Origin of the sequence: Serratia sp. CY32780 (assembly GCF_052169135.1) — a bacterium.
Classification (GTDB): Bacteria; Pseudomonadota; Gammaproteobacteria; order Enterobacterales; family Enterobacteriaceae; genus Serratia; species Serratia sarumanii.
On record NZ_JBJNLI010000001.1, the window covers coordinates 1,852,554 to 1,965,290 of the forward strand.

The window sequence follows — 112,737 nt, forward strand, 5'->3', positions numbered from 1 at the left end:
GATGCTAAGGTGACAGCGCCGCGGAGATTGATCTATTGAAGTTCGTGCGGAAAGTATGAGAGCGCACCTTATGAAAAAATGCGCACTAAATGGAATGCAAATTTAATGGCGCACGCAGGGATAGGCGGCGCTTAACGCCAGCATGATCACCGAAGGCGCAGAGTAATGCAACTGCTCGGGATGCTCGTTCAAATAGCGCATCACCGCATCGGCGGCCGTGCCGATACTCATCCCGGCTTCCGGGCAAATATTGCGGTTGCCCTGCATCGAATAAGTATCGAATACGCCGGCGACGTATCCCATAAACATGCCGCCGTTAAGCGCTTCGGCAACGGTGGCCTCACCGTTTTTGTTTTTTACGTAACCGCCGGATTCCGCCAGCAAGGAACTGCCCGAATAAAAACCCGCATTTGCCATCGAGGAAAATAATAAGGCCGCTAAAAAAGAAACCCGTTTAATCATTGGTGCGCATCCTGCCCATTATCAATTCTGAAGTAGCAAGAATAGCTGCTTTCACCCGAAATAGCGTCGCTTCAGCCGATTTTCAGACAATGGGCAAGTCGGCGAGGGTTCACATCAGCGGAAAGGCGCCGCGTCGCCCGCGCCTTCACGCACCACTTCCGGCGAGGATTCGGTCAGATCGATAACCGTAGTCGGCTGTTGACCGAGGAAACCGCCGTGGATCACCAGATCGACCACCTTGCCCAGGTGATCGCTGATCTCTTCCGGATCCGATTCGGCAAAATCATTGCCCGGCAGCATCAGGGTGGTGGACATCATCGGTTCGTTCAGCGCCTCCAGCAGCGCCAGCGCGATCGGGTTCGACGGCACGCGCAGGCCGATGGTTTTACGCTTTTCATTCATCAGGCGGCGCGGCACTTCCTTGGTCGCTTTCAGAATGAAGGTGTAGTTACCCGGCGTATTGTTTTTGATCAGGCGAAACGCCGTATTATCGACGTGCGCATAGGTCGACAACTCGGACAAATCGCGGCACATCAGGGTAAAGTTGTGGTTGCCGTCCAGCTGACGGATGCGGCAAATGCGCTCCATCGCCGCCTTCTCTTCCAGCATGCAACCCAGCGCATAGCCGGAATCGGTGGGATAAACGATCACCCCGCCCTTGCGCAACACCTCGACCGCCTGGTTAATCAAACGCGGCTGCGGGTTGTCCGGGTGAATATAAAAAAGCTGACTCATGACTTGCTCCTAAAATGATGCCCGCGCGCGTTGCCACGCGCGTAAAATCAGACCGCCTCGCCAGGTTGCGGCCAATCGCGCCACACCGGCTCGACGCCACCCGGCAGCCACAGTTTGCGGCCCAGTTCGATCCACGAACAAGGCTGATGAAAATCAGAGCCTTGCGAGGCCAACAGGCGGTAGTCCTGGGCGTATTTCGCCAATTGCGAGCGCTCATGCGGCGCCTGCTGACACTGCGCCACTTCCATGGCGTCGCCGCCGTGTTCGGCGAAATGCGCCAGCAAACGTTTCAACCACTTCGCGGTCAGATCGTAACGGCCGGGATGCGCCATCACCGCCTGGCCGCCCGATTGATGAATCGCATCAATGGCTTGTTCTATTGTACACCACTGCGGCGGCACGTAGCCGGTTTTGCCCTTGGCCAGGTATTTCTTGAACACCTGCGCCATGTTGTCCGCCACGCCAATCTCCACCAGATAACGGGCGAAATGGCCGCGGGTCACCGCGCCGGCACCCGCCAGCCGCTGGGCGCCGGCATAGGCGTCGGGAATGCGCGCCTTACCCAGACGCACGCCGATCTCCTGCGCACGCCGATTGCGCCGTTCGGTTTGTTCCGCCAACAGCGCCACCAGCGCCGGGTGCGCGACGTCCATGCCCAATCCAACGATATGGATCTCATGATTTTCCCACAGCGTCGAGATTTCCACCCCGTTGACCAGCCGCAGTGGTAACGCCTGCTCCGCAATGGCGGCGGCGGCCTCGGCCAGGCCTGCGGTGGTGTCGTGATCGGTGATCGCCAGCACGCCCACGCGCATCTCGACCGCCCGCTGCACCAGCTGCGTCGGCGTCAGGTAGCCATCGGAGGCGGTTGTGTGGCTGTGGAGGTCGTACAGAGTAAAGGCGGTGGATGGGGGGTTACTGTCTGTCAAAACGGCTATCCGGCAATGGCTTGGTTTTCTATCATACCCGCGATCGACGGCCGGACGGAAATCTATTCTGCCCCGGCCGCGGACGCCAGGCGGATGATGAATAGAATTCACGCTGACCGCTAAAACATTGTGCAAAAAGAGGGTTGACTTTACCCTCTCGAACCAGTTAACTAGTACACAAGTTCACGGCAACGGCCGTGTCGGATGAGCGTTAACAGAGAGAGTCAGCAAATGAACAACTACATTTCTCTTCACGGTTGGTGGCGTACCTCCCTCTTGCGGGCGGTGTAATCGCGCATAGCTGTCATCTGACAATGCAGATTTCCTGAGCCCGCACCTGATGCGGGCTTTTTTATGGACAGAATTCACTGGAACCACCGATGATGAACACCAAACCACAACTGACATTGCTGAAGGCGCAAGCCAGCTACCGGGGCGACCCCACCACCATTTTCCACCAGCTGTGCGGCGCCCGTCCGGCCACCCTGCTGCTGGAATCGGCGGAAATCAACAGCAAACAGAATTTGCAGAGCCTGCTGGTGATCGACAGCGCGCTGCGCATTACCGCACTGGGCCACACCGTCAGCGTGCAGGCGCTGACCGCCAACGGCGCGGCGCTGCTGCCGCTGCTGGACGAAGCGCTGCCGCCCGAGGTGCGCAATCAGGCGCGCCCCAACGGCCGCGAACTGACCTTCCCGGCGATCGACGCGGTGCAAGACGAAGACGCCCGCCTGCGTTCACTGTCGGTGTTCGACGCGCTGCGCACGCTGCTGACCCTGGTGGACTCTCCGGCGGACGAGCGCGAAGCCGTGATGCTGGGCGGCCTGTTCGCCTACGATTTGGTCGCCGGTTTCGAAGACCTGCCGGGGCTGCGCCAGGATCAACGCTGCCCAGACTTCTGCTTCTATCTGGCGGAAACCCTGCTGGTGCTGGATCACCAACGCGGTACGGCCCGTCTGCAGGCCAGCGTCTTCAATGAGCAGGCGAGTGAAGCGCAGCGTTTGCAGCAACGCCTGGAACAGCTGCAGGCCGAATTGCAACAAACCCCGCAGCCGATCCCGCACCAAACGCTGGAGAACATGCAGCTGAGCTGTAACCAGAGCGACGAAGAGTACGGCGCGGTGGTCAGCGGGCTGCAGGAAGCGATCCGCCAGGGCGAGATTTTCCAGGTGGTGCCGTCGCGCCGCTTCTCCCTGCCGTGCCCGGCGCCGCTGGCAGCCTACCAGACCTTGAAAGACAACAACCCCAGCCCGTACATGTTCTTCATGCAGGATGATGACTTCACCCTGTTCGGCGCTTCGCCGGAGAGCGCGCTGAAATACGACGCGAGCAATCGGCAAATCGAAATCTACCCGATCGCTGGCACTCGCCCGCGCGGCCGGAGTAAGGACGGTTCGCTGGATCTGGATCTCGACAGCCGCATCGAGCTGGAAATGCGCACCGACCACAAAGAGCTGGCCGAGCACCTGATGCTGGTCGATCTGGCGCGCAACGATCTGGCGCGCATCTGCCAGGCCGGCAGCCGCTACGTCGCCGACCTGACCAAGGTGGACCGCTATTCGTTCGTCATGCACCTGGTTTCCCGGGTAGTGGGCACCCTGCGCGCCGATCTCGACGTGCTGCACGCCTACCAGGCCTGCATGAACATGGGCACCCTGAGCGGCGCGCCGAAGGTGCGGGCAATGCAGCTGATCGCCGCCTCCGAAGGCACGCGCCGCGGCAGCTACGGCGGCGCGGTAGGCTACTTCACCGCCACCGGCGATCTGGATACCTGCATCGTCATTCGTTCCGCCTACGTTGAAGACGGCATCGCCACCGTGCAGGCCGGCGCCGGCGTGGTGCTGGATTCCGTCCCGCAGGCGGAAGCCGACGAGACCCGCAACAAAGCCCGTGCCGTGCTGCGTGCCATCGCCACTGCGCACCATGCCAAGGAGGTGTTCTGATGGCCGATATCCTGTTGCTCGACAACGTCGATTCCTTTACCTACAACCTGGTCGATCAGCTGCGCGCCAGCGGCCACCAGGTAGTGATTTACCGTAACCAGATCGCCGCCGAGGTGATCATCGAACGCCTGGAGCACATGACCCAGCCGGTGCTGATGCTGTCGCCCGGCCCCGGCACCCCGTCCGAAGCGGGCTGCATGCCGGAACTGCTGCAGCGCCTGCGCGGCCGGCTACCGATCATCGGCATCTGCCTCGGCCACCAGGCGATCGTCGAAGCCTACGGCGGCCAGGTCGGCCAGGCGGGCGAGATCCTGCACGGCAAGGCCTCGGCGATCGTTCACGATGGCGAAGGTATGTTCGCCGGCATGGCCAACCCGCTGCCGGTAGCGCGCTACCACTCGCTGGTCGGCAGCAATATCCCGGCCGATCTCACCGTCAACGCCCGGTTCGGCGAGATGGTGATGGCGGTGCGCGACGATCATCGCCGCGTGTGCGGCTTCCAGTTCCACCCGGAATCGATTCTGACCACCCACGGCGCGCGCCTGCTTGAGCAGACCCTGGCCTGGGCGCTGGCGAAGTAATATAAGGAACACGACGATGCAACCTATTCTTGAGAAACTGTACCGCGCCGAGTCGATGAGCCAGCAGGAAAGCCAACAGCTGTTCAGCGCCATCGTGCGCGGCGAATTGGAGCCGAGCCAACTGGCGGCGGCGTTGATCAGCATGAAAGTCCGCGGCGAGCGCCCGGAAGAGATCGCCGGCGCCGCCAAAGCGCTGCTGGACGACGCTCAGCCGTTCCCGCGCCCTGACTACCCGTTCGCCGATATCGTCGGCACCGGCGGCGACGGCACCAACAGCATCAATATTTCCACCGCCAGCGCCTTCGTGGCGGCGGCGTGCGGCGCGAAGATCGCCAAACACGGCAACCGCAGCGTCTCCAGCCGCTCCGGCTCTTCGGATCTGCTGGCGGCGTTCGGCATCCGCCTGGATCTGCCGGCGGAAGAAGCGCGCAAGGCGCTGGACGATCTCGGCGTGTGTTTCCTGTTCGCGCCGCAGTATCACACCGGTTTTCGTCACGCCATGCCGGTACGCCAGCAGCTGAAAACCCGCACGCTGTTCAACGTGCTGGGCCCGCTGATCAACCCGGCGCGTCCGCCGCTGGCGCTGATCGGCGTTTACAGCCCGGAACTGGTGCTGCCGATCGCCGAAACCCTGCGCGTGCTGGGCTATCAGCGTGCGGCGGTGGTTCACGGCGGCGGCATGGACGAGGTGGCGATCCACGCCCCGACGCACGTGGCGGAATTGAACAACGGCGAAATCAGCAGCTACCAGCTCACGCCGCAGTCCTTCGGATTGGAAACCTATCCGCTGGAAGCCCTGCTGGGCGGCACGCCGGAAGAAAACCGTGACATTTTGGCGCGGCTGTTACAAGGTAAAGGCGAGCCGGCGCACGCCGCGGCGGTCGCGGCCAACGTCGCGTTGCTTCTGAAGTTATTCGGACATGAAGACCTGCGCCAAAATGCGCGGCAGGCACTGGATATGATCAACAGCGGGCAGGCCTATGAGCGTGTCATCGCACTGGCGGCAAGAGGATAAATGATGCAGGAAACCGTGCTACACAAGATTGTCCGCGACAAAGCGCAATGGATCGCGGCGCGACAACAGCAACAGCCCCTGGCCGGCTTTCAGAACGACATCGTACCGAGCGAACGCAGCTTCTATCACGCGCTGCAGGGCACCCGGACGGCTTTCATTCTCGAATGCAAGAAGGCCTCGCCTTCCAAGGGGCTGATTCGCGAGAACTTTGATCCGGTAGAGATCGCCACGGTGTATAAAGATTTCGCCTCGGCGATCTCGGTGCTGACCGACGAGAAATACTTCCAGGGCAGCTTCGATTTCCTGCCGCTGGTCAGTAAAACCGTCAGCCAGCCGGTGTTGTGCAAAGACTTTATCATCGATCCTTATCAGATTTACCTGGCGCGCTACTATCAGGCCGACGCCATCCTGCTGATGCTGTCGGTGTTGACCGACGAGCAGTACCGCCAGCTGGCGGCGGTGGCCCACAGCCTGAACATGGGCGTGCTGACCGAAGTGATCAGCGAAGAAGAGCTGCAGCGCGCGATCGCGCTGGAAGCGCGCGTGGTCGGCATCAACAACCGCGATCTGCGCGATCTGAGCATCGATCTGAACCGCACCCGTCAGCTGGCGCCGCGCGTGCCGCACGGCGTGACGGTGATCAGCGAATCGGGCATCAACAACTACGGGCAGATCCGCGAGCTGAGCCATTACGCCAACGGTTTCCTGATCGGCAGCGCGCTGATGTCGGAACCCGATCTGCGCGCCGCCGTGCGCCGCGTGATCCTGGGCGAAAACAAAGTGTGCGGCCTGACCCGTCCGCAGGACGCCGCCGCCGCCTATCAGGCCGGCGCCATCTACGGCGGGCTGATTTTCGTCGGCCGCTCGCCGCGCTATGTGGACATCACCCGCGCTCGCGAAGTGATCTCCGGCGCGCCGCTGAAGTACGTCGGCGTGTTCTGCGACGCCCAGGTCGATACCGTGGCGTTGACCGTTGAGCGCCTCGGTCTGCACGCGGTGCAATTGCACGGCGCAGAAGACCAGGCCTATATCAACGCCCTGCGCGCCCGCTTGCCGGCCGATTGCCGCATCTGGAAAGCACTGAGCGTGAAAGATCGGGTGCCGGCGCGCGATCTGCAGCATGTCGATCGCTATCTGCTCGACAACGGCGCCGGCGGCACCGGCCAACGCTTCGACTGGTCGGTGTTACAAGGCGAAGATCTGACTAACGTGATGCTGGCGGGCGGCCTGCGCGCCGACAACTGCGTCGAGGCTGCCAAGCTCGGCTGCGCCGGGCTGGACTTCAACTCCGGCGTGGAAAGCGAACCGGGCATCAAAGATCCCGCGCGCCTGGCCTCGGTCTTCCAGACCCTGCGCGCCTACTGAATACGGCTCAACATTAATAACGGATAATAACGGGAACTCTCATGACGCTGCTTAACCCCTACTTCGGCGAATTTGGTGGCCAATACGTGCCGCAAATTCTGATGCCGGCCCTGAAACAACTGGAAGAAGCCTTTGTCAGCGCCCAGCGCGATCCTGCATTCCAGGCGGAATTTATCGATCTGCTGAAGAACTACGCGGGCCGCCCGACGGCGCTGACGCTGTGTAAAAACCTCACCGCCGGCAGCAACACCAAGCTGTACCTGAAGCGTGAAGACCTGCTGCACGGCGGCGCGCACAAGACCAACCAGGTGCTGGGCCAGGCGTTGCTGGCCAAGCGCATGGGCAAAACCGAGATCATCGCGGAAACCGGCGCCGGCCAACACGGCGTCGCGTCGGCGCTGGCCTGCGCGCTGCTCGGCCTGAAATGCCGCATCTATATGGGCGCCAAAGACGTCGAGCGCCAGTCGCCTAACGTGTTCCGCATGCGGCTGATGGGCGCGGAGGTGATCCCGGTGCACAGCGGCTCCGCCACCCTGAAAGACGCCTGCAACGAAGCGCTGCGCGACTGGTCCGGCAGCTATGAAACCGCCCACTATATGCTCGGCACCGCCGCCGGCCCGCATCCGTACCCTACCATCGTGCGTGAATTCCAGCGCATGATCGGCGAAGAAACCAAAGCGCAGGTGCTGGAGCGCGAAGGCCGCCTGCCGGATGCGGTCATCGCCTGCGTCGGCGGCGGCTCCAACGCCATCGGCATGTTCGCCGATTTTATCGATGACGCCGACGTTGGGCTGATCGGCGTGGAACCTGCCGGCCTGGGCATCGAAACCGGCCAGCACGGCGCGCCGCTGAAGCACGGCCACGTCGGCATCTACTTCGGCATGAAAGCGCCGATGATGCAGACCGCCGAAGGCCAGATTGAAGAATCCTATTCGATTTCCGCCGGGCTGGACTTCCCGTCCGTCGGGCCGCAGCACGCCTACCTGAACAGCACCGGCCGCGCCGAATACGTGTCGATCACCGACGACGAAGCGCTGGAAGCGTTCAAGGCGCTGTCGCGCCATGAAGGCATCATCCCGGCGCTGGAATCCTCGCACGCCCTGGCTCACGCGCTGAAAATGATCCGTGAAACGCCGCAGAAAGAGCAGATCCTGGTGGTCAACCTGTCCGGCCGCGGCGACAAAGACATATTTACCGTTCACGACATTTTGAAAGCACGGGGAGAAATCTGATGGAACGTTATCAGCAACTGTTCACGCGTATGGAAAGCAGCAAGGAAGGCGCCTTCGTCCCGTTCGTGACGCTGGGCGATCCTAATCCGGCGCTGTCGCTGCAGATTATCGACACCCTAATCGAAGCCGGCGCGGACGCGCTGGAGCTGGGCATCCCCTTCTCCGATCCGCTGGCGGATGGCCCCACCATCCAGAGCGCGACGCTGCGCGCCTTCGCCGCCGGCGTCACGCCGACCCAGTGCTTCGAGATGCTGGCGGCCATCCGCCAGAAGCACCCGACCATTCCCATCGGCCTGCTGATGTACGCCAACCTGGTGTTCCATAAAGGCATCGATGCGTTTTATCAACGCTGCGCCGAAGTGGGCGTGGACTCGGTGCTGGTCGCCGACGTGCCGTTTGAAGAGTCTGCGCCGTTCCGCGCCGCCGCCGCGCGCCACGGCATCGCGCCGATCTTCATCTGCCCGCCGAACGCCGATGACGATCTGCTGCGGGAAATAGCGTCGCACGGCCGCGGCTACACCTATCTGCTGTCGCGTGCAGGCGTCACCGGCACCGAAAGCCGGGCGCAGCTGCCGTTGCATCACCTGGTGAACAAGCTGCGCGAGTACCACGCCGCGCCGCCGCTGCAAGGCTTCGGCATCTCCGAACCCGAGCAGGTGAAGGCCGCGCTGCAGGCCGGGGCCGCCGGCGCGATCTCCGGCTCGGCAATCGTCAAAATCATCGAACAGCACCATGCCAACCCGGCGGAGATGCTGACCAGGCTGGCGGCCTTCGTCAGCAATATGAAGCGCGCCACCCGGGCGTGATCCTCTTCAGCGAGCGCCCTGCCGGCGCTCGCTTTAACAGCTTGTTTCCCCTCAAAGTTTGTTCCATTTATTTACAGCAAAAATTTGAACAAACCCAGGTCTTGTCTCACAATGAACTTTGTTCGCTATGCATTTCTTCGTTTGATTTGGGGAATGCGCCCGCTGCGGCGAAAAACCGTAGCGAATTTCAACCATAACATTGCATGGAGAGTAATTTATGAAGCTGTTTAAAACCCTTTCGGCCTTGTGCATGGCAGCCGTTGTGGCGGTCGCGGTGAGCGCTTGCGCGCCGACGGCAAAATCAGAGGGAACGGGCGGTTATATCGATGACACGGTGGTCACCACCAAAGTGAAATCGGCACTGCTGGCGGATAAAAACATCAAGTCACGCGAAATCAGCGTGGAAACCTTTAAGGGACGCGTGCAGCTGAGCGGCTTCGTGACGTCCAGCGATGACGCCAACCGTGCGGTGCAGGTCACACGCGGCGTGGCCGGCGTGAAATCGGTTGAAAACGTAATGCAGATTAAATAATACCGACACAGGGAGGCGCAACGCCTCCCTGCTTGGAGCCTTCATCAGAAGCGGTACCCCGCCCCGAACATGAACACCCACGGATCCAAACGCGTATCGAAGCTGTGGTGCCCGCCATTCGCATCGTTGAAGCGAGTTTTGGTTTCGATATTCATCCACCACACCGACATGTTCAGCATCCAGTGCTCATCCAGGTTGTAATCCAGGCCGGCCTGCGCCGCCACACCCCAGGAGTCTTTCAGATCGAGATTGCTCAACCCGGCGCTTTTGCCGTAGTCGTTGAACTTCTCGTCGAAGAAGGTGGTGTAGTTAACGCCGACGCCCAGGTAAGGCCGCAGTTTGTCCTGCTTATCGCCGAAGTAGTATTGCGCCATCAGCGTAGGCGGCAACTGGTGAACGGTCGCCAGATCGGTGCCGCCCAGCGTCACCTTGTGGCGGAATGGCGTTGCGGCCAACAACTCAACGCCGATGTTGTCCGTCACCATGTAACCGAAGGTCAGACCGAGCTGGGTGTTGTTTTTCGCATCCAGCGAACCCAACCCCAGCACGTTGTCCGAACCCGCATTTGGACGCACCGTCGCGGTTCCCGCGCGGAACAGGAAATCACCGGCCTGATGCGCACTTGCCAACATAGGCGCCATCATCGTCGCCAATACCATCAGAGTTGTCTTTTTCATTATCCATTCCATTTGTGTGGTTAATCACTCGGGAGGGAATATACCTACTTTCGGGTATTTGTGATCCCATCGAGATCACATCTTATGTGTAAAAATTTAAAATCCTACTAAAAACAAGGTTACCTAACCGCCTAATAAATCAAGGATTGATCTGCATCAAAAAATCGATTTTGTTGCAAATTATCTACATGTTCAAATTTCGGTTGCGGAGAAAATTGCGGCTGAGGTAATTTCATTTTCCGTGTTGGTTTTGGTTGGTGCCGTGAGGAGTCGGCGGGCAATCAAGATGAGCGAAATCCTTAATCCCTGTGTCAGCTGCGGCGCATGCTGCGGTTATTTTCGAGTGTCATTCTATTGGGCCGAAGCCGAAGACGGCGGCGGCACCGTCCCTCTTTCCCTGACGGAGCCTTTGACCCCGTTCCTGCGCTGCATGCAGGGGACCAACAGCAAGTCCCCCCGCTGCAACGCGCTGGACGGCGAGATCGGCAAAGCCGTGTCCTGCTCGATCTACCTCAATCGGCCCAGCCCGTGCAGAGAGTTCGATCAGTCCGGTGAAAACGGCCTGCGCAACGAAGCCTGCGATCGCGCACGGGAACGCTACGGCCTGCCGCCCTTGCCGGTGCCCCTGCCGCTGTCGCTGCCTGAGACGACGATCGTTGAAGAAATAGGCGTAGTGCAATTCGCGGGGTGCCACAGCGGCGTGGAACAGGGTACAATCACCCACTGATTTATCTCTGTTTTCCCGACGCCAAGGAGTCTGCATGTCTATCACGGCCAACGCTTTGTACCGTGACAGTTTTAACTTTTTACGCAACCAACTGGCCAGCATCCTGATGCTGGCTTTGTTGACGGCGTTTATCTCCGTGCTGCTGAATCAGGCCTTCAGCCCCGATGCCGAACAGTTGGCGACGCTCGCTGCCACCACCAGCGATTTCGCTTCGTCTACCGGTATGGGCATTCAGGAAGTGATCCAGCAGATGACGCCGGAACAGCAGATGGTGTTGCTGAAAGTGTCGGCGGCCGCCACCTTCTCCGCGCTGGTCGGCAACGTGCTGCTGGTCGGCGGGATGTTGACGCTGATTCGTCTGGTGTCGCAAGGGCAACGCACCAGTGCCCTGCGCGCGCTCGGCGCCTCGGCGCCCGACTTGCCGCGCCTGCTGCTGCTGCTGTTTATCTGCACCCTGCTGATCCAGCTTGGCCTGACGCTGTTTGTGGTGCCGGGCGTGCTGATGGCGATCGCCTTCGCACTGGCGCCGGTGATCGCCTCGGTCGACAAGAAAGGCGTGTTCGCTTCGCTCAAGCTGAGCAGCAAACTGGCCTTCGCCAATGCGCGCGTGATCGTGCCGGCGATGATGCTGTGGCTGGCGGCCAAACTGCTGGTGCTGTTTTTGGTGAGCCATCTGTCGGTGCTGACGCCGAACGTCGCCAGCGTGGTGTTGACCGCGTTGAGCAACCTGGTGTCTGCCCTGCTTCTGATCTACCTGTTCCGCCTGTATATGCTGCTGCGCGGCTAACGCCGGCGTCAGCGAAAATCAAGGGGCACGCTTCGGCGCGCCCCTTTTTTGTTTACCCCATCACGGCGGCTTCCGCCTGCTCCTTACTCTGAATCAGCTTCAGCGCCAGATACAGATCCGGCACCAAAATCAGCTCTTTGTCGCGCCCTAAGCGGTTGATGCGGAACCAACGCGTCAGTTCGGTGCGACGCCCCGCCAGCACCAGCCTAACGTTACGCTGTAACAGATCGCGTTTCAGTTCGTCGATGGCCGCCAACACGCTGATGTCGGCATGGGTAAAACTGGCCACCGCGTCCACCACCACCCAACGCGGCTGGAACGGCGTGCCGTCGACCAAATTGAGAATGCGGCGTTTGAAGTACGCCACGTTGAAATAGGTCAGCGGCGAATTGAAACGATACATCATGACGCCGGGCACCGCCTTCACCCCATTGTTGTTGCCCATGGAATGGATCATGCCTTCGTCGTTGACGCCCAGCAGCTGTTCCGTCGGCCGGAAGACGGTGCGCAGAAACTGCATCAATCCCAGTAACACCGCCAGCCCGATGCCGCTGATCACCCCCACCAGCAGCACGCTGAGGAAGGTAAACAGCGCCAGGCGGAACGCCTGCGCGTTGCGACGGCGCAAGATCCAGATGCCGCGGATGTCCAGCAGTGACCAGGCCGCATACATCAGCACCACCCCCAATCCCGCCACCGGAATAAACTGCAGCGGCGACATCAGGAACAGCAAGACGAAGGCGATTACCGCGGCGGCGATGATCGACACCAGCTGGCTCTTGCCGCCGTTGGCGTCATTCACCGCGGTGCGCGAGTCTGCGCCGCTGATGGCGAAACCTTGCGACAGCGCAGAGACGATATTCACCAGCCCCAGCGCGCGAAACTCGGCGTCGGCGTTCACTTCATAACCGTTTTTGGCGGCAAAGCTGCGGGCGGTGAGCATCATGCTGACAAAGCTCACCACCGCCAGGTTAAGCGCCGGGATCACCATGTCGCGCAGTAAACCGGGCTGAAAATCCGGCCACTGGACGATCGGCAACACGCCGCTGAAACCGCCCACCGTCACCACGCCATGCTGTTGCAGGCCGCCCGCCCAGGTCACGAACGCCGCCAGCACGATGGCGAACAGCGGTGCCGGCCAGTTAGGCCGCCATTTTTTAAATCCGAGCAGCGTCACCAGCGTCAATAACGACACCGCCATTGTCAGCCAGTCGCTGTGCAGCAGGTTGCCGGGCAGCGCGTAGATGCGCTCGATCAGCTGCGCCGGGCGCACCGTGAACCCCAACACCTTGCCGATCTGATCGACCATAATGGTGATCGCCACCCCGTTCAGCAACCCGCTGAGGATCGGCCGCGACAGCAGATCCGCCAGCGCCCCCAGCTTGAACCGGCTGGCCAGCAGGCACCAGCCGCCCATCATGGCGGTCATCATGATGGTCAGTTGCCAATGGCGCTCCATATTGCCCGCCGCCAGCGGCGTCACCACCGCGGCGATCACCGCACAGGTGGCGGCGTCGGGCCCGACGATCAGCTGGCGTGACGATCCGAACAGCGCATAGGCCACCATCGGCAAAATACAGGAATAGAGCCCCACCACCGGGCTGACCCCGGCCAGCTCGGCATAAGCGATGGCCACCGGCAAGGCGACGGCGGCGACGGAAAGGCCGGCGCGAATATCCGGCTTGAGCCAACTGCGTTGATAGCCCAATAAATGCGTCAAACCAGGCGTCAGGGCCTGGAGAGATTTCCACTGCATGCTGTTTTCCGCGGTAAATTATCTGGTTATTATGCTACTTACTATGCGGCCTGTGGCGCGCGCTGGCAATGCGCCCGCGCTTTCTCACGTAAGTTTATGCAAATTCCTGCTTTCGCGGCAGAAATCCGCCGGCCAAACGCCGATAATCGGCAGCGCCCGGCGGTACACAGAGCTCGCCGAATCCGGTATAGTCGGCCGATGAACAGATGATGGATTGATTTATGAAGCAGTTTCTTGATTTCCTCCCGTTAATTGTCTTTTTCGCTTTTTACAAGCTGTACGATATTTACGTCGCTTCCGGCTCGTTGATCGTCGCTACCGCACTGGCGCTGGTGTTCACCTGGGTTAAATACCGCAAGGTCGAGAAGATGACGCTGATCACCTTCCTGATGGTGCTGGTGTTCGGCACCCTGACGCTGGTGTTCCACAACGATTTGTTCATCAAATGGAAGGTCACGGTGATTTACGCGCTGTTCGCGCTGGCGCTGCTGATCAGCCAATGGGTGCTCAAAAAACCGCTGGTTCAGCGCATGCTGGGCAAAGAGCTGACGCTGCCGGACAAAGTGTGGAGCAACCTCAACCTGGCCTGGGCGGTCTTCTTCCTGGCCTGCGGCCTGGCGAACATCTATGTCGCCTTCTGGCTGCCGCAAAGCGTCTGGGTCAATTTCAAAGTCTTTGGCCTGACGGTGCTGACGCTGGTCTTCACCCTCCTCAGCGGTATCTATATTTACCGGCACATGCCGGAAGAACAGAAAAAATAGTTACAAAATTGTTAATGCCTGCGGCGCTTGCCGCGGGCAGTATGATGTTATTCCCTCCCTTTAAAAGCAGACTGCTATGACACAACAACGACCTTTACCCAGCGGCGAGCTGGTGCTGCGCACGCTGGCGATGCCGGCCGATACCAATGCCAACGGTGATATCTTCGGCGGCTGGCTGATGTCGCAAATGGATATCGGCGGCGCCATCCAGGCAAAAGAGATCGCCGAAGGGCGCGTGGTGACCGTGCGCGTGGACGGCATGACCTTCCTGAAACCGGTGGCGGTAGGCGACGTGGTTTGCTGCTATGCGCACTGCATCCGTACCGGGCGCAGCTCGATCACCATCAATATCGAAGTGTGGGTCAAGAAAGTCTCCTCCGCCCCGATCGGCCAGCGCTACAGGGCGACCGAAGCGGTGTTCACCTATGTGGCGGTCGATGCGGAAGGCAACTCGCGCGCGCTGCCTGAGGGCAAAATGAATTTCCGCGTCGGCTTCGAAGAATAAACTGACGCTACACCGCAAATGCAAAAAGGGTCGCCGAGGCGACCCTTTCTTTTTGTGTTGACCGAACTCAGTTCAATTCAGTCGTGCCGTTCAGCTTGAAGCGGATAGTGACGGTGCGATCTTTCGCTTCTTTGGCTTCATAGCGCCACTTGCGCATCGCCTGCTTCACTTCACGCTCAAACATGTTGCGCGGCTCGGCCGACAAGATGCGCACGTTGCTCACGCGCCCGTCGCTGTCGATATCGAACTGTACCCGCACGTTGCCTTCGATCTGCAAAGCCTGGGCCCGCGGCGGATAGAGCGGATTGGCGCGGCTGATCGGCCTTGGCCCGACCTCGCGCGAGTTGCCCTGCACCGGCGCAGCAGGCGCCTGTTTCACCGGCGCTTTATCGATCGGCTTGGCCGGCGAATCGTTGTTGAACGGCGACGGCTCGCGCGGCTCGACTTTCTTCGGCTCCGGTTTGACCTGTTTTTCGACCTTCGGCTTCGGCTTAGGCTTCGGTTTCGGCTTGACCGGCTCCGGCTTCACGATCGCCTTCGGCGGCGGCTCCACGATAGGCTCCGGTTCTGGCTCCGGCTCAGGTTCGACCTGCGGCGGCTCCGGCTCGGCCGGCGCCGGCGGTGGCGGTTCGGCCATCGCGGCGGTGTTGACCATCATGACGCTGATCGGCGCGTCCTCTGGCTTCGGCAGCTCCACCACTTCTTTTACCGAAGCGTAAAGCAATCCCGCCACCAGGGCGCTGTGCAGGCCTACGGACAAGACGAAAGGCACGGATATACGGCGATTAAGGAACATCTTTTTTAGCGGCATAATGATTCTGTTTCCTCTGGTTCGCCAAGTTTAAATGCAAATAGCAATCATATTCAATAACGAAAGGCAAACTATCGCTTTAATCGTCAGTATGCGCGGCTAAAACCAGCAAACTCATAAGGATATTAACCTGGCCGTTGCTTTTTTATCGCCGGAACACCACGCTTCATTAACGTTTCGCCTGGCGTCAAAAAGTAAAAAACCCGCCGTAGCGGGTTGATTGCGGTGATTAAGCGTTATTCTTCATCGCCATAGTAAAGCACGCCCAGCTTGATCAACGGCCGCCCTTGCGCCTTGCGGTGCAGGTTGGTGTCGCGCAGCGAATAGACGCAGCCGCAGTATTCCTGCTGATAGAAGCGTTCACGCTTGCTGATCTCTATCATGCGCGACGAACCGCCCTTCTTGCGCCAGTTGTAATCCCAGTACACCAGGTCAGGATACTTTTCCGCCGCGCGAATGCCGCAGTCGGTGATCTGCTGCATGTTCTTCCAGCGCGAAATGCCGAGCGAGCTGGAGATGGTGTCGTAACCGTGCTCATGCGCATACAGCGCCGTGCGCTCGAAACGCATGTCGAAACACATGGTGCAGCGGATACCGCGCTCCGGCTCATTCTCCATCCCTTTGGCGCGGGCGAACCAGTTGTCGGTATCGTAATCGGCATCGATGATCGGCACCCCGTGCTGCTCGGCGAAGCGGATGTTCTCTTCCTTGCGCAGCAGATACTCTTTTTGCGGATGAATATTGGGGTTATAGAAGAAAATGGCGTACTCGATCCCGGAGGCCTGGATCGCTTCCATTACCTCGCCGGAACAGGGCGCGCAGCACGAATGCAGCAGCAGTTTGCTTTTGCCCGCCGGCAAATCGAGTTTTTCCCTTACCAGTTCCGTCATGTCCTCACCTCAATGGCATATCAGTTTAAGCGCGCCGCACTATACGAATAAAAAGTAGCGGCTTCAAGGCATAAGCGCCAATCCGCCGGGAAATTCGCCCTACGCCGTTCCCCTGCCGCGCCTTTTGCGCTACCTTGGTAGCACCGTTTTATAGCCATGATTTTAAAGGTGAAACATGCTTTATCTGATCTACGCGCAAGACGTCCCCAACTCGCTGGAAAATCGTCTGGCGGTGCGTCCGGCACACCTGGCGCGCCTGCAGGCGCTGCGCGACGCCGGTCGCCTGGTGGTCGCCGGCCCTAACCCGGCCATCGACAGCAACGATCCCGGCGCCGCCGGCTTTACCGGTTCGACGGTGATCGCCGAATTCGAGTCGCTGGCGCAAGCCCAGGCCTGGGCGCAACAGGATCCCTATATCGCCGCCGGTGTGTATGCCGACGTGACGGTGAAACCGTTCAAGCAGGTGTTCTGATCTCCAGCCCCCCAATACCGGGAACGCCCGTTCGCGCGCCGTTCCCGGATCAATGCGTGCTCTCACCCTAACCCGTCGGTAGAAAAAATGCTCTCCCTTCAGGAGGCGTCGTGTCGCCCGCCTATACTCTCCTGAACCCGCGGCATCGCCGCGAAGCCGGGAGATAGACCGATGCGACTCGACGTACACGCTCACCTGTGGAGCACAGAGTATCTGGATCTTTTGCAAGCGCATGGCGTGCACGACGTCGCCGCCTATCGGCAACTGGGCGCCGGCCGCACCGAGCGCGAACTCGACGCGCGCTTCGCCCTGCTGGACAGCGCCGGCATCGACATGCAAATCCTGTCGGCGACGCCGCTGTCGCCGCATCTGGAAGACGAACAGGCGGCCGTTGATGCCGCGCGCCGGATCAACGATGAATATGCGGAACTGGTAGCGCGTTATCCCACCCGCTTTCGGGCTATCGCTTCTTTGCCGCTGCCGCATATCGACGCGGCGTTGCTCGAGCTTGAAAGGGCCTTTACCCAGCTCAATATGCTGGGCGCCTGCATCACCACCTCGGTGCTCGGGCTGTCTATTGCCAACCCGCTGTTCGAGCCGCTCTATCAGGAACTCAATCGCCGCCACAGCGTGCTGGCCATTCATCCCGCCGGCCGCGGCGCACACTCGCCGCTGATCGCCGATTACGCTTTGACCTGGTCGATTGGCGCGCCGATCGAAGATACGGTCGCCGCCATGCACTTTATTCTCCACGGCATCCCCCAACGCTTTCCGGAGATGAAAATCATTGTGCCGCACCTGGGCGGCCTGCTGCCGATGACGCTGGAGCGTCTCGACCAAACCGTCGCATGGGAAGCGCCGCATACACCGGAACCGCCGAGCCGCGCCGCTCTGCGCATGTGGTACGACACGGTAGGCCACGATCAGGTGCCCGCATTGCAAGCGGCGGCGGCGACCTTCGGCGCAGAGCGGCTGCTGTTCGGCACCGATTTCCCGTTCCAGCCGGGCGACCTGTTTCAAACCACGGTGGACTACATCCGCCGTGCGGGATTGCCGGAGGCAGACGTGAATGCCATTTTGGATCGCAATGCGGCGGCGGTGTTTGGGCTATAGGATGTGAGGCGGCCCTCCCAGGTTGGGCCGCGCTTACTGCGCGATGCGTTCACCGGTCTGAAAATACTCGCCGATGACTTTCTCCAGCATCGTCGTCGCAGGCTCGCCGTCGGCGGCGAAAGAGCGCAGCAGCTGCACCTCATACGGCGCGACCGGTGGCAACTCTTCGAGTATCCGCATCGCGCCAGAGAGCCGCGCCCGATCGAGCAACGTGACGGCCAGCCCCGCCTCTACGCAAGAGGCCACCACGCTGGCCGAGGGACTGCTTAAAATGACCCGCCATGGCCGCCCCGCGGCCGTCAACGCCTCGAGCATCGCTTCGCGATAAGGGCAGTCGGCGGCATGCAACGCCAGCGGCAACGGCCGGTTAGCCTGCAGCGCCAGCGAACGGCCTCCGGCCCACACCGGCGCAGTCACCGCAAGCGGTGTCTGGCACTGTCTCCCCGAGGGTTGAACCACCAGCGCAAGATGCAGCCGATTACGGCCAATTTGTTCCGCCAGCGCCTGGCTGGCGGCGGTAGAGACCTCCAGCTCCACTGCGGGAAAACTGTCGGCAAACCGCGGCAAAATATGGCGTATCACATGAGAAGCGTACTCATCGGGCAATCCCAATTTGATATGGCCGCTCAGCGGCGCGCCCTGCAGCTCCCGCAGAATATCGTCATGGGCGTTCAGCAGCACGAGCGTCGAGGCCAGCAGCCTGTTTCCCAACGGCGTCAGCGCCACGGACTGATTGTCACGCTCCAGCAGGCGCCCGCCCGCCAGCTGTTCCAGGCGCTGGATATGCACGCTCACGGCGGCCGGGCTGCGATTGACAAATGCCGCCGCCGCGCGAAATTGCCCCAAACGCGCAATGGCGTGAAAAGTGCGCAAGAGATCGATATCCAATGTCGGCCGCATGATTTAACTCCATTAAACAACTAAACAAAAATTATTCGATTTATTAAATTATAGCCACTCACTACCATCGGGCGGAAAAGGAGGTGACCACCATGTCCCTGCCACAATTCCGCCCCTCTTCCCACTGCGGCAAAGCCGCCCTCTGGCTGGCTGCGGCCGAGGTTCTGCTGATCGTGGCCTGGAGCTCCGGTTTCGTCGGCATCCGCTTCGCCGCCGATTACGCGCCGGTGTTGCTGGTGGCGTTCTGGCGCTGCGTGGTGGTCGCGTTCGCGCTGCTGCCGTTTAGCCTGAGCGCCATAAGGCGCGCATCTCCGCTGACGCTAGCTGTTCACGCCGGGATCGGGTTGCTCGCCATGACCGGTTACCTGACCGGCGTCAGCAAAGGCATTGAATATGGCGTGCCGGCCGGGCTGGCCGCGCTCATCGCCGATTTGCTCCCTCTCGGCACGGCGCTGCTGAGCATGCTGGTGCAACGTCGCCTGCCCGATGGCCGCGTCTGGTTCGGGTTAACATTGGGGGTTAGCGGGGTAACGCTAGCGACCGGCAGCGCCATCTCATGGGGAAACGCCCCAATGTGGAGCTACTTGTTGCCGCTGGCGGGGATGCTGTCGCTGGCGCTGGCGACGCTGTGGCAGCAAAGGCTGCCGCAGACGCAGGCAATGAGTTTGCCGGCCGCGCTGGGGATACAAAGCGCGGTTTCAGCACTGGCTTTCGCCGCGATGGCCGGCGCTGAAGGCCCGTTGCTGCCAACCATGACGACGGGTTTTGTGATCGGCGTGCTTTGGACCGCGCTGCTGGCGACGCTGGGCGGCTACGGGCTGTACTGGTTTTGTCTAAGGCTCACCTCTGCGCTGCGCGTGACGAGCCTGCTGTTTCTCAGTCCCTTCGTCACTTTCTGCTGGGCATGGTTAAGTTCGATGAGCCCCTTGCCTGGCCGATGCTGCTGGGCGCGGCGGCCGCAGGAAGCGGTTTGTGGTTGCTAATCCGTCCCGCCGGGGGGATGAGCCGTAAACGGCGCAACGCGCTGAAAAATGACGGGTAAAGCGAACGGCGCCGCCGCTACGCGATGAGTTTTCCCCGCACCACCACCTTGCCCGGCTTGATATCGGGGTCAGCAATGCGCCGGATCGCCAGATTCAACGCTTGCCAGGCGATCTCTTGCAAATCATGCGACACGCAGGGGAAATGAAAACCGTAGATCTCAGCATGTGAAACCTCATCGATGCTGAACAGCGACACGTCCTGCATCAACGGCAGCCGGTGTTCAATGCAGGCCTTGATAATACCCAGGGAGATCTGGTTATTGCAGCCGACGAAAAAGTCCGGCGCGCGGTTATTGGCCAGCCATCGGCTCGTCTCTTGCCAGGCGACATCCATAAAGAAATCGGCATACAGCACTTCAAGCGACGCCACCTTGCCTTGTAATGCCGCTTGCAAGCCAGTGACCCTGTCACGCGCCACGTTGGAGTTTTCCGGCCCGGAGACCACCACCACCCGCTGCGCCTTCTGTTCCAGCAGCCAGCGCCCCGCCTGGAGGCCGCAGTCCAGGTTATCGATATACACCCCGCTGCAGTGGCGATTATCCAGCTCCCGGTCGATCAGCACCACCGGAATATTCAAGGTTTCCAACCGTTTTAGGTAGGAAGGCTGGTACAGATGATCGTTGGAAATGACCGAGAGAATGATCGCATCGACGTTGTAGCCAATCAGTTTGTCGATGATTCTGTCTTCGCTTTCCTGAGACTCATAGGAGTCGAACACCAGGGTGTCATACCCCATTTTTTGCGCTTCAAGCGTCATCAGCCGCGTCAGACCGCCAAAGAACGGGTTGGCCATATCAGGGTTGACGATACCGATGGTTCTGCTGCTTTTTGCCCGCAGGTTACGCGCCGCGGCATTGACCACATAGCCGAGCTCGGCAGCGGTCTCCCGAATGCGGCGCAGCGTTTCCGGATGAACCTTGTCCGGCTGTGAAAATGCCCGCGACGCGGTGATTTTACTGACGTTTGCCTGTGCGGCCACGCTAGCCAGCGTCGCTTTCCGTCCTCGACCCACTGCCAAATGCAGCTCCTTAGCTTTGAGTATCATTTTGTACCATTAACAACATCATGACAGAACTTTCATCGTGGCGCTAATGGTTTACGCCCGCCAGGCGGTTAATCCGGGGATCGGTAAAGATATCCAGCTCGTCACGGCTCTCGGAAGAGAACTCGGACACCACCGCCCCCCGCTTTCCAGCCTGAAACCAGTGCCGGGTATTGGGCGCGATGGTGTATTGCTCGCCCGGCCGCAAGAGGATATAGCGATTGCAGGTATACCAAGGCTCCGCGCCCTCTGGTACCCGGCATACCGGTTCGCCGCCGGCGTCATTAAGCGTCAGGTTTTCATCATCGACAAACAGAAACACCTCGCCCCAACGGCAGCGAAACGTCTCTTGCTTGCCCGGCGTGCCGGCGAAAGGAGGATGCAAATGTTCCGGGCAAGTCTGCTCTGGAAACAGCACCAACTCTTTCGCACAATAGCGAGGCGAGTTGACATAGGTCAGCAGTTGCAGCCCTGACACGGGATAGTCGGCCAGGCCAAATGTCGCAATTTCAATACGTTGCTGTTCTTCTTCGGTCAGAATAATGTCCGCCTTGCGCAAATATTCCAGCGTAGCGGCCATGGCGGTTTGTCGTTTGTTCATCATTTCCCCTGCAAAGTAACGGTATCGATATCAACACGCTGATATTAAAACCGTCATTGCATCGCCGATTTTGTGATCGTTATCCCCATATTGAATAACAACCCACCAGCAAAATTAACTCTCGTCGAGTAATTCCAACATCGATCACAGTTTACCCCCTCGCTTTGGCCCAATATCGCCGCATTGAAATGATACCGTTACCATAAAAATGATTCACCAGGAGGCAATATGAAAGCATTAGTGTTGGCCAAAGCGGGGGAAATCGCTATCGAGGACGTCCAGCTTGCCGAAACGCTGGGCCCCGATGATGTGCAGATAAAAATTCATTCCGTGGGCATCTGCGGCAGTGATGTGCACTATTACCAACATGGCCGCATTGGCCCGTTCGTGGTTAACGCCCCGATGGTGCTCGGCCATGAAGCCTCCGGCGTGGTGCTCGCGACAGGTAAAAACGTCACTCACCTCAGCATCGGCGATCGCGTTTGCATGGAGCCCGGCATTCCCGATCTCAACTCGGCGCAGACGCGCGCCGGCATTTACAACCTTGACCCGGCCGTTCGCTTTTGGGCGACGCCGCCGGTACACGGTTGCCTGCGCGAAACCGTCATCCACCCTGCCGCCTTCACGTTCAAATTGCCGGACAACGTCAGTTTCGCTGAAGGCGCCATGGTGGAACCCTTAGCCATCGGCATGCAAGCGGCCACCAAAGCCGGGATCAAACCCGGCGATATCGCGCTGGTGATCGGCGCCGGGCCGATCGGCGTGGTCACCGCCCTCGCGGCGCTGGCGGGCGGCTGCTCGGACGTCATTATTTGCGATCTGTTCGACGAAAAACTCGCCGTGGCGGCCAGTTACGAGGGGCTGCACGCCGTCAATATCAAAACCGGCGACCTGGCGGGGAAAGTGGCCGCGCTCACCAGCGGCAATGGCGCCGATGTCGTGTTTGAATGCAGCGGCGCAAAACCGGCTATCGCAACGCTGGCCGAACATGCGGCGCCAGGGGCGACCGCGGTGTTGGTCGGCATGCCGATCGATGCCGCGCCGCTGGATATCGTCGCCGCGCAGGCCAAGGAAATCACCTTCAAGACCATTTTCCGCTACGCCAACATGTACCCGCGCACGCTGCGGCTGTTGAGCAGCGGCAAGCTGCGCGTCCAGCCGTTGATAAGCCAAACCTACAAGTTCTCCGACAGCGTGGCGGCCTTCGAACGCGCGGCGGCGGGACATGCCTCAGACATCAAAATCATGCTGGAAATGGAGTGATCCTATGGCGCTCTATGCTGGCATAGACTGCGGTACGCAAGGCACGAAAGTCGTGATTGTCGACAGCACACAGGGCGTGATCCTCGGTGAGGGCAACGCCCCTCACCGTCTCATCAGCCAAGCCAATGGCCGGCGCGAACAGGAGGCCGACTGGTGGATTGAGGCGCTAGTCATCGCTTTTCGCCAAGCCGTGACTCACGCCGGCATTGATGCACGGGAGATTCACGCTCTGGGGGTCTCGGGCCAACAACATGGGTTTGTGCCGCTGGACGCAGACGGCAACGTGCTGCACAGCGTCAAGCTGTGGTGCGATACCGAAACCGCAGAAGAAAACGAACGGCTCCTGCAACAGCTCGGCGGAGCCAACGGCTCGCTGGAAACGCTTGGCCTGCGGATCGCCACCGGTTATACCGCGTCAAAAATCCTTTGGTTCAAGACGCACCATCCGGCGTTGTGGGCACAACTGCATACCGTGTTATTGCCCCATGACTACTTGAACTTCTGGCTGACCGGGGAGCGCGTAGCGGAATATGGCGACGCTTCCGGCACCGGGTTGTTCGATGTGCGCACCCGTCGCTGGAGCAAAACCGCCGTCGATCTCATCGACGACAGCGGCCGCCTGTGGCAAGCCCTGCCGCCGCTCAAAAGCGCGGAGTGCTGCATCGGCACAGTGCGCCCCGCCGCGGCGGAAAAACTCGGCCTCGGCCCGGCAGTGCGGGTCTCGACCGGCGGCGGCGACAACATGATGGCGGCCATCGGTTCCGGCAACATCGAGGCCGGCACCCTCACCCTGAGCCTGGGCACCTCCGGCACGCTGTTCGCCTGGTCCGGCGCCCCCGTCACGGCGGAATCGGACATGATTGCCGGCTTCTGCTCCAGCACCAACGGGTGGCTGCCATTGATTTGCACCATGAACGTCACCTCGGCCACCACCGCGGTACAAACGCTGCTGGACCAAGATCTTGCCGGCTTTAACGCTTTGCTGGCGCAGGCTTCGCCCGGCGCAGGCGGTGTCGAGATGCTGCCGTTCTTCAATGGCGAACGCGTTCCGCCATTGCCCCACGCGCGCGCCAGCCTGCATAACCTCGATAGCGACAACTTTACCCGCGCCAATCTCTGCCTGGCGGTGGTCGAAAGCGCCACGTATGGGTTGCGCTATGGCATCGAGCTATTTCGCCGTCAGGGCATCGAAGCGCGCGAAATCCGCCTCACCGGCGGCGGCGCCCGCAGCGCCGCCTGGCGACAAATCGTCGCGGACGTAATGGGATGCCCGGTGGTCTGTCTGAAAGCCAAAGAGACCGCGGCGCTGGGCGGCGCCATTCAGGCGATGTGGGCGACGATGTTGGCCGACGATCCGCGCCGGAACGCCGCCGCATTGCTGGCCGAACTGTGCCAACGCTTCGTTGCGCTGGATGAGGCCACGCGCACGCCGCCAAACGCCGGCAGGCAGGCGCAATACGAGACGCTTTATCAACGCTACCTGCAACGCTTGCAGCAGAACTACCCGGAGGTGCAACTGTGACGCGAGATCCCCATACGCCAGCGCCCGCCTACCTGCTGGAGGTCAGCGGCGTCAGGAAAGCCTTCGGCCCGGTCGTGGCGCTCAAGAATGCGGAGTTTTGCCTGCGGCGCGGATCCATCCATGCCCTGTGCGGCGGCAACGGCGCGGGTAAATCCACCTTTCTCAGCATTCTGATGGGCTTTATTCAACCCGATGGCGGCGACATTTTTATCAATGGCCAACGCTGCGAATTTCATCATCCGCGGGAAGCCCTCAATGCCGGCATCGCCATCGTGCAGCAGGAGCTGAGCGCGATCCCGGATCTGACGGTGGCCGAAAACATTTGGCTGGGCCGCGAGCCGAGACGCCTGGGGTTCGTCGATTTCGCAACGCTCAACAAGCGCACGACCAGCCTGCTCAAAGAACTCGATTTCAAGATCGACGCCCGAGAAAAAATGCGCAACCTGAGCGTCGCCGAACAGCAGCTGGTCGAGATCGCCAAGGCGCTGTCGCATGCCAATGCCGACATCATCATCATGGATGAACCCACCTCGGCGATTGGCGAAGAGGATGCGCAGAAAATCTTTCAGACGCTTCAGCAACTGGCGTCAAAAGGTAAAGGCATTATTTACGTCTCTCACCGTTTGTCAGAAATATTCCAAATCGCGGACAGCTACACCATTTTCCGCGACGGCGCCTATATCCATGAAGGCTATATCGCCGACATTACCCGTGAACAGCTGATCGAACACATTATTGGCGGCGAGTACGACAGCGAGTTCGCCAAATTCAATCAGCCCGGCGGACAGGTCTTGCTGGCGGTCAATAACCTGTGTTGGCGCAGCAAGATAAAAGATATCAGCCTGCAGCTGAAGCACGGTGAGATCCTGGGCATCTATGGGCTGGTGGGATCGGGCCGCAGTGAATTTCTCGACCTTATCTTCGGCATTCAGCATGCCGACAGCGGCACGATTCGCCTGGGCGACAAGACGCTGAACCGCCACTCTCCGCGCGAGGCCATCGACAGCGGTATTGCCTACGTGACGGAAGATCGCAAGGAAACCGGCCTGGTGCTGTGCCGTTCCGTCAGTGAAAACATCAATATCGCCTCTTTTGCCGCCATCAGCCGGATGGGGTTTGTCAGCGAGAAACGGGAGCAGGCGCGAACCCGCGACATGATCCAGCGCTTCAACGTTAAAACCCACGACGGCGAACAGCCGGTGGGCAACCTGAGCGGCGGCAACCAGCAAAAAGTGGTGCTGGGCCGTTGGGCGCTGCTGGATCCGGAGGTTTTGCTGCTCGACGAGCCGACGCGCGGTATCGACGTCGGGGCCAAGAAAGAGATCTATCGATTTATGTCGGAGTTCGCCTTGCAAAACAAAGGGATCATTATGGTTTCCTCCGAGCTTTCGGAAATTATCGGCATGAGCGATCGCATATTGGTGTTTCGTGACGGGCAGTTGGCCGGCGAGCTTTCGGCAGCCGATGCGACCCAGGCAGCACTGATGAAACTTGCGGTTTAACAGAGAGAGAAAAAAAATGAGCAGCGCCCACTCCTTATCACCAGGAATTTCATTTTTCACCCGCAATAAGCGCCGTATGCACAAATACGGCATTATCATCGCCTTTTTCGCCCTGTGCCTGATCGTGGCGCTGATTGGCGAATATCAGGTCGCTCAGGGGGCCTGGAGCAGCAACTATTTTCTCAGCAATGAAAACACCCTGATCGTCCTGCGCCAGGTCTCGATCAACGGCATTCTGGCGATCGGCATGACCTTCGTCATTATCACGGCAGGCGTCGATCTCTCCGTGGGCTCGGTGCTGGCGTTAAGCGGGATCGTCGCCGCCCGCTTCGCCACCAACAACAGCGGATTGGCTATCGGCGACACCGCGACCGCCGTCATGGCGCCGCTGATTGTGGCACTCGGTATCGGTATCGTCTGTGGCCTGGTAAACGGCACCGTGTTAGCCCGTTATCGGCTGCAGCCGTTTATCGTCACCATGGGCATGCTCTCCGCGGCGCGCGGTTTAACCATGCTGACCACCAACGGCAATCCGGTATCGCAATTGAACAGCGATTTCCGCTGGTTAGGCAATGGCTATGTCGGCGGCGTTCCGGTGCCCGTCATCATCTTCATCGTGCTGTTCGCCCTCGCCTGGCTCGTGCTGAATAAAACCCTCTTCGGGCGTTACATCTACGCCGTCGGCGGCAACCCGAAGAGCGCGCGCACCTCGGGGATTAACGTGACCCGCATCAAAATACTGGTGTATACGCTGTGCGGCGCGCTGGCCGGCATCGCCGGCCTGATCCTCACGGCGCGCACCGGTTCGGCGCAGACCAATGCCGGCGCAGGGTATGAGTTGGACGCCATCGCGGCGGTGGTGATCGGCGGCACCAGCATGGCCGGCGGCGTCGGTACGCTGGTCGGCACCTTCTTCGGCGTGCTGATTATCGGGGTGATGAATAACGGCCTCGATCTGCTCGGCGTGCAGTCGTATTACCAACAAATTATCAAAGGCGCATTGATTGTCCTTGCCGTCTTGCTCGACCCCTCGCGTAAGCAACAGCGCGATTAATAACACCAGACCCAACTCTACCAGGAGAAAACCATGAATAAGACCAAGATAGCGTTGTTTGCCTCTGCCCTGATGCTGGGCAGCCTGTCGGCAGCCCAGGCCGCCCCGGTTAAAATAGCGGTATTGATGTACGGCAACAAAGCCGAGTTCGTGCAATTGATGGAAAGGTTCGGGAAGGAACACCCGGCGGTGAAAAGCGGCGAAGCCGTGCTGACCTTCTACGATGGGCGTTATGATGCATCGGTGCAAAACGATCAGGCCGCCACCGCTATCCAGACGCGCGCCGATGCCATTATCGTCAACCCTATGGATTTTGAGGCCAATATCGATATCGTCACCAATGCCAACGAGGCCAAAATCCCGGTGGTGGTCACCAATGCGCGCCTGAACACGGACGCGATGACGTCTGAAGTGGTGTCTAACGACGAGTTGGGGGGATATCTGGAAGCCAAAGCCGTACTGGACAAACTCGACTGCAAGAACCATAAGGTGAACGTGGTGATTATCGAAGGCCCGAAAGGCGGCAGCGGTGAGATCCAGCGCGGCAAGGGCAATGATAAAGCGATAGCCGAGTGCGGCGCCGGCCAGGTCACCGTGCTTGAACGCAAAACGGCCAACTGGTCACGCGCGGAAGCGCAGCCGCTGATGGAAAACTGGCTGCAGAAACATCGGGGCAAAATCAACGGCGTGATTGGCCAAAACGACGAGATGGCGCTGGGCGCTATCGAGGCGATTAAAGGCGCCGGCCTGAATGTGAAGGACTTCGCGATTGCCGGCGTTGACGGCGTTTCCGACGCGATTCATGCGGTGCAGGCCGGTGAAATGGTCTCTATCCTGCAAGATGCCAAAGGCCAGATGCAGGGGTCCATCGACGTCGCGCTGCGCGCCGTGAAAGGTGAAAGCTATCAGCCACAGTCGGATATCTGGAAACAGTACGCCAAGGATCTGAAATGGGAAGGCGGCACGCAGAAGCATTATTACATTCCGTGGACCGTCGTCACCGCAGAGAACGCCCAATCGCTGTTGGACGCCCGTAAATAATCCCCCCGCCCCCTGCCTCCAGGGGGCACCGCTTGGGCGCTTGCCTACAAACAAAAAAAAGCCAGCACGGAGTGGCTGGCTTAAAAGTTCTTCGAGGGAATATCTTGTTCGATAACCATACGCCCTTCACTGCGGGCTTTACTAGCTATCAGTGCGATAGGCATCCTCAGTTAAAATCAACGCCTGCATATCGGTGAACATCGTTTCCCATTCCGCCTGGTCGATATCCATCAAACCAAAATAACGCAGCATAAAGGCGCCTTCTGTGGCGAGAAACGCCAGGCGCGCGCGCTTGCCCTCTTCGGTGGTCAAATCGAGCCCGGCGATGCGGCTGCGATACCATTCGCGCGTGCTCGCCAGATGCTCCGGCGTTTGAATCAGCGTCGCCATCAGCCCGGCGGCCTTGGCGCTGGCGGTCTGATCCGAACTGTGGGTGGCCAGCATATGCGCCCGCACAGCGGTCTGCGGTGAAGGATCGTCGCCGGCGATAGCCGTGAACAGCGTTTCATAGGCACTGCCCCAGCGATCGAACATGGCATCAATCAGGGCGTCTTTGCTGCCAAAGCAATACTGCACCCCGCCCTTGGAGATCCCCATCGCTTTGGCGACGGCGTCGATGGTCAAGCCGGCGGCGCCCTGGGTGGCGACGATTTCTTCGGCGATGTCCAAAACCTTGTCGCGATCGATGCTGCGTTGACGTCCCATTAAGAAACCCTTCTTTTCAATACGAACGTATGGATATATATTATCACCAGTATACCACCCGGCATCGCCGGTGGGTTATCCGAATGGCGGCGCCTCCGCGCGGCCCACTTTAACTGGATTATGACTTATGTACGCCAAGAACCGCTGGTTGATCCTGACAATGGTCGCCAGCGCCCTGTTCCTGATCGTCATCGATATGACGGTGTTATATACCGCCCTGCCGCGCTTAACCCAGGCGCTGGACGCCAGCGCCTCGCAAAAACTCTGGATCGTCAACGCCTATCCGCTGGTGGTGGCCGGCCTGTTGCCCGGCGCCGGCATGCTGAGCGATCGCATCGGCCATAAACGGCTGTTTCTCGCCGGACTGCCGGTGTTTGCCGTCGCGTCACTGTGCGCCGCGTTCTCGCCCACCGCCGAGTGGCTGATCGCCGCCCGGGTGTTCCTCGCCGTTGGCGCGGCGATGATGATGCCCGCCACGCTGTCCATCGTGCGCCACGTCTTTACCGACGAACGCGAACGCGCGCTGGCGATCGGCATCTGGGCCTCGGTGGCCTCCGGCGGCGCGGCCATCGGCCCGGTGGTCGGCGGCCTGCTGCTGGAGTATTTCTGGTGGGGTTCGGTGTTCCTGATCAATGTGCCGGTCGTGCTGCTGGTCTGGCCGCTGGCGTGGAAACTGATCCCGCGCTGCGGTGGCGATAACCCGCGCCCTTCGGACATCGTCGGCTCGGTGCAGATCATGATTGGTCTGGTCGGCGCTATCTATGCGCTGAAGGAGCTGAGCAAGCCGACGCCTGATGTGAGTGCCTTGCTTGTGGCAGTCCTGATCGGCGTGTTGTTCCTGGCCCTGTTCGTGCGTCGTCAGCAGCGCAGCGCCCACCCGATGATCGATTTCTCTCTGTTCCGCAACCGGCTGTTCGCCGGCGGCATCGGCGTGGCGCTGTTGTCGATGGTAGCGCTGATCGGCATCGAACTGGTGCTCAGCCAACGCCTACAGCTGGTGCTCGGCCTCAGCCCGCTGCAGGCGGCGCTGTTTATTTTGCCGATCCCGCTGGCCTCGGCGCTGGCGGGGCCCGTAGCCGGCCTGCTGTTGCCGCGCTACGGCGAACGCAGCATCATCCTCGGCGGTTTTGTCCTGACCACTCTCGGCATCGCCGGTCTTGCCGCGTCATACCAGAGCGGCATGGCATTGCAATTGGTCAGCCTGGCGCTGGTGGGCTTTGGCCTCGGCGGCGTGATCACCGCCGCTTCCACCGCCATCATGCTGAACGCGCCGGAGGAAAAATCCGGCATGGCGGCGTCGATCGAGGACGTCTCCTACGAACTGGGCGGCGTGCTGGGCGTGACGCTGCTCGGCGGGTTGATGACGGCGGTTTACAGCCATAGCCTGGCGCTGCCGGCGGAGCTGCCGGTCAACCCGCTGGCATACGACAGCATCGACGAAGCCCTGCGCCTGGCGGCCGGGATGGCGGCCGATCGCGCGCAGCAGCTGACGCAGCTGGCGCGTCTGGCCTTTGATCGCGCGTTTATTACGGTACTGATCGCCGCCGCGCTGTTAATGGCGCTGGGCGCCGGGGCGGTAAAACTGGCGCTGCGCAAGTAACCGATAAAAGCGGCTTTTTTCGCCGGCGGAACCTGCGTAAACTGATTCGGCAATTTGCTCGACGGATTTGTCGTCATCGGTTTGAACGATGGCAATAATGCCTGTTATCGTGTTTAACCCTGCGATAAATCCGGTTACTGTATCCCCTATGGAAATTGATTCTGTCTACTATCGGAACAGATAATCAGGAGAAGATTATTATGGCAACGGCAAAGAAAGCAGCGAAAACCCATATCGGCCTCGACAGTAAACAATCGGCAAAACTCGCCGAAGCGCTGAACGCGCTGTTGGCGAACTATCAGGTGCTGTATATGAACGTGCGCGGCTATCATTGGAACATTACCGGCCCGCAGTTCTTTGAACTGCACGCGAAGTTCGAAGAGACATATAACGATCTGCTGACCAAGGTGGACGAGCTGGCGGAACGTATTCTGACGCTGGGCTCGCAGCCGCGTCACGCTTTCAGCGACTATCTGAAAACCGCCGACATCAAGGAACACACCAACGTGACCGATGATAAGGGCACGCTGCGCGGCCTGTTGGAAGGGTATTCAATCTTGCTGCAACAGCAGCGTGAACTGCTGACGGTGGCGGCGGACGCCGGTGACGAAGGCACCGCGTCGCTGATGAGCGATTACATCAAAGAGCAGGAAAAACAGGTCTGGATGCTCAACGCCTATCTGGGCAAATAACCCTGGCGCCATAACAAAACAGTCCCTTACGGGACTGTTTTCGTTTTACCACTCGCAGGATACCGCAAACAGCAGCGCGCGCCGATGCTGATCGTCCAGGCGGCGCCGCACCCGGATGATATGGCGATTGCTGCACGACTGGCGCTCCAGCCAGCGATGCCGGCGGCGTTGGCTCTGCCGCAACATGCGCCAGCGGCCCACTTCATTTCTACTGCGTCTCATAATTCCGTCACTCGTTCGTCTAATGCCAACCGCGGGCATTATAGCCCTTTCCGCCCGTGATCCAAGCCGCCGTTATCGGCGGCACAGCGGACGCCGCGCGGGCAAAAGCCGCCCTTTCATTTTCAGCAAGTGCCTTAACTTCATCATATTTATGTAACATAAGCGCCGATAAAAGGTTTCGCCTTGCCCGATCTGTGCGTACACTCATCATTGGTGGTTTGCGAACGGGATTTTTCGCCTTTATGACAACATTTTATACCGTAATCAGTTGGCTCATGGTGTTCGGCTACTGGCTGCTGATCGCCGGCGTGACGATGCGCATTTTAATGAAACGCCGTGCGGTTCCCTCTGCCATGGCCTGGCTGCTGGTTATCTACATTCTGCCGCTGTTCGGCATCGTGGCCTATTTATCGTTCGGCGAGCTGCATCTAGGCAAACGCCGGGCCGAGCGCGCCAAGGCCATGTGGCCGTCGACCGCCCGTTGGTTGAAGGAGCTGAAAGAGAGCCGCCGCATCTTCGCCACCGAATACAGCGAAGTCGCCGAACCGCTGTTCCAGCTGTGCAACCGCCGCCAGGGCATCGACGGCGTCAAGGGCAACCAGCTGCAGCTGCTCACCACCACCGACGACACGCTGAAAGCGCTGATCCGCGACATCGAGCTGGCGCGCCACAACATCGAAATGGTGTTCTATATCTGGCAGCCCGGCGGCCTGGTCGATCAGGTGGCCGAATCGCTGATGGCCGCCGCGCGGCGCGGCGTACACTGCCGCCTGATGCTCGACTCCGCCGGCAGCCTGCAATTTTTCCGCAGCCCCTACCCGGCGATGATGCGCAATGCCGGCATCGAAGTGGTGGAAGCGCTGAAGGTCAACCTGCTGCGCGTGTTCCTGCGCCGCATGGATCTGCGTCAGCACCGCAAAGTGGTGCTGATCGACAACTACATCGCCTATACCGGCAGCATGAACATGGTCGATCCGCGCTACTTCAAGCAGGATGCGGGCGTCGGCCAGTGGATCGACCTGATGGCGCGCATGGAAGGCCCGGTGGCCACCACCATGGGCATCGTCTATGCCTGCGACTGGGAGATTGAAACCGGCAAGCGCATTCTGCCGCCGCCGCCGGACGTCAACATCATGCCGTTCGAGCAGGAGAGCGGCCACACCATTCAGGTGATCGCCTCCGGCCCCGGCTTCCCCGAGGAGATGATCCACCAGGCGCTGCTGACCGCGGTCTATTCCGCGCGCGAGCAGCTGATCATGACCACGCCGTACTTCGTGCCGAGCGACGATCTGCTGCACGCCATCTGCACCGCCGCCCTGCGCGGCGTCGAGGTCAGCATCATCGTGCCGCGCGACAACGATTCGATGATGGTGCGCTGGGCCAGCCGCGCGTTCTTCTCCGAGCTGCTGGAGGCCGGCGTCAGGATCTATCAGTTCGAAGGCGGCCTGCTGCATACCAAGAGCGTGCTGGTGGACGGGCAACTCAGCCTGGTCGGCACCGTCAATCTGGATATGCGCAGCCTGTGGCTGAATTTCGAGATCACGCTGGTGATCGATGATGACGGCTTCGGCAGCGATTTGGCCTGCGTGCAGGAAGATTACATCGCCCGTTCCAAACTGCTGAACGCCAAAGAGTGGCTGAAGCGGCCGTTCTGGCATCGCCTGGTCGAGCGCCTGTTCTACTTTTTCAGCCCGCTGCTGTAAAAGCCGCGACGAGCGTGCTTTAATAGCGCCAAATCATTTGTTATCAGGATTTTTTTATGGATTTGAATAACCGCCTTACCGAAGACGAAACGCTGGAACAGGCCTACGACATCTTCCTCGAATTGGCCGGCGACAATCTGGATCCGGCGGATATTCTGCTGTTCAACCTGCAGTTTGAAGAGCGCGGCGGCGCCGAACTGTACGACCCCTCCGAAGACTGGAGCGAGCACGTGGATTACGATCTGAACCCGGACTTCTTCGCCGAGGTGGTGATCGGTCTGGCGGACAGCGACGGCGAGCCGATCAACGACGTGTTCGCCCGCGTGCTAATCTGCCGCGAGAAAGACCACAAGCTGTGCCACATTCTGTGGAAAGAGTGATTCGCCGATAGCATATCGGATAAAAAAAAGCCCCGCTCATTCAGCGGGGCTTTTTGTTGCCGGCTAGCGGCGCATTACAGCGGATCGACCTTCAGGCACGAAACCGCATGGCGGAAACTGCCCTCCAGCAGCGGGCGCGTCTTGGCGCACTCCGGCCCGGCGATCGGGCAGCGGGTGCGGAACACGCAGCCGGTCGGCGGGTTGATCGGCGAAGGCAGCTCCCCTTCCAGCAGTTGGATCTGCTTTTCCTTCTCCTTGTCCGGATCCGGGATCGGCACCGCCGACATCAGCGCTTTGGTGTAAGGGTGCTGCGGATTGTGGTACACCTCGTCATAAGTGCCCAGCTCCACCGCATGGCCCAGATACATCACCAGCACGCGATCGGAAATGTGCTTCACCACCGCCAAGTCGTGGGCGATAAAGATCAGTGACAGCCCCATCTCGCGCTGCAGCTGCTGCAGCAGGTTCACCACCTGTGCCTGAATCGACACGTCCAGCGCGGAGACCGGCTCGTCGCAGATCACCAGCTTCGGCTCGAGGATCAGCGCGCGCGCGATGCCGATACGCTGGCACTGGCCGCCGGAAAACTCGTGCGGGTAGCGGTTGATCAGGTTAGGCAGCAGGCCGACCTTCAGCATCATCGCCTTGACCTTGTCCTTCACTTCCTGACGCGGCATTTTCGGGTAGTAGGTGCGCAGCGGCTCGGCGATGATCTCGCCGATGGTCATGCGCGGGTTGAGCGAAGCCAGCGGATCCTGGAAGATCATCTGGATATCGCTGCGGGTTTTGCGCCAGTCGGCGTCGCTCATGCCCAGCAGATCTTTGCCCAGCCAGGCGACGCGCCCGCTGGTGGCTTTCACCAGGCCGATGATGGCGCGCGCGAAGGTGGACTTGCCGCAGCCGGACTCGCCGACCACGCCCAGGGTTTCCCCCTCGAACAGCCGCAGCGTGACGCCATCGACCGCTTTCAGGGTTTTCGGCGGCTGCCAGAACCACTGTTTGTCGTCATGAATGTCGAAGTGCACTTTCAAATCGGCCACTTCGAGCAGCACTTTCTTGTCGGTTACCGCTGTCATACCAACGCCTCCACCGGTTTAAAGCAGGCGCGCAGGCGCCCTTCCCCAAATTGCTCCAACGGCGGAGCGCTCGCGCACTGCTCCATGGCGTACGGGCAGCGCGGCTGGAACGGGCAGCCTTTCGGCAACCGCAGCAGGTTCGGCGGGTTGCCGGGAATGGTCAGCAACGCTTCGCCTTCGGCGTCGAGGCGCGGCACCGCGTTCAACAGGCCGATGGAGTACGGATGGCTCGGCTGGTAGAACACCTCGCGCGCGCTGCCGTATTCCATGGTGCGGCCGGCGTACATCACCAGCACCTTGTTGCAGATGCCGGCCACCACGCCCAGGTCGTGGGTGATCATGATGATCGCGGTGTTGAATTCGCGCTTCAGCTCGTTGAGCAGCGTCATGATCTGCGCCTGAACGGTCACGTCCAGCGCGGTGGTCGGTTCGTCGGCGATCAGCAGCTTCGGCCGGCACAGCAGCGCCATGGCGATCATCACGCGCTGGCGCATGCCGCCGGAAAACTCGTGCGGATACATGCGCATGCGCTTGCGCGCTTCCGGCATTTTCACCGCGTCGAGCATGCGTACCGACTCTTCGAAGGCTTCGCTTTTGCTCATTTTCTTATGCAGCATCAGCACTTCCATCAGCTGTTCGCCAACGCGCATATAAGGGTTGAGCGAGGTCATCGGGTCCTGGAAGATCATCGAGATCTCTTCGGCCCGCAGCTTGTTGAGCTGATTTTCCGGCAGGTTGAGAATTTCGCGGCCGTTGAATTTGGCCGAACCGCCGATGCGGCCATTGCTGGCCAGCAACCCCATCAGGGCGAACGCGGTCTGCGATTTGCCGGAACCGGATTCACCGACGATGCCCAGCGTTTCGCCGGCGCGCAGGTCGAAATTCAGATCGTTCACCGCCGTCACGTCGCCGTCCGGGGTGGAGAACGTGACGCGCAGGTCTTTCACGTCCAGCAGCGGCGACGTTTTGACCCCGGCGCCGGTTTGCAGTTGAGGATGTTCAATGGTGCTCATGATTGCACTCCTTAACGATCTTTCGGGTCGAGGGCGTCACGCAGGCCATCGCCGATAAAGTTGAAACAGAACAGAGTGACAACCAGGAAACCCGCCGGGAACAGCAGCAACCACGGTGAAACTTCCATTGAGTTGGCGCCGTCGCTGAGCAATGCGCCCCAGCTGCTGAGCGGCTCCTGCGTGCCCAGCCCCAGGAAGCTGAGGAAGGATTCGAACAGGATCATGCTCGGCACCAGCAGCGAGGCATACACCACCACCACGCCGAGCACGTTCGGCACGATATGCCGCAGCACGATATTGCGCGTGGAGACGCCGCACACCAGCGCCGCTTCGATGAACTCCTTGCGCTTCAGGCCGAGGGTTTGGCCGCGCACGATACGCGCCATATCCAGCCACGACACCATGCCGATCGCCACGAAGATAAGCAGGATGTTCTGGCCGAAAAAGGTCACCAGCAGGATCACGAAGAACATGAACGGGAAGGAGTTGAGGATCTCCAGCAGGCGCATCATCACCGAGTCGACCTTGCCGCCCAGATAGCCGGACATCGCGCCGTACAGGGTGCCGACGATCACTGCCACCAGCGCCGCCGCCACGCCGACCATCAGCGAGATGCGCCCGCCGATCGCCACGCGCACCAGCAGATCGCGCCCGGAGGAGTCGGTGCCGAAATAGTGCCCCGATTCCACGCTTGGCGCGGCGGACATCATCGCCCAATCGGTATCGTCGTAGGCAAATTGCGACAGCATCGGCGCCAGCACCACAAACAGCGTGATCAACACCAGAATGAACAGGCTGCTGACCGCCGCGCGGTTGTGCATAAAGCGCCGGCGCGCGTCTTGCCACAGGCTGCGTCCTTCCACTTCCAGCTTCTCGCTGAAGTGTTCCAGAGCTTCGCTGTTCTTTTTAGTCAACATCATTCGCGTGCTCCAGATTAATAACGGATTTTCGGATCGATGACCGCATACAGCACATCGACGATCGCGTTGAACAGAATGGTCAGTGCGCCCACCAGAATGGTCAGGCTCAATACCAGGGAGTAGTCGCGGTTCAGCGCGCCGTTAACGAACAGCTGGCCGATCCCCGGCAGACCGTAGATGGTTTCGATCACCATCGAACCGGTGATGATGCCGACGAACGCCGGCCCCATGTAGGACAGCACCGGCAGCAGCGCCGGCTTCAGCGCGTGGCGGAAAATGATGCGACGCATCGGCAAGCCTTTGGCGCGCGCGGTGCGGATGAAGTTGGAGTGCAGCACTTCAATCATCGAGCCGCGCGTGATACGGGCGATGCTGGCGATATAGGCAAGCGACAGCGCCACCATCGGCAGGATGATGAATTTAGGCGCGCCGCCGTTCCAGCCGCCGCCCGGCAGCCATTTCAGCGTGATGGCGAAGATCAGCACCAGCAGCGGCGCCACCACGAAACTGGGTATCACCACCCCGGTCATGGCGAACCCCATCACCGTGTAGTCCCATTTGGTGTTCTGATTCAGCGCGGCAATCACGCCTGCGCTCACCCCCAGCACCACCGCCAGCAGAAACGCGGCCAGGCCGAGTTTGGCGGACACCGGGAAAGAGCCGGCGACCAGATCGTTGACCGAATAGTCCTTGTATTTAAAGGACGGGCCGAAGTCTCCCTGCGCAAGCTGCGCCAGATAATGACCGTACTGTTTCCAGATCGGGTCGTTCAAATGATATTTGGCCTCGATATTCGCCATAACTTCTGGCGGCAATGCGCGCTCACCGGTAAATGGACTGCCGGGCGCCAGGCGCATCATGAAGAATGAGATGGTGATAAGGATAAATAGTGTCGGGATCGCTTCCAGCAAGCGACGAAGTATAAATTTAAGCATTGCCCTAACCCTGTGCGACAGCCTGATGACGGCTTATTATTCTCAACATGGGCCGGCGGCCTGCGCCGCCGGCTCTTACCGTATCAATGCTTGATGATGTACAGGTTTTTGTCGTACACGTTATCAAGCGGGTCTTTGCCGGTGTAGCCACCGACGTAAGGTTTCACCAAACGGGCGTTCACGTAGTAATACAGCGGAACGATGGCGGAATCCTTATCCAGCTGAACTTCCGCTTTCTGATACAGATCGGCGCGCTCGTCTTTGGTCTTCGCGGTCAGCACGTTGGCCATCAGCTTGTCGAACTCGGCGCTCTTGTAGTGCGGGGTGTTACTGCTGCTGTCGGACAACATCATGTTCAGGAACGAACTCGGTTCGTTGTAGTCGGCGCACCAGCCGGCGCGCGCCACGTCATAGGTGCCCTGATGGCGGGTATCCAGGAAGGTTTTCCACTCCTGGTTCACCAGCTTCACGTCCACGCCCAGGTTTTTCTTCCAGATGGAGGCGGCGGCGATCGCCAGCTTCTTGTGCAGGTCTGAAGTGTTGTACAGCAGGGAGAAGGTCAGCGGTTTGCCCGGGCCGTAGCCGGCTTCCGCCAGCAGTTTCTTCGCCGCTTCGTTGCGTTTTTCCTGCGTCCAGCCGAACCACTCCGGCGGGGTCAGCTTGGCGCCGTCGGTGTATGGCGGCGTAAAGCTGTAGGCCGGCAGATCGCCCTGGTTTTTCACCTTGTTGACGATGATGTCGCGATCCATGCCCAGCTTCAGCGCTTCACGTACGCGCGCATCGGTGAACGGCGCCTTCTGGTTGTTGATTTCGTAGTAATAGGTGCACAGGTAAGGATCGACATGCACCTCTTTCGGGATCTCTTTTTTCAGCTTCTGGAACAGTTCGATCGGCATGTTGTTGTAAGTCATGTCGATTTCGCCGGTGCGGTAGCGGTTAACGTCGGTCACTTCCGACGAAATAGGCAGGAACGTCACTTTATTGATGATGGTTTTGGCGTTATCCCAATATTCCGGGTTGCGTTCCAGTACGATGCGTTCGTTGACAATCCAGTCTTTCAGTTTGTAGGCGCCGTTGCTGACGTAGTTGGCCGGCAGCGTCCACTTCTCGCCAAACTTCTCCACCGCGTCTTTGTAAACCGGCTTCATGGCGTAGTGCGGGGTCATTTCAACCAGATAAGGCACCGGCTCGCTCAGGGTCACCTGGAAGGTGTGGTCGTCGATGGCCTTCACGCCCAGCGTCGACTTGTCTTTTTTACCGGCGATGATGTCATCGACGTTTTCCACGTGGGCGTATTGCAGGTAGCTGGCGTAAGGCGACGCGGTTTTCGGATCCACCACGCGCTGCCAGCTATAGACGAAATCTTGCGCCGTTACCGGCTTGCCGTTGGACCATTTGGCGTCTTTACGCAGGTGGAAGGTCCAGACTTTGAAATCCTTGTTATCCCAGCTTTCCGCGACGCCCGGCACGATGGAACCGTCCGGGCTGTTGTTCGCCAGGCCTTCCATCAGATCGCGGGTGACGTTGTTTTCCGGCACGCCCTCGATTTTGTGCGGATCCAGCGACTGCACTTCGGAACCGTTGTTTTTGACGATTTCTTGCTTGTCGGCCAGTTGCACGCCTGCAGGAACCTCGGCGGCAAAGGCGGAGGTGGTTGCTGTGATGCCCAGCGCGGCGATGACGCCGGCGGCAATGAGCGTTTTCTTCGTGATGTTGGTCATACTTATCGACTCCAGTTTTTTATTATCACAGGCTCTTCGTGGAGCCTGCGTTGCCCGTAAGCGGACTCTGTTTTCCCGCCGCCGCGGAACGAATGCGGCGGCCGGCCTTCCCTATATTCCTCCGCGAACTAGCGCCAGGAATACCCCTTTTACTGCTTGATAATGTACAGATTTTTAACGTCGGTATAGTCCAGCGGATCTTTGCCGGTGAACCCGCCCACCGTCGGCTTGATCAACCGCGCGCTGACGCGGTAATAAACCGGGACCAACGCGGAGTCTTTGTCCAGCTGCGCTTCCGCCTGCTGATAGAGCGCGGCGCGCGCGGCCTCATCCGGCGCCTTCAGCGTGGCGGCCATGATGGCGTCGAACGCCGGGCTTTTATAGAACACGGTATTGATGCTGCTGTTGGACAGCACCAGGTTCAGGAACGCGCTGGGCTCGTTGTAATCCCCGCACCAGGTGGCGCGCGCCACGTCGTATTGCCCCTGATGGCGGCTCTCCAGCGACGTTTTCCATTCCTGGTTGCGCAGCGTGACCTCGGCGCCCAGGTTCTTCTTCCACATCGACGCAGCGGCGATCGCCTGCTGTTTGTTTTGATCGGAGGTGTTGTACAGCAGCGAGAATTTCAGCGGCTTGGCGTCGCTGTAGCCCGCTTCCGCCAGCAGTTTCCTGGCTTCGGCGTTGCGCTGTTCCTGGCTCCAGCCGGCCCACGCGGGCGGCGTGAAGTTGGCGCCTTCCGTGAAGGTCGGCGTGAAGCTGTAGGCCGGGATCTGCCCCTGGCCCATAATCTTGTTGGCGATGATGTCACGATCCAGCGTCATCTTCACCGCCGTACGCACGCGCGCATCGGTGAACGGCGCCTGCTTGTTATTGAGCTCGTAATAGAAGGTGCACAGATAAGGGTTAACGTGCAGCTGTTCAGGCATTTCGCGCTTCATCTTGACGTACAGGTACGGCGGAATGGCGCTGTTGGTGATATCGATCTCGCCGCTGCGGAAGCGGTTAACGTCGCTGACTTCCGAGGTAATCGGCAGGAAGGTCGCCTGATTGATCACCGTCTGCTTGTTGTTCCAGTAGCTCGGGCTGCGCTCCAGCACGATGCGCTCGTTCACCACCCACTCTTTCAGGCGGTAAGCGCCATTACCGACGTAGTTGGCAGGCAGCGTCCATTTATCGCCGAATTTCTCTACCACCGCCCGTTTGACCGGTTTGAGCGACGTGTGGCTCAGCATGCTGATGAAATACGGCACCGGCTCGCTCAGCGTCACCTGCAGCGTCTGGTCGTCCAGCGCCTTGACGCCGAGGGTCTGCGGGCTCTTCTTACCGGTCAGGATGTCGTCGATATTCTCGACTTTGGTGTATTGCAGGTAGCTGGCGTAGGGCGAGGCGATTTTCGGATCGGCCAGACGCTGCCAGCTGTAGACGAAATCTTGCGCGGTCACCGGGCTGCCGTCGCTCCACACCGCGCCGGGACGCAGGTGGAAAGTCCATTGCTGATAATTCTGGTTTTCCCAGCTCGCCGCCGCCGCCGGCACCACATGCCCGTTGGCGTCGGTGCTCACCAGCCCTTCCAGCAGGTTAAGAATGATATTGCTTTCCGGTACGCCCTCGACCTTATGCGGATCCAATGAAGCCACTTCGCTGCCGTTGTTGATCACAATATTCTGCTGCTGCGCCAACTGAACGCCGGCCGGCACCTGCGCCGCCCAACCGCTATTTACGGCGCCGACGCTCAGCGCGCCGCTAATCAACAAGGTCAAAGAAGTACGCTTCAGGGTTTGCTGCATAATTGAGGCTCCTTTTCACCGACAAGCATCGCTTATCGAAGTTTGTGAAGTGTTTATAAGAATTCTAAATAAACGGATACCAGCAAAAATCATTCCCGTTTTTATGGCGCATTTCAGTTAATTGACCACGGGAAAGTTGCTCGGAAATTAGCAGAAGCCAAATTCCATAGCCAATAAATTTTACGAAAATGTTAAGCAATTCTCTTTTATCGCACGAAGCCCGATCCGTCCTCTGTGTTCAAGACCAAGAAAAACCAATGTTATTGATATGATTTTAAAGGTAAAAAAACCGAATTCATTTCAATTGAAACCGTCAGCACGATCTCATCGCCGCGAAAAGAAACATTCAGTTAACAATCCAATCATTCAAAGAACAAACACCTGTCTACGGGCGGTTAATCACTAATAACACCTGGATGAAAGTGAGACAAGCCCCACAGAATGATGTGATTAATTTAACAACAGCTTTACCGTTGAACGGGGGCAAAATGCGCGAAAAGGGGGGAGGAAAAGTGGTTGAAATAGCGCTCAGCGCTTTTTTTGAGCAGCAACATGAGATTTATGCAACATAAGAGTGCAACGGCATAATTTTTATTCACTCTGTGCACTATAATAATGCGAACCAATAAATAATTTAAACTTTAAAATTAATTTTAGCCACGCCGACGCGAAAGGTACGCGGCTAAACAAAGGGTATTACAACAGGCCGGGGAATATCGCCTTAATGCCGGTAACGATAAACTCGATGCCGAGCGCCATCAGCAGCAGACCCATGATACGGGTGATCACGTTGATGCCGGTCTGCCCCAGCAAACGCACCAACAGCGGCGCGGCGCGGAACAACAGCCAGCAACAAAAGGCGAACAAGGCGATCGCCACCGTAAAGCCGAGCAGGCTTTGCCAGTTGTGATAACGGGAACTCCACACGATGGTGGAACTGATCGCCCCCGGCCCCGCCATCAGCGGCAGCGCTAACGGCACCACGCCGATGCTTTCGCGGATCGCGCTCTCCGATTTCTCCTGTTTGTTTTGCTTGTCTTCCCCCAGCTTGCCGCTGATCATCGACATGGCGATGGTCACCACCAGAATACCGCCGGCGATGCGGAACGAATCGATAGAGATGCCGAACATCCGCAGGATCCCTTCGCCCAGGAAAAGCGACGTCCACAAAATGATGGCGACCGACAGGTTGGCGGTCAGGTTGGTTTTATTGCGCCCCGCTTCCGCCTGGTAGCTGGTCATGCTGATAAACACCGGCAAGATGCCCACCGGGTTGACCAGCGCAAACAGACCGACAAAGAACTTGATAAAGCCGGAAAGATCCAACAGAGATTGGCCCACAGATGCTCCGCATTAATCGCTATAAAAAAGGTGTGCTGCCTATGCGCGCTAATGTAATGGAATTGGCGCGGGTAATCCATCCGGCCCAAGCAGCATTTTTGACTGTCAGCAAGTTATGCAACGAAACAAATGCCCTTTGTTAAAGTGATGTTTGGCCTTTTGATTTTTTATGTTGAAAAAAGAGTCATCGCTCACAGTTATCAAGAATGATTCCCAACACCGGCAAGCTGAAAGGTGTCAGCTTGCACTTTTCATGATTTAGATCACAAATCGACTACCCAACAGTGGGTAAGCTCTTAGTCGTAGTCAGGGAGTAGAACAAAGTCGGCGGCAGCCCAGCCGGTTCCCTTCTCCTCACTGCCTGCCCCTCCGGTTGGCGTAGGGTGAAGCTCTTTAAGCAAATCAGCAGCATGCGAAGAAATAACGCGGGAAAGCCCCGGTATTCAAATCACCGTTTATTCCCGTTATGACTATACTAGTGGCTCGCACGGCTTATTTACTGAAAGAGTTTAACATTATCAGGAGAGCATTATGGCTGTAACGAATGTCGCTGAACTGAACGAGCTTGTCGCACGTGTCAAAAAAGCCCAGCGCGAATATGCCAACTTCACTCAAGAGCAAGTGGATAAAATTTTCCGCGCTGCCGCCCTCGCCGCTGCTGATGCCCGTATCCCGTTGGCCAAAATGGCCGTGGAAGAATCCGGAATGGGTATCGTCGAAGACAAAGTGATCAAAAACCACTTCGCTTCCGAGTACATCTACAACGCCTATAAAGATGAAAAAACCTGTGGCATCCTGTCTGAAGATGACACCTTCGGTACCATCACCATCGCCGAGCCTATCGGCCTGATTTGCGGTATCGTCCCTACCACCAACCCAACTTCTACCGCGATCTTCAAAGCGCTGATCAGCCTGAAAACCCGTAACGGCATCATCTTCTCGCCGCACCCGCGTGCGAAAAATGCCACCAACAAAGCCGCCGATATCGTGCTGCAAGCCGCTATCGCCGCCGGCGCGCCGAAAGACATCATCGGTTGGATCGACCAACCGACCGTCGAGCTGTCCAACCAGCTGATGCACCACCCGGACATCAACCTGATCCTGGCCACCGGTGGCCCGGGCATGGTGAAAGCCGCCTACAGCTCCGGCAAACCGGCCATCGGCGTCGGCGCCGGTAATACGCCGGTGGTGGTAGACGAAACCGCAGACATCAAGCGCGTGGTCGCGTCTATCCTGATGTCCAAAACCTTCGACAGCGGCGTTATCTGCGCTTCCGAACAGTCGGTCATCGTCGTCGACTCTATTTATGATGCGGTACGCGAACGCTTCGCTTCCCACGGCGGCTATCTGCTGCAGGGTAAAGAACTGAAAGCGGTGCAGGACATCATCCTGAAAAACGGCGGTCTGAACGCGGCCATCGTCGGGCAATCCGCACCGAAAATCGCCGAGATGGCAGGCATCAAAGTGCCGGCCAACACCAAAGTGCTGATCGGCGAAGTGAAGCTGGTCGACGAGTCCGAACCTTTCGCCCATGAAAAACTGTCGCCGACGCTGGCGATGTACCGGGCCAAAGACTTCGAAGACGCCGTCGCCAAAGCCGAAAAACTGGTCGCCATGGGCGGTATCGGCCACACTTCCTGCCTGTACACCGACCAGGATAACCAAACGGCTCGCATTGCCTACTTCGGCGATAAAATGAAAACGGCTCGCATCCTGATCAACACCCCGGCTTCTCAGGGCGGTATCGGCGACCTGTATAACTTCAAACTCGCGCCTTCGCTGACGCTGGGTTGCGGCTCCTGGGGTGGTAACTCCATCTCTGAAAACGTCGGACCTAAACACCTGATCAACAAGAAAACTGTAGCGAAGCGAGCAGAAAACATGTTGTGGCATAAACTTCCGAAATCGATCTACTTCCGCCGTGGCTCGCTGCCTATCGCGCTGGAAGAAGTGGCGACCGACGGGGCAAAACGCGCCTTCATCGTGACCGACCGTTTCCTGTTCAACAACGGCTATGCCGACCAGATCACCAAGGTTCTGAAGTCTCACGGCATCGAAACCGAAGTGTTCTTCGAAGTGGAAGCCGACCCGACACTGAGCATCGTGCGTAAAGGCGCCGAGCAGATGAACTCCTTCAAACCGGACGTCATCATCGCGCTGGGCGGCGGTTCGCCGATGGACGCTGCGAAAATCATGTGGGTGCTGTACGAACATCCTGAAACCCACTTCGAGGATCTGGCGCTGCGCTTCATGGACATTCGCAAGCGTATCTACAAGTTCCCGAAAATGGGCGTGAAAGCGAAGATGATCGCTATCACCACCACCTCAGGCACCGGTTCGGAAGTCACGCCATTCGCCGTCGTGACCGACGACACCACCGGGCAGAAATACCCGCTGGCCGACTATGCGCTGACCCCGGACATGGCGATTGTCGACGCCAACCTGGTGATGAACATGCCGAAATCCCTGTGTGCCTTCGGCGGTCTGGATGCGGTCACCCACGCGCTGGAAGCCTACGTCTCGGTGCTGGCGAACGAATACTCCGACGGCCAGGCGCTGCAGGCGCTGAAACTGTTGAAAGAGTATCTGCCGGCCAGCTATAAAGAAGGCGCGAAAAACCCGGTTGCTCGTGAACGCGTGCACAACGCCGCCACCATCGCCGGTATCGCTTTCGCCAACGCCTTCCTTGGGGTTTGTCACTCCATGGCGCACAAGCTGGGTTCGGAGTTCCACATTCCGCACGGCCTGGCCAACGCGATGCTGATTTCCAACGTTATTCGCTACAATGCGAACGACAACCCGACCAAGCAGACGGCCTTCAGCCAGTACGACCGCCCTCAGGCGCGCCGCCGCTACGCTGAAATCGCCGACCACCTCGGCCTGAGCGCCCCGGGCGACCGCACCGCGCAGAAGATTGAGAAACTGCTGGCCTGGCTGGACGAGCTGAAAACCGAGTTGGGCATCCCAACCTCCATCCGCGAAGCGGGTGTGCAGGAGGCGGACTTCCTGGCGAAAGTCGACAAGCTGTCGGAAGACGCGTTCGACGACCAATGCACCGGCGCCAACCCGCGCTATCCGCTGATTGCCGAACTGAAGCAAATCATGCTGGATACCTTCTACGGCCGCGAATTCAGCGAAGCGGTAGAAGAGGAAGCTGCCGCTCCGGCTGCCGCCAAAGCCGCGGTAAAGAAGCCCAAGAAATAACGGTTCCGTGAACCGATAAAAAAACCCGCCACACGGCGGGTTTTTTATTGCGCCCGAGGCGCTGCATTTCGACTCAGGTCACCAAAACGCTTCAGCGGGCTTTGGCGGCGTTTTCTCCCCTACTCCAGGGAGTGAATCGCTTCTTTATAATGCTTGCGGCAGACGGAGACATAGCTCTCGTTACCGCCAATCACCACCTGCTCACCGGCGTGCATCGCCTGGCCGTTTTCATCCAACCGCAACACCATATTGGCTTTGCGCCCGCAGTGGCAGATGGTTTTCAATTCCACCAGCTTATCAGCCCAGGCCAGCAAATATTGGCTGCCGATAAACAGCTCACCGAGAAAATCGGTACGCAGGCCGTAGCACAATACGGGAATGTCCAGTTGGTCCACCACATCGCACAATTGCTCAACCTGGGCCTTGGTCAGGAACTGGCTTTCATCCAGCAGCACGCAATGCACCGGCTGCTGTTGATGCTCCTGCTGAATCATGGCGTACAGCATCGAGTCGTTGTTATAGAGCTGGGCCTGCGAGGATAAACCGATGCGCGAGCTGACTTTGCCCACCCCAAAGCGGTGATCGATCTCCGCAGTGAACACCAGCGTGCGCATACCACGTTCTTGATAGTTATATGAAGACTGTAGCAGCGCGGTGGACTTGCCGGCATTCATCGCAGAGTAATAAAAATAAAGTTGAGCCATGGCCCCGCAACTCCGATGGTATAAGAAATATTCAAATGTTGATTAGGACGGTGAGTGTACCATAACCCGCCCCCCGGCTCAGCCCAAAGCGAGCGAATATTGCGTTCGCCGTAATAATGCGCTTTCAAGCGAAACATATCCTTCTGTCGGCCCGTTCTTTTTACCGCTATTTACAGGATAATGTATGCCTGTCATCACTATTAATTCTTGCTAATGGTTAAGCCGGTCATTTGCCGATTAATGCATAATCCCCCCTTTCACCTCGGCAGGCGCCGTGACCGCGGCGGAGTGCTTGCCTATTATACGTGAGGCCAATACAGGGCATTTAATCACCTTCGTTCTCCCCCGACGTTTCCTGACGCAATCTTTACCCAGATACCCCTATTGTTTACAATGTCTGCCTCGTCATGACGTGATTAAGCCCACAGAACCCATTGTAATATTGATATAAATTACAGCGATAACTTATCGATGAAAGCCTTGTGCCACGCGCATTTTAAAGCATGCCTGCTGAAATTTTGACTTAAGTGCGGTGAGGGTAATAGTTAACAGCCCTTCCTATATTAGTCGGACAGATCCGATTAACGGTTTTTTAAAAGGTAAATTTGAGTATTCAAGTCAATTTGGCTATTGCAGAAAGGAAAATAGCACTCTATTATTATCGAGACGCCCCCCACCAATATAATTTGAGACTAGGACAATGAGCGAAGCATTAAAGATTTTGAACAACATCCGCACTCTGCGCGCCCAGGCAAGAGAATGCACACTGGAAACGCTGGAAGAAATGCTCGAGAAACTGGAAGTTGTTGTGAACGAACGTCGCGAAGAAGACAGCCAGGCTCAAGCAGAAATCGAAGAACGCACTCGTAAACTGCAGCAATACCGCGAAATGCTGATTGCTGACGGTATCGATCCGAATGAACTGCTGCAAACCATGGCTGCCAACAAGGCTGCCGGCAAAGCAAAACGTGCAGCACGTCCTGCTAAATACCAATATAAAGACGAAAACGGCGAACTGAAAACCTGGACCGGCCAAGGCCGTACCCCTGCGGTGATTAAGAAAGCTATCGAAGAGCAAGGTAAATCTCTGGATGATTTCCTGCTGTAATAGCGATTCAGTCCGTATCTGAAAGGCTCCCTGCGGGGGGCCTTTTCATTTTAAAGCTTATAGCCGTGATCCCGCCTCATCCCTTTTCTTTTAGTAAATATCCTAATTCGCATTTTCCTCCTTGCACGAAATCCCAGTGAAAAAAAAGGGCCCTAAGGCCCCTTTATCGCATTTACCCTCGTTCAATTATTGAACCTGGTAGAATGCCTTATACCAATCAACAAAGCGCTTCACACCCTCTTCAACGCTGGTTTCCGGCTTAAAACCAATGTCACGATAAAGCTCTGCGGTATCCGCGCTGGTATCCATCACGTCGCCAGGTTGCATCGGCAGCATATTCTTGCGGGCCGTTACCCCCAAAGCCTGCTCCAATGCCGTGATATATTCCATCAGTTTAACGGGGGAGTTATTGCCGATATTATAAACATGATACGGCGCGGAACTGGTCGCCGGCGATCCCTGTTCAACGGTCCATGACGGATCTGCCTGCGGAATAACCGCCTGCAGCCGCACAATCGCCTCGGTGATATCATCAATGTAAGTAAAGTCACGGTGCATTTCACCGTGGTTATATACATCGATGCTCTCCCCCGCCAATATGGCCTTGGTAAACTTGAACAGCGCCATATCCGGACGCCCCCAGGGACCATATACGGTAAAGAAGCGCAGCCCCGTCGTCGGAAGACCGTATAAATGAGAGTAGCTGTGTGACATCAGCTCATTGGCTTTTTTGGTTGCCGCATACAGTGACACAGGGTGGTCGACAGAATCTTCGGTAGCAAACGGCAGCTTGCGATTGAGGCCATAAACAGAGCTGGAAGACGCGTAAAGTAAATGCTCGACCTTATTATGCCGGCAGCCTTCCAGCACGTTCAAATGGCCGATCAGGTTGGCGTCCGCATAAGCCAACGGGTTGACCAGCGAATAACGCACGCCGGCTTGCGCGCCCAAATGAATGACGCGCTGAAACTGATGCTCGGCGAACAATGCCGCCATGCCTTCGCGATCGGCCAAATCCAGCTTGATAAAGCGGAATCCCGGCTTATCCGCCAGTCTGTCCAGACGGGCCGTTTTCAGGCCCACGTCATAATAGTCATTCAGGTTATCGATGCCGACAACCTGATGCCCGGCGGTCAACAAACGCTCTGCAACGTGATAACCAATAAACCCTGCGGCGCCTGTAACCAGGAATTTCATGGTCACTCCTTAAATAACCGGTTTAATCGATGCGCCGCGGCCAATCGCATAGTAGGTAAAGCCACGATTCGCCAAACGCTCCGGATCGTACAGGTTACGTCCATCGAAGATCACCGGCTGTTTCAACGCACCCTTGATCACGTCGAAGTCCGGTGCGCGGAAATTCTGCCATTCGGTGCAAATCACCAGCGCATCGGCGCCGTGCAACGCAGCCTCTTTGGTGCCCATCAGTTTCAGATCGTCACGCTGGCCATAGATGCGCTGAACTTCGTTCATCGCTTCCGGATCGTAGGCTTGAACGGTGGCGCCGGCAGCCCACAGTTGCTCCATCAGCACGCGGCTGGAGGCTTCACGCATGTCATCGGTATTCGGCTTGAACGCCAGACCCCACAGTGCGAAGGTTTTGCCCTTCAAATCGCTGCCGAAATAGTCTTTGATAAAGCTGCTCAGCTTGTCTTTCTGTTGGTAGTTGACCTGCTCTACCGCCTGCAACAGCTTCGGTTGGTAACCGATCTGCTCCGCCGTGCGGATCAAGGCCTGCACATCTTTCGGGAAGCAAGAGCCACCGTAGCCACAGCCAGGGTAGATGAAGTGATAGCCGATGCGTGAATCGGAACCGATGCCCTGACGCACTTTCTCGATGTCCGCGCCCAGCATTTCCGCCAGGTTGGACATTTCGTTCATAAAGCTGATTTTGGTCGCCAACATGCAGTTGGCGGCGTATTTGGTCAGCTCCGCGCTGCGGATATCCATCATGATCATACGATCGTGATTGCGGTTAAACGGCTCGTACAGCTCGCGAATAGGTTCGATCACCTCTTTATTATCGGTACCGATCACGATGCGCTCAGGGCGCATGCAGTCAGCCACCGCAGCGCCTTCCTTCAGGAATTCAGGGTTGGACACCACGTCGAACGGCACGTTGCTGCCGCGCTTAGCCAGCGTTTCCGCCATCACCTGACGCACCTTGTCCGCCGTGCCGACCGGCACGGTGGATTTGTCGATCACCACTTTGCGATCGGTCATGTGCTCGGCGATGGTGCGCGCCACCGCGGTGACATATTTCAGATCGGCGGAGCCGTCCTCATCCGGCGGCGTGCCGACGGCGATAAACTGGATATTCCCGTGCGCCACGCCCGCTTTGGCATCGGTGGTGAAATGCAGGCGCCCGGCCTCATAGTTTTGCTGCACCAGCGGCGCCAGGCCCGGCTCAAAAATCGGGATATTCCCTTTTTTCAGGTTTTCGACTTTTCGCTCATCAACATCGATGCACATAACGTCATGGCCAACTTCAGCCAGCACCGCGGCCTGTACCAGCCCCACATAACCAATACCAAAAACTGTTACTTTCATGTGAAAATCCTAGTTTTTCAAATTAAGACGAAAGATAAAATCACTTCTTGTCAGCGGCAACAACCTGTTGCAGCCACTGAGAAAATTCTTTGCCCAGGCTGGCATGACGCATGCTGTACTCTACAAAAGCCTGCATGTAACCCAGTTTATTACCGCAGTCATGGCTCACGCCTTTCAGGTGATACGCTTCCACCGTTTCCTGCTGCATCAGCATTTCGATGCTGTCAGTCAGCTGAATTTCATCGCCGGCGCCTGGAGGCGTTTTCGCCAACAGCGGCCAAATATCGGCGGACAACACGTAACGCCCGACAATCGCCAGGTTGGAAGGCGCTTTATCCGGCGACGGCTTCTCGACCACGCTGACCATCGGCGCGCTTTCGCCCGGTTGCAGATCGACGCCCTTGCAGTCGGCTACGCCGTAGTTTCCGACATCCTTATGCGGCACGGGTTCAACCATGATTTGGCTGACGCCGGTGGTTTCGAAGCGCTGCAGCATTTCGTGCAGGTTGTCTTTTTTCGGATCGGCGCTGTATTCATCGAGGATCACGTCAGGAAGCACCACCGCGACCGGCTCATCGCCCACCATCGGGTAGGCACACATAATTGCGTGCCCCAGGCCTTTGGCATTGCCCTGACGAACCTGCATCACGGTAACGCCTTTCGGGCAGATCGACTGCACTTCATCCAGCAATTGGCGCTTGACGCGTTTTTCCAGCATCGCTTCGAGTTCGAAACTGGTATCAAAATGGTTTTCGATCGAGTTCTTGGAGGAGTGGGTGACCAGCACAATCTCGTTAATCCCCGCCGCAATGCACTCATTGACGACGTATTGGATCAGCGGTTTATCAACCAGAGGCAGCATTTCTTTCGGAATGGCTTTGGTGGCCGGCAACATCCGCGTACCCAAGCCTGCAACCGGGATCACGGCTTTTCTGACTTTGCGATTTACAGCAGGCATTATTTCCTCTCTTAAAGCTAAGACGCTCATTTTATGAGCTTGGCTCGATATAAAAAAACCTTCGGAGTATACCAGCTTATACGCGCCGAGCATTAGCCGGAACACAAATAGAAAACATTTAGGACTATTACCCGTTCGGATAATCGGGAGAATAAATAAACGGTTTAATTACCGATAAGTGAATAGCTTAAGATCTCGCCGATCGCTGCCTGTTATTCAGCGCTGAGCATCAGCCGCAATCGGCCACCGCTGCCCCATACCTGACACTGCCAGGCGGCACAGCGCTGACTGATCTGATTCATGTAGGTAGCTCCCAGCGTCCCCAGCGGCACGCCGTTGTTCAGCTGGATTTGATTGTCACCGGTATTGACGTTGGCATGCAGCCCGGCGGAAACCAGGATCAGGTTTTTATTTTCGGCGTGATAATATCCCAACAACAGAGGGAATTGACCGTCTAATTTCCCCTGCCGCAATAATTGATTAACCTGCTTTAACAATGCCGACATTTGCGGCAGACGATGCTGTTGATTAGCCAGATGATCTTGCAGCAGCCCATTAAATAACGCGCGCAACAGCAAAGCCGCCAATACGCCATTATCGCCGGCGCGCGTGACGTCCAGGCAATAGAATGCCAGATCCTTTTCTGACAAGGCGGCGATATCCAGCACCAGGCCGGGATTTTCGCCGGTGGTTAACTGCCGATAGTTGATCCGGCAATGCGCAATGGTCTGCTGTACCGGCGGCTGCAATTGTTTAAGCAGTTTGACGGCTTCGGAAGGATTTTTGCTCAGCGCATCCCAATCCTGAAACAGTTCAACCTCTTCAATCGCCTGGGAGGTGAACATATTGGGGTATAAGCACGCCAGCACCGCTTCACGCAGGCGGTTGAGATCGGTCAGCGGCTTGAGCAGCACATCCTGCACGCCCAACCGCAGCACCTTGGCGATGTCAGCCATCTTGTCGGTGGCCGAGATCACCAGCACCGGGATCTGTACCCCCTGCAAACGCAGGTGTTCAACGAATTCGATACCGCCCATTTCCGGCATCGCGAGATCGCACAGAATCAGATCCGGCTTGAAGTCATCGACGGCACTCAACGCCTGTAAACCGTTGGTCGCCTCGCCGGTTTCAGCGCCCAGCGAGGCCAAATAACCGACCAGCACCGAACGAAAAACCTGTTCGTCCTCAACGATCAAGATGCGCTTGTGAGTAAGTGGTAATGCCATCAGCCGAGCCTCGTCCCTTTCCATAGTGTAATAGTGGCTCAAAAAGGTCACTTATGCTCGTCTGAAACAGACTGACCGCGCAATGCCAACCGAGAACCGAGAATTATCTATTTTTTATCAACGGCAACAACCGATCCAGTTGTTTTTCCACCGCCAGCAATCCCGCTTCGATCGCTTCATTGGCGCGGTGGAAATCCAGCGTCGAGATTTGCGGGCAAAAAGGTTGAATCAGCACATCCGGCGGATCGCTCGCCATCCGGTTGCGCTTCAGGCGATTTTCCAGCATTTGAATCGAGGTGCCCATGACCTCCATCGCCGTGGGCGCCGCCGCCGGTTTGCGCTGCCGCATTCTGCCGATGCGCTCCCGCAGACGCCCGCGCCAGGTGGCCGCTGGCGCATCGTCCGGGCTTTCTTCCTCGATACGTATCGAGAACAGATCCTGCTGCATCAGGTGCGCGTCATGCTGCAGATCGACCGCGATGACGATATCGGCGCCCATGGCGCGGCAAAGCGACACCGGCACCGGATTGACCACCGCGCCATCCACCAGCCAATAGCCGTCGGCCCACACCGGTGCCAACAGGCCAGGCATGCTGCAGGAGGCGCGTATCGCCTGATGAATATCGCCTTCAGTCAGCCACAGCTCACGCCCGGTGCTGAGATTGGTCGTCACGGCGCCGAACTTCAGCGCACATTCGGCGATATCATTGATCTTCAACAACTGTCCGACGGCGTTAAACACCCGCTCGCCGCGCAACAGGCCGCCACGGTGCCAGGAAAAATCCATCAGGCGAATCACGTCCCAATAGCTGAACGATCGCACCCACTGCTCCATCGCCGGCAGACGATGGCTGGCGAACGCCGCCCCCACCAACGCGCCGACGGAGCAACCGGCCACGATATCAACCTCAATCCCCAGTTTCTTTATCGCATTAATCACGCCGATGTGCGCCCAGCCTTTGGCCGAGCCCGCCCCCAGCGCCAGTCCGATCTTGATTTGCCGCATAGCGCCATCCTCGCGGTGAAAGGTGTTCTCTGCTTTCAGGGTAGATTGTCACTGACGAATATTGTTAGGTAACATATGCGCTAAATTTGCCTCGTGTTCTCAGGAGTTATTTTGCCCGAATCATGCCCATGCGGCAGCGGACAGGCGTATAACGCGTGCTGCGCCCCTTTTATCAGCGGCAATCAGCCGGCGCCCACGCCCGGTCAGCTGATGCGTTCACGCTTCACCGCCTACGTGAGTCATAACGTCGACTATCTGATCGCCACCTGGCACCCCGACTGCGGCGCCGAAGCGTGGCGCAATGCAATCGTCGACAGCTTTAAAAATACCGAATGGTTAGGCCTGACGATCGTGGAAGAGAAAGCCGGTCATGAGCCGGAAGAAGGCTTCGTCGAATTCATCGCCCGCTTTATCGATGGCGAAAGCGGCGAACCGCAGGCGATGCATGAGCGCTCGCGCTTCCTTCGTCGCGATCAACGTTGGTATTATATCGACGGCACCAAACCCCAGCCCGGCAGAAATGCGATGTGTCCCTGTGGCTCAGGGAAAAAATACAAGAAGTGCTGCGGGCGCTAGCCGGCCGGCGCTTCACGTTTACGCCTGCGCAGACAGGCCGTTCAGTATCAGACAGGATCCTCAAACCCATGCCACACCAAAATGTACAACGGAAAGTGTTACGCACCATCTGCCCGGACGCCAAAGGGCTGATCGCCAAGATCACCAACATCTGTTACAAGCACGAACTCAATATCGTGCAGAATAATGAGTTCGTTGATCACCGCACCGGGCGTTTCTTCATGCGCACCGAGCTGGAAGGCATTTTCAACGACAACACGCTGCTGGCCGATCTGGACAGCGCGCTGCCGGAAGGTTCGCTGCGTGAGCTGCACAGCACCGGGCGCCGGCGCATCGTGGTGCTGGTCACCAAAGAGGCCCACTGCCTGGGCGATCTGTTGATGAAAAGCGCCTATGGCGGCCTCGACGTTGAAATCGCCGCCGTGATCGGCAACCACGACACGCTGCAATCGCTGGTGGAGCGTTTCGATATTCCTTTCCATCTGGTGAGCCACGAAGGCCTGACGCGTGAACAGCATGACCGCGAAATGACGGCCAAGATCGATCAATATCAGCCGGATTACGTGGTGCTGGCCAAATATATGCGCGTGCTGACCCCGGCCTTCGTGCAACATTATCCGAATCAGGTGATCAACATTCACCATTCGTTCCTGCCGGCGTTTATCGGCGCGCGCCCTTATCACCAGGCCTATGAGCGCGGGGTAAAAATCATCGGCGCCACCGCCCACTACGTTAACGACAATCTCGACGAAGGCCCAATCATCATGCAGGACGTGATCCACGTCGATCACACCTATTCCGCCGAGGATATGATGCGCGCCGGCCGCGACGTGGAGAAAAACGTGCTTAGCCGCGCGCTGTATCAGGTGCTGGCGCAGCGCGTCTTCGTCTACGGCAACCGCACCGTTATTCTCTAATCGCTCAAGAAATCGGTGCATTTCGTTCAGGGATGCACCGTCAAGAATAAAAAAACGGCAAACGATTCATTTTCTGCATTTCAATGCTTTACACATCCGCTTCATTTGATATGATGCGCCCCGCTTACCGAGACAGCGCTCTCGCAAGCAAGGCCAGTTAAATAGCCATGTATATGGTGGGGTTCCCGAGCGGCCAAAGGGAGCAGACTGTAAATCTGCCGTCACTGACTTCGAAGGTTCGAATCCTTCCCCCACCACCATCTTCTCTCCGCCAGGAGCGAGGACGCAGTAAAGAAACCGGCCAGGTTTCTTCCAGATAAAACTGGAACGACAATTTGTAAATCCATGAATACCATGGTGGGGTTCCCGAGCGGCCAAAGGGAGCAGACTGTAAATCTGCCGTCACAGACTTCGAAGGTTCGAATCCTTCCCCCACCACCATCTCTTGCAGAACATTTCCAAATCGACTCATTATCCTCGCACCAATAAAACTCAAGCTATCTTCCCTTATTCACCGCTTTCACCCTGCCGTTTTGTTTGCTCTCATCCAACCGTAACTTGAACTAAGACCGACAATTCGCTATACCACTGGCTTCTTTTGCGCAGTAAGGAACAGGTGGATGCGAAACAATATTTGCGTTTTTTGTGGCGCCAGCGAAGGCGTCAATCCCGCTTATGCCGAGCAGGCTCGTCAACTGGGGCAGCTGCTGGCCGCGCAGGGGCGCCGTTTAATCTACGGCGGCGGCAAAAAAGGATTGATGGGGATCGTGGCGGACGCGGTGTTGGCGGCGGGCGGTGAAGCTGTCGGCATTATCCCCGAGCGCCTGGTTGAAGCGGAAACCGCGCATCGCGGCCTGACTGAATTGGAAGTGGTGCCGGATATGCACACGCGCAAAGCCCGTATGGCGGCGCTGGCGGACAGTTTTATCGCCCTGCCCGGCGGCATCGGCACGCTGGAAGAGCTGTTTGAAATCTGGACCTGGGGGCAAATCGGCTATCACAACAAACCGGTCGGCCTGCTCAACGTCAACGGGTTCTACCGCCCGCTGAGCCAGTTCCTCGAGCACGTCGCCGATCAGGGCTTTATGCGCCACGACTACCTCGGCACCCTGCACATCAGTGAATCGGCGCAAACGCTGCTGCAACAGTTTGACGACTATCAACCCAAAAATTACGACCGCTGGGCGAGATAAAGCCGCTGCGCAGCCAGCGGTCCCGCCGCTGTCTGCGTTACATTTCCCGCCAAACTCTGCTACTATCACAGCACATTTTTATCGTGAAAACGGCACCGCTCATGAAGTTTGTCTCTTTTAATATCAATGGACTGCGCGCGCGTCCGCATCAGCTGGCGGCAATTATCGAACAGCACCAGCCCGACGTGATCGGCCTGCAAGAAACGAAAGTTCACGACGACATGTTCCCGCTGGAAGAAGTCAGCCAGCACGGCTATCACGTGTTCTATCACGGGCAAAAAGGCCATTACGGCGTAGCGCTGCTGACCAAAGCGGAGCCTCTGGCCGTGCGCCGCGGTTTCCCGACCGATGAAGAAGATGCGCAGCGTCGCATCATCATGGCCGATCTGGCTACGCCGCAGGGCACGCTGACGGTGATCAACGGCTACTTCCCGCAAGGTGAAAGCCGCGACCACCCGATCAAATTCCCGGCTAAAACACGCTTTTATCAGGATCTGCAAAACTACCTGGAGCAGCAACTGTCGGCTGAATCCCCAGTGTTGATTATGGGTGACATGAACATCAGCCCAAGCGATTATGACATTGGCATCGGCGAAGACAGCCGCAAACGCTGGCTGCGCACTGGCAAGTGTTCCTTCCTGCCGGAAGAGCGCGAATGGATGGAGCGCCTGCTGAACTGGGGGCTGGTGGACACCTACCGCCACGCCAACCCGGGGCGCAGCGACGAATTCTCGTGGTTCGACTACCGCTCCAAAGGGTTCGACGACAACCGCGGCCTGCGTATCGATCTGCTGCTGGCCAGCACCCCGCTGGCTTCGCGCTGCATCGCCACCGGCATCGATTACCAAACCCGTGGGATGGAGAAACCTTCCGACCATGCGCCGGTGTGGGCGGAATTTACGCTGTAAACCCATCACCCCGGCGCTCGCCGGGGTTTTACTCTGTGAAGCCAATGAAAATTATCGACGTGGTAGCCGCCATTCTGGAACAGAACGGCCGCATTTTGCTGGCCCAGCGCGGCGCAGGCAGCGATCAGGCCGGTCTGTGGGAGTTTCCCGGCGGCAAGGTTGAAGCCGGCGAAAGCCAGCCAGAGGCGCTGGCGCGCGAGCTGGATGAAGAGTTGGGGATTTGCGCCCGTATCGGCGACCATGTGGGCAGCAATCAGTGGCAGCAAGGCGAACGCCTCATCCGGCTGCATGCCTGGCGAGTCGCGGAGTTCTCCGGTGAATTGCAGCTGCATTGCCACTCGGCGCTGGTCTGGGTCACGCCGCAACAGGCGCAGGAATACGCCCTGGCGCCCGCCGACGTTCCACTGCTGGCGGACTATATCGCCGCGCAAGACGATGCGCGCTGAGCGCGGCGATAGGTTACATCGTCACTTCTTCAATCGCACCCAAATCAAGGGGTTGGTGCCGATGGTGTTAGGCTCACGCACGCACTGCAGCACTTCCCCTTCGACTTTGAGCACCGCCCCTTCGGAATAATTCTGGTTCTGGTAGACGCAACAGCGGTTGCAGGGCTGCGCCGGCGGCGGGTTGACGCCGTTTTTGGCCGTGCCCCAAATCTCCGGCGAAACCGGCAACACCACGTCCACATCGCCGCGATTGGCGGCGGCCAGGCCGGAAAACGCCAAGACAGCGGCGGCTAAAACCCCACTGAGTCCATGCTTCATTCACTCTTCTCCTGCGCCTTGCCGGCGCTTTTCCTGCGTTTTTTGCCTCCGCTGGAAGGCGGCGGTGACAACCCACGAAACGCCATGCTCGCCCGGCTCTGCTTGGCCTGATAAATCAGCTCTTGCAGCGTGCCGACCAACGGCTGCATAAAGTCCTGATAGCGGCAGGATTTCTCGCTGATTTGCGTCAGCGTGGCTTCCCAGTTGGCCGTCATATCAGGACGCGCAGCAAGATCCGGCAGCGAGTGAATCAACGCGCGCCCGGTTTCGCTGGAGTGAATATAGCGCCCCTTCTTGTACAGAAACGCCCGTTTGAACAGCAATTCGATGATCCCCGCTCGCGTCGCTTCCGTACCTAAACCATCGGTCGCCCGCAGGATTTTCTTTAACGCTTTATCTTGTACGAACCGCGCGATGCCGGTCATGGCCGACAACAGGCTGGCGTCGGTAAACGGCCGCGGCGGCTGCGTCTGGCGCTCCACCACTTCACCGCGCTCGCACAGCAGCTCATCGCCCTTGGCCACCACCGGCAGCGGCGCGCCTTCGTTTTCCTCGTCGCGCTCCTTGCTGCCCAGCAGCGTACGCCAACCGGCCTCCGCCAGGAAACGCGCCTTGGCGATGAATTTGCCGCCGGCGATATCCAGCTCGATCACGCATTTGCGGAACACCGCATCCGGACAGAATTGCATCAAGTACTGGCGCGCCACCAGCCCATACACATTCCGTTCATCCTGCGTCAGATTCACCTTGCCGGCGCGGGCGGTGGGAATAATGGCGTGGTGCGCATCGACCTTTTTATCGTCCCAGCAGCGGTTGCGGCGATCGCTGTCGATCACCGGCTGCGGATACAGCTCAGGCTGGTGCACGCTGATGGCGTTCAGCACCGCGTGGCGGCCGGCGAAATGTTCTTCCGGCAGATAGCGGCAGTCGGAACGCGGATAGGTGATCAATTTGTGGGTTTCGTACAGCCGCTGGCAAACGTCCAGCACCTGTTGCGCGCTGAGGTTATAGCGCCGGGCCGCCTCGATTTGCAGCGTAGAGAGCGAGAACGGCAGCGGCGCGGTATCTGATTCCCGTTTATCATTATAGGACGTGACCAGGGCAGGCTGCCCCTCGATGCGCTTGACCACGTGCTCCGCCAACGGCCGGTGCAGCAAACGCCCCTCTTCATCCTGATAAGGTTCGCAGGACTCGCTGGGTTGCCACAGCGCCACAAAGCGCTCTTCTTTCGGCGTGACGATGTGCGCCTTGACCTCAAAGAAGTCTTTTGGCACGAAGTTTTCGATCTCTTCATCGCGGCGCACCACCAATCCGAGCACCGGGGTCTGCACCCTGCCCACCGACAGCACGCCGTCGTAACCGGCGTTGCGGCCCAGCAGCGTATAGGCGCGGGTCATATTGATGCCGTACAGCCAGTCGGCGCGCGAACGCGCCAGCGCAGACACGCACAACGGAATGAAATCACGGTTGTCGCGCAGACGCTCGACAGCACGCTCCACCGCCTGCGGATTGAGATCGTTGATCAGACAGCGGCGCACGTTCTGGCGCTTCTCCGCCGTCAAATCCAGGTAGTCCAGCACCTCATCCACCAGCAGTTGCCCCTCGCGATCCGGGTCACCGGCGTGAACCACTTCATCGGCTTCGTGCAGCAGCTTTTTAATCGCGTTGAGCTGTTTGCTGACCGAAGGGCGTGGCTGCAAGCGCCATTTTTCGGGGATGATTGGCAGATCCGCCAACGACCAGCGCGCATAGCGGCTGTCATAGGCGTCAGGCTGGGCCTGCTCCAACAGATGGCCGACGCACCAGGTCACCACGTCGTTGTTGCCACAGGCGATATAGCCGTCGCCGCGGCGATGCGGCTTGGGCAAGACGTCGGCAATGGCGCGCGCCAAACTCGGTTTCTCGGCTATGAACAGTCGCATTAATCACCGTTTTTCTGGCTGAACGTCATCAAGAATTCTCTTACTTCTGCATAGTTCCCGCGGAAGACGATCCGCTGGGCTTTCTTTTCCAGCTGATAGCAATACATCGGATCGTAGTACTGCTGCAACAGAGGCGCCAACCACTCGCGGTGCGCGTCGCCCTCGCCGCTGAGGCGCTGCGCCCGCAGCGCCGCCTCCAGCCGCTGCGTCAACTGCTGGAAGCGCTCCAGGCCCAAACGGCGGCGAATGGCGAACAGGCCATGATGCAAATAGTCGTCGTACTGCCGCCAGCCCTCTTCCATGCCATAGGCCTGTTCGAACTGTTCGCGCATACCGTCGATATATTCGGCCTGCAGACGCGCCAGACGAATATCGAACGGATCGTCGATCACCGCCACCGGCGCCTGCTGCATGCCGTTGAACAACGGCAACGGCAGATTGTTGCTGCCGATGATCCGCCCTTCGTCTTCCAGCACCCAACGGCGGCTGCCACCATGCTGTTTTTTCAGCAATAACACAGCCAGACGATTCTCAAAATCTATCTGCGAGCTCTGCCCCGCCAGCGTTCGGCCAAAAGATGAACCGCGATGGCGCGCCGCGCCTTCCAGATCGACGCCGTCGGCCAGTTCGTTGACCAGCAGCGTCTTGCCGCTGCCGGTATTGCCGCCCACCAGGGCCATCGGCAATTGCGCGCTTTGCGTCAGTACACCGAGCAGATAATTGCGCAGCGCCTTATAACCGCCAGTGATACGCGGATAATCCACGCCGGCCTCGTGCAGCCATTGCTGCACCAGCTGCGAGCGCAGCCCGCCGCGGAAGCAGTAAATATAGCCTGCGGGCCGCGCTGCGCAGGCCGCCAGCCAGGCGGCGGTGCGCTGTTCGCGCAGTTTGCCGTTCACCAGGCTGTGGCCGAGCGCGATCGCCGCCTGCTGCCCATGCTGCTTATAGCAGGTGCCGACCGCCTGGCGTTCGCTGTCGATCATCAGCGGTAAATTCACCGCCTGTGCGAAGGCGCCCTGCTGAAATTCGATCGGTGCGCGCACGTCAATCAGCGGCACGTCCTGCAGGAAAATGCGTGGGTAATCGTCGCTGTCCGGCCTTCCTTGCATGTGGGACACTACACGACCTCGATCAGTGGCTGCCCGGTCTGTGCGGCATGCAATTCACCGATAGCGTTGAGGGTGATACCGTGCTGCCCGGCAATCGCCAGCACCTGCGCTTCCGCCTCTGGCAATACCGCCAACAGCAAGCCGCCGGAGGTTTGTGGATCGCACAGCAGCTGGCGCTGCAAATCGCTCATCTCGCCCACCAGATGGCCATAGCTGTCGAAGTTGCGCCCGGTGCCGCCCGGCACGCACCCTTCGGCGATATACGCCTCGACGTCCGGCAGCTTCGGCACCCGATCGAACCAGACCGTCGCCTGCAGACCGGAGCCCTGGCACACCTCGCTCAGGTGGCCCAGCAGGCCAAAACCGGTGATATCGGTCATCGCCGTGACGCCCGCCACCTCGGCAAAATCGGCGCCCGGCTTGTTCAGGCGGCACATCACTTCGGTCGCCAGGCCCTGATGCTCAGTGCGCAGTTTGCTTTGTTTCTCGGCGGTCGTGAGCACGCCGATGCCCAGCGGCTTGGTCAGATAGAGTTTCGCCCCGGCCTGTGCCGCGCTGTTTTTCTTCACCCGCTCGATATTGACCACGCCGGTGACCGCCAGGCCGAAAATAGGTTCCGGCGCATCGATGGAATGGCCGCCGGCCAGCGCGATCCCCGCCTGCTGGCAGGCGAAACGGCCGCCGTCGATCACCTGCTGCGCCACCTCCGGCGGCAGCTTGGCGATCGGCCAGCCGAGAATGGCGATCGCCATGATCGGTTTGCCGCCCATCGCATACACGTCGCTGATGGCGTTGGCTGCCGCAATGCGGCCGAAATCGAACGGATCGTCGACGATCGGCATGAAAAAGTCAGTGGTGCTGATGATGCCGACGCCGTTGCCGATGTCGTACACCGCCGCGTCGTCGCGGGTTTCATTGCCGACCAACAGGCGCGGATCGACAAACTTTTCTCGCTCGCTGTGCAAGATGGTTTCGAGAACTTTCGGTGAGATTTTGCAGCCGCAGCCAGCGCCATGGCTGTACTGGGTTAAACGGATCGCTGGCGATGTCATAGTCCACTCCCTTCGGTAACGGCACTCAAGATAACATAGGGTAGCGCTTGCCGAAGGGATTGATAAGAGCAGGTCGCCTATAAGCGAACGGCCTGCTCAGAAACCATGCGATTTTGCGGGGTTTGGCGCATTTTCGCCGCGCCCCGCGGGAGAAAACTCAGAAATAGCTGACGAAAGGCGTGCTGTCCGGCGGCGTCACCTTGGTGGCGGCCTTCAGCTGCGGCGTGCCCAGATAGAGGAAACCGACGATCTCGTCCTGCTCGCGGCAGCCGAAGGCTTCGCGCACCAGCGCATGCTCGGTCCAGGCGCCGGTGCGCCAGATGCCGTTAAAGCCCTGCGCCAGCGCCGCCATCTGCATCGCCTGCACCGCGCAACCGGCGGAAACCACCTGTTCCCAGCGCGGCACCTTGGTCTCTTCAGTGCAGTGCGCAATGACGGTGATGATCAGCGGCGCGCGGAACGGCGCCTTGGTGGCCTTTTCGATCGCCGCTTCGTCCAGCTGATCCTGTTTCGCCGCCGCCTGCAGCAGCTGGCTGAAGCGCTCCAGACCCTGATTTTCGATCATCACGAAACGCCACGGCTGCAGCGCGCCGTGATCGGGCGCACGCAGGCCCGCGTTGATGATATTTTGGCGCACTTCCCCCGCCGGCGCCGGTTCCGCCAGGCGCGAAGCCGAGCGGCGATTCAATAAAAGATCCAGAGCATCCATCGTAAACTCCTGATAACAATTTTCATTCCGGCCACGTTAACATAGCTAAACGACGAGTTACAGCCTCGGCGATAGCGTCTGTGTGCCACGATTTAAAGCTGACATTTCCCCGGCCGCTCATTAGGATAGCGGAACATTCTCGACTCTTGTTGGAGAGCACATGCGCACATTGTGGCAAATTATTGCCGGCATTTTCCGGTGGACATGGCGTCTGCTGAATTTTATCAGGGAACTGATCCTTAACCTGTTCCTGGTCTTGCTGATCCTGGTTGGGGTTGGCATCTATCTGTCCTTCCAAAGTTCCTCCACCACGACGGCCCCGGCGCGCGGCGCGCTGCTGGTCGATTTAAGCGGCGTGGTGGTCGATCAGCCCTCGGTAAACAACCGGGTGCGGCAATGGGGCCGCGAGCTGTTGGGCGCCTCCAGCAGCCGTCTGCAGGAAAACTCGCTGTTCGACGTGGTCGATAGCATCCGCAAGGCCAAAGACGATAAAAACATTACCGGCATGGTGTTGCAGCTGAATGACTTCGTCGGCGCCGATCAGCCGTCGCTGCGCTATATCGGCAAGGCGCTGCGCGAGTTCCGCGACAGCGGCAAACCGATCTTCGCCATCGGCGACAGCTACAACCAGACGCAATACTTCCTGGCCAGCTACGCCAACAAGGTCTATCTGTCGCCGCAGGGCGCGGTCGATCTGCACGGTTTCGCCACCAACAACCTGTATTACAAGTCGTTGCTGGACATGCTCAAGGTCACCACCAATATCTTCCGCGTCGGCACCTATAAATCGGCGGTCGAACCACTGATCCGCGACGATATGTCTCCGGCGGCGCGCGAAGCGGACAGCCGCTGGATTGGCGGCCTGTGGCAGAACTATCTGGAAACCGTCGCGGCCAACCGCCAGCTGACGCCACAGCAGCTGTTCCCGGGCGCCGCCGGCGTGCTGAGCGGCCTGCAGGCAGCCGGTGGCGACACCGCTCGCTATGCGCTGGACAATAAGCTGGTGGACGAGCTGGCCTCGCGCACCGCGATCGAAAGTCAGCTGGTCAAGACCTTCGGCTGGGATAAACAGGCGAACGATTTCAACGCCATCAGCATCTACGACTATCAGCCGAAGCCGGACGCCAATCAGGGCGGCAAGATCGCCGTGGTCTTCGCCAATGGCGCCATCATGGACGGCCCGCAGACGCCGGGTAACGTCGGGGGTGATACCACCGCCGCCGAACTGCGTCAAGCCCGTCTGGATCCGGCCATCAAGGCCGTGGTGTTCCGCGTCAACAGCCCGGGCGGCAGCGTCAGCGCATCCGAAGTGATCCGTTCCGAACTGGCCGCCGTGCGCGCCGCCGGCAAACCGGTGGTGGTTTCGATGGGCGGCATGGCCGCGTCGGGCGGCTACTGGGTTTCGACGCCGGCCGACTACATCATCGCCAGCCCGAGCACCCTGACCGGTTCCATCGGCATTTTCGGCATCATCAACACCTACGAGAAAACCCTGGATACGCTGGGCGTGCACACCGATGGCGTGGCGACCTCGCCGCTGGCCGACATTGCGGTCACCAAGGCGCTGCCGCAGGAGTTCTCGCAGATGATGCAGCTGAACATCGAAAACGGGTATAAGAACTTCCTCGATTTGGTCGCCAAATCGCGCAAGATGACCCCGCAGCAGGTTGACCAAATCGCCCAGGGCCACGTCTGGCTCGGCAGCGACGCCAAGGCCAACGGCCTGGTCGATCAATTGGGCGATTTCGACGACGCGGTGAAAAAAGCCGCCGAGTTGGCGAAGCTGCAGCAGTGGCAGCTCAACTGGTTCGTCGATACCCCAAGCCTGAGCGATATGGTGCTCAGCCAGTTCGGCGTTTCCGTTCACGCCATGCTGCCGGCGGCGATTCAGGCCATGCTGCCCGCTCCGCTGGCCTCGGTCGCCAACGCGGTGAAAGAACAGCCGGGTTTGTTCAATAACCTGAACGATCCGCAAAACCGTTATGCGATCTGTCTCACCTGCGGAGAAGTCCGCTAACAAATAATTCTGCAGCCCGGCCATCGCCGGGCTTTTTTTCTGCCGCCATGCCCCTATAATTCAGCCCATCTTATCTTTGTTAAAATCATGACCATGCAAAAGAAATCCATTTACGTCGCCTACACCGGCGGCACCATCGGCATGCAGCGTTCCGATCACGGCTATATCCCGGTTTCCGGCCACCTGCAGCGCCAGCTGGCGCTGATGCCCGAATTCCATCGCCCGGAAATGCCGGATTTCACCATTCATGAATATGCGCCATTGATTGACTCTTCGGATATGACACCGGAAGACTGGCAGCACATCGCCGACGACATCAAGCAGAACTACGATCGCTACGACGGCTTCGTGATCCTGCACGGCACCGACACCATGGCGTTCACCGCGTCGGCACTCTCCTTCATGCTGGAAAACCTGGCTAAACCGGTGATCGTCACCGGCTCGCAGATTCCGCTGGCGGAGCTGCGCTCCGATGGCCAGACCAACCTGCTCAACGCGCTGTATCTGGCGGCCAACCATCCGGTGAATGAAGTCAGCCTGTTCTTCAACAACAAGCTGTTCCGCGGCAACCGCACCACCAAAGCGCACGCCGACGGCTTCGACGCCTTCGCCTCCCCGAATCTGCCGCCGCTGCTGGAAGCCGGTATTCACATTCGCCGCCAGCAAGGCATCGACAGCCCGCCATGCAACGGCGCGCTGCGGGTGCACGACATTACGCCGCAGCCGATCGGCGTGGTCACTATCTATCCGGGCATTTCCGGCGCGGTGGTGCGCAACTTCCTGCTGCAGCCGGTCAAAGCGCTGATCCTGCGTTCCTACGGCGTCGGCAACGCGCCGCAGAAGGCCGAGCTGATCGACGAGTTGCGCGCGGCCTCAGAACGCGGCATCGTGGTGGTGAACCTAACGCAGTGCATCTCCGGGCGCGTCAATATGGAAGGCTACGCCACCGGCAACGCGCTGGCGCACGCCGGGGTGATCAGCGGTTTCGACATGACGGTGGAAGCCGCCCTGACCAAGCTGCACTACCTGCTGAGCCAGCCGCTGACGCCGGAACAAATCCGCGCCCTGATGCAGCAAGACCTGCGCGGCGAGCTGAGCATCAACGGTTAACCTACTGAACTCTGGAGCGGAGATGAAAACGGCCCTGTTGTTGATCGATCTGCAAAACGATTTCTGCCCCGGCGGCGCGCTGGCGGTCACGGCGGGCGACGCCGTCATCCCGGTGGCCAATCAGGCGATCGCCGCCTGTCTGGCGCGTGGCGAACCGGTGGTAGCCAGCCAGGACTGGCATCCCGCCAATCACCGCAGTTTTGCGGTGAACTCCCATGCGCAGGTCGGCACCCTCGGCGAGCTGGAAGGCCTGCCGCAGGTGTGGTGGCCGGTGCACTGCGTGCAAGGGAGCCACGGCGCCGATTTTCACCCCCAGTTACAGCGGCAACATATCAATGCCGTTTTTCGCAAAGGGCAGGATACGGATATCGACAGCTACAGCGCATTCTTCGATAACGGCCACCGAGCGCAGACCGAACTGCACGGCTGGCTGCAATCGCAGGGCGTCCAGCGGCTGGCAATCATGGGCCTGGCGACCGACTACTGCGTCAAGTTCAGCGTGCTGGATGCGCTGGCCGCCGGCTATCCAACGCAGGTGATCGTCGACGGCTGCCGCGGCGTGAATCTGCAGCCGGACGACAGCGAGCGGGCGCTGCAGGACATGGCGTGCGCCGGTGCGCAACTGGTTACCCTGTCACAATTCCTCGCCAACTAAATCCTCCAGGGCGCCATCAGCGCCCTCTCTGCGCGGTGGCGAAAATTTCGACGCCGCTCACCATATCGCCCTTCTTCTTCCCCAACGGCTTGTGAGCAGCAGGCGCTTTTGCTGTTATGGCTGCGACGCTTTTGGCGTCAATCGGTTATACGCATCCGAGGCCCACTGAGCCCGGCTTTATTGTGACCGCCTCTGGCGGTACGGTCGGCCTTGCCGACCCAAGGAGAAAGACATGAAAATAACCCGAAAACTGCTGCCTTTGCTGGCGGCGGTGCAGTTGGCTATGGCCGGCGCAGGCACGGCCCAGGCGGCTTATCTCTCCGTCGGCTACTTCAACGGCGGCGGCGACGTCACCGCCGGCCCCGGTGGCGACATCGACAAGCTGGACGTCACGCAAATCACCCACCTCAACTATTCGTTCGGACTGATCTACAACGGCGAGAAAGACGAAACCAATGCGGTGTTGAAAGACCCCGCTCGCCGCCACCAGATCTACCTGTCGCCGAAGGTGATGGCCGATCTGCAACGGCTACCGACGCTGCGCAAGCAGAACCCCGAGCTGAAAGTGCTGCTGTCGGTCGGCGGCTGGGGCGCACGGGGTTTCTCCGCCGCCGCGGCAACTGCGGAAAACCGGGCGATATTCATCCGTTCCGCGCTGCAGGTGATCGCCCAGTATCAGCTGGATGGTATCGATCTGGACTGGGAATATCCGGTGAACGGCGCCTGGGGGCTGGTGGAAAGCCAACCGGCGGATCGCGACAACTTCACCCTGCTGCTGAAAGAGCTTCATCAGGCGCTGGGTAAAGGCAAGCTGTTAACCATCGCCGTCGGGGCCAACGTCAAAAGCCCGCAGGAATGGGTTGATGTGAAAAGCATTTCCCCTTACCTCGACTACATCAATCTGATGACCTACGACATGGCTTACGGCACGCAGTACTTCAATGCCAACCTGTACGATTCAAAGCGTTGGCCAACCGTGGCGGCCGCCGATCGCTACAGCGCCGATTTCGTGGTCAAGAATTATCTGGCTGCCGGCCTGAAACCGGCGCAGATGAACCTGGGCATCGGTTTCTACGGCCGGGTTCCGAAACGGGCGACCGAGGCGGGTATCGACTGGGACAAGCCGGACGCCGCCAAACATCCGGTGACGCAACCTTACTTCAGCGCGCGAGAAACCGCCCTGTTCAACGCGCTGGGGCTGGATCTCAGCAAAGACACTTACTTTAAATACCACGATATCGTCAGCAAATTGCTCAACGATCCGCAGCATCGTTTTCGCGAGCACTGGGATGACGACGCCAAAGTGCCTTACCTGACACTGCAATCCGCCGAAGGCAAGCCGCTGTTCGCAATCTCCTACGAGAATCCGCGTTCGGTGGCCATCAAGGCCGAATACATCAAAAGTCAGGGATTGGGCGGTGCGATGTTCTGGGAATACGGCGCGGATGACAACAATCGGCTGGCGCAGCAGCTGGCGGAATCGCTGGGAATTAAGGGCGAAAAACGGTGAATCGACGGGGCGATGGCGACATCGCCCCGCTTTAATTAGGGAAGCCTTACTGCGGTTTGAGTTTGGCCAACGGCTCGGCAACGAACTGCTGTTTCAGCTCTTGCTTGCTCTTCATCACGATCTGCCCGTCGGTGCCGATGCTCATGTGCTGCGGATCGACGTTGTTCATCGACTGCCACAGCATCACCGCCTGCAGGCTGTTTTCTTTTTGCTCCGGCGTCAGCGCCACGCCGTCCGGCCATTTGCCCAGCTCAACCGCCTGTACCAGGCGCTGGTATATCTCGGGCGTCATCGCCGCAATCAGATCTTTCACGTCCATCAGAGCCCTTCTCGCTTACGGATGAATAATTAGCTGAATCGATTTTGTTGGTTAAATTACCACTTAACCAGCCGTTTGGTCGCCATTTTCGCCATCGGTAAAGCTCAGTGAAGCGGAATTGACGCAGTAGCGATCGCCGGTCGGCTGCGGGCCATCGGGGAAAACGTGCCCCAGGTGCGCGTCGCAATGGCCGCAGCGGATTTCAACACGATGCATATTATGTGAATTATCATCAAGATAACGGATAGCATCGGCGGAAACCGGCTCATAAAAGCTCGGCCAGCCGCAGCCGGAATCGTATTTGGTTTCGGAATAGAACAGCGGCTGGTTACAACACAGGCAATGGTACACGCCCTCGCGCTTGTTGTGCAGCAATTTGCCGCTGAACGGCGCTTCGGTGCCGCGCTGTTGCGTCACATAACGTTGGATTTCATTCAGTTCCGTGACCGGATGACCGGGGGTTGTCTCTTTAGCCATTTGTGCTTATCTCTGAATGTGGATAATGTCAACGAAAACAATGATTAATAATAACAAAAAATTAACACCGCTGCAGGGGTTTTTGGCCTAAACTGTAGCCCATAAAGGCCACGTCACGATGATATGTGATAGCGATCACACATCTTGCGTATGCTGACTTTATACTTGGCGGCTTGTCCCCATATAACGGATGAGGCCGAGCGCAAATGGACTGTGCAATAAGCGTGCAAAACCACCCTTCCGGTTTGACTTGCCGCAAGAATTGACACGATTCCGCTTGACGCTGGGTAAGGTTTTTGTAATTTTACAACCAACCTTTTATTCACTAACAAATAGCTGGTGGAATATATGACTATCAAAGTAGGTATCAACGGTTTTGGCCGTATCGGTCGCATTGTTTTCCGTGCTGCTCAAGAGCGTTCTGACATCGAGATCGTTGCAATCAACGACCTGTTGGACGCAGAGTACATGGCTTACATGCTGAAGTATGACTCTACTCACGGCCGTTTCAACGGTACGGTAGAAGTTAAAGACGGCCACCTGGTTGTTAACGGCAAAACCATCCGTGTTACCGCAGAGAAAGACCCGGCTAACCTGAAGTGGAACGAAGTGGGTGTTGACGTGGTTGCTGAAGCGACCGGTATCTTCCTGACCGACGAAACCGCACGTAAGCACATCACCGCCGGCGCCAAAAAAGTGGTTCTGACTGGCCCATCCAAAGATGCGACCCCAATGTTCGTGCGCGGCGCCAACTTTGATAAATATGCCGGCCAGGACATCGTGTCCAACGCCTCTTGCACCACCAACTGCCTGGCGCCACTGGCTAAAGTCATCAACGACAACTTCGGTATCGTTGAAGGCCTGATGACCACCGTTCACGCGACCACCGCCACTCAGAAAACCGTTGATGGCCCGTCCCACAAAGACTGGCGCGGCGGCCGCGGCGCATCCCAGAACATCATCCCTTCTTCTACCGGCGCAGCGAAAGCGGTTGGCGTTGTTCTGCCAGAGCTGAAAGGCAAACTGACCGGTATGGCGTTCCGCGTACCGACGCCAAACGTATCCGTTGTTGACCTGACCGTGCGTCTGGAAAAAGCGGCTACCTACGAAGAAATCAAGAAAGCCATCAAAGACGCCGCTGAAGGTTCTATGAAAGGCGTTCTGGGCTACGTTGAAGACGACGTGGTTTCCACCGATTTCAACGGCGAAGTGCTGACTTCCGTGTTCGATGCCAAAGCCGGTATCGCACTGAACGACAACTTCGTGAAACTGGTTTCCTGGTACGACAACGAAACCGGTTATTCCAACAAGGTTCTGGATCTGATCGCTCACATCTCCAAGTAATGGCATGATGTTAAGCTGATAATGAGGGCGACATTTTTGTCGCCCTTTTTTATTTGTCTCTCCGGCAAACAATAGGTCATGAAATGAACGAGAAAATTTTCACCCTGCCCGTTTCCGAACAGATTTCGCCTTACATCAGCCAGCGGCAACTCGATGAGCTGGGCGTGGTTGTGGTGTCGCATCCGAAAGTGCGCGCGGCCGTCGCGCTGCAAGGCGCCCATTTGCTGGCCTGGCAGCCCAGCGGTGAGCAGCCGGTGATTTGGCTCAGCAACAATACCCCCTTCGCCAAAGGCAAGGCCATCCGCGGCGGCGTGCCGATCTGCTGGCCGTGGTTCGGCCCGGTGGCGCAACCCTCCCACGGTTTTGCCCGCAACCAGCCCTGGAGCCTGACGGCGCACGATGAAGATGACAACGGCGTCATCCTGACCTTTACGCTGAAGGACAATGAGCAAACCCGCAAATTGTGGCCGCACGCTTTCACGCTGATTGCCCGCTTCAAGCTGGGTGCGGAGTGCGAAATCGAACTGGAATCGCACGGCGATTATCAGGCCACGGCGGCGCTGCACAGTTACTTCCAGGTCGGCGACATCGATCGGGTCAGCGTGGCGGGCCTGGGCGAGCCTTATATCGACAAGGTGGCGGGCGGCGCAGAGGCGCTTCAGGAAGGCGAAGTGACCTTCGTCGGCCAAACCGACCGCGTCTATACCCGCCCGGAGGCCTTCAGCCAGATCCGCGATCCGGCGCTCGCGCGCACCATAGAGGTTCACCACCATCATATGAGCGACGTCATCGCCTGGAACCCCGGCGTGGAGCTATCCTGCAGCATGGGGGATATGCCGAACGACGGTTACAAGACCATGGTCTGCATCGAGACCGGGCGCGTCAGCAAACCGCTGGTCGCCGCCGGCGAGCAACCCGCCCGTTTGGGCGTGACCTTCCGCAGCCGTAAGAAGGCCTGAGGCGCCGCGCGCGACAGCGCACTGCAGATGTGCAAAAGGGGCGCCAGCGCCCCTTTTTTGATGCACGCCATGCACGATAATCGTGCAATGCGTGATTAGAAGGTGTAGCTCACACCCGTCATCAACAAACCGGTGTAGGATTTATCCACCATCGGGCTGTCTTTCACTTCATCCGACAACTTCACATAGCGGCCGAGGAAGAAGGCGTTCCAGCTTTTATTGATCTGGTAATTGGCGCTCAGCTCAAGGTACGGCGCCCAGCTATCGCCTGGGGTATAGCTGTCCAGGCCGCTGCGGCGCGATTCATTGGCGCTGACGCCGTAGTAATATTTGTTCTGGTTTTTGCTGTTCCACATCACGCCTACGCCCGGGACCAGCGTCAGCGCGTCCAGATCAAACTTGTACAGATAAGCCACATCGCCCACCAGCCCGTTGCTGTAGTTCAACGTGTCGCCGGTGAAGGTGGTGCGGAGGGTGCCCCACTCCGCGTGGTGCGAATAAGCCAGGCCGGCCATCAGCGTGCCGCGGCGTTTGTCGAGACGCTTCATGCGATCGTCATCGCTGTCGCCAGGGCGGTAGCCCCATGGCGTGTAGTAACCCATGATGCTCAGCTGGTTTTCTTGATCTTTCCACAGGTAGTAACCGGCGGTCAGAGTACGGAAGTAGAAGTCGTCACCTTCATAGTCGATGACGGGCACCGGATATACGCGATCCTGATAACCGCGATACGCGTCCGGGCTAACCAGCGCGCCGGCGCCGAGTGACCAGGTTCCCGCCTGAGCACTTTGCGCACAAACCATTGCGGAAGCGATAATTGCTAGCGTTTTGAGTTTTGAAATCTTCACTGGTTCTTTTTCCATAAATTACAGGGTTAATAGCCGCAATAGTTTATGTGAAAATTTAGTTGCGCGCCTAATCTTTACAATAGAAAACGACCAAGATCGAATAACTTATAGCGGAATTATGAATTAATCATGGCGGAACGATGACGTTTCATCCTGCAGGCCGCGCCAGACAAGGCATTTGGCTTCCACTGTAATAACTGAGTCATTGATATGACTTAAAAAAAGCTTTTTCTGCGGCAGGAAATTTTCCGGCAAGCAAACTAAGCTTAAATCAGAAGGTGAATTTATCCTGAGCCCAGTGGCAAACAGCGCAACTCGCGATAATAAGCGCACCAAGTTGGCATACGGGTTGCTGTACTCAGGCGTATTCTCATCTTCCGGGGGCCAGAACACTATCACACGCTCTCTTTAACCTGTGCTAATAACGAAAGGACGGGCATCATGAACATATTTGACCACTATCGCCAGCGCTACGAAGCTGCCAAGGACGAAGAGTTCACACTGCAGGAATTTCTTACCATTTGCCGGCAAGATCGCAGTGCCTATGCCAACGCGGCCGAACGTCTGCTGATGGCTATCGGTGAACCTGTGATGGTCGACACTGCGCTAGAATCACGCCTGTCGCGCCTGTTCTCCAACCGCGTGATCGCACGCTATCCGGCCTTTGAAGAATTCTACGGCATGGAAGAGGCCATCGAACAGATCGTCTCTTACCTGAAACACGCCGCGCAGGGCCTGGAAGAGAAGAAACAGATCCTTTACCTGCTGGGCCCGGTGGGCGGCGGTAAATCCTCGCTGGCGGAGCGTCTTAAGGCGTTGATGCAGCGCGTGCCCATCTACACCCTCAGCGCCAACGGCGAACGCAGCCCGGTCAACGATCATCCGCTGTGCCTGTTCAACCCGCAGGAAGATGCCTCGATCCTGGAAAAAGAGTTCAACATCCCGAGTCGCTATCTCGGCACCATCATGTCGCCGTGGGCGGCGAAGCGCCTGCATGAGTTCGGCGGCGACATCACCAAGTTTAAAGTCGTGAAAGTGCGCCCTTCCATCCTGGAGCAGATCGCCATCGCCAAAACCGAACCGGGCGATGAGAACAACCAGGACATCTCGGCGCTGGTCGGTAAAGTGGACATCCGTAAGCTGGAGAACCATGCGCAGAACGATCCGGACGCCTACGGCTACTCCGGCGCCCTGTGCCGCGCCAACCAGGGGATTATGGAGTTCGTCGAGATGTTCAAAGCGCCGATCAAGGTGCTGCACCCGCTGCTGACGGCGACCCAGGAAGGCAACTACAACGGCACCGAGGGCATCTCCGCCCTGCCGTTCAACGGCATCATTCTGGCGCACTCCAACGAATCCGAGTGGGTGACCTTCCGTAACAACAAGAACAACGAAGCGTTCCTCGACCGCGTGTACATCGTCAAGGTGCCTTACTGCCTGCGCGTGTCGGAAGAGATCAAAATTTACGACAAGCTGCTGGATCACAGCGAGCTGACCCACGCGCCCTGCGCGCCGGGCACCCTGGAGACGCTGGCGCGCTTTAGCGTGCTGTCGCGGTTGAAAGAGCCGGAAAACTCGAGCATTTACTCGAAAATGCGCGTGTATGACGGCGAAAGCCTCAAGGATACCGATCCGAAAGCCAAGTCCTATCAGGAGTACCGCGACTACGCTGGGGTTGACGAAGGCATGAACGGCCTCTCCACCCGTTTCGCCTTTAAAATCCTCTCGCGGGTATTCAACTTCGATCACGCCGAGGTGGCGGCCAACCCGGTACACCTTTTCTATGTGCTGGAACAGCAGATCGAACGCGAACAGTTCCCGCAGGATTTGGCCGAGAAATACCTGGAGCATCTGAAAGGCTATCTGATCCCGAAATACGCCGAATTTATCGGCAAAGAGATCCAGACCGCCTATCTGGAATCCTACTCGGAATACGGGCAGAACATTTTTGACCGCTACGTGACCTACGCGGACTTCTGGATCCAGGATCAGGAGTATCGCGATCCCGACACCGGTCAGCTGTTCGACCGCGAGTCGTTGAACGCCGAACTGGAGAAAATCGAGAAGCCGGCCGGCATCAGCAACCCGAAAGATTTCCGTAACGAAATCGTGAACTTCGTGCTGCGCGCCCGCGCCAACAACAACGGCCGTAATCCGAACTGGACCAGCTACGAGAAGCTGCGCACCGTGATCGAGAAGAAAATGTTCTCCAATACCGAAGAGCTGTTGCCGGTCATTTCGTTTAACGCCAAAACATCGACGGACGAGCAGAAGAAACACGACGACTTCGTCGACCGCATGATGGAGAAAGGCTATACCCGCAAGCAGGTGCGCCTGCTGTGTGAATGGTATCTGCGGGTCAGAAAATCCTCATAACGCCTCAGGTAAGCGGCATTATCAGGGCCATGTCCACAGTCATGGACGTTGCAGCGCAGCCCAGGGAGGGGCTGGCATATTGCGCTGTCGCGGCCGGGACATGAAGAGTTGGCAACGTCGTTTGGGGGAAGTATGGCCTATTTCATTGACCGGCGGCTGAACGGCAAAAACAAGAGCATGGTGAACCGCCAGCGCTTCTTGCGCCGTTACAAGTCGCAAATCAAACAGTCGATTGCCGAAGCCATCAACAAGCGTTCGGTCACCGACGTAGACAGCGGGGAGTCTGTCTCCATCCCTACTGACGATATCAACGAACCGATGTTTCATCAGGGGCGCGGCGGCACTCGCCATCGCGTTCACCCGGGCAATGACCACTTCGTGCAGAACGATCGCGTTGAGCGGCCTCAGGGCGGCGCAGGCGGTGGCGGCGGCCAGGGCAACGCCAGCCAGGACGGTGAAGGCCAGGATGAATTCGTCTTCCAGATCTCCAAAGACGAGTACCTCGATCTGCTGTTCGAGGATCTCGCCCTGCCCAACCTGAAAAAGAATCAGTACAAGCAGCTGACCGAGTTCAAAACCCATCGCGCCGGCTATACCGCCAACGGCGTGCCGGCCAACATCAGCGTCGTGCGTTCGCTGCAGAACTCGTTGGCGCGACGTACCGCCATGACCGCCGGTAAAAGACGCGCGTTGCACGAGCTGGAAGACGCGCTGACCCAGCTGGAAAACACCGAACCGGTGCAATTGCTGGAAGAGGAGCGGCTGCGCAAGGAAATTGCCGAACTGCGCAAGAAAATCGAAAGCGTACCGTTTATCGATACCTTCGACCTGCGCTACAAAAACTATGAGCGCCGGCCGGAGCCTTCCAGCCAGGCGGTGATGTTCTGCCTGATGGACGTGTCCGGTTCAATGGATCAGGCGACCAAAGACATGGCCAAGCGCTTTTACATTCTGCTTTATCTGTTCCTGAGCCGAACCTACAAGAACGTCGAGGTGGTCTATATTCGCCATCACACCCAGGCGAAAGAGGTGGACGAACAGGAGTTCTTCTATTCGCAGGAAACCGGCGGCACCATCGTCTCCAGCGCGCTGAAGTTGATGAACGACGTGGTCGAAGAGCGTTATGACCCGGCGCAATGGAATATCTACGCCGCGCAAGCGTCGGACGGCGACAACTGGGCCGACGATTCACCGCTTTGCCATGAGCTGTTGGCGAAGAAGATCCTGCCGATGGTGCGTTATTACAGCTACATAGAAATCACTCGCCGCGCTCACCAAACGCTGTGGCGCGAATATGAGGATCTGCAGGCGAGATTCGATAACTTCGCCATGCAGCATATCCGCGAACCGGACGATATCTATCCGGTATTCCGCGAACTGTTTCGCAAACAGACCGTGTGAATAACGTCGCGTGAATGTCACCACAGCCGGAAAACGCCGTTTTCCGGCTGTTTCTTTTTCGCATTATATATTTACATCACCTATGTTTGATTTTTAGGCAATGGCAATATCAATAATAAGTCAGATTCCCCAGAACGGCCGTCTCTATTATTTGTTCTTCTGAGGTTATTCCTAAACATTCGCCTCTGTGCCCACACGGCTTGATAGGAATATTCCCATTCAGTTATCGTTACCCCGTCGCTTAAGTCTCTTCCTAAGCGAAATTTGCCTCATTTTATTTTTCTATGGCTTCTCAGCCCGCTGCGGCGGGCATTTACCTGTCAGCAGGTTAGACATCATGATCGATTACACCCTCTATGGCCTCAACAAGCACGATGTTGATGAATACCATAAGCAAATATGCTGCCTGCTTGGCAAAAACGTGCTGCTGGTGCTGACCGCCAACAAGCCGATAACCAAACAGAACCTGCTCGCCAGCCTTATCCAGGAGATAGAAAAACAGCCCGATGATTATTTTCAGCGGTTGCATCGTGCAGCCATAGAAATGATCGGCGTTAACGGACGCTAAGGCGATATACGTAAGGCAGGCATCTACGCCATTATTGCCGCCGCCGCGTGTCGATGATGCTGTTGATTATTAATATCGATAGCGATATCAGCGAAGGGATAGCCTGCCGCAGAATGTCATCTTTTAGTCCGAAAACCCTTTCTGCCCTTGCTGTATTTCGCGCCGGCCGCCTCATCAATCAAACCCGCCACCTCATCGGCATGGAAACCAGCGAGGTCAGCGCATTTCCACCGTATGAATCGCCGAATATCCCCCCTGCGCGACGCCGTCCCAGAATCAGCGTACCAGCACGATAATGGGTTGCGTGCTCATTGCCGACTCCTTCATCTCATAGACTGCGCCGTAGACAGATGAATGGCTCCCCTCAAGGGAGGCGCGTGGCTGCCTTCGGCGCCACGCAGTCCCCATTTTTTATAGTCAGCCTCACGGCGTTCAGCAATGGCGACGACGAGTTAGCGTTCCCGGTTTTCCGGCGTCGCCACGGCCTTATCGAAGCGGCTTACGCCGCAAGGGTGGAGAAAAAAACGATTAAAACTAGGATTTTTACCCATGTCGATCTAAAATTTCGCGCAAAAACAAAGAGAAGTAAATTTAGCCCAACGGGAAAAGGAATGAAGTTGTGAAGGAAATGATCTCCATCGTTTTTATGGCATGCCTGCTGGCGCTGCTGTTTTCGTGGCTGTTCGTCTACGGTCTTAACATTCATTAAACCCGCAACGTCCACAATTCCCCTCCCTGGCCGGCTGGCGGCGCATCGTGACAGATGCGCTAAAACCGGCACATGAAGGGTTCACGTACCGCCAAACCCACGCCACCTCACCTTAGCCGTCCGCCCGCCAATACATCATTAATTTTTATGAGTCATAACCCCCATCGCGTTCCCCCCTTCACCGGCTCTTTTACTGCTTAGGGGAGTCACCTCCAGAAAGAGGGTTTGCCAGACGCGGAATGTTACCGGTAACTATGCTGTTGATTTCTTTTGGTAATAAACGTAAGACCGTTAATAACCCTACGTTCTTTATAGAAATAAATTATGCATTCTTATGGATAAAGGTTTGAATAAACGGCCTTTAGTCATTGATTATCACCCGCCAAGCTCCTAGAATTCGCGCGTAAAAATACAACTGGGATCGGGTTTCATGTCGTCGCTGTGGGTTGCAACGCAATACTGTTATTTTATCGGCCTGTTAGTTTCTATGATTTTCACCTACCTGGTTAGCCGGGACACCGTCAAAATTCGCTGTATCAGCGCACTGACCATCGGGTTAACCTGGCCGTTAAGCCTGCCGGTGGTGTTGCTGTTTTCGCTGTTCTGACGCCCCCAATACCTCGCGTGGGTTTTTAAACAGGCATGCTAATGAAAAGAGGCCGACCACCGGCGCAGTGGATTTTTGGCGCGGAATAAAAAAACGCCAGCGCAAGGCTGGCATGAAAACTGGAAGCAATGTGAGCAATGTCGTGCCGGATCGGGGGGCACAGAAGGAGACAACCCTTTTCCCCTCACCGGCGATTCAAATGATAATACGTCTCATTATTGAATGTAAAGTCATTTCCCTGCGTAACTCTTCCCCCCTGGAAAAATATCAGCCGCGCGGCGCACGCCAGCGTTGATACAGCCGCCCTGCGCCCCACACCAGCAGCCAGAGAAAAATATTCAACCCCAACCATAACATCAGCAAGTAGAAGAACGTCTGATAACCGGGTATGCCCCGATCGGCTGAAAACGGGTTAAAGTGGAAAAATTTAACGATCGCAAACGGGTTAAGATTGAAACGGTCAAACACGGCCGCCGTCAACAACGGCGGCAACAACGTATAAAACGCCAGGCTGAACAGCAGCAGGATTTTTGTGCCCGAGGTGTTTTTATAATCTTTCATATCAATGTATTACGTCTTCCATTGTGGTGCGAACACCGCCAGGCGTTCACACGCCAATCGACCCCGCAAGCGCAAAAGAGTTCCAGGCAAACGCGGAAATAAAGCCGATCCGGCGTTTAATTGTCATTTAGCGCTCGGGTGATATATACCCTGTGGATTTTAAATTACGATGTCGCCGCGCCGCCTTCAACCGCAGCGTTCGCATGGCATCATCAGGAGGCATTAATGAAACCGGACGCACTCTCTCTGCCGCCGAACCCGAAAAAGCTCAAGGTCATCTACGGCTGGTATATTTACGTGATCTATAGCCTGCTGGTTTTCAACATTTACATGGCGGTCTACAACGTCTGCGTTCGGCATCCGATCGAGGCCCCGCTGCTGTCGCTGTTTCACAGCCTGTTCCTCGCGCTGATGCTGCAGCAGGTGCTCAAGAAGAACGTCGTTTTCGCCTGGGTCTTGCTCAGCTATTTTATTCTGATGCGCCTGTATTACGCCAATGTGCTGCATGTTGAGTTCACGCTGGTGAGCCGTGGCCTGGTGCTGCTGATTCTGACGCTGCTGCTTACCGGCGGCGTGGCCGTCGGGCAACTGGCCACGCCGCCGCAGCGGCATGACTGGCTGGCGCGGCTGGGCTGGCGGCAATGGGGAGCGCTCACGGCGCTGGCGGCCATCCTGACGCCGCTGATTACCACCGACTATCTGGGATAAACAGGGGGCTATTAGGGGATGTGCGGTTCGGAAATGTCTACGATACGGCAGATTTTAGTGTAGTTACCCGCCTTCTCACAGATCTTGTCCGTGACGAACATGCCAAGGTAGCCCAGCAGCAGCAAGTAGCCGACCATGCACAGAATAAAGATAAGCGTTCTCACCGATAGCGACCAACCTGACAAGAGTATCCCGAATATCATAACCTGAACGCGGCGCTTTAAAAGGATTTCATGCGCACACAGCCCTCATCGGCGCACGTTCTGTAGTAACATTAAGCCACCACGCAACCGCCGGATACGCCGATGCACCATCTGATGTTAGACATTGAAACCCTGGATATAAAACCCAGCGCCGTCATTCTGGTGGTGGCGGCGGTGTTTTTCGATCCCCGAACCGGGGAGCTGGGCGCCGAATTCGAAGCCGCCGTCAGCAGCCAGAAAGACCAGCCGGGCCGTACCATTAGCCTGGATACGGTCGCCTGGTGGGCGAAACAGTCCGATGAGGCCCGCAAACAGGCCTTCAGCGGCACCGAGAGCCTGAAACGCGTGCTGAGCAGCCTCAGCCGCTTTATCCATATGAACAGCACCGACACGGTGAAAGTCTGGGGCAACGGCAAAGAGTTCGACTGCGCGATCCTCGAACACGCCTTCCAGCAATTAGAAATGCCCTGCCCGTGGAAATTCTGGGATACCCAGGACGTGCGCACGGTGATCACGCTGGCGGAACTGCACGGCTTTAACCCGAAAAAAGCCCGCCCGTTCGAAGGTATGCCGCATCGCGCGCTGGATGATGCTCGCCACCAGGCCCGTTATGTGGCCGATACCGTCTCGGCGCTCTATTACCGCCAAGGGGCGCAGCGCTGACCCGCTTTGCCCCTTTTCATTTGCCGCCAGAGTCTCTACTCTAGCCCTCTTTGTCACTTGGACATGCCTTTCCTGTTATGCAAAAGTTTCTGTTTATGCTTCTCAGCCTGGTGCTGCTCGGCCCATTAGGCATCGATCTTTACCTGCCGACCATTCCCGCCATTGCCGTCGGCCTGGGCAGCAGCGAAGCGCTGATCCAATCCACCATTTCACTGTTTATTCTGGTGCTTGGCCTCGGCCAGGTCATCGCCGGGCCGCTGGTGGATAACTATGGCCGCAAGCCGGTGGCGCTGGCCGGCATTATCCTCTACATGATCGGCGCCGCGATGGCGGCGCTGGCCACCAGCCCGACGATTTTCATCGCTTCGCGTCTGCTGCAAGGGGTGGCGGTTTGCTGCACCGCCGTCGTCGCCTTCAGCGGCGTGCGCGATCGCCTGAATGGCGACGATGCCGCCCGCGCTTTCGGCTTTCTCAACGGCACGCTGAACATCATCCCTGCGCTGGCGCCGCTGCTCGGCGGCCTGCTCGCCGAAGCCTTCGGCTGGCGCGCCCCCTTCTGGTTCCTGGTCGGCTACGCGCTGCTGGTGTTGGTGCTGATCGCGCTGCGCCTGCCGGAAACTCGCCCTGCCGACACCGTGCCGGTCAAAGGGTTGCCGGTGCGCCAATACGCGCGCATCCTCAGCGATCGCCGTTTCCTCTCCTTTGCGGTGGTGAACTCCGGGGCGATGGGCATGGCGCTGACCTACGTTTCTCTGGCGCCGAACGTGCTGATGGGCACCGCCGGCCTGACCCCGCTGCAATTCTCGCTGGTGTTCGGCGCCAACGGTTTCTGGATCATGCTGGTCAGCTTCTTCGCCAACCGCATCATCCACAAGGTCGGCCGCCCGGTTTGTCTGGCGACCGGCGGCATGTTGATGGGGCTGGGCTGCCTGGGCCTGCTGCTGGGCGTCATGCTACTGCCCGCGACGGCGCAAGCGCACTGGCTGGCGTATATGTTGCCGGTCGCCAGCGCCTGCGCCGGGTTGGCATTCGTGATGGGCCCGGCCACCAGCTACGCGCTGGAGCCGTATTCCAATGAGGCCGGCGTCGCGTCCGCGCTGGTCGGTTTCGTGCAGATGGCGGGCGGTGCCGCGCTGGGTCTGGTGGCGATGGCGTTGCCGCTGCAACCGAAGCTGTCGCTGGCGCTGGTGATGCTGGCGGGCTGCCTGCTGGCGCTGCACGCGCGGCGGCTCAGCAAGCAGATTAAAGGGCAGATCAGAAAAGTCGCCTGAGCCGCGGCTCAGGCTTCAATGGCGACCGGCACCCGTGCCGCTAACGCCGACAGCAGCTCATAGCCCAACGTTCCTGCCGCCGTGGCCACCTCGTCCACCGGCAGGCGTTTCCCCCACAGCTCCACTTCGGCGCCCAGCTCGACTTGCGGACAGGGCGTCAGATCCACCGCCAGCATATCCATCGATACCGTTCCCAGGGTGCGCGTCAGCACGCCGTCAACCCATACCGGCGTGCCGGTCGGCGCATGACGCGGATAGCCGTCGGCGTAACCGCAGGCCACCACGCCAATACGCTGCGCGCCGGCGGCGCTGTAACGGCCGCCGTAACCCACGCGATCGCCAGACTTCAGCTGCTGAATGCCGATGATCTCGCTGCTCAGCGTCATCGCCGGCTGCAACCCCGTCGCCGCAACGTCATTCCAGCACCCGCTCGGCGAAGCGCCATACAGAATGATCCCAGGGCGTACCCAACTGCCGTGGGTCGAAGAATGCCACAGCGTGGCGGCCGAGTTGGCCAGGCAGCGCGGCAGCGGGATATCGGCAGCGGCAGCCTCGATGGTAGCCATCTGCTGGGTCACGCCTTCCGGGCCGTCGGCGGTGGCGAAATGGCTCATCAGCGTAAGCTCGCCGATGTTGGCAATCGCCTGCGCCCTGCGCCACACCTCGTGCAGCCGCTCGGGTGCGAACCCCAGCCGATTCATGCCGCTGTTCACTTTCAGATAGACATTGAGCGGCGCGCTCAGCGTGGCATCGGCGATCGCCGCCAGCTGCCAGTCGCTGTGCACCGCCGTCGTCAGGCGATAACGGTCGAGCAACGCCAAATCCTGCGGCTGGAAGAAACCTTCCAGCAGAAGAATCGGCCCTTGCCAACCCGACTCACGCAGCAGCACCGCTTCGGCCAGATCCAGCATGGCGAAGCCGTCGGTTTGCGCCATGCTGCGCCAAACGTGTTTGATGCCGTGGCCATAGGCGTTGGCCTTGACCACCGCCCAGACTTTGGCGCCGGGGGCGAAACGGCGCACCACCTGCAGGTTATTTTCAATTGCGCCAAGATGCATCGTGGCGGTTATCGGACGGGGCATCGCTTCTCCTTGGGGCAGCGTACAGCGGCCACGCGCGCCTGCGCGTGGCCGGGAAAGTCTATGACAGCGTCGACGATTAACGCGCGGGATGCACGTCGTTCAGCGGAACCGCGTGTTGCTGGCGAAACCCGGCGCTGTAACGCGCCACCGCCAGATCATCGGAAGGGATCGCCGGCGTAATGCCGGACATCAGATCGGACAACAACTGCCCGGAACCGCAGGCCATCGTCCAGCCCAACGTACCATGCCCGGTATTGAGATACAGGTTCTTCAGCGAAGTGCGGCCGACAATGGGCGTACCGTCCGGCGTCATCGGCCGCAGGCCGGTCCAGAACGTCGCGTCTTCCACTCTGCCGCCGTTCGGGTAGAGATCGCGCACCACCATCTCCAGCGTTTCGCGCCGTTTTTGCTCCAACTGCGTATTGAAACCGACGATCTCCGCCATGCCGCCGACGCGGATGCGCTGATCGAAACGGGTGATGGCGATTTTGTACGTCTCGTCCAACACCGTGGAGAACGGCGCCGCCGCTTCATCGGTGATAGGAATGGTCAGCGAATAGCCCTTCAGCGGATAAACCGGGATAGAAACCAGGCCGCGCAGGAGCGCCGTGGAATACGAACCGAACGCCACCACGTAGCTGTCGGCTTTAAACACGTCCTCGCCGCACTGCACGCCGGCGATCTTGTCGCCCTCCACCAGCAGGCGGTCAACGCTGCGGTTGAACAGGAAGGTTACGCCCGCCTGCTGCGCCATTTTCGCCAGCTGCTGCGTAAACAGCTGGCAATCGCCGGTTTCGTCGTTCGGCAGCTGCAGGCCGCCGGTCAGCTTGTGCGCCACCTGCGCCAGCGCTGGCTCGACGCTGCCGAGTTGGCCGGCTTCCAGCAATCTGTAAGGCACACCGGCATCTTCCAATACCGCAATGTCTTTCGCTGCGTTTTCGAACTGTTGTTGGGTGCGGAACAGCTGCAGCGTGCCGCCCTGGCGACCTTCGTACTGGATGCCGGTCTCCTGACGCAGCGCCTTGATACAGTCGCGGCTGTATTCCGCCAGGCGCACCATGCGGCCTTTGTTGGTCATGTAGTGTTCGGTGTTGCAGTTTTTCAACATCTGCCACATCCAGCTCAGCTGGAAGCTGCTGCCGTCGAGGCGGATCGCCAACGGCGCATGGCGCTGGAACATCCACTTGATGGCCTTCAGCGGCACGCCCGGTGCCGCCCAGGGTGCGGCATAACCCGGTGAAATCTGCCCGGCGTTCGCCGCGCTGGTTTCCAGTGCCGGACCTGGCTGACGATCGATCACCGTCACCTCATGCCCCGCCTTCGCCAAATACCAGGCACTGGCTACGCCCACCACTCCACTACCTAAAATTACCACTCGCATCGCTGACTCCAGCCCAAGGCCTCACAAAGCATAATCTTCTGCTCACAGGAAATTAACTCAGTGAAAAAATCCGTCCAACAACTTCGTCATCAAACGTGACAATATTCACAATTAATTTATCGTCGATGAGCCGAGCATTTGCAATAGCCGCTCGTAAATAGCGATAAGATGCGGTTTAGAAGGGATTATAGCGTCAGACCGCTGCTGAATCGATAGCAATGCTATCAATGACAGCAGTCAAAAAAGGCGTAATAAGCAACATTGATTTAACAGAATATAAAAACATCAGCCAACACATAGACAGAATAAAAAACCGATAAAATAAAAAATACCAACATAACAGACAAAATGAATCCCCTCTCCCCGCAGCAGAAAAAACGCGTAAAATTTCGGCAAAAAATTAACCTTGTTTTCACTACTGGATTAAAACAGCCGAGCCCTTAGCCCCGCCCGTTTAGGTTGAACGCGGCAGCACGATATGAACGTTGAAGCCAGAAGCAGATCCTAAAGTTCACATTGTCGCTTTTCTGGAGAACCCCTTATGTTCATCGCCATCTACCGGTTCTCAGTCAAAACCGGGCACGAACACGCCTTTCGCCTTGCCTGGCTTGAGTTGACCCAAGGGATCTATCTGCAGCGCGGCAGCCTCGGCTCGCGCCTGCATCGAGATATGAGCGGGAAGTTTATCGGCTATGCGCAATGGCCAAGCCGAGCTGCATGGGAAAACGCCGGTGATATTCAGTTGGATGAACGCTACCGGCAAGCCCGGGAGCGAATGCGGGCGACCCTGTTGGCGGATGAAACATTATTTGAAATGGCAGTGACGGACGATTACCTGCAAATCAGACCGTTTGACTGAGCACAAGCCCACATAAGCGGGCTTGTGGTGACGGGAGCGAGTGGCATCAATGATGCAGCATCTCGTCCACGACTTCTTTAGTCTGCAGTTGGAATGGGTAATAAGTCGGCCAGTTGTCCATTTCTTTCAGCAACGCTTCCTGCGACGTGTTGCCCATAAAGATATGGAAATGTGCCGATTTGCGCGGGCCGATAATATGATCGCTGAACTGCACGAATTTCGGCGCCAGGCTGCCGGCATCCTGGCATTCGAACAGATAACGCACGCCCTTCTTACCAGAGACATACGTCAGGATCTTATGCCCGGCGTACTTATACTGACAGGCGCTGGATTGGTCGCCGCGATGAAACTCCATGACGCCGTTTTCAATGCCGATGGTATCCACATCGGTAGCATACCCTTTTCGGTAATACGCTTTTACTTCCGCGAAGGTCTTGCTCTTATCCTTTGCCGCTTTCTTCTTGAACACCGGGTCAAGATCCCCATTGAGCAGATAAGGATACACGGATTGCCAGACGCCCTCCCAATCCGCCAGATTGCGATCTTTGACGTCCTTATCGTCGAACACGCCCGCCTCCGCTTTTTTTTCCACCTCCGTCAGCGGCTTGCCATGTGAATGATGCCCGTGGGCAAACGCCTGCCCGCTGATAAACAGTGCGGCCAGCGCCACCGCCAGTTTGCCAAAATGCCTCGCCAAAATGCGCTCCTTGTCCGTTATTGAGAAAAATTAAAAGTTACAATATAACATAACATTTTTCAATCCCTGTCGCGCAGCAGGCAGTGTGTTGCGCGCCCTTGCCGCAGGGCTATACTCGGAGAGGGAGCCAGGTGCTGAGGCGCTTTCTGCCGGGACGGGCGTCAAATTGACCGCCGCTCGCTCCCTTGCGTACCGGCATTTTTATTTCACTGATTTGCAATGGTTAATTATGACTTGAACTATGCTTGATACAGGGTCTGCCGTTCGAGCAAGACCCGTGAATAATGAGGGTGCGCTGATGACTACTTCAACACATGAAAAGGTCAAGGATGACAAACGTCTGAGCGATGGACCGGACTGGACGTTCGAACTGCTGCAGGTGTATTTGGAGCAGATTGACCGCGTCGCCAAGCATTACCGGCTCGACACCTACCCCCATCAGATCGAGGTGATCACCTCCGAGCAGATGATGGACGCCTATTCGAGCGTCGGCATGCCGATCAACTATACCCATTGGTCCTTCGGCAAGAAATTCATCGAAACCGAACAGCGCTACAAACAGGGCCAGCAAGGGCTGGCGTATGAAATCGTCATCAACTCCAATCCCTGCATCGCCTACCTGATGGAGGAGAACACCATCACCATGCAGGCGCTGGTGATGGCGCACGCCTGCTATGGCCACAACTCGTTCTTCAAGAATAACTATCTGTTCCGCAGTTGGACCGACGCCAGCTCCATCGTCGATTATCTGCTGTTCGCCCGCCACTACATCAGCCAGTGCGAAGAACGCTACGGCGTCGATGAAGTGGAGCGGCTGCTGGACTCCTGCCACGCGCTGATGAACTACGGGGTCGACAGGTACAAACGCCCGCAGAAAATCTCACTGGTGGAAGAGAAAGCACGCCAGAAAAGCCGCGAAGAGTATCTGCAAAGCCAGGTGAACACGCTGTGGAAGACCCTGCCACGCGTCGAACGTGAAGAGTCGCCGGAGCAGGCGCGCCGCTATCCGAGCGAGCCGCAGGAAAACATCCTCTATTTTATCGAGAAAAATGCGCCGCTGCTGGAACCCTGGCAGCGTGAGGTGCTGCGCATCGTGCGCAAAGTCAGCCAGTATTTTTATCCGCAAAAACAGACTCAGGTGATGAACGAGGGCTGGGCCACTTTCTGGCACTACACCATCCTCAACCATTTGTACGACGAGGGCCGTGTGACCGAGCGGTTTATGCTGGAGTTTTTGCACAGCCACACCAACGTGGTGTATCAGCCGCCGTACAACAGCCCGTACTATAACGGCATCAACCCTTATGCGCTGGGCTTCGCCATGTTCCAGGACATCAAGCGAATCTGCCAGTCGCCAACCGAAGAAGACCGCTACTGGTTCCCGGACATCGCCGGCAAAGACTGGCTGGACACCTTGCACTTCGCCATGCGCGACTTCAAGGACGAGAGCTTTATCAGCCAGTTCCTGTCGCCCAAAGTGATGCGCGATTTCCGGTTGTTCACCGTGCTGGACGACGATCGCAACAACTATCTGGAAATTGCCGCGATCCACAACGAGGCCGGTTACCGGGCGATCCGCCAGGAGCTGTCGGCGCAATACAACCTGAGCAATCACGAGCCGAACATTCAGATCTGGAACGTGGATCTGCGCGGCGACCGCTCGCTGACGCTGCGCTACATCCCACAGGAACGCGCACCGCTGGATAAGAGCCGCCGCGACGTGTTGAAGCACCTGCATCGCCTGTGGGGCTTCGACGTGATCCTCGAACAGCAAAACGAAGACGGCAGCGTGGAGTTGCTCGATCGCTGCCCGCCGCGGCCGACGCCGCTGTAACCGCCACAACGACGAAGGGCGCCGCATGGCGCCCTTCGTTATTTCATCGACACGCGATTAGCGACGCGCTTCGGTCAGATCGCTCGGCATGGTGCCCTGCATGCTCTGCCAAATCGCCCCGCTGTCTTTACCGTAGTTGCGCACGGTATCCATCACCTGGTCGTACAGCTTCTCATGGCACAGCGTGGACAGCTTGCTGTAGAAGGCCAGCGCCAGCTTGCGCGCTTCCGGGTTGGAGAAGTAGTAACGGCCCACGCGGGTATACAGCCCTTTCAGGCCGTTGAAAATCAGGCCGTAGATCGGGTTGCCGGAAGCGAACGCCAAACCGCGGAAGATCTCGTAATCGAGCAGATTGAAAGCGTCCGCCTGATCTTCCACCTCGGCGGCTTTCGCCAGCACTTCCTGCGCCTGCTCAGGATGATTGCGCACCGCGGCGCGAATAAAGATCGACGCGATATTGGTGCGCACGGACAGCAGGTTATCGATCAGCTGCGGGACGCTTTTGTGATCGAGACGGGCTACGGTCTCAAGGATATTGAGGCCGGACGTTTCCCAGAAATTGTTCACTTTGGTCGGTTTGCCATGCTGAATGGTCAACCAGCCATCGCGGGCCAGACGTTGCAACACTTCACGTAACGTGGTGCGCGTGACGCCAATCAACTCCGAAAGCTCACGCTCCGCGGGCAAAATAGAGCCAGGGGGGAAGCGATTATTCCAAATACTCTCAATAATGTACTCTTCCGCGAAACCGGCAGGACTCTGCGCCTTTATGACCATGTGTTTGACGTTCCGTTGCGACGATAAAATCAGTAAAAGTAATCAGCTCATCATACCAGATCGCGCTGACATGACATAGCGTGAGCGAAAAACAATAAACGAAAGTGTGCATAACGTGGCAAAAAACGAGCAAAAACACCGGCCGGCAGAAATTTGCCGCCGTAAAACAAGCTCCGGTTGCGCCCGCCCCCGCCGCATTGTTAGGGTACGTGCTACGACTGATTTAAGGATGCATAAAGGACAATGGAAACAACCTTGCGCAGCGCCCTGCTCAAAAATTTTCTGGGGCAATCTCCCGACTGGTACAAACTGACCATTCTCATTTTTCTGGCGATCAACCCCCTGGTGTTCTTTTTCGTCAGCCCGTTTATCGCGGGCTGGCTGCTGGTGGTCGAGTTCATCTTTACCCTGGCGATGGCGCTGAAATGCTATCCGCTGCTGCCGGGCGGCCTGCTGGCGCTGGAGGCGGTGGCCATCGGCATGACCAGCCCGGCGCAGGTTTCGCAGGAAATCGAACATAACCTGGAAGTGCTGCTGCTGCTGATCTTTATGGTGGCCGGCATCTACTTTATGAAGCAGCTGCTGCTGTTCGTGTTCACCAAGCTGCTGCTCAATATCCGTTCGAAAACGCTGCTGTCGCTGGCGTTCTGCCTGGCCGCCGCCTTACTTTCCGCCTTCCTCGACGCGCTGACGGTCGTGGCGGTAGTGATCAGCGTGGCCACCGGCTTTTATTCCATCTATCACAACGTGACCTCGAATCGCCCCGATGGCGACATCGGCGATGACAGCGATTTCGCCGGTGAAGAGCGTAAACAGACGCTGGAGCAATTCCGCGCCTTTCTGCGCAGCCTGCTGATGCACGCCGGCGTCGGCACCGCGCTCGGCGGGGTCATGACCATGGTGGGCGAGCCGCAGAACCTAATCATCGCCAAAAACGCGGGCTGGGGCTTTATCGATTTCTTCCTGCGTATGGCGCCGGTCACGCTGCCGGTGTTGGTGTGCGGCCTGCTGGTTTGTTGGCTGGTAGAACGTTTTCGCCTGTTTGGCTATGGCGCGCAGTTGCCGGAGGCGGTGCGCGACGTGCTGAAAGAGTATGACCGCAAGGCCACCGCGGGCCGCAGCAAGCAAGAACGGCTCAAACTGGTGATGCAGGCGCTGATCGGCGTTTGGCTGGTGCTGGCGCTGGCCTTCCACCTGGCGGAAGTGGGGCTGATCGGCCTGTCGGTGATCGTGCTCGCCACCTCCCTGTGCGGCGTGAACGATGAGCACGCCATCGGCAAAGCGTTCCAGGAAGCGCTGCCGTTCACCGCTCTGCTGACGGTGTTTTTCACCGTGGTCGCGGTGATCATCGAACAGCACCTGTTCAGCCCGGTGATCCAGTTCGTGCTGCGCGCCGAGCCCGCCTCTCAGCTTTCGCTGTTCTATCTGTTCAACGGCCTGCTGTCGTCGGTTTCCGACAACGTGTTCGTCGGCACGGTTTACATCAACGAGGCGCGCACCGCGCTGGAAACCGGCGCTATCGGGCTGAAGCAGTTCGAGCTGCTGGCGGTCGCCATCAATACCGGCACCAACCTGCCATCGGTTGCCACCCCTAACGGGCAGGCGGCGTTTCTGTTCCTGCTGACGTCGGCATTGGCGCCGCTGGTGCGTCTGTCGTATGGCCGCATGGTGTGGATGGCCCTGCCTTATACGGTGGTGCTGACGGTGGTTGGCTTGCTGTGCGTCCAGTTCACGCTGGAACCGGCGACCGAGCTGTTGACGCAGTGGCATTGGCTGACGCTGCCGCCCATCGACGCCGTCGGCCACTGAGACGGTGCCGGCAGGGTGAACCGACTATTTTTACGCTGAATCCAGCCCAGGAGGCTGGCAGCGAGGAGGAATTGGTTTACACTGCCGGTTCAATTGCTTACTGCATGGAAGAATCTAGATATGTTGCAATTCTTTAACCGCTGTTCACAAGGACGCGGCGCCTGGCTGCTAATGGCCCTGACAGCGTTGGTGTTGGAACTGGTCGCGCTCTATTTTCAGCACGTTATGCTGCTGCAGCCGTGCGTGATGTGCATTTATGAGCGTTGTGCGCTGTTCGGCATTCTCGGTGCCTCTCTGGTGGGCGCCATCGCGCCGAAAACCCCGCTGCGCTACGCGGCGATCTTGCTGTGGATCTACAGCGCCTGGGAAGGCCTCCAGCTGGCGTGGAAGCACACCATGATCCAGTTGCACCCTTCGCCGTTCAATACCTGCGACTTCTTCGTGAGCTTCCCTTCGTGGCTGCCGCTGGACAAATGGCTGCCGGCGGTGTTCCACGCTTCCGGCGACTGCTCCGTGCGCCAATGGCAATTCCTGACGCTGGAAATGCCACAGTGGCTGGTCGGCATCTTCGGCGCCTATCTGCTGGTGGCACTGATTGTGCTGATCGCACAATTTGTTCGCCCACGTCGCCGCGATCTGTTCGGCCGCTGATCGGCTGACAAACAAAAACGGCGCCGAAAGGCGCCGTTTTTTTAGGTATTGCTGTCACATTCCGAGATAAAACCCTCTCAGGTATGTGTAAGGAAGTAAACGAGCACGATCAGCGCTCCAGCCACGGCAAACAGACGGACCATTTTCATTGTTATACTCTCGAACTTGCGGGAGAGCGGCCAAATTACCCAACTTATCGTTTGAAAAGAAGCATCCTGGCGCGGTTAAGCGCGTAATTTACATAACATTAAACTTCTGCGACGCCGGCGGGTAAAAACAGGCTGCGCCAGCGCGGCCCTCCCTACCTACAGGCATCAATAAATTACCGTTACTTATGAACGACTGCACCTTTGTCACATTCAGAGCACAATATTTTGGTGAAGTTTACCCATAAAATCCTTATAGTATCGGCAAAGTGAGTACTACCGATTTCCCTGGTGTTGTTGTGTGTCTTGCCCCTCATCTTTGCAGGGGCTTTTTTCCCCCTACCTCCTATTACGCAAGCCCCTATCATCCTTGAATCAAATGTTGAAATTTCCCTCTGTCCGGCCTCGAGCGTCAACGCCATTCGCACGCCAATGATTAAAATCGTTAGCTCAATAATTCAAGAGGGCGGCATGTCTGAACACGCCGCCCTCTTGCATGAAGCCCCATTTTGCCCTGCAGGCGCCCGCCTTTATCTGGCCCAGTCCGGCTTGTTGAGGATATGGTCCTGCCAGTCCACCACTTCGCTCTCGCGCACCGCGATATGCCGCACCGTGATGCGCTCGCCGTGCATCGCCGCCTTGGAGCCGCTCAGCAGCGGATGCCAGGGGAACAGCGGCTTGCCTTCGCCGATCAGGCGATAGGCGCAGGTCGGCGGCAACCAATCGAAGGTGGTGAGGTTCTCGCGCGTCAGTTTGATGCAGTCTTCTTCCAGCTCGAAGCGCCGCTCGTAGTTGCGGCATTGGCAGGATTTGATGTTGAGCTGGTTGCAGGCTACGTTGGTAAAATAAATCTCGTCGGTATCTTCGTCGATCAGCTTATTCAAACAGCATTGCCCGCACCCGTCGCACAGCGATTCCCACTCTTGTTCTGACATTTCCGCCAGCGTTTTCTGTTGCCAAAAAGCGAGTTGTGACATGTTAGCGTCCGGTTTCGGTAAATGGATAAGTCACCTGCGCACAGGTTCGAGGGGGGACTATATAGACATTTTAGCCACAAGATGCAAGCTTTGCCGCCGACGGCGCCGGCGGCAAGAGAGATCAGATCACGCGGGTACTGAGCGTTTTGCCGTTCAGGCTGATTTTCAGCATGTCGCCGGAGGCCATCGGGCCCACGCCCTGCGGCGTGCCGGTCAGAATGATGTCGCCAGCGCGCAGCGTGAAGAAACGGCTCATGTAACTGATAAGCGGCAGGATCGGCGTGATCATGTCACGCGTATTGCCCTGCTGGCGCAGTTGATCGTTAACGGTCAACGACAGCTCGGCGTTTTGCGGATCGCCAAATTCCGCCACCGGGATAAACCCCGACATCGGGCAGGAACCGTCGAAAGCCTTGGCCTTTTCCCACGGCTGACCGGCCTTTTTAAAACCCGCCTGCAGATCGCGCAGCGTCAGATCGAGCGCCACGCCGTAGCCGGCGATCGCCCGCGCAACGCGGTCTTCGTTGGCCTGTTTCAACGGCGTGCCGATCAATACCGCCAGCTCCACCTCATGGTGCATCGCACCGAACTCTTTGGGGATAGCCACCGGCTGACGAATATCGCACAGCGCCGTTTCCGGTTTGATGAACACCACCGGCTCGACGGAAACCGCACTGCCCATTTCCTTGATGTGATCGGCGTAGTTGCTGCCGACACAAACCACCTTGTTCACCGGAAAATCGAGCAGCGAACCCTGCCAGTCTCTATGTTGATACATACCGCTTCTCCCAAACTGTGGAGGCTTGGCGCGCCAAGCCGATTATTGGTGTGCCGGATCAATGCCCGATCGCGTCCGCCATCATACCCACGGCGATGGCGAAATAGTAAGAGCGATTCCAGTGCATGAGGGTGCGGAAATTATCATAGACCAGGAACGTCCGCCCCTGGAGATCATCCGGCGCGATGATCCAACCGCGCTGGACGGCATGCGGCAATGCACTGCCATCCGCACGACGCACCCCGCGCTGTTGCCAGGCGTTGACGCTGCGCGCCTGCGCGTCTTTCAACCCCAGCTCGGATCGCTTGAAACCGGCGGGCAGTTTAACCTCGCGCCCCCAGCCGATACCGGGCTGCCAGCCCTCTTTGGACAAATAACTGGCCGTAGACGCAAAGACGTCATCAATGTTATTCCAGATATCGATGCGCCCGTCACCGTCGCCGTCCGCCGCGTAGCGCAAGAAAGAGCTCGGCATAAACTGGCATTGCCCCATCGCGCCGGCCCAGGAGCCTTTCAGCGGCGTATCGCCGACGTGCCCCTGCTCGACTATCTGCAACGCCGCCATCAGCTCCTGGCTGAAAAAGGCCTCGCGGCGCCCTTCAAACGCCAGCGTCGCCAGCGCGGACACCACGTCTTCCCGCCCCTGAATCTTGCCGTAGGCGCTCTCCATGCCCCACAGCGCAATGATATAGCGCCCCGGCACCCGGTAGCGCTCGCTGGCGCGCGCCCATTGCGCCTGGCGCTGCCGATACAGTTCGCGCCCTTGACGCATCTTGACGGGCGACATCACCCGCCGCAGGTAGTCGTCCAGGGTAATTTTCTGCTCCGGCTGATTGCGATCGGCCTTGATCACCCGATCGACGAAATGGATTTGCGCAAAAGCGCGGTCAAGGGTGCCCTGGCTGATGCCCTGTTCCCGCGCCCGGCGCTTGAGCTGCTCGACATACGCCGGGAACTGCGCCGGATCGCGGCCGCTCGCCGCCAGCGTCGTCTCCTGAGCCGCCTGCGGCGCGCCGGGCATCAGCACACCGCCCAGCGCCAGCCAAGCGGCCAATACGGTTCTTCTCGCCGAACGTGTCATCGCGCCTCCCTTGGCCGTGGCGACTGTTTCAGGCCTTGTCGCCCGCCAGATGCTGATTGAGCAGGTTTTCAACCGGCGGCGGGAACTGCAGGTAATAGCCTTCGTCTTTCAACGCCTGCTTCACCTTTTCGATATCCGCCGAGGCCAATTTCTTGCGCTCATCGAGCGAAAGCATCATGGCGAATTGCGGCACGCCGAAACTTTTCATCAGATCCTCTGGCACACGAGAGAAATCGTCTTTTTTTTCGACATAAAGATAAGTTTGATCGCGTTTCGGGCTTCTATAGATCACACAAAGCATTTTTTTAACTCTATTTAATTGAGGGAGCGTCTTGCCTGGATATAACTCTGACTATAACATGCTTATAGTACATCGGAATATCGCACCCCGAGTGGTATTCCGGGGATTTAAAGTTGCTGAGACTGAGTCAGGATAGATGTCACAATCGCCAATTGAGCTAAAAGGCAGCAGTTTTACCCTATCGGTTGTTCATTTGCATAATTCGCAGCCCGAGGTAATACGTCAGGCGTTACAGGAAAAAGTTGAGCAAGCGCCCGCTTTTCTGAAAAACGCCCCTGTTGTTATCAACGTCGCAACGCTGGAAGGCGATGCGAACTGGAAAGAACTTCAACAGGCTGTCGCGGCAGCAGGTCTGCGCGTTGTGGGTATCAGCGGTTGCAGAGATGAGCGTCAAAAGCGCGCGATAGCCCGCGCCGGGCTGCCGCTGCTGAGCGAAGGCAAAGGCCAGAAAATGGCGGCGCCGGAGCCTGCACCTGCGCCCGTGGTGGCGGATAACGCCCCCGCCAAAACGCGCATCATCAGCACGCCTGTCCGTTCCGGCCAACAGATTTACGCCCGCAACTGCGATCTTATCGTGACCAGCAGCGTCAGCGCCGGCGCCGAACTGATTGCCGACGGCAACATTCATGTCTACGGCATGATGCGCGGTCGCGCACTGGCAGGCGCGTCAGGCGACACGCAATGTCAGATTTTTTGCACCCACCTGGCGGCTGAGCTAGTCTCTATCGCAGGGCAGTACTGGTTGAGCGACCAAATCCCGTCCGATTACGTCGGGCAGGCCGTACGACTCAGCCTGTTGGATAACGCTTTAACCATACAACCTTTAAATTAAGCCCTTTTGACAAGGAATCCATTTCATGGCACGCATTATTGTTGTTACATCGGGTAAAGGGGGCGTTGGCAAGACCACTTCGAGCGCGGCCATCGCTACCGGCCTGGCCCAGAAAGGCAAGAAAACCGTCGTGATCGATTTCGATATCGGCCTGCGTAATCTTGACCTGATCATGGGCTGCGAACGTCGGGTAGTGTATGATTTCGTGAACGTGATTCAGGGCGATGCCACGCTGAATCAGGCGTTAATCAAAGACAAACGCACTGAAAACCTCTATATCCTGCCTGCTTCGCAGACGCGCGACAAAGACGCGTTGACCCGCGAAGGCGTTGAAAAAATTCTCAACGATCTCGGCGAGATGGATTTTGACTTCGTGGTGTGCGATTCACCGGCCGGTATCGAAACCGGTGCGCTGATGGCGCTGTATTTCGCCGACGAAGCTATCATCACCACCAACCCGGAAGTATCTTCGGTACGCGACTCCGACCGTATCCTGGGCATCCTCTCCTCCAAGTCACGCCGCGCCGAGAAAGGCGAGTCACCCATCAAGGAACACCTGCTGCTGACCCGTTACAACCCGGGCCGCGTCAGCCGTGGCGACATGCTGAGCATGGAAGACGTGCTGGAAATCCTGCGCATTCCACTGGTGGGTGTAATCCCGGAAGACCAGTCCGTGCTGCGCGCTTCCAACCAGGGTGAGCCTGTCATTCTGGATGCCGAGTCAGACGCCGGTAAGGCGTACGACGATACCGTTTGCCGCTTGTTGGGGGAAGAACGCCCATTCCGCTTCATTGAAGAAGAGAAGAAGGGTTTCCTGAAACGCCTTTTTGGGGGATAAACCATGGCCTTATTAGACTTCTTTCTGTCCCGCAAAAAACAGACAGCCAATATAGCCAAGGAACGGCTGCAGATTATCGTCGCAGAGCGTCGTCGCGGGGACAGTGAGCCCCCGTATCTGCCTGATCTGAAACGCGATATTCTGGCGGTTATTTGCAAATACATTCAGATCGATCCTGAAATGCTGCACGTGCAGTTCGAGCAGAAAGGGGACGATATTTCGGTACTTGAACTTAACGTGACATTACCGGAATCGGAAGAAGCAGCTAAATGATTGCGACGCATTAATTACCCCCTGTATATTTTATGCAGGGGGTAACTGTATGTGCATCCAGTTATTAAGCTTTATCGGCAGCAAAAAAGCGATTTTTCCCTTTGGGACTATTCCCAATTAACTTTGCCGCCGCCTCGTTTAAAGTAAATTCTGGCCAGATTTACCTTCAACGCATTATTTCCTGCCTATATTCACCCGAGCAGAGTTTCCCTACCCTGCCCTAGTGATAATCAGCGATTAATAATCTTTCAGGATGTCCTGCAGCGGTGCCATTAATAGATCGCCGCGCCAGCCGCTGATTAATTCAGGGCGACTTTCGCCGTCTTTCAGTTGCCAATGCCAGTTCAGCAATTGGTTAATTTGGCGACGGGATGCCAGCAGTTCGCTGCTCAACCCGCTTTGCTCGCTGACGGTAGCGATCGCCGCCTTGATGTCTTTGAACACCTTCTTGTAGCCCGGCTGATCGATCAGGTTTGCCAACGGCGCCGGCAGCTCGGATTCGTCCAGCGCTTCGGCCTCCGCCACCAGCGCCAGCAGCGTTTTACCGTGATAACGGATCTCCGGCCCGCTCAGGCCCAGCGAATCCAGTTCTCCCAGCGAAGACGGCATATAGCGCGCCACCTGCCACAGGTTTTCCTCACGCACCACGAAGTTCACCGCCAGATCGCGCTCGCGCGCCTGGCGCAGCCGCCATTCTGCCAACTTCTGCAAACAACCGAGCTGACGCGGGCGCAGCTGCCAGGCATTGCTGATTTCGCGATAGGCCAATTCCGGCGCCAGCGCCTCGCTGCGGCGCTGGCACAGCAGCAGGCACTCGTTGTTAGCCGCCGCGGTCCAACCGGCCTCTTCGGTCTCCTGCACCAGCTGTTTGGCCATCGGCAGCAGATAGAACACGTCGGCGGCTGCGTACACGCACTGCCTTTCGGTCAACGGACGCGCCAGCCAGTCGGTGCGCGACTCGCTCTTGTCCAGCTCAACCTTCATATACTCCGCCACCAGCGTCGCGAAACCGCAGGAGAGCGGCCGGCCGGTAAACGCCGCCAGGATCTGGGTATCGACCATTGGCGTCGGCAGCGTTTTAAAGGCGTTGAGAAACACTTCAAGATCTTCACTGCCGGCATGCAGGAACTTCACCACGGCGGTATCGGCCAGCAGGTCGACAAACGGCTGCCATTGCTTGATCGGCAGAGGATCGATAAGGGAGAGTTGTTCACCGTCGTAGAGCTGGATCAGGCCCAGCTGCGGATAGTAGGTGCGCGTTCTGACAAACTCGGTGTCCAGCGCAATCTGGGCATGCTTTCTCGCCTGCTCGCAGACCTGCTGCAATCCGGCATCGGTAGTGATCAACTGATAATTCAAAACATCATTCTCTTGTAGGATTCAAACACAACAACGCCGGCATTCACCGGCGTTGTCGATAGTCAGGCGCAAGAGCGAAACCTAGGCGGCATCGGCCGGTTTCGGCGTTTTTAGCTCATCGCGCAGTTCTCGCCGCAAAATCTTGCCGACGTTCGACTTCGGCAATTCATCGCGGAACTCAACAATTTTAGGCACTTTATACCCGGTCAGGTGCCGACGGCAATGGGTCAACAGCTCTTCCTTGGTCAGCGAGGCGTCTTTCTTCACCACGCAGATCTTCACCGTCTCGCCGGAGACCTCGCTGGGTACCCCGATCGCCGCACATTCCAGCACCTTCGGATGCTGGCTGACCACGTCCTCGATCTCGTTCGGGTAAACGTTGAAACCAGAGACCAGGATCATGTCTTTCTTACGGTCGACGATGCGCACAAACCCCTGCTCGTCCACGGTCACCACATCACCGGTCGCCAACCAGCCATCTTTCAGCACTTCGTCGGTAGCTTCCGGGCGTTGCCAATAGCCTAACATAACTTGCGGGCCTTTGACCCACAGTTCGCCCGGTTCTCCCGGCGGCACATCCTGGCCATTGTCGTCCAACAGCCGAATATCCGTCGACGGCACCGGCAAACCGATGCTGCCGCTGTAGTGTTTCAGATCGTAAGGGTTGCCGGCCACCAGCGGCGCGCACTCCGTCAGGCCATAGCCTTCCAGCAGGTGTTTGCCGGTGGTTTTCTCCCACTTCTCGGCCACCGCTTTTTGCACCGACATGCCGCCGCCGACCGAGAAACGCAGCGTGGAGAAGTCGAGTTTGTGGAACTCTTCGTTGTTCAGCAACGCGTTGAACAAGGTATTCACCCCGCTCATGGCGGTGAACGGGTATTTGCCCAGCTCCTTCACCAGCCCCGGAATATCGCGCGGGTTGGTGATCAGCAAATTGCGCCCGCCCAGATCGATAAACAGCAGGCAGTTCACCGTCAGCGCGAAAATGTGGTACAGCGGCAACGCCGTCACCACCAGTTCCTGCCCTTCACGGAACAGCGGCGAGTAGGCGGCTTTGGCCTGTTCGAGGTTGGCCTGCATGTTGCGGTGCGTCAGCATCGCGCCTTTCGCTACGCCGGTGGTGCCGCCGGTGTATTGCAGGAAGGCCAAATCGGTATTAATGATGTCCGGCTTTATATATTGCAGACGGCGTCCGCGCTGCAGCGCGCTGCGGAATGAAATGGCGTCCGGCAGGTTATATTTAGGCACCAGGCGCTTGATGTACTTGACCACAAAGTTGACCAGCGTGCCTTTGGCGGCCGAAAGCTGATCGCCCATGCGCGTGAGGATCACGTGCTTGACCTGAGTGTTGAACACCACTTTTTCCAACGTATGGGCAAAGTTGGAGACGATGACGATGGCGCTGGCGCCGCTGTCGTTCAACTGGTGTTCCAGCTCGCGCGGGGTATACAGCGGGTTGACGTTAACCACCACCATACCGGCGCGCAGAATGCCGAACAGGGCGATGGGGTATTGCAACAGGTTAGGCATCATCAGCGCGACGCGGTCGCCCTTCTTCAGGCCCAGTTCATTTTGCAGGTAAGCCGCGAAAGCCCGGCTGCGCTCTTCCAGTTTGCGGAAGGTCATCACCTCGCCCATGTTGATAAAGGCGGGCTGATCGGCATAGCGCTGCACGGCATGCTCAAACATTTCGATCAACGACGAATAGCGATCGGCATCAATCTCTGCGGGCACATCTGCCGGATACCGTTTTAACCAGACCTTATCCAAGGTATTACTCCTGAAATCATTACTAATTATCATCGCAGCCTCAAACTCGCAGCCTAACCATAACAATATTTTAACTCAGCAGACCAGTGCAGGTTTTAAACATTATTCAGGTTGCGATGTACGTCACTAATTGTCGGATATTCCTTATCCCAAAAAGCAAAAGGGCGGCCTGAGCCGCCCTGTCAAATGTGTTCACATCAAGCGTATGCTACTCGGTTACGATGGTTTGCACCTGTGCCGGGCCAGGATTGTACCAACCATAGCCTGCGCCCCAACCGGGTCCCCACGGGCCACCGCGCCAGCCCCAGGGGCCCATTGGCGCAGGCGGCATCACCACCTGCTGCACCAGGTGCCAGCGTTTGAAACCGGTCACGTTCATCGTCACGAAGCGATACGGCGTCATACCGATACGCCCCTCTTTCAGGCCGGTAATGGGGCCGACGACGGTCACCAACTGGCCTTTGAAATCAACAGGTTCGAGGAAGCCGTTTACCGTGGCCAGCAAGCGGCCGCGCGACGGTTCACCCAAAATCGGCCGCGCACCGCTGTCGAGCGGCACCGCCGCGATCTCCAGCACCGTGCGCCCTTGCTCGTTGGCGACGTTTACTACGGTGCCGCCGAAGCGGGCTTCCGCGCCGGTAAACAGATTAGGTGCATTTTGTACCGAGGAAAGCTGAGTCACCGGCGAAGGGGTGGAACCTTTGATCGCATCCGGTACGGTGACGCACCCGGACAGAACCAGCGCGCCGCAGGCGACGGCCAGCAGCGACAGCTTTTTACTTGCAGTGCGGATTAACATGGTCGCAATCTCCTGAAATGGCTGTAACTTTGACCGCGTTTCATCGTTCAAGTTGCAGGCTTTCATCGCCCGGCCTCAACAACAGCACAATAGGCCGCGCTTACTCGCGGCCTGGCAGTTTTTTCCAGGTGACTTCATTGCGCAGATAGGTCGGCTCGGCGTTTTCCACCGCCACCGCCAGCCCCTGTTGCCAGGCGTGCAGCGCCAGCGGCAGCATGTCTTGCGCCTGCGGCAACAGCATCTGCCCGTCACGCACGCTCAGCGTAGACCCCTTGACCAGATCGGGATAGGTTTGCCAGCCGGTGCCGACATGGGCCCATTCGCCCTGCAGGCGCTGCGCACGCTCCAGCGCCTGCGCCGGCGACAACACCGCCTCGCCTTCGCTTTCCAACCAGCTACCGTCCGCTTGGCGTTCGAACTGCCCCCAGTAGACTTCGCCCATGCGCGCATCTATCGCCGCCAGCACCCTCTCCGCGCCGCAGACGCGCCAGGCGCCCTGCGCCATGGTTTGCAGCGTGGAAATACCGAGCATCGGCAGATCGGCGCCCAGCGCCAGGCCCTGAGCGATACCAATGCCGATGCGCACCCCGGTAAAGCTGCCGGGGCCGCGGCCAAAGGCCAGCGCATCGAGCTGGTTGAGCGCCAGGCCGGATTCCGCCAGCACCTGCTGCACCATAGGTAAAATACGTTGCGTATGCTCGCGTGGGCACAGCTCAAACAGGGCGTGGATTTCGCCTTGATTCCAGACGGCGACGGAACAGGCTTCCGTCGCGGTATCGATCGCTAAAATTCGCGTGGACATGCCAACCTCTGGCGGGAATAAAACTGGGTTTTTCATACAGGGCGCGCATTGTAGCACAGCCCCGTAAGCCCTTCATCTTTCACGTGGCCGACGTGTCGGCGGCCTGCAGGAAGGCGATCGCCTGCTTCAAATCGCGGGTGCGCGGCGTAGGCGGCAGGCTATTGAGGAACACCTCGCCGTAGGGCCGCATGACCAGACGGTTATCGCAAATCACCAGCACGCCGCGATCGTCGGTGTCGCGGATCAAACGGCCGACGCCCTGTTTCAGGGTGATGACCGCATCCGGCAGCTGCACGTCATTGAACGGATCGCCGCCGCGCAGGCGGCAATCTTCAATGCGCGCCTTCAGCAGCGGATCGTCCGGTGAAGTGAACGGCAGTTTATCGATGATGACGCAGGACAGCGCATCGCCGCGCACGTCCACCCCCTCCCAGAAGCTGCTGGTCGCCACCAGCAGCGCGTTACCGGCGGCGACGAACTGCGCCAGCAGCTGCCCTTTGCTGGTTTCCCCTTGCAACAGCACCGGCAGCGTCATCGTGGCGCGGAACTCTTCCGCCAGCTCGCGCATCATCTGGTGCGAGGTGCATAAAAAGAAGCAGCGGCCGTTGTTGGCTTCAATTAATGGCCGCAGCATGCGCGCCAGCTGGCGCGCTCCGCCGCGCTGATTCGGCGAAGGCAAAAAGCGCGGCACGCACAGCAGCGCCTGCTTGGCATAGTCGAACGGGCTCGGCAACAGCAGCGTTTTGGCCTTGGTCAGCCCCAGCCGTTCGGTGAAGTGGCCCAACCGATCGTTGACCGACAGCGTGGCCGAGGTAAAGATCCAACTGCCCGGCTTCTCGTCCAGCATTTCGCGGAACCGATCGGCTACCGTCAGCGGCGTCAGCGCCAGCACGAAATGGCGCGAGTTGCATTCATACCAATAGCTGTAGCCAGGCTCCGTCACCGCCTTCAGCCGCTTGAGGCGCGCGCGGTACAGCGTGGCGCGCTCAAAGGCGGCGTCCAGCAGCGCCGAACGCCCCAGCGACAGTTTCATCACGTCATAACACAGCTCCAACGCGTCATCGAGCAGCAACAGAGCGCGCTGCACGTTCGGTTCGCCGAGCACGTCACGCAGATTGCCGCGAAAACCCGGCTCGCCCAGATTCAGACGGAAATCTTGCGTGCTCAGGCTGAGACGGTCGGCGCTTTTTTGCAGTTGAGCGGCGTCGCGCACCTCGGTGCGGTAGGCGATGGTGATGTCCTTCGCCAGATCCAACAGTTGGCGGCTGGTGAGCTGTTGGCCGAAATACTGGCTGGCGATGTCGGGGATTTGGTGCGCTTCGTCGAAAATCATCACCTCGGCTTCCGGGATCAGCTCGGCGAAACCGCCCTCTTTCACCACCATATCCGCCAGGAACAGGTGATGGTTTACCACCACCACATCCGCATCCATCGCGCGGCGGCGTGCCTTGACCACGAAGCAATCCTGATACAGCGGGCAATCGCTGCCCAGGCAGTTGTCATTGGTGCTGGTCACCAATGGCCAGACGAAGCTGTCTTCCGCCACTTCGCTGCAGGTGCTGATGTCGCCCTCTTTGGTCTGCGACGACCACTTGCGCAGCTGCACCAGATCGATCAGCGTCTGCCCCGCCAGCTCGCCGCCAGCCATCGACTGCTGCTCCAACCGCTCGAGACACAGATAATTGGAGCGCCCCTTCAGCAGCGCCAGCTTGCCTTTGTACTTCAACGCCTTGGCGACGGTGGGCAGATCGCGCGCATACAGCTGATCCTGCAACGCTTTCGAACCGGTAGAGATGATCACTTTGCGATCGGCGCGCAGCGCCGGCGCCAGATAAGCGAAGGTTTTGCCGGTGCCGGTGCCGGCTTCCACCACCAGCTCCTGCTTGAAATTGATTGCCTCGGTGACGGCTTGCGCCATCTGCCGCTGCGGCTCACGCGGTTTGAATCCCTTGATAGCCTGCGCCAATGCGCCGTCTGTTGCAAAATCGTCTGTCACGCTGTCTCTCTGCCGGTGTCATTCAGCGGTGATTATGCCAAGCCTGCCGCCCGGCTACCACCCACTTTATCGCCGCGCTTTTTCATTACCGGCTGTGCTACCCTTAGCGGGACTATGATATGGAGATAAGCAAATGAATATCGAAAGAATTGATCCCGATCAGCGCTGGTCCGAAGCCGTGGTGCACAACGAGACCGTTTACTACACCAGCGTGCCGGAGAACCTGGACGACGACGCGACCGCGCAGACCGCCAACGCCCTCGCCGCCATCGACGTGCTGCTGGCGCGCGTAGGTTCGGACAAAAGCCGCATTCTGGACGCCACCATCTTCCTGGCCAACAGCGCCGACTTCGCCGCGATGAACGCTGCCTGGGACGCCTGGGTGGTCGCCGGCAGCGCGCCGGTGCGCTGCACCGTGCAGGCGCAGCTGATGAATCCGAAGTACAAGGTGGAAATCAAAATCATCGCCGCGCTGTAAGCCTGAGCGCAGACGAAAAAAAACCGCAGACGGCAACGCCTGCGGTTTTTTATTGCCCGTTATCAGGACAGTTTAAGGATCACCATCCCCATCAGCAGCAGCGCCAGGCCAATCCAGCCTTTGGCGTTCAACCGCTGGCCGAACATGATCCAGCCTGCGGCGATGGTGGCGGCGATACCGAAACCGCCCCACAGCGCATAAGCGATCGACAGATCGATGCCCTTCACCGCCTGCGCCAGGGCGCTGAACGCGCCGAGCACCGACAGCAGCGACAACAGCCCCAGCCAAATTTTACGGAAGCCGTCCGACATCTTCAGGAAGATGTTGGCGATGATTTCCAGCACGATCGCCAGCCCCAGGAACCCAATGTGGTACAACTCAAACTGTTGCATGGTTGTTACCTCGCGGGCTGACCTGTTTTCGCTCTTTGCGGGTACCGGATTTCACCAGCATGATGCCGGCGATCAGCGTAGCCAGGCCCAGCACCTTCAGCGCCGAGATTGGCTCGTCGAACCACAGCACGCTGAACAGGGTAATGAACAGAATACCGATGCCTTCCCACAGCGCATAGGCCACGCCCAGCGCCACGCGTTTTACCGCTACGGACAGCAACACATAAGACGCGGTGATCATCACGTACATCACGATGTGCCCGATCATGCCGCCATTGACGCTGGCGTATTTCATCGACAAGGTGCCGATGATTTCGGTCATGATGGCCAAACCTAAAAAGATCCAATAAATCATAATTTTTCTCCCAAACGGCGAATAACGCGCGCCAAGGCATATTTATCCCGATTTATCTCGTCAAACGGCGCATTGCGGCGCGCAAGACGCAGAGATCCCTGGGGATAAACTGACCCAAACGCAAAAAAGAATGTTTGCCCGGCTGAACGGTAGAGCGAAGGCGAAAGCCCGCTACCGGCACCGGTTAAGGGAGAAAGACGCTATAGCTCGCTGCACCAGTGATGCTCACTGGCAAGGATCGCAGACAGGAAAAGTTGGCACGTAGAGGTTCTGAGGGTAATTCCGTTAATAGTCATCATAATCGTTCTCTATTATCAGCCGCACACCGTGCGATTTGCCCAATATCCTCATGAAAGTAAAATTTTCGACTGAGATATTTTTACCACAGCCAAAATAAGAAAGCAAACTGCCGTTTTCATAAAAATCGAAAAAAAACGGGTTAAAAATAAGAACGTTAATCACGATAAAAATTAAAAAAGGCTCAACGGAGCGTTGAGCCTTGCGATATTCGCGGGCGCGCAAATAAGCGCCAATCCCAGGCGCGGCGCGGGTTACAACGCGGCCCCGCTGACGGCGCTGCGCGCCAGTTCAGTGATGCGCGCGTAGTCGCCGCTTTCGAGCGCGTCCGCCGGCACCAGCCAGGAACCACCGATGCAAAGTACGCTGTTCAGCGCCAGATAATCGCGGTAGTTGTTCGGCGTAATGCCGCCGGTCGGGCAAAAACGCACCTGCGGGAACGGGCCGCCGATCGCCTGCAGTGCCTTCACGCCGCCGTTGGCTTCCGCCGGGAAGAATTTGAACTCGCGCAGGCCGTGATCCATGCCCTGCATCAGCTCGGAAACGGTGCTGATGCCCGGGATGAGCGGGATTGGCCCCGCCGTCGCCGCCTGCAGCAAGGCTTCGGTCAGCCCCGGGCTGATGGCGAACTGCGCTCCCGCCTCGGTCACCTCCCGCAGCTGCTGCGGATTGATCACCGTACCGGCGCCGATGATGGCCTCCGGCACCTCTTTGGCGATAGCGCGGATCGCCTCCAGCCCGCAGGCGGTGCGCAGCGTCACCTCCAATACCCGCACGCCGCCGGCAACCAGCGCTTTCGCCAGCGGCACCGCCTGCTCCAGCTTGTTGATCACGATAACAGGCACCACCGGCCCTGCCGTCAGGATCTGCTCGGCGCTGGTTTTCCAGTTTTTCATCGTTATTTCTCCATTACTCGCGGTTAACAATGGCACGCCCCTGCCACAGGGCTCCGCGCAAATGCGCGGACGTCCGGCCGTACCGTAAGTGATGTGGCCCACGCGCAGATCGCAGGCAAAAAAAAGCCGGCAGACAGGCTGCCGGCATTGCGCATTACTCGAACTCGTTCCAGGAACGGCCGTCGCGGGTGATCATCGCCACCGAGGCCACCGGCCCCCAGGTGCCCGCCTGATAAGGCTTCGGCGCCTCGTTGTCGGCTTTCCATGCGTCCATGATGGAGTCGACCCACTTCCAGGCCTCTTCCACTTCATCGCGGCGCACAAACAGCGCCTGAATGCCGCGCATGGTCTCCAGCAGCAGGCGCTCGTAGGCGTCCGCCACGTGCTCCTGGTTGAAGGTTTCCGAGAAGCTCAGATCCAGCTTGGTGGTCTGCAGACGGTGCTTGTGATCCAGCCCCGGCACCTTGTTCAGCACCTGAATTTCGATGCCTTCGTCCGGCTGCAGGCGGATGGTCAGCTTGTTCTGCGGCAGCTGTTGGTAAGAGTCGCTGAACAGGTTAAGCGGTGGGTTTTTGAAGTACACCACCACTTCCGAGCATTTGGTCGGCAGACGTTTACCGGTACGCAGGTAGAACGGCACCCCGGCCCACTGCCAGTTGTCGATATCCACGCGGATGGAGACGAAAGTTTCGGTGCTGCTGCTCTTGTTCGCCCCTTCCTCTTCCAGATAACCCGGCACTTTCTTGCCCTGGACGAAACCGGCGGTGTACTGACCGCGCACGGTGGTTTCCCGTACATTGGTCTGATCGATACGGCGCAGCGAACGCAGTACCTTCACCTTCTCGTCGCGGATACGGTCAGTGGTCAGATCCGCCGGCGGCGACATGGCGATCATGGTCAGGATCTGCAGCAGGTGGTTCTGGATCATGTCGCGCATCTGGCCGGCCTGGTCGAAGTAACCCCAACGCCCTTCGATGCCCACCTCTTCCGCCACGGTGATCTGCACCGAATCGATGGTGCGGTTATCCCAGTTGGATGCGAACAGCGAGTTGGCGAAACGCAGCGCCAACAGGTTCAGCACCGTCTCTTTACCGAGATAGTGGTCGATACGGTAAACCTGGGATTCGTTGAAGTACTCCGCCACCTGGTCGTTGATCACGCGGGAGGACGCCAGATCGGTGCCCAGCGGCTTCTCCATCACCACGCGCGCCGGCTCATGGTTCAGTTTGGCTTCGCCCAACCCTTTGCAGATGGCGCCGAAGGTGCTTGGCGGCATGGCGAAGTAGTTGATGGTGGTGCGGTGTTTCTGATCCAGCATTTTACCCAATTTGGTAAAGTTCTTGCTGTCGTTGACGTCCAGATTGCAGAAGTCCAGGCGTGCGCTCAGCGTGGCCCAGAGTTCATCATCCAGTTTTTCCTTCATGAAGGTGCCAAGCGCTTCCTTGACCACTTCGGTATAGGCTTTTTTATCCCACTCCGCGCGGCCGACGCCGATGATCCGCGTTTCCGGGTGGATGTGTCCGGCTTTCTCTAACTGGTACAGGGAAGGCAGCAGCTTACGGCGCGCCAAATCACCTTTCGCGCCGAAAATAACCAGGTCACACGCCTGGGCTGTAGAGGTTACCGCCATGTTCATCTCCTCGTTGCAGGATATTTGTAATTTTCTTACATTACTAATGTACTCTGTTTGACTACGGCCAGCAAACCCAGCGCAGAAGCAGAAAAAAAGACCTCAATATTCCAGTGGAAAGCGCCAATGTGCGCCAGCGCCCCAGTCCCGGGCAAAACTGTAATTTTTCGTCTTTTTTGACGCTCTGTTACCATTATGAAAGTTAGACACAGGTCATATTCTGGTGAAAAAAGCCTGCATACGCCCTGTCGAGACTGCCAACGGTTACCAGCACGTAGTATATTTTCACTAAACCGGCATTGATTTCTCCTTTGTTTGAAATCGTCATACCCTATCGATTCCAGGTTACAGCCGCTCGTTTGGCGTCTGCTTGCACGGCAAACACGGGCGAGATTCGACGCTGTTGCTTGAAAGCCACAGGGATAAAACCATGAGTGACTCTCGTTATATGAATACGCTGGACAAAATCCAGAGCCATCTGGAACTCCTGAGCAAATCTGAAAGGAAAGTCGCCGAGGTGATCCTGGCCTCCCCGCAGACCGCCATTCACTCCAGCATCGCCACGCTGGCGCGCATGGCCGACGTCAGCGAACCCACCGTCAACCGTTTTTGCCGCCGCCTTGATACCAAAGGCTTTCCCGACTTCAAACTGCATCTCGCCCAAAGCCTGGCTAACGGCACGCCCTACGTAAACCGTAATGTCGAGGAAGACGACAGCGTCGATGCCTATACCAGCAAGATCTTCGAATCGGTCATGGCCAGCCTGGATACAGTAAAGGCAAATTTGGATATTGCCGCAATCAATCGTGCGGTTGACCTACTCACCCAGGCAAAAAAGATCTCTTTCTTCGGCCTGGGCGCCTCCGCGGCGGTAGCGCACGATGCGATGAACAAATTTTTCCGCTTCAACATTCCGGTGGTCTACTTCGATGACATCGTCATGCAGCGCATGAGCTGCATGAACTCCGGCGAAGGCGACGTGGTGGTGCTGATCTCACACACCGGCCGCACCAAGAATCTGGTGGAGATGGCCCACCTGGCGCGAGAAAACGACGCCACGGTATTGGCTATCACCTCGCGCGACACCCCGCTCGCCCAGGCAGCGACCCTCGCTCTGCTGCTCGACGTGCCCGAAGACACCGACGTTTACATGCCGATGGTGTCACGGATCGCGCAATTAACGCTCATTGACGTGCTAGCCACCGGATTTACCTTGCGCCGAGGGGCTAAATTCAGAGATAACTTGAAGCGGGTCAAAGAAGCGCTCAAAGAATCGCGCTTTGATAAAGGCGTGGTCATTCCCAACAGTTTTGATTCGTGACCCGACGAAGAAAAAATCGCCGTTCAACAGACATTTGAATGACGGCATCAGAGGCGGTACCCTGTTAACATGCTCATGCGGGTAACCCGGGTGAAATATCAGTGTTGTAAAATTACATTTCACGCCTGGTTTCGTTATCCGACGTTATCGCAACACCAATATTTGCTTCACCAGTCAACGGAGTAATACATGTCCAGACGGCTCAGAAGAACCAAAATCGTTACCACCCTGGGTCCGGCTACTGACCGCGACAATAATCTGGAAAAGATCATTGCCGCCGGCGCCAACGTAGTTCGGCTTAACTTCTCCCACGGCAGCCCGGAAGATCACCAGGCTCGCGCTGACAAAGTGCGCGAAATCGCCGCAAAACTGGGACGTCACGTCGCTATACTCGGCGATCTGCAAGGGCCGAAAATCCGCGTCTCCACCTTCAAGGAAGGCAAAATCTTCCTCAACGTGGGCGATAAATTCCTGCTGGACGCCAACCTGTCAAAAGGCGAAGGCGATAAAGAAAAAGTCGGTATCGACTATAAAGGCCTGCCTGCCGACGTGGTGCCGGGCGATGTCCTGCTGCTCGACGACGGCCGCGTTCAGTTGAAAGTGCTCGAAGTTCAGGGCATGAAAGTGTTTACCGAAGTGACGGTCGGCGGCCCGCTGTCCAACAACAAGGGCATCAATAAGCTCGGCGGTGGCCTGTCGGCCGAAGCGCTGACCGAAAAAGACAAGGCAGACATCGTGACCGCCGCCAAGATTGGCGTCGACTACCTGGCGGTCTCCTTCCCACGCACCGGTGAAGACCTGAACTATGCCCGCCGCCTGGCGCGCGACGCCGGCTGCAACGCCAAGATCGTGTCCAAGGTTGAGCGCGCCGAAGCAGTCTGCAGCGACGAAGCGATGGACGACATTATTCTGGCCTCCGACGTGGTGATGGTTGCCCGTGGCGATCTCGGCGTCGAAATCGGCGATCCGGAACTGGTCGGCATTCAGAAGAAACTGATCCGCCGCGCCCGTACCCTGAACCGCGCGGTGATCACCGCAACTCAGATGATGGAGTCGATGATCACCAACCCGATGCCGACCCGCGCCGAAGTCATGGACGTGGCCAACGCCGTGCTGGACGGCACCGACGCCGTTATGCTGTCGGCGGAAACCGCCGCCGGCCAATACCCGGCGGAAACCGTGGCGGCGATGGCGCGCGTTTGTCTGGGCGCCGAGAAGATCCCGAGCATCAATGTTTCCAAACACCGCCTGGACGTGCAGTTCGACAACATCGAAGAAGCGATTGCCATGTCTTCGATGTATGCTGCCAACCACCTGAAAGGCGTTACCGCGCTGATCGCCATGACCGAGTCCGGCCGCACCGCGCTGATGATGTCACGCATCAGCTCCGGCCTGCCGATCTTCGCCATGTCGCGTCATGAGCATACGCTGAACCTGACCGCGCTGTATCGCGGCGTGACGCCGGTGTATTTCGACAGCCACAAAGACGGCGTGATCGCCGCCAATGAAGCCGTCAATCGCCTGCGCGACAAAGGCTTCCTGGTCTCCGGCGATCTGGTGATCGTCACCCAGGGCGACGTGATGGAAACCGTCGGCACCACCAATACCAGCCGTATCCTGCGCGTCGAGTAATCCACGCCGCAGACGAAATGCCGGCTGGCTCACGTTGGCCGGCATTTTTTTTGCCCTGACACCGCCATAAAAGACGGAGAACGCCATGCTCCACCAACACACTCCCGCAGCGAGCGGTGATGAGCTCGATCTCGACGGCCACGGCCTGACGCAGCTCGACGAGTCGCCGTTAGCCGGCCACGCGCTGCGCAAGATTAGCCTGTACGACAATCAGCTGACGGCCCTCCCTGTCGCCCTCTTCCGGCACCGAAATCTGCGGGTGCTGAATATCTCCTGCAATCAGCTCGACCGCCTGCCGCCGGAGATTGGCCAGTTGCAACAGCTCGAGATGTTCGACTTTGGCCATAATCGCGCAAACGAACTCCCCGAAGAACTGGGGCAGCTGTATCGGTTGAAATACCTCTATCTGAGCGATAACGGCTTTAGCGATCTGCCGCGCTCGCTGGCGCAACTGCAGCAGTTGGTTTACCTCAACGCGACCGACAACCATTTAACCGTTTTGCCACAGGCGATACCGAGGCTGGCGGCATTGCAGGAGCTGCGTTTATACAACAACCGCATCGGCAACCTGCCCGCCGAAATCGGGCAACTGCACGCGCTGCGCGAACTGCATATCATGAAAAATGCCCTGACCTCGCTGCCGGCGGAAATGGCTCAGCTCGGTGAGCTGGAGATACTCGACGCGGCTAACAATGCCATCGCCGAGCTGCCGCAGGCCTTCTGTCGGCTGCCGCGGCTGAGCGAGCTGAACCTGCGTTTCAATCATCTGACGCGTCTGCCGGAAAATATCGGCGAGCTGACGGCGCTGAGAAGTCTGGATCTGCGCGCCAACCGCCTGAGCGACCTGCCGGAAAGCCTTGGTGAACTGAGCCGACTGCGCAAACTGGACCTGCGCTGGAATGATTTCACCCGCACGCCTAAAGTCGTCGACATCCTGCGGGCTCGCGGCTGTAGGGTGCATATATGAAGAGACGCCGGCCGGGTTGCGGCCCGGCCAGCGTTAGCGGCAGAAAGGATTAACGATACAGATCGTCGCGCGAGTAAGGTTCAATCTCCCCTTCCTTGCGCGTCTTCAGCAGTTTGAGGATCCAGGTGTACTGCTCCGGGTTCGGGCCCACCAGATTTTCCACTTCTTCATTCATGCGGCGGGCAATGTGCGGATCGTCGGCTTCGGCCAGATCGTCCATCGGCTCGCGAATATAAATATCCAGCATACTGGTTTTGCCGTCGTACACCGGGAACAAAGGCACGATCGCCGCACGACACACCTTCATCAGCCGCCCCACCGCCGGCAGCGTCGCCTTATAGGTGGCGAAGAAATCGACGAACTCGCTGTGCTCGGCGCCGTGATCCTGATCGGGCAGATAGTAACCCCAATACCCCTGCCGCACCGAACTGATAAACGGTTTGATGCCGTCGTTGCGCGCGTGCATGCGGCCGCCGAATTTACGCCGCACGGCGTTCCACAGGTAGTCGATCAGCTGATTGCGCTGGTTGTGGAACATCGCGGCCATCGGTTGGCCGCGCGCGGCCATCAGCATCGCCGGCACATCCACCGCCCAGCCGTGAGGCACCAGGAAAATCACGTTGCGCCCTTCCGCCCGGATCTTGTCCAACACCTCTTCACCGTGCCAACGCACGCGCTTGAGCACTTTCTCGGGCTTGGTGCAAGCCAGCTCAGCCATCAGCACCATCGACTGCGGCGCACAGGCGAACATCTGGTCGATAATGTGCTCGCGGTCGCTTTCCGGCAGCCCCGGCAAGCAATACAGCAGGTTGATGCGGGCACGGCGGCGCGCGCCCTTCGCCAGCTTGCCGGCCAGTTTGCCGACCGCACCCAGCACCGGATCGCGCAGGCGCGCGGGCACCAGCGAAATGCCGGCCATCAGGCCGGTTCCCAACCACACGCCCCAGTAGCGCGGATATAAAAAGGCTTTTTGAAACTGCGGGATGAACTCTACGTTCGATTTCTTCTCGTTTTGCATGCACATGCTCTTAGCTTAGCGATTCGGCTAATCATAATTGCCATCACCGATTTTGCAATTAACAACCGCGAACCGCCCAGATAAAACAGCATCGGCCCGCAATCAGGCCGATGAAATTAGCGGCGCCGAAGCGCCGGAAAAAGGGCGGGCGTTAATCCAACTGCAGTTGAGGAACCACTTCCTTCACCTGCGCCAGATAATCGCTGCGATCTTTGCCGCTCAGCCCTTCGGAACGCGGCAGCTTGGCCGTCAGCGGGTTCACCGCCTGTTGGCCGGTCCACAGTTCAAAGTGCAGGTGCGGCCCGGTGGAGCGGCCGGTGTTGCCGGAGAGCGCAATGCGATCGCCGCGTTTCACCTTCTGGCCCGGTTTCACCAGCAGCTTTTTCAGGTGCATATAACGCGTGGTGTACTGACGACCGTGGCGGATCGCCACATAGTTGCCCGCTGCGCCACTGCGTTTGGCGATCACCACTTCACCGTCGCCGACCGCCAGCACCGGCGTGCCGACCGGCATGGCAAAATCGACGCCTTTGTGCGGCGCCACGCGGCCGGTCACCGGGTTCACGCGGCGCGGGTTGAAGTTGGAGGAGATGCGGAACTGTTTCATGGTCGGGAAACGCATGAAGCCGCGCGCCAGGCCTGAGCCCTGGCGATCGTAGAATTTGCCGTCTTCGGCGCGGATCGCGTAGTAATCCTTGCCGCCGGTGCGCAGACGCACGCCCAACAGCTGGCTTTGCGATTTCTTGCCGTCGAAATGCTCGCGCGACATCAGCACGGAGAACTGGTCGCCTTTGCGTAGCTTGCGGAAATCGAGCTGCCACTGCAGCGCCTTAATCACCGAGTTGATTTCGTTACGGCTCAGCCCGGCGTCGCCGGCGCTGCTGACGAAGCTGCCGTTGACCCGGCCGCTGATCACGTTGTTGCGCCATTCGCCCTGCTGCGCCTCTTTCGACTCTTTGAAGCTGTTGCCGACGCGGTCATAGGTGCGGGTTTCGCGGCGGGAAACTTCCCAGGTCAACTGCTGCAGATCGCCCGCATCGTTCACGGTCCACGACAGCTGTTGGCCGATCTTCAGATTACGCAGATCGCGGTTTTGCGAGGCCAGCAGCGTGACATCCGACATATCGATGCCATATTGCGTCAGAATGCTGCCGAGGGTGTCGCCGGTGGAAACCACATATTCATGCACGCCATCGTCGCCGGCGTCTTTCTGATCCAGCTCATCCTGCGGGATTTCGTCATCGGGGGTGGGTTGGTCGGCATCAATCGGCTCACTGGCTTCGGGGAGCAATGACCGCATCTGGCTGGATTCTAACTCGACGCTCTTGGCAATGGGGTTGTGTTCTGGGTGGTAAACAAAAGGCCGCCAAACAGCGACGGCCAATGTGACGACTGTCAGCGACCCCAGCATGACGCGGTGGGGCCGTGGCAGGTTGTTATACGCCAGAGCGATAGTTCGGACTATCTGCTGCACTCGATATTATCCTCATAAGCTTTACTTCAGGCAGCTCACGTACTGGTTTGACAGCTGAGTCAGGAATTTCCCGTAGCTGTCCTTCCCCAGCGCGATGCCGATGCCCAGCGGGTCCAGCGTTCCGGAACGCACTTTGGTACCCTTGGCGACGGCATTGATTACGGCCGGCCTGAATTGTGGCTCAGCAAAAACGCATACCGCTTTCTGCTCAACCAACTGTGTTCGAATTTGGTGTAGGCGCTGTGCTCCAGGCTGAATTTCGGGATTGACGGTGAAATGGCCCAGCGGACTCAAACCGTAGTGTTTCTCAAAGTAGCCGTAAGCATCATGAAAAACAAAATAACCCTTACCTTGCACAGGCGTAAGCATGTTACCAACATTTTTGTCAGTTTGCGTCAGCAGATTCTCGAACTGGCGCAGGTTTGCGTCTAATTTGTCCTTATTTTGCGGCATAAGTTCCAACAATCTGTCGTGAATCGCGATCGCGGTCACTTTTGCTATCTCCGGCGACAGCCAAACGTGCATATTGTACTCGCCGTGATGATGCCCATGATCGTCATCGGCATGGTTATGCGCTTCGCCTGCATGATCATGATCGTCGTCCTCTTCGCCTTTCATCAGCAGCGGCTTCACCGCCGGCAGTTCGCTGATGGCCAGCTTTCGGGTCGCCGAGATCGGCACCAGCGCCTTGTTCAGGAACGCTTCCATGTCCGGCCCAACCCACAGCACCAGGTCCGCGGAACGCAAGCGCTGAATATCGGAAGGACGCAACGCAAAATCGTGCGGTGAAGCGCCATCCGGCAGCAACACTTCGGTCGGCGTCACGCCGTCGGCGATGGCCGAAGCGATAAAGCCCAACGGACG

110 protein-coding genes, 2 tRNA genes, 1 pseudogene and 1 other annotated feature (1 of these 114 cut by a window edge) are annotated in these 112,737 nt (G+C 58.2%); of the genes and pseudogenes, 57 read left to right on the forward strand and 56 right to left on the reverse strand.

Annotated elements, in window-relative coordinates; all coding sequences use genetic code 11:
* Positions 1-102 precede the first annotated feature (102 nt).
* The 3 genes from ACJ8HH_RS08905 to rnm all read right to left on the reverse strand — a co-directional run bounded on the left by ACJ8HH_RS08905 (position 103) and on the right by rnm (position 2,126).
* Complete coding sequence (locus ACJ8HH_RS08905; protein ID WP_033634755.1) at positions 103-462, reverse strand: Rap1a/Tai family immunity protein; 360 nt, start codon at positions 460-462, stop codon at positions 103-105.
* A gap of 114 nt (positions 463-576) precedes the next feature.
* Entirely contained in the window at positions 577-1,197 is a 621-nt protein-coding gene (locus ACJ8HH_RS08910) for an L-threonylcarbamoyladenylate synthase (RefSeq protein WP_033643268.1), read from the reverse strand.
* A gap of 47 nt (positions 1,198-1,244) precedes the next feature.
* Positions 1,245-2,126: an RNase RNM gene (gene rnm, locus ACJ8HH_RS08915; protein ID WP_033634757.1), complete on the reverse strand. Its 882-nt coding sequence runs from the start codon at positions 2,124-2,126 to the stop codon at positions 1,245-1,247.
* Positions 2,127-2,378: 252 nt separating this feature from the next.
* Positions 2,379-2,482: a sequence feature (Trp leader region), on the forward strand.
* 24 nt (positions 2,483-2,506) lie between these two features.
* Between rnm and ACJ8HH_RS08920 the strand changes: the two genes are divergently transcribed.
* The 6 genes and pseudogenes from ACJ8HH_RS08920 to ACJ8HH_RS08945 all read left to right on the forward strand — a co-directional run bounded on the left by ACJ8HH_RS08920 (position 2,507) and on the right by ACJ8HH_RS08945 (position 9,600).
* Complete coding sequence (locus tag ACJ8HH_RS08920; protein WP_164096774.1) at positions 2,507-4,069, forward strand: anthranilate synthase component 1; 1,563 nt, start codon at positions 2,507-2,509, stop codon at positions 4,067-4,069.
* Positions 4,069-5,665: pseudogene (gene trpD / locus ACJ8HH_RS08925) on the forward strand (bifunctional anthranilate synthase glutamate amidotransferase component TrpG/anthranilate phosphoribosyltransferase TrpD). Before ACJ8HH_RS08920 ends, trpD begins: the two are co-directional and overlap by 1 nt.
* Before the next feature lie 3 nt (positions 5,666-5,668).
* The gene (gene trpCF, locus ACJ8HH_RS08930) at positions 5,669-7,030 is read left to right on the forward strand and encodes a bifunctional indole-3-glycerol-phosphate synthase TrpC/phosphoribosylanthranilate isomerase TrpF (protein ID WP_080289017.1); all 1,362 of its coding nucleotides are present in this window, start codon (positions 5,669-5,671) and stop codon (positions 7,028-7,030) included.
* A 41-nt stretch (positions 7,031-7,071) separates the two neighbouring features.
* Positions 7,072-8,262: a tryptophan synthase subunit beta gene (gene trpB / locus ACJ8HH_RS08935; RefSeq protein WP_033634762.1), complete on the forward strand. Its 1,191-nt coding sequence runs from the start codon at positions 7,072-7,074 to the stop codon at positions 8,260-8,262.
* Entirely contained in the window at positions 8,262-9,068 is an 807-nt protein-coding gene (trpA, locus tag ACJ8HH_RS08940; RefSeq protein ID WP_197766215.1) for a tryptophan synthase subunit alpha, read from the forward strand. The genes trpB and trpA overlap by 1 nt, the downstream gene beginning before the upstream one ends.
* Positions 9,069-9,285: 217 nt before the next feature.
* Complete coding sequence (locus ACJ8HH_RS08945) at positions 9,286-9,600, forward strand: BON domain-containing protein (RefSeq protein WP_025303053.1); 315 nt, start codon at positions 9,286-9,288, stop codon at positions 9,598-9,600.
* A gap of 44 nt (positions 9,601-9,644) precedes the next feature.
* Here the strand turns inward: ACJ8HH_RS08945 and ompW are convergent, their stop codons facing one another.
* The gene (ompW, locus tag ACJ8HH_RS08950; protein WP_004932076.1) at positions 9,645-10,277 is read right to left on the reverse strand and encodes an outer membrane protein OmpW; all 633 of its coding nucleotides are present in this window, start codon (positions 10,275-10,277) and stop codon (positions 9,645-9,647) included.
* 286 nt (positions 10,278-10,563) lie between these two features.
* Here ompW and ACJ8HH_RS08955 point away from each other — a divergent pair, with 286 nt between their 5' ends.
* Both ACJ8HH_RS08955 and ACJ8HH_RS08960 read left to right on the forward strand, forming a co-directional pair.
* Positions 10,564-11,004, forward strand: coding sequence for a YkgJ family cysteine cluster protein (locus tag ACJ8HH_RS08955; RefSeq protein ID WP_033634766.1), 441 nt, complete (start codon positions 10,564-10,566; stop codon positions 11,002-11,004).
* A 34-nt stretch (positions 11,005-11,038) separates the two neighbouring features.
* Positions 11,039-11,791, forward strand: coding sequence for a YciC family protein (locus ACJ8HH_RS08960; protein WP_033647584.1), 753 nt, complete (start codon positions 11,039-11,041; stop codon positions 11,789-11,791).
* Positions 11,792-11,843: 52 nt separating this feature from the next.
* Here ACJ8HH_RS08960 and ACJ8HH_RS08965 read toward each other — a convergent pair whose 3' ends face one another.
* Positions 11,844-13,547 carry a SulP family inorganic anion transporter gene (locus ACJ8HH_RS08965; RefSeq protein ID WP_033634768.1) on the reverse strand — a complete coding sequence of 568 codons (1,704 nt, stop codon included), beginning with the start codon at positions 13,545-13,547 and terminating at the stop codon, positions 11,844-11,846.
* A 221-nt stretch (positions 13,548-13,768) separates the two neighbouring features.
* Between ACJ8HH_RS08965 and ACJ8HH_RS08970 the strand changes: the two genes are divergently transcribed.
* Both ACJ8HH_RS08970 and yciA read left to right on the forward strand, forming a co-directional pair.
* Entirely contained in the window at positions 13,769-14,308 is a 540-nt protein-coding gene (locus tag ACJ8HH_RS08970) for a septation protein A (RefSeq protein ID WP_197766216.1), read from the forward strand.
* Positions 14,309-14,384: 76 nt separating this feature from the next.
* A complete protein-coding gene (gene yciA / locus ACJ8HH_RS08975) occupies positions 14,385-14,813 on the forward strand; it encodes an acyl-CoA thioester hydrolase YciA (RefSeq protein ID WP_004932085.1) in 429 nt (142 codons plus the stop codon).
* Between the two features lie 67 nt (positions 14,814-14,880).
* Here the strand turns inward: yciA and tonB are convergent, their stop codons facing one another.
* Together tonB and ACJ8HH_RS08985 are read right to left on the reverse strand one after the other, a co-directional pair.
* Positions 14,881-15,624, reverse strand: coding sequence for a TonB system transport protein TonB (tonB, locus tag ACJ8HH_RS08980; RefSeq protein WP_016927510.1), 744 nt, complete (start codon positions 15,622-15,624; stop codon positions 14,881-14,883).
* Positions 15,625-15,860: 236 nt separating this feature from the next.
* The gene (locus ACJ8HH_RS08985) at positions 15,861-16,514 is read right to left on the reverse strand and encodes an epoxyqueuosine reductase QueH (RefSeq protein ID WP_025303057.1); all 654 of its coding nucleotides are present in this window, start codon (positions 16,512-16,514) and stop codon (positions 15,861-15,863) included.
* Between the two features lie 175 nt (positions 16,515-16,689).
* Here ACJ8HH_RS08985 and ACJ8HH_RS08990 point away from each other — a divergent pair, with 175 nt between their 5' ends.
* Together ACJ8HH_RS08990 and ACJ8HH_RS08995 are read left to right on the forward strand one after the other, a co-directional pair.
* A complete protein-coding gene (locus ACJ8HH_RS08990) occupies positions 16,690-16,986 on the forward strand; it encodes a YciI family protein (protein ID WP_033634770.1) in 297 nt (98 codons plus the stop codon).
* 171 nt (positions 16,987-17,157) lie between these two features.
* Complete coding sequence (locus tag ACJ8HH_RS08995; protein ID WP_039565837.1) at positions 17,158-18,099, forward strand: amidohydrolase family protein; 942 nt, start codon at positions 17,158-17,160, stop codon at positions 18,097-18,099.
* Positions 18,100-18,132: 33 nt separating this feature from the next.
* On the opposite strand, the gene ACJ8HH_RS09000 is transcribed toward ACJ8HH_RS08995, so the two are convergent.
* Entirely contained in the window at positions 18,133-18,999 is an 867-nt protein-coding gene (locus ACJ8HH_RS09000; protein WP_060430368.1) for a LysR substrate-binding domain-containing protein, read from the reverse strand.
* 92 nt (positions 19,000-19,091) lie between these two features.
* Between ACJ8HH_RS09000 and ACJ8HH_RS09005 the strand changes: the two genes are divergently transcribed.
* Complete coding sequence (locus ACJ8HH_RS09005; protein ID WP_442520226.1) at positions 19,092-19,982, forward strand: DMT family transporter; 891 nt, start codon at positions 19,092-19,094, stop codon at positions 19,980-19,982.
* Between the two features lie 76 nt (positions 19,983-20,058).
* Here the strand turns inward: ACJ8HH_RS09005 and ACJ8HH_RS09010 are convergent, their stop codons facing one another.
* Positions 20,059-21,060, reverse strand: coding sequence for a LacI family DNA-binding transcriptional regulator (locus ACJ8HH_RS09010; protein ID WP_039565832.1), 1,002 nt, complete (start codon positions 21,058-21,060; stop codon positions 20,059-20,061).
* 70 nt (positions 21,061-21,130) lie between these two features.
* Entirely contained in the window at positions 21,131-21,685 is a 555-nt protein-coding gene (locus ACJ8HH_RS09015; RefSeq protein WP_033648124.1) for a D-lyxose/D-mannose family sugar isomerase, read from the reverse strand.
* 228 nt (positions 21,686-21,913) lie between these two features.
* Between ACJ8HH_RS09015 and ACJ8HH_RS09020 the strand changes: the two genes are divergently transcribed.
* From ACJ8HH_RS09020 to ACJ8HH_RS09040, 5 genes are all read left to right on the forward strand, one after another.
* On the forward strand, positions 21,914-22,948 hold the full coding sequence (locus tag ACJ8HH_RS09020; RefSeq protein WP_033634775.1) for an NAD(P)-dependent alcohol dehydrogenase: 1,035 nt from the start codon (positions 21,914-21,916) through the stop codon (positions 22,946-22,948).
* 4 nt (positions 22,949-22,952) lie between these two features.
* On the forward strand, positions 22,953-24,470 hold the full coding sequence (gene xylB / locus ACJ8HH_RS09025; protein ID WP_033647593.1) for a xylulokinase: 1,518 nt from the start codon (positions 22,953-22,955) through the stop codon (positions 24,468-24,470).
* Positions 24,467-25,972, forward strand: coding sequence for a sugar ABC transporter ATP-binding protein (locus ACJ8HH_RS09030; RefSeq protein WP_048321657.1), 1,506 nt, complete (start codon positions 24,467-24,469; stop codon positions 25,970-25,972). Before xylB ends, ACJ8HH_RS09030 begins: the two co-directional genes overlap by 4 nt.
* Positions 25,973-26,048: 76 nt before the next feature.
* The gene (locus tag ACJ8HH_RS09035; protein ID WP_016927501.1) at positions 26,049-27,026 is read left to right on the forward strand and encodes an ABC transporter permease; all 978 of its coding nucleotides are present in this window, start codon (positions 26,049-26,051) and stop codon (positions 27,024-27,026) included.
* 33 nt (positions 27,027-27,059) lie between these two features.
* Entirely contained in the window at positions 27,060-28,067 is a 1,008-nt protein-coding gene (locus tag ACJ8HH_RS09040) for a substrate-binding domain-containing protein (RefSeq protein WP_033634778.1), read from the forward strand.
* Between the two features lie 141 nt (positions 28,068-28,208).
* Here ACJ8HH_RS09040 and ACJ8HH_RS09045 read toward each other — a convergent pair whose 3' ends face one another.
* A complete protein-coding gene (locus tag ACJ8HH_RS09045) occupies positions 28,209-28,772 on the reverse strand; it encodes a TetR/AcrR family transcriptional regulator (protein WP_039565828.1) in 564 nt (187 codons plus the stop codon).
* A 127-nt stretch (positions 28,773-28,899) separates the two neighbouring features.
* Here ACJ8HH_RS09045 and smfY point away from each other — a divergent pair, with 127 nt between their 5' ends.
* Complete coding sequence (smfY, locus tag ACJ8HH_RS09050; RefSeq protein WP_048321658.1) at positions 28,900-30,372, forward strand: multidrug efflux MFS transporter SmfY; 1,473 nt, start codon at positions 28,900-28,902, stop codon at positions 30,370-30,372.
* 200 nt (positions 30,373-30,572) lie between these two features.
* Positions 30,573-31,064, forward strand: a complete 492-nt coding sequence (locus tag ACJ8HH_RS09055) for a Dps family protein (RefSeq protein WP_004932132.1) — start codon at positions 30,573-30,575, stop codon at positions 31,062-31,064.
* Between the two features lie 45 nt (positions 31,065-31,109).
* On the opposite strand, the gene ACJ8HH_RS09060 is transcribed toward ACJ8HH_RS09055, so the two are convergent.
* On the reverse strand, positions 31,110-31,286 hold the full coding sequence (locus tag ACJ8HH_RS09060; RefSeq protein WP_025159792.1) for a YciY family protein: 177 nt from the start codon (positions 31,284-31,286) through the stop codon (positions 31,110-31,112).
* A 242-nt stretch (positions 31,287-31,528) separates the two neighbouring features.
* Here ACJ8HH_RS09060 and cls point away from each other — a divergent pair, with 242 nt between their 5' ends.
* Positions 31,529-32,989, forward strand: a complete 1,461-nt coding sequence (gene cls / locus ACJ8HH_RS09065; RefSeq protein WP_033634781.1) for a cardiolipin synthase — start codon at positions 31,529-31,531, stop codon at positions 32,987-32,989.
* 56 nt (positions 32,990-33,045) lie between these two features.
* Entirely contained in the window at positions 33,046-33,369 is a 324-nt protein-coding gene (locus ACJ8HH_RS09070) for an HI1450 family dsDNA-mimic protein (protein ID WP_004932139.1), read from the forward strand.
* Between the two features lie 74 nt (positions 33,370-33,443).
* On the opposite strand, the gene oppF is transcribed toward ACJ8HH_RS09070, so the two are convergent.
* From oppF to ACJ8HH_RS09105, 7 genes are all read right to left on the reverse strand, one after another.
* Positions 33,444-34,445 carry a murein tripeptide/oligopeptide ABC transporter ATP binding protein OppF gene (gene oppF / locus ACJ8HH_RS09075; protein WP_025303071.1) on the reverse strand — a complete coding sequence of 334 codons (1,002 nt, stop codon included), beginning with the start codon at positions 34,443-34,445 and terminating at the stop codon, positions 33,444-33,446.
* Complete coding sequence (locus ACJ8HH_RS09080) at positions 34,442-35,458, reverse strand: ABC transporter ATP-binding protein (RefSeq protein ID WP_033634782.1); 1,017 nt, start codon at positions 35,456-35,458, stop codon at positions 34,442-34,444. Before ACJ8HH_RS09080 ends, oppF begins: the two co-directional genes overlap by 4 nt.
* An 11-nt stretch (positions 35,459-35,469) precedes the next feature.
* A complete protein-coding gene (oppC, locus tag ACJ8HH_RS09085; protein ID WP_033634783.1) occupies positions 35,470-36,378 on the reverse strand; it encodes an oligopeptide ABC transporter permease OppC in 909 nt (302 codons plus the stop codon).
* Positions 36,379-36,392: 14 nt separating this feature from the next.
* Positions 36,393-37,313 (reverse strand): oligopeptide ABC transporter permease OppB, encoded by a 921-nt coding sequence (oppB, locus tag ACJ8HH_RS09090; protein ID WP_033654356.1) that lies wholly within the window; start codon positions 37,311-37,313, stop codon positions 36,393-36,395.
* An 83-nt stretch (positions 37,314-37,396) separates the two neighbouring features.
* Positions 37,397-39,034, reverse strand: a complete 1,638-nt coding sequence (gene oppA, locus ACJ8HH_RS09095; RefSeq protein ID WP_033634785.1) for an oligopeptide ABC transporter substrate-binding protein OppA — start codon at positions 39,032-39,034, stop codon at positions 37,397-37,399.
* A gap of 149 nt (positions 39,035-39,183) precedes the next feature.
* Positions 39,184-40,821: an ABC transporter substrate-binding protein gene (locus tag ACJ8HH_RS09100; protein WP_033634786.1), complete on the reverse strand. Its 1,638-nt coding sequence runs from the start codon at positions 40,819-40,821 to the stop codon at positions 39,184-39,186.
* 696 nt (positions 40,822-41,517) lie between these two features.
* Positions 41,518-42,162, reverse strand: a complete 645-nt coding sequence (locus tag ACJ8HH_RS09105) for a YchE family NAAT transporter (protein WP_015378089.1) — start codon at positions 42,160-42,162, stop codon at positions 41,518-41,520.
* A gap of 531 nt (positions 42,163-42,693) precedes the next feature.
* On the opposite strand from ACJ8HH_RS09105, the gene adhE reads away from it, so the two are divergent.
* Complete coding sequence (gene adhE / locus ACJ8HH_RS09110; protein WP_033634787.1) at positions 42,694-45,366, forward strand: bifunctional acetaldehyde-CoA/alcohol dehydrogenase; 2,673 nt, start codon at positions 42,694-42,696, stop codon at positions 45,364-45,366.
* A gap of 119 nt (positions 45,367-45,485) precedes the next feature.
* Here adhE and ACJ8HH_RS09115 read toward each other — a convergent pair whose 3' ends face one another.
* Positions 45,486-46,070 (reverse strand): thymidine kinase, encoded by a 585-nt coding sequence (locus tag ACJ8HH_RS09115; RefSeq protein WP_033634789.1) that lies wholly within the window; start codon positions 46,068-46,070, stop codon positions 45,486-45,488.
* A 700-nt stretch (positions 46,071-46,770) separates the two neighbouring features.
* On the opposite strand from ACJ8HH_RS09115, the gene hns reads away from it, so the two are divergent.
* Positions 46,771-47,178 (forward strand): histone-like nucleoid-structuring protein H-NS, encoded by a 408-nt coding sequence (hns, locus tag ACJ8HH_RS09120; RefSeq protein ID WP_004932170.1) that lies wholly within the window; start codon positions 46,771-46,773, stop codon positions 47,176-47,178.
* Between the two features lie 186 nt (positions 47,179-47,364).
* Here hns and ACJ8HH_RS09125 read toward each other — a convergent pair whose 3' ends face one another.
* The 5 genes from ACJ8HH_RS09125 to rssA form a co-directional block, all read right to left on the reverse strand.
* Positions 47,365-48,375 carry an NAD-dependent epimerase gene (locus tag ACJ8HH_RS09125; RefSeq protein ID WP_033634790.1) on the reverse strand — a complete coding sequence of 337 codons (1,011 nt, stop codon included), beginning with the start codon at positions 48,373-48,375 and terminating at the stop codon, positions 47,365-47,367.
* Positions 48,376-48,384: 9 nt separating this feature from the next.
* Positions 48,385-49,728 carry a UDP-glucose dehydrogenase family protein gene (locus ACJ8HH_RS09130; RefSeq protein ID WP_033634791.1) on the reverse strand — a complete coding sequence of 448 codons (1,344 nt, stop codon included), beginning with the start codon at positions 49,726-49,728 and terminating at the stop codon, positions 48,385-48,387.
* 40 nt (positions 49,729-49,768) lie between these two features.
* Positions 49,769-50,686, reverse strand: coding sequence for a UTP--glucose-1-phosphate uridylyltransferase GalU (galU, locus tag ACJ8HH_RS09135; RefSeq protein ID WP_033647598.1), 918 nt, complete (start codon positions 50,684-50,686; stop codon positions 49,769-49,771).
* Between the two features lie 212 nt (positions 50,687-50,898).
* The gene (gene rssB, locus ACJ8HH_RS09140; RefSeq protein ID WP_033634794.1) at positions 50,899-51,912 is read right to left on the reverse strand and encodes a two-component system response regulator RssB; all 1,014 of its coding nucleotides are present in this window, start codon (positions 51,910-51,912) and stop codon (positions 50,899-50,901) included.
* 103 nt (positions 51,913-52,015) lie between these two features.
* On the reverse strand, positions 52,016-52,918 hold the full coding sequence (gene rssA / locus ACJ8HH_RS09145) for a patatin-like phospholipase RssA (RefSeq protein WP_033634795.1): 903 nt from the start codon (positions 52,916-52,918) through the stop codon (positions 52,016-52,018).
* Positions 52,919-53,029: 111 nt separating this feature from the next.
* Between rssA and ACJ8HH_RS09150 the strand changes: the two genes are divergently transcribed.
* From ACJ8HH_RS09150 to ACJ8HH_RS09180, 7 genes are all read left to right on the forward strand, one after another.
* Positions 53,030-53,494, forward strand: coding sequence for a YchJ family protein (locus tag ACJ8HH_RS09150; RefSeq protein WP_039565804.1), 465 nt, complete (start codon positions 53,030-53,032; stop codon positions 53,492-53,494).
* Positions 53,495-53,562: 68 nt separating this feature from the next.
* The gene (purU, locus tag ACJ8HH_RS09155; protein WP_016927485.1) at positions 53,563-54,411 is read left to right on the forward strand and encodes a formyltetrahydrofolate deformylase; all 849 of its coding nucleotides are present in this window, start codon (positions 53,563-53,565) and stop codon (positions 54,409-54,411) included.
* A 175-nt stretch (positions 54,412-54,586) separates the two neighbouring features.
* Positions 54,587-54,671 (forward strand) — tRNA-Tyr (locus ACJ8HH_RS09160).
* A 96-nt stretch (positions 54,672-54,767) separates the two neighbouring features.
* Positions 54,768-54,852 (forward strand) — tRNA-Tyr (locus tag ACJ8HH_RS09165).
* A 179-nt stretch (positions 54,853-55,031) separates the two neighbouring features.
* Positions 55,032-55,604, forward strand: coding sequence for a TIGR00730 family Rossman fold protein (locus ACJ8HH_RS09170; RefSeq protein ID WP_033654366.1), 573 nt, complete (start codon positions 55,032-55,034; stop codon positions 55,602-55,604).
* A 101-nt stretch (positions 55,605-55,705) separates the two neighbouring features.
* Positions 55,706-56,512: an exodeoxyribonuclease III gene (gene xthA, locus ACJ8HH_RS09175; RefSeq protein ID WP_033647602.1), complete on the forward strand. Its 807-nt coding sequence runs from the start codon at positions 55,706-55,708 to the stop codon at positions 56,510-56,512.
* Positions 56,513-56,556: 44 nt separating this feature from the next.
* Positions 56,557-56,958, forward strand: a complete 402-nt coding sequence (locus ACJ8HH_RS09180) for a pyrimidine (deoxy)nucleoside triphosphate diphosphatase (RefSeq protein WP_060438583.1) — start codon at positions 56,557-56,559, stop codon at positions 56,956-56,958.
* 21 nt (positions 56,959-56,979) lie between these two features.
* Here the strand turns inward: ACJ8HH_RS09180 and ACJ8HH_RS09185 are convergent, their stop codons facing one another.
* The 5 genes from ACJ8HH_RS09185 to ACJ8HH_RS09205 form a co-directional block, all read right to left on the reverse strand.
* A complete protein-coding gene (locus ACJ8HH_RS09185; RefSeq protein ID WP_033634799.1) occupies positions 56,980-57,276 on the reverse strand; it encodes a YnjH family protein in 297 nt (98 codons plus the stop codon).
* Positions 57,273-59,198 (reverse strand): DNA topoisomerase III, encoded by a 1,926-nt coding sequence (locus tag ACJ8HH_RS09190; RefSeq protein ID WP_060451621.1) that lies wholly within the window; start codon positions 59,196-59,198, stop codon positions 57,273-57,275. Before ACJ8HH_RS09190 ends, ACJ8HH_RS09185 begins: the two co-directional genes overlap by 4 nt.
* A complete protein-coding gene (gene mnmH, locus ACJ8HH_RS09195) occupies positions 59,198-60,307 on the reverse strand; it encodes a tRNA 2-selenouridine(34) synthase MnmH (protein WP_043147569.1) in 1,110 nt (369 codons plus the stop codon). Before mnmH ends, ACJ8HH_RS09190 begins: the two co-directional genes overlap by 1 nt.
* 8 nt (positions 60,308-60,315) lie before the next feature.
* Positions 60,316-61,359 (reverse strand): selenide, water dikinase SelD, encoded by a 1,044-nt coding sequence (gene selD / locus ACJ8HH_RS09200; protein WP_033647609.1) that lies wholly within the window; start codon positions 61,357-61,359, stop codon positions 60,316-60,318.
* Positions 61,360-61,516: 157 nt separating this feature from the next.
* On the reverse strand, positions 61,517-62,068 hold the full coding sequence (locus tag ACJ8HH_RS09205; protein ID WP_004932204.1) for an NAD(P)H nitroreductase: 552 nt from the start codon (positions 62,066-62,068) through the stop codon (positions 61,517-61,519).
* Between the two features lie 160 nt (positions 62,069-62,228).
* Here ACJ8HH_RS09205 and sppA point away from each other — a divergent pair, with 160 nt between their 5' ends.
* The 4 genes from sppA (at position 62,229) to ACJ8HH_RS09225 (ending at position 67,360) form a co-directional block, all read left to right on the forward strand.
* Positions 62,229-64,085, forward strand: coding sequence for a signal peptide peptidase SppA (gene sppA / locus ACJ8HH_RS09210; protein ID WP_197766217.1), 1,857 nt, complete (start codon positions 62,229-62,231; stop codon positions 64,083-64,085).
* Between the two features lie 93 nt (positions 64,086-64,178).
* A complete protein-coding gene (ansA, locus tag ACJ8HH_RS09215; RefSeq protein WP_033638505.1) occupies positions 64,179-65,195 on the forward strand; it encodes an asparaginase in 1,017 nt (338 codons plus the stop codon).
* Between the two features lie 22 nt (positions 65,196-65,217).
* Positions 65,218-65,850 (forward strand): bifunctional nicotinamidase/pyrazinamidase, encoded by a 633-nt coding sequence (pncA, locus tag ACJ8HH_RS09220; RefSeq protein ID WP_033647610.1) that lies wholly within the window; start codon positions 65,218-65,220, stop codon positions 65,848-65,850.
* Positions 65,851-66,082: 232 nt separating this feature from the next.
* Positions 66,083-67,360 carry a glycoside hydrolase family 18 protein gene (locus tag ACJ8HH_RS09225; protein ID WP_033647611.1) on the forward strand — a complete coding sequence of 426 codons (1,278 nt, stop codon included), beginning with the start codon at positions 66,083-66,085 and terminating at the stop codon, positions 67,358-67,360.
* Positions 67,361-67,406: 46 nt separating this feature from the next.
* Here the strand turns inward: ACJ8HH_RS09225 and ACJ8HH_RS09230 are convergent, their stop codons facing one another.
* Together ACJ8HH_RS09230 and msrB are read right to left on the reverse strand one after the other, a co-directional pair.
* Complete coding sequence (locus ACJ8HH_RS09230; protein WP_033634809.1) at positions 67,407-67,679, reverse strand: YeaC family protein; 273 nt, start codon at positions 67,677-67,679, stop codon at positions 67,407-67,409.
* A gap of 63 nt (positions 67,680-67,742) precedes the next feature.
* Positions 67,743-68,156: a peptide-methionine (R)-S-oxide reductase MsrB gene (msrB, locus tag ACJ8HH_RS09235; protein WP_004932219.1), complete on the reverse strand. Its 414-nt coding sequence runs from the start codon at positions 68,154-68,156 to the stop codon at positions 67,743-67,745.
* Between the two features lie 348 nt (positions 68,157-68,504).
* On the opposite strand from msrB, the gene gapA reads away from it, so the two are divergent.
* Both gapA and ACJ8HH_RS09245 read left to right on the forward strand, forming a co-directional pair.
* Positions 68,505-69,500 (forward strand): glyceraldehyde-3-phosphate dehydrogenase, encoded by a 996-nt coding sequence (gapA, locus tag ACJ8HH_RS09240; protein ID WP_004932222.1) that lies wholly within the window; start codon positions 68,505-68,507, stop codon positions 69,498-69,500.
* 83 nt (positions 69,501-69,583) lie between these two features.
* Positions 69,584-70,459: a D-hexose-6-phosphate mutarotase gene (locus ACJ8HH_RS09245; protein WP_033634810.1), complete on the forward strand. Its 876-nt coding sequence runs from the start codon at positions 69,584-69,586 to the stop codon at positions 70,457-70,459.
* Between the two features lie 95 nt (positions 70,460-70,554).
* Here ACJ8HH_RS09245 and ACJ8HH_RS09250 read toward each other — a convergent pair whose 3' ends face one another.
* Positions 70,555-71,319 carry a MipA/OmpV family protein gene (locus tag ACJ8HH_RS09250; RefSeq protein WP_033647613.1) on the reverse strand — a complete coding sequence of 255 codons (765 nt, stop codon included), beginning with the start codon at positions 71,317-71,319 and terminating at the stop codon, positions 70,555-70,557.
* Positions 71,320-71,427: 108 nt separating this feature from the next.
* A complete protein-coding gene (locus ACJ8HH_RS09255; protein ID WP_154067234.1) occupies positions 71,428-71,703 on the reverse strand; it encodes a hypothetical protein in 276 nt (91 codons plus the stop codon).
* A 42-nt stretch (positions 71,704-71,745) separates the two neighbouring features.
* On the opposite strand from ACJ8HH_RS09255, the gene yeaG reads away from it, so the two are divergent.
* The 6 genes from yeaG to ACJ8HH_RS09285 all read left to right on the forward strand — a co-directional run bounded on the left by yeaG (position 71,746) and on the right by ACJ8HH_RS09285 (position 76,965).
* Entirely contained in the window at positions 71,746-73,680 is a 1,935-nt protein-coding gene (gene yeaG / locus ACJ8HH_RS09260; RefSeq protein ID WP_004932230.1) for a protein kinase YeaG, read from the forward strand.
* Between the two features lie 132 nt (positions 73,681-73,812).
* A complete protein-coding gene (locus tag ACJ8HH_RS09265) occupies positions 73,813-75,081 on the forward strand; it encodes a YeaH/YhbH family protein (RefSeq protein WP_033634813.1) in 1,269 nt (422 codons plus the stop codon).
* Between the two features lie 337 nt (positions 75,082-75,418).
* The gene (locus ACJ8HH_RS09270; protein ID WP_004932237.1) at positions 75,419-75,649 is read left to right on the forward strand and encodes a hypothetical protein; all 231 of its coding nucleotides are present in this window, start codon (positions 75,419-75,421) and stop codon (positions 75,647-75,649) included.
* Positions 75,650-75,702: 53 nt separating this feature from the next.
* The gene (locus ACJ8HH_RS09275) at positions 75,703-75,945 is read left to right on the forward strand and encodes a hypothetical protein (protein WP_126171683.1); all 243 of its coding nucleotides are present in this window, start codon (positions 75,703-75,705) and stop codon (positions 75,943-75,945) included.
* A gap of 81 nt (positions 75,946-76,026) precedes the next feature.
* A complete protein-coding gene (locus ACJ8HH_RS09280; RefSeq protein ID WP_033647614.1) occupies positions 76,027-76,272 on the forward strand; it encodes a hypothetical protein in 246 nt (81 codons plus the stop codon).
* 516 nt (positions 76,273-76,788) lie between these two features.
* Positions 76,789-76,965: a GhoT/OrtT family toxin gene (locus tag ACJ8HH_RS09285; RefSeq protein ID WP_033634815.1), complete on the forward strand. Its 177-nt coding sequence runs from the start codon at positions 76,789-76,791 to the stop codon at positions 76,963-76,965.
* Between the two features lie 267 nt (positions 76,966-77,232).
* Here ACJ8HH_RS09285 and ACJ8HH_RS09290 read toward each other — a convergent pair whose 3' ends face one another.
* A complete protein-coding gene (locus ACJ8HH_RS09290) occupies positions 77,233-77,526 on the reverse strand; it encodes a hypothetical protein (protein ID WP_033647615.1) in 294 nt (97 codons plus the stop codon).
* A gap of 225 nt (positions 77,527-77,751) precedes the next feature.
* Between ACJ8HH_RS09290 and ACJ8HH_RS09295 the strand changes: the two genes are divergently transcribed.
* Positions 77,752-78,234, forward strand: coding sequence for a hypothetical protein (locus ACJ8HH_RS09295; RefSeq protein WP_033647616.1), 483 nt, complete (start codon positions 77,752-77,754; stop codon positions 78,232-78,234).
* Between the two features lie 11 nt (positions 78,235-78,245).
* On the opposite strand, the gene ACJ8HH_RS09300 is transcribed toward ACJ8HH_RS09295, so the two are convergent.
* Positions 78,246-78,398: a hypothetical protein gene (locus ACJ8HH_RS09300; protein ID WP_223479875.1), complete on the reverse strand. Its 153-nt coding sequence runs from the start codon at positions 78,396-78,398 to the stop codon at positions 78,246-78,248.
* A 141-nt stretch (positions 78,399-78,539) separates the two neighbouring features.
* Between ACJ8HH_RS09300 and ACJ8HH_RS09305 the strand changes: the two genes are divergently transcribed.
* Both ACJ8HH_RS09305 and ACJ8HH_RS09310 read left to right on the forward strand, forming a co-directional pair.
* On the forward strand, positions 78,540-79,100 hold the full coding sequence (locus ACJ8HH_RS09305; RefSeq protein ID WP_033634819.1) for a 3'-5' exonuclease: 561 nt from the start codon (positions 78,540-78,542) through the stop codon (positions 79,098-79,100).
* A gap of 77 nt (positions 79,101-79,177) precedes the next feature.
* Positions 79,178-80,371: a multidrug effflux MFS transporter gene (locus ACJ8HH_RS09310; protein ID WP_033647617.1), complete on the forward strand. Its 1,194-nt coding sequence runs from the start codon at positions 79,178-79,180 to the stop codon at positions 80,369-80,371.
* 8 nt (positions 80,372-80,379) lie between these two features.
* Here ACJ8HH_RS09310 and dadX read toward each other — a convergent pair whose 3' ends face one another.
* Positions 80,380-81,453, reverse strand: coding sequence for a catabolic alanine racemase DadX (gene dadX, locus ACJ8HH_RS09315; protein WP_033647619.1), 1,074 nt, complete (start codon positions 81,451-81,453; stop codon positions 80,380-80,382).
* A gap of 76 nt (positions 81,454-81,529) precedes the next feature.
* Positions 81,530-82,834: a D-amino acid dehydrogenase gene (locus tag ACJ8HH_RS09320; RefSeq protein ID WP_033647620.1), complete on the reverse strand. Its 1,305-nt coding sequence runs from the start codon at positions 82,832-82,834 to the stop codon at positions 81,530-81,532.
* A gap of 541 nt (positions 82,835-83,375) precedes the next feature.
* Here ACJ8HH_RS09320 and ACJ8HH_RS09325 point away from each other — a divergent pair.
* Positions 83,376-83,693, forward strand: coding sequence for an antibiotic biosynthesis monooxygenase family protein (locus tag ACJ8HH_RS09325; RefSeq protein WP_060418882.1), 318 nt, complete (start codon positions 83,376-83,378; stop codon positions 83,691-83,693).
* A 46-nt stretch (positions 83,694-83,739) separates the two neighbouring features.
* On the opposite strand, the gene zinT is transcribed toward ACJ8HH_RS09325, so the two are convergent.
* Positions 83,740-84,390: a metal-binding protein ZinT gene (zinT, locus tag ACJ8HH_RS09330; RefSeq protein WP_033647622.1), complete on the reverse strand. Its 651-nt coding sequence runs from the start codon at positions 84,388-84,390 to the stop codon at positions 83,740-83,742.
* Positions 84,391-84,688: 298 nt separating this feature from the next.
* Between zinT and ACJ8HH_RS09335 the strand changes: the two genes are divergently transcribed.
* A complete protein-coding gene (locus ACJ8HH_RS09335) occupies positions 84,689-86,224 on the forward strand; it encodes a SpoVR family protein (protein ID WP_004932268.1) in 1,536 nt (511 codons plus the stop codon).
* A gap of 57 nt (positions 86,225-86,281) precedes the next feature.
* Here the strand turns inward: ACJ8HH_RS09335 and fadR are convergent, their stop codons facing one another.
* A complete protein-coding gene (gene fadR, locus ACJ8HH_RS09340; protein WP_033634827.1) occupies positions 86,282-87,001 on the reverse strand; it encodes a fatty acid metabolism transcriptional regulator FadR in 720 nt (239 codons plus the stop codon).
* Between the two features lie 243 nt (positions 87,002-87,244).
* Between fadR and nhaB the strand changes: the two genes are divergently transcribed.
* Entirely contained in the window at positions 87,245-88,810 is a 1,566-nt protein-coding gene (gene nhaB / locus ACJ8HH_RS09345; RefSeq protein ID WP_197766221.1) for a sodium/proton antiporter NhaB, read from the forward strand.
* A 120-nt stretch (positions 88,811-88,930) separates the two neighbouring features.
* Positions 88,931-89,461: a disulfide bond formation protein DsbB gene (gene dsbB / locus ACJ8HH_RS09350; RefSeq protein ID WP_033634829.1), complete on the forward strand. Its 531-nt coding sequence runs from the start codon at positions 88,931-88,933 to the stop codon at positions 89,459-89,461.
* 676 nt (positions 89,462-90,137) lie between these two features.
* Here dsbB and ACJ8HH_RS09355 read toward each other — a convergent pair.
* The 4 genes from ACJ8HH_RS09355 to ACJ8HH_RS09370 all read right to left on the reverse strand — a co-directional run bounded on the left by ACJ8HH_RS09355 (position 90,138) and on the right by ACJ8HH_RS09370 (position 92,744).
* Positions 90,138-90,584 (reverse strand): YcgN family cysteine cluster protein, encoded by a 447-nt coding sequence (locus tag ACJ8HH_RS09355; protein ID WP_025159803.1) that lies wholly within the window; start codon positions 90,582-90,584, stop codon positions 90,138-90,140.
* Between the two features lie 121 nt (positions 90,585-90,705).
* Positions 90,706-91,362: a fumarylacetoacetate hydrolase family protein gene (locus tag ACJ8HH_RS09360; protein WP_442520227.1), complete on the reverse strand. Its 657-nt coding sequence runs from the start codon at positions 91,360-91,362 to the stop codon at positions 90,706-90,708.
* Positions 91,363-91,420: 58 nt separating this feature from the next.
* The gene (locus tag ACJ8HH_RS09365) at positions 91,421-92,443 is read right to left on the reverse strand and encodes a lytic murein transglycosylase (RefSeq protein ID WP_039565772.1); all 1,023 of its coding nucleotides are present in this window, start codon (positions 92,441-92,443) and stop codon (positions 91,421-91,423) included.
* A 28-nt stretch (positions 92,444-92,471) separates the two neighbouring features.
* Positions 92,472-92,744, reverse strand: coding sequence for a YcgL domain-containing protein (locus ACJ8HH_RS09370; protein ID WP_033634832.1), 273 nt, complete (start codon positions 92,742-92,744; stop codon positions 92,472-92,474).
* A 136-nt stretch (positions 92,745-92,880) separates the two neighbouring features.
* Between ACJ8HH_RS09370 and minC the strand changes: the two genes are divergently transcribed.
* From minC to minE, 3 genes are read left to right on the forward strand one after another with little or no spacing between them, the layout of a single operon-like run.
* Positions 92,881-93,576 (forward strand): septum site-determining protein MinC, encoded by a 696-nt coding sequence (minC, locus tag ACJ8HH_RS09375; protein ID WP_025303113.1) that lies wholly within the window; start codon positions 92,881-92,883, stop codon positions 93,574-93,576.
* A 25-nt stretch (positions 93,577-93,601) separates the two neighbouring features.
* Complete coding sequence (minD, locus tag ACJ8HH_RS09380) at positions 93,602-94,414, forward strand: septum site-determining protein MinD (protein ID WP_016927452.1); 813 nt, start codon at positions 93,602-93,604, stop codon at positions 94,412-94,414.
* Positions 94,415-94,417: 3 nt separating this feature from the next.
* The gene (minE, locus tag ACJ8HH_RS09385) at positions 94,418-94,687 is read left to right on the forward strand and encodes a cell division topological specificity factor MinE (protein WP_004932303.1); all 270 of its coding nucleotides are present in this window, start codon (positions 94,418-94,420) and stop codon (positions 94,685-94,687) included.
* 237 nt (positions 94,688-94,924) lie between these two features.
* Here minE and rnd read toward each other — a convergent pair whose 3' ends face one another.
* The 5 genes from rnd to ACJ8HH_RS09410 form a co-directional block, all read right to left on the reverse strand.
* Positions 94,925-96,046 (reverse strand): ribonuclease D, encoded by a 1,122-nt coding sequence (gene rnd / locus ACJ8HH_RS09390; protein ID WP_033634833.1) that lies wholly within the window; start codon positions 96,044-96,046, stop codon positions 94,925-94,927.
* 81 nt (positions 96,047-96,127) lie between these two features.
* On the reverse strand, positions 96,128-97,816 hold the full coding sequence (fadD, locus tag ACJ8HH_RS09395; protein ID WP_033634834.1) for a long-chain-fatty-acid--CoA ligase FadD: 1,689 nt from the start codon (positions 97,814-97,816) through the stop codon (positions 96,128-96,130).
* A gap of 208 nt (positions 97,817-98,024) precedes the next feature.
* Positions 98,025-98,615, reverse strand: a complete 591-nt coding sequence (locus ACJ8HH_RS09400; RefSeq protein WP_033638506.1) for a Slp family lipoprotein — start codon at positions 98,613-98,615, stop codon at positions 98,025-98,027.
* 100 nt (positions 98,616-98,715) lie between these two features.
* Positions 98,716-99,417, reverse strand: coding sequence for a tRNA (adenosine(37)-N6)-threonylcarbamoyltransferase complex dimerization subunit type 1 TsaB (gene tsaB, locus ACJ8HH_RS09405; protein WP_033647628.1), 702 nt, complete (start codon positions 99,415-99,417; stop codon positions 98,716-98,718).
* Between the two features lie 79 nt (positions 99,418-99,496).
* Complete coding sequence (locus ACJ8HH_RS09410) at positions 99,497-101,413, reverse strand: ATP-dependent DNA helicase (RefSeq protein ID WP_033647629.1); 1,917 nt, start codon at positions 101,411-101,413, stop codon at positions 99,497-99,499.
* Between the two features lie 133 nt (positions 101,414-101,546).
* Between ACJ8HH_RS09410 and ACJ8HH_RS09415 the strand changes: the two genes are divergently transcribed.
* Entirely contained in the window at positions 101,547-101,891 is a 345-nt protein-coding gene (locus tag ACJ8HH_RS09415; RefSeq protein ID WP_033634838.1) for a RidA family protein, read from the forward strand.
* Positions 101,892-101,953: 62 nt separating this feature from the next.
* Here the strand turns inward: ACJ8HH_RS09415 and mdtI are convergent, their stop codons facing one another.
* The 4 genes from mdtI to zwf all read right to left on the reverse strand — a co-directional run bounded on the left by mdtI (position 101,954) and on the right by zwf (position 105,461).
* Positions 101,954-102,283 carry a multidrug/spermidine efflux SMR transporter subunit MdtI gene (gene mdtI / locus ACJ8HH_RS09420; RefSeq protein ID WP_033634839.1) on the reverse strand — a complete coding sequence of 110 codons (330 nt, stop codon included), beginning with the start codon at positions 102,281-102,283 and terminating at the stop codon, positions 101,954-101,956.
* Positions 102,270-102,638: a multidrug/spermidine efflux SMR transporter subunit MdtJ gene (gene mdtJ, locus ACJ8HH_RS09425; RefSeq protein WP_033634840.1), complete on the reverse strand. Its 369-nt coding sequence runs from the start codon at positions 102,636-102,638 to the stop codon at positions 102,270-102,272. Before mdtJ ends, mdtI begins: the two co-directional genes overlap by 14 nt.
* Before the next feature lie 551 nt (positions 102,639-103,189).
* Positions 103,190-103,831, reverse strand: coding sequence for a bifunctional 4-hydroxy-2-oxoglutarate aldolase/2-dehydro-3-deoxy-phosphogluconate aldolase (locus ACJ8HH_RS09430; RefSeq protein WP_033634842.1), 642 nt, complete (start codon positions 103,829-103,831; stop codon positions 103,190-103,192).
* 154 nt (positions 103,832-103,985) lie between these two features.
* Positions 103,986-105,461 carry a glucose-6-phosphate dehydrogenase gene (gene zwf / locus ACJ8HH_RS09435; RefSeq protein WP_033634844.1) on the reverse strand — a complete coding sequence of 492 codons (1,476 nt, stop codon included), beginning with the start codon at positions 105,459-105,461 and terminating at the stop codon, positions 103,986-103,988.
* A 448-nt stretch (positions 105,462-105,909) separates the two neighbouring features.
* On the opposite strand from zwf, the gene ACJ8HH_RS09440 reads away from it, so the two are divergent.
* The 3 genes from ACJ8HH_RS09440 to ACJ8HH_RS09450 all read left to right on the forward strand — a co-directional run bounded on the left by ACJ8HH_RS09440 (position 105,910) and on the right by ACJ8HH_RS09450 (position 109,381).
* Positions 105,910-106,782, forward strand: a complete 873-nt coding sequence (locus ACJ8HH_RS09440) for a MurR/RpiR family transcriptional regulator (protein WP_033634845.1) — start codon at positions 105,910-105,912, stop codon at positions 106,780-106,782.
* Positions 106,783-106,971: 189 nt separating this feature from the next.
* Positions 106,972-108,414, forward strand: a complete 1,443-nt coding sequence (pyk, locus tag ACJ8HH_RS09445) for a pyruvate kinase (protein WP_019452801.1) — start codon at positions 106,972-106,974, stop codon at positions 108,412-108,414.
* 85 nt (positions 108,415-108,499) lie between these two features.
* Positions 108,500-109,381 (forward strand): leucine-rich repeat domain-containing protein, encoded by an 882-nt coding sequence (locus ACJ8HH_RS09450; protein WP_060425839.1) that lies wholly within the window; start codon positions 108,500-108,502, stop codon positions 109,379-109,381.
* Positions 109,382-109,430: 49 nt separating this feature from the next.
* On the opposite strand, the gene lpxM is transcribed toward ACJ8HH_RS09450, so the two are convergent.
* The 3 genes from lpxM to znuA form a co-directional block, all read right to left on the reverse strand.
* On the reverse strand, positions 109,431-110,399 hold the full coding sequence (gene lpxM, locus ACJ8HH_RS09455; RefSeq protein WP_033648126.1) for a lauroyl-Kdo(2)-lipid IV(A) myristoyltransferase: 969 nt from the start codon (positions 110,397-110,399) through the stop codon (positions 109,431-109,433).
* A gap of 151 nt (positions 110,400-110,550) precedes the next feature.
* Positions 110,551-111,873: a murein DD-endopeptidase MepM gene (mepM, locus tag ACJ8HH_RS09460; RefSeq protein ID WP_033634847.1), complete on the reverse strand. Its 1,323-nt coding sequence runs from the start codon at positions 111,871-111,873 to the stop codon at positions 110,551-110,553.
* 21 nt (positions 111,874-111,894) lie between these two features.
* Positions 111,895-112,737: the 3' portion of a zinc ABC transporter substrate-binding protein ZnuA gene (znuA, locus tag ACJ8HH_RS09465; protein ID WP_039567087.1), read on the reverse strand. It continues 102 nt past the right edge of the window; only the last 843 of its 945 coding nucleotides appear in the window; its start codon lies off the right edge, out of view — the gene reads right to left on this strand; it ends in the stop codon at positions 111,895-111,897.

Excerpts from the sequence above, each read along its gene's own strand:
- ansA (WP_033638505.1), top strand. The coding sequence starts at position 64,179 with ATGCAAAAGAAATCCATTTACGTCGCCTACACCGGCGGCACCATCGGC.
- ACJ8HH_RS09225 (WP_033647611.1), top strand. The coding sequence starts at position 66,083 with ATGAAAATAACCCGAAAACTGCTGCCTTTGCTGGCGGCGGTGCAGTTG.
- ACJ8HH_RS08955 (WP_033634766.1), top strand. The coding sequence starts at position 10,564 with ATGAGCGAAATCCTTAATCCCTGTGTCAGCTGCGGCGCATGCTGCGGT.
- ACJ8HH_RS09060 (WP_025159792.1), bottom strand. The coding sequence starts at position 31,286 with ATGAGACGCAGTAGAAATGAAGTGGGCCGCTGGCGCATGTTGCGGCAG.
- tonB (WP_016927510.1), bottom strand. The coding sequence starts at position 15,624 with ATGCCGCTAAAAAAGATGTTCCTTAATCGCCGTATATCCGTGCCTTTC.
- ACJ8HH_RS09250 (WP_033647613.1), bottom strand. The coding sequence starts at position 71,319 with ATGGAAAAAGAACCAGTGAAGATTTCAAAACTCAAAACGCTAGCAATT.
- ompW (WP_004932076.1), bottom strand. The coding sequence starts at position 10,277 with ATGAAAAAGACAACTCTGATGGTATTGGCGACGATGATGGCGCCTATG.
- ACJ8HH_RS09020 (WP_033634775.1), top strand. The coding sequence starts at position 21,914 with ATGAAAGCATTAGTGTTGGCCAAAGCGGGGGAAATCGCTATCGAGGAC.
- ACJ8HH_RS09430 (WP_033634842.1), bottom strand. The coding sequence starts at position 103,831 with ATGAAAAACTGGAAAACCAGCGCCGAGCAGATCCTGACGGCAGGGCCG.
- ACJ8HH_RS09170 (WP_033654366.1), top strand. The coding sequence starts at position 55,032 with ATGCGAAACAATATTTGCGTTTTTTGTGGCGCCAGCGAAGGCGTCAAT.
- minD (WP_016927452.1), top strand. The coding sequence starts at position 93,602 with ATGGCACGCATTATTGTTGTTACATCGGGTAAAGGGGGCGTTGGCAAG.
- smfY (WP_048321658.1), top strand. The coding sequence starts at position 28,900 with ATGTACGCCAAGAACCGCTGGTTGATCCTGACAATGGTCGCCAGCGCC.
- ACJ8HH_RS09325 (WP_060418882.1), top strand. The coding sequence starts at position 83,376 with ATGTTCATCGCCATCTACCGGTTCTCAGTCAAAACCGGGCACGAACAC.
- nhaB (WP_197766221.1), top strand. The coding sequence starts at position 87,245 with ATGGAAACAACCTTGCGCAGCGCCCTGCTCAAAAATTTTCTGGGGCAA.
- ACJ8HH_RS09335 (WP_004932268.1), top strand. The coding sequence starts at position 84,689 with ATGACTACTTCAACACATGAAAAGGTCAAGGATGACAAACGTCTGAGC.
- ACJ8HH_RS08970 (WP_197766216.1), top strand. The coding sequence starts at position 13,769 with ATGAAGCAGTTTCTTGATTTCCTCCCGTTAATTGTCTTTTTCGCTTTT.
- ACJ8HH_RS08910 (WP_033643268.1), bottom strand. The coding sequence starts at position 1,197 with ATGAGTCAGCTTTTTTATATTCACCCGGACAACCCGCAGCCGCGTTTG.
- ACJ8HH_RS09005 (WP_442520226.1), top strand. The coding sequence starts at position 19,092 with ATGTCCCTGCCACAATTCCGCCCCTCTTCCCACTGCGGCAAAGCCGCC.
- pncA (WP_033647610.1), top strand. The coding sequence starts at position 65,218 with ATGAAAACGGCCCTGTTGTTGATCGATCTGCAAAACGATTTCTGCCCC.
- ACJ8HH_RS09360 (WP_442520227.1), bottom strand. The coding sequence starts at position 91,362 with ATGTATCAACATAGAGACTGGCAGGGTTCGCTGCTCGATTTTCCGGTG.
- ACJ8HH_RS09115 (WP_033634789.1), bottom strand. The coding sequence starts at position 46,070 with ATGGCTCAACTTTATTTTTATTACTCTGCGATGAATGCCGGCAAGTCC.
- gapA (WP_004932222.1), top strand. The coding sequence starts at position 68,505 with ATGACTATCAAAGTAGGTATCAACGGTTTTGGCCGTATCGGTCGCATT.
- ACJ8HH_RS09080 (WP_033634782.1), bottom strand. The coding sequence starts at position 35,458 with ATGAGCACCATTGAACATCCTCAACTGCAAACCGGCGCCGGGGTCAAA.
- ACJ8HH_RS09270 (WP_004932237.1), top strand. The coding sequence starts at position 75,419 with ATGATCGATTACACCCTCTATGGCCTCAACAAGCACGATGTTGATGAA.
- ACJ8HH_RS09320 (WP_033647620.1), bottom strand. The coding sequence starts at position 82,834 with ATGCGAGTGGTAATTTTAGGTAGTGGAGTGGTGGGCGTAGCCAGTGCC.
- ACJ8HH_RS09035 (WP_016927501.1), top strand. The coding sequence starts at position 26,049 with ATGCACAAATACGGCATTATCATCGCCTTTTTCGCCCTGTGCCTGATC.
- ACJ8HH_RS08995 (WP_039565837.1), top strand. The coding sequence starts at position 17,158 with ATGCGACTCGACGTACACGCTCACCTGTGGAGCACAGAGTATCTGGAT.
- mnmH (WP_043147569.1), bottom strand. The coding sequence starts at position 60,307 with ATGCAAGGAAGGCCGGACAGCGACGATTACCCACGCATTTTCCTGCAG.
- yciA (WP_004932085.1), top strand. The coding sequence starts at position 14,385 with ATGACACAACAACGACCTTTACCCAGCGGCGAGCTGGTGCTGCGCACG.
- yeaG (WP_004932230.1), top strand. The coding sequence starts at position 71,746 with ATGAACATATTTGACCACTATCGCCAGCGCTACGAAGCTGCCAAGGAC.
- ACJ8HH_RS09440 (WP_033634845.1), top strand. The coding sequence starts at position 105,910 with ATGAATACGCTGGACAAAATCCAGAGCCATCTGGAACTCCTGAGCAAA.
- ACJ8HH_RS09125 (WP_033634790.1), bottom strand. The coding sequence starts at position 48,375 with ATGAAATTCCTGGTTACAGGCGCCGCAGGGTTTATTGGTTATCACGTT.
- ACJ8HH_RS09275 (WP_126171683.1), top strand. The coding sequence starts at position 75,703 with ATGATGCTGTTGATTATTAATATCGATAGCGATATCAGCGAAGGGATA.
- purU (WP_016927485.1), top strand. The coding sequence starts at position 53,563 with ATGCCACACCAAAATGTACAACGGAAAGTGTTACGCACCATCTGCCCG.
- ACJ8HH_RS09000 (WP_060430368.1), bottom strand. The coding sequence starts at position 18,999 with ATGCGGCCGACATTGGATATCGATCTCTTGCGCACTTTTCACGCCATT.
- ACJ8HH_RS09370 (WP_033634832.1), bottom strand. The coding sequence starts at position 92,744 with ATGCTTTGTGTGATCTATAGAAGCCCGAAACGCGATCAAACTTATCTT.
- ACJ8HH_RS08965 (WP_033634768.1), bottom strand. The coding sequence starts at position 13,547 with ATGCAGTGGAAATCTCTCCAGGCCCTGACGCCTGGTTTGACGCATTTA.
- ACJ8HH_RS09355 (WP_025159803.1), bottom strand. The coding sequence starts at position 90,584 with ATGTCACAACTCGCTTTTTGGCAACAGAAAACGCTGGCGGAAATGTCA.
- rssB (WP_033634794.1), bottom strand. The coding sequence starts at position 51,912 with ATGGCATTACCACTTACTCACAAGCGCATCTTGATCGTTGAGGACGAA.
- ACJ8HH_RS09230 (WP_033634809.1), bottom strand. The coding sequence starts at position 67,679 with ATGGACGTGAAAGATCTGATTGCGGCGATGACGCCCGAGATATACCAG.
- ACJ8HH_RS09190 (WP_060451621.1), bottom strand. The coding sequence starts at position 59,198 with ATGCGACTGTTCATAGCCGAGAAACCGAGTTTGGCGCGCGCCATTGCC.
- oppF (WP_025303071.1), bottom strand. The coding sequence starts at position 34,445 with ATGACAGCGGTAACCGACAAGAAAGTGCTGCTCGAAGTGGCCGATTTG.
- ACJ8HH_RS09305 (WP_033634819.1), top strand. The coding sequence starts at position 78,540 with ATGCACCATCTGATGTTAGACATTGAAACCCTGGATATAAAACCCAGC.
- ACJ8HH_RS09310 (WP_033647617.1), top strand. The coding sequence starts at position 79,178 with ATGCAAAAGTTTCTGTTTATGCTTCTCAGCCTGGTGCTGCTCGGCCCA.
- hns (WP_004932170.1), top strand. The coding sequence starts at position 46,771 with ATGAGCGAAGCATTAAAGATTTTGAACAACATCCGCACTCTGCGCGCC.
- mdtI (WP_033634839.1), bottom strand. The coding sequence starts at position 102,283 with ATGCAACAGTTTGAGTTGTACCACATTGGGTTCCTGGGGCTGGCGATC.
- ACJ8HH_RS09070 (WP_004932139.1), top strand. The coding sequence starts at position 33,046 with ATGGATTTGAATAACCGCCTTACCGAAGACGAAACGCTGGAACAGGCC.
- ACJ8HH_RS08920 (WP_164096774.1), top strand. The coding sequence starts at position 2,507 with ATGATGAACACCAAACCACAACTGACATTGCTGAAGGCGCAAGCCAGC.
- ACJ8HH_RS08945 (WP_025303053.1), top strand. The coding sequence starts at position 9,286 with ATGAAGCTGTTTAAAACCCTTTCGGCCTTGTGCATGGCAGCCGTTGTG.
- minC (WP_025303113.1), top strand. The coding sequence starts at position 92,881 with ATGTCACAATCGCCAATTGAGCTAAAAGGCAGCAGTTTTACCCTATCG.
- oppA (WP_033634785.1), bottom strand. The coding sequence starts at position 39,034 with ATGACCAACATCACGAAGAAAACGCTCATTGCCGCCGGCGTCATCGCC.
- ACJ8HH_RS08960 (WP_033647584.1), top strand. The coding sequence starts at position 11,039 with ATGTCTATCACGGCCAACGCTTTGTACCGTGACAGTTTTAACTTTTTA.
- msrB (WP_004932219.1), bottom strand. The coding sequence starts at position 68,156 with ATGGCTAAAGAGACAACCCCCGGTCATCCGGTCACGGAACTGAATGAA.
- ACJ8HH_RS08985 (WP_025303057.1), bottom strand. The coding sequence starts at position 16,514 with ATGACGGAACTGGTAAGGGAAAAACTCGATTTGCCGGCGGGCAAAAGC.
- ACJ8HH_RS09100 (WP_033634786.1), bottom strand. The coding sequence starts at position 40,821 with ATGCAGCAAACCCTGAAGCGTACTTCTTTGACCTTGTTGATTAGCGGC.
- ACJ8HH_RS09245 (WP_033634810.1), top strand. The coding sequence starts at position 69,584 with ATGAACGAGAAAATTTTCACCCTGCCCGTTTCCGAACAGATTTCGCCT.
- dsbB (WP_033634829.1), top strand. The coding sequence starts at position 88,931 with ATGTTGCAATTCTTTAACCGCTGTTCACAAGGACGCGGCGCCTGGCTG.
- oppB (WP_033654356.1), bottom strand. The coding sequence starts at position 37,313 with ATGCTTAAATTTATACTTCGTCGCTTGCTGGAAGCGATCCCGACACTA.
- ACJ8HH_RS09415 (WP_033634838.1), top strand. The coding sequence starts at position 101,547 with ATGAATATCGAAAGAATTGATCCCGATCAGCGCTGGTCCGAAGCCGTG.
- adhE (WP_033634787.1), top strand. The coding sequence starts at position 42,694 with ATGGCTGTAACGAATGTCGCTGAACTGAACGAGCTTGTCGCACGTGTC.
- zwf (WP_033634844.1), bottom strand. The coding sequence starts at position 105,461 with ATGGCGGTAACCTCTACAGCCCAGGCGTGTGACCTGGTTATTTTCGGC.
- ACJ8HH_RS09265 (WP_033634813.1), top strand. The coding sequence starts at position 73,813 with ATGGCCTATTTCATTGACCGGCGGCTGAACGGCAAAAACAAGAGCATG.
- galU (WP_033647598.1), bottom strand. The coding sequence starts at position 50,686 with ATGCCTGCTGTAAATCGCAAAGTCAGAAAAGCCGTGATCCCGGTTGCA.
- ACJ8HH_RS09180 (WP_060438583.1), top strand. The coding sequence starts at position 56,557 with ATGAAAATTATCGACGTGGTAGCCGCCATTCTGGAACAGAACGGCCGC.
- ACJ8HH_RS09045 (WP_039565828.1), bottom strand. The coding sequence starts at position 28,772 with ATGGGACGTCAACGCAGCATCGATCGCGACAAGGTTTTGGACATCGCC.
- ACJ8HH_RS09400 (WP_033638506.1), bottom strand. The coding sequence starts at position 98,615 with ATGTTAATCCGCACTGCAAGTAAAAAGCTGTCGCTGCTGGCCGTCGCC.
- trpA (WP_197766215.1), top strand. The coding sequence starts at position 8,262 with ATGGAACGTTATCAGCAACTGTTCACGCGTATGGAAAGCAGCAAGGAA.
- ACJ8HH_RS09040 (WP_033634778.1), top strand. The coding sequence starts at position 27,060 with ATGAATAAGACCAAGATAGCGTTGTTTGCCTCTGCCCTGATGCTGGGC.
- ACJ8HH_RS09450 (WP_060425839.1), top strand. The coding sequence starts at position 108,500 with ATGCTCCACCAACACACTCCCGCAGCGAGCGGTGATGAGCTCGATCTC.
- xylB (WP_033647593.1), top strand. The coding sequence starts at position 22,953 with ATGGCGCTCTATGCTGGCATAGACTGCGGTACGCAAGGCACGAAAGTC.
- selD (WP_033647609.1), bottom strand. The coding sequence starts at position 61,359 with ATGACATCGCCAGCGATCCGTTTAACCCAGTACAGCCATGGCGCTGGC.
- xthA (WP_033647602.1), top strand. The coding sequence starts at position 55,706 with ATGAAGTTTGTCTCTTTTAATATCAATGGACTGCGCGCGCGTCCGCAT.
- ACJ8HH_RS09290 (WP_033647615.1), bottom strand. The coding sequence starts at position 77,526 with ATGAAAGATTATAAAAACACCTCGGGCACAAAAATCCTGCTGCTGTTC.
- rssA (WP_033634795.1), bottom strand. The coding sequence starts at position 52,918 with ATGCGGCAAATCAAGATCGGACTGGCGCTGGGGGCGGGCTCGGCCAAA.
- ACJ8HH_RS09365 (WP_039565772.1), bottom strand. The coding sequence starts at position 92,443 with ATGACACGTTCGGCGAGAAGAACCGTATTGGCCGCTTGGCTGGCGCTG.
- oppC (WP_033634783.1), bottom strand. The coding sequence starts at position 36,378 with ATGATGTTGACTAAAAAGAACAGCGAAGCTCTGGAACACTTCAGCGAG.
- minE (WP_004932303.1), top strand. The coding sequence starts at position 94,418 with ATGGCCTTATTAGACTTCTTTCTGTCCCGCAAAAAACAGACAGCCAAT.
- trpB (WP_033634762.1), top strand. The coding sequence starts at position 7,072 with ATGACGCTGCTTAACCCCTACTTCGGCGAATTTGGTGGCCAATACGTG.
- ACJ8HH_RS09130 (WP_033634791.1), bottom strand. The coding sequence starts at position 49,728 with ATGAAAGTAACAGTTTTTGGTATTGGTTATGTGGGGCTGGTACAGGCC.
- fadR (WP_033634827.1), bottom strand. The coding sequence starts at position 87,001 with ATGGTCATAAAGGCGCAGAGTCCTGCCGGTTTCGCGGAAGAGTACATT.
- ACJ8HH_RS09015 (WP_033648124.1), bottom strand. The coding sequence starts at position 21,685 with ATGAACAAACGACAAACCGCCATGGCCGCTACGCTGGAATATTTGCGC.
- lpxM (WP_033648126.1), bottom strand. The coding sequence starts at position 110,399 with ATGCAAAACGAGAAGAAATCGAACGTAGAGTTCATCCCGCAGTTTCAA.
- dadX (WP_033647619.1), bottom strand. The coding sequence starts at position 81,453 with ATGCCCCGTCCGATAACCGCCACGATGCATCTTGGCGCAATTGAAAAT.
- ACJ8HH_RS09285 (WP_033634815.1), top strand. The coding sequence starts at position 76,789 with ATGTCGTCGCTGTGGGTTGCAACGCAATACTGTTATTTTATCGGCCTG.
- ACJ8HH_RS09295 (WP_033647616.1), top strand. The coding sequence starts at position 77,752 with ATGAAACCGGACGCACTCTCTCTGCCGCCGAACCCGAAAAAGCTCAAG.
- ACJ8HH_RS08990 (WP_033634770.1), top strand. The coding sequence starts at position 16,690 with ATGCTTTATCTGATCTACGCGCAAGACGTCCCCAACTCGCTGGAAAAT.
- ACJ8HH_RS08905 (WP_033634755.1), bottom strand. The coding sequence starts at position 462 with ATGATTAAACGGGTTTCTTTTTTAGCGGCCTTATTATTTTCCTCGATG.
- cls (WP_033634781.1), top strand. The coding sequence starts at position 31,529 with ATGACAACATTTTATACCGTAATCAGTTGGCTCATGGTGTTCGGCTAC.
- mdtJ (WP_033634840.1), bottom strand. The coding sequence starts at position 102,638 with ATGATTTATTGGATCTTTTTAGGTTTGGCCATCATGACCGAAATCATC.
- sppA (WP_197766217.1), top strand. The coding sequence starts at position 62,229 with ATGCGCACATTGTGGCAAATTATTGCCGGCATTTTCCGGTGGACATGG.
- trpCF (WP_080289017.1), top strand. The coding sequence starts at position 5,669 with ATGCAGGAAACCGTGCTACACAAGATTGTCCGCGACAAAGCGCAATGG.
- ACJ8HH_RS09185 (WP_033634799.1), bottom strand. The coding sequence starts at position 57,276 with ATGAAGCATGGACTCAGTGGGGTTTTAGCCGCCGCTGTCTTGGCGTTT.
- ACJ8HH_RS09055 (WP_004932132.1), top strand. The coding sequence starts at position 30,573 with ATGGCAACGGCAAAGAAAGCAGCGAAAACCCATATCGGCCTCGACAGT.
- tsaB (WP_033647628.1), bottom strand. The coding sequence starts at position 99,417 with ATGTCCACGCGAATTTTAGCGATCGATACCGCGACGGAAGCCTGTTCC.
- pyk (WP_019452801.1), top strand. The coding sequence starts at position 106,972 with ATGTCCAGACGGCTCAGAAGAACCAAAATCGTTACCACCCTGGGTCCG.
- ACJ8HH_RS09205 (WP_004932204.1), bottom strand. The coding sequence starts at position 62,068 with ATGGATGCTCTGGATCTTTTATTGAATCGCCGCTCGGCTTCGCGCCTG.